The sequence below is a fragment of the Hominimerdicola alba genome, assembly GCF_900109655.1.
Classification (GTDB): Bacteria; Bacillota; Clostridia; order Oscillospirales; family Ruminococcaceae; genus Hominimerdicola; species Hominimerdicola alba_B.
Genome location: NZ_FOAT01000004.1, coordinates 1 through 115,343 on the forward strand (window position 1 = coordinate 1; position 115,343 = coordinate 115,343).

Here is a 115,343-nt window from a genome sequence, read left to right on the forward strand (position 1 = left end):
TTCTCTTATCCCTAAGTTTCCTGCGCTCTTTCGCTTCTCTTAAGCTCTCTCGTTGACAGCTTAATTATTATAGCACCATTTTTCGCGTTTGTCAACACTTTTCGATGTAAAACGATTCTACAAGTTCCGACAATATTATATGCATTTTGACAATTAGAAAATCTAAACTTACTTTTCCATCCTTATCATCTCATCATACAGTATATACATTTTACCATCAAAGTTTCTGTTTATATGCCAATGCCCTGCAAACCATTTCTTAAAATCCAGTTGTCTGTATAGCCACTCAAAATACCCCGTCAATTCGGCATCATGTACATCTGTATTCTTCCCTATCCGGTATATCATCGAATCAGGCATCGTATGCGTCAGCACATAATCCACCTTGTATCCGACCTTTTCCAGATTCTCCCCTGCTTCCTTGTATTCCTCATTAGATGGCAGTTCACGCGCCCACCAGCTTCTTCCCTCTTTGCGCATAAATTTATCTATGGAATACGCACCGCCGAAAGTAAAGTACCTCTTCCCTTCTATATCGAATATCTGTCCCCGCATCAGATGATATATATTCTCCGCCACCTTGTGCGCCCTGCCACCGCAGTATTCCACCACAGGATAAGTCTCCAGCACATCAAAATTCTCGTGATTCCCGTCCACAAACAGTATCGTAAACTCCTCTTTCGCCAGCTGTTTCAGATAATACTGATGTTTCCCGCCGATGCGTCCCACAAAGCCAAAATCCCCGCACACTATAACAGTATCACCTTTCCCGACTCCGTTTTCCGCGAAACGACTTACCGTATCATTATATTCACCGTGAGTATCCCCTGTGATAAATATCATCCAAACTCCTCCTTTATATAGTACAAAAAGAGGACCGTTTTCCACAGTCCTCTCAAAACATTTAGCTGAATTTAGGTTCGCAGGTGAGATTGATACCAAGACGCTTGAATATCCTTTCGTCTACCGCGCTGAGTATTACCGTAGAATGTACCTCACAGCCACGGAGCTTTTCAAGCTGATCCATAGCACGTTTAGCATTTTCATCGGTAGCAGCACAGATAGACAGCGCTATCAGTGTCTCATCTGTATGTATCCTTGGGTTGTTGTTGCCGAGATGATTTGTCTTCAGATTCTGTATCGGCTCAATTACATGGGGCGACATCAGAAGCGTATCATCATCTATATTGCCGAAATACTTCAGAGCATTGAGTATAAGTGCAGAGCAGGCACCCAGCAGATTTGAAGTCTTACCTGTGATAATAGTACCATCGGGAAGCTCCATTGCCGCCGCAGGAGAACCTGTCTCCTCTTCTTTTTTCAGCGCAGCAGCCACTACCTTTCTGTCAGCAGTGCTTACTTTCGCCTGATTCATCAGCATTTCCAGCTTGTAAGTATCTTCTTCGGAACAAGTACCCTTCTTTCTGTCACAAAGGGCAACATAGTAACGGCGGATTATCTCCTGCTTAGCAGCCTCACGTACTGCCTCATCATCAACGATGCAGTTACCCGCCATATTTACGCCCATGTCAGTAGGCGACTTGTAGGGCGAAGTACCAAGGATATTCTCGAACATCGCATTCAGTACGGGGAATATCTCCACATCACGGTTGTAGTTTACTGTGGTCTCTCCATATGCTTCAAGATGGAACGGGTCTATCATATTAACGTCGTTCAGGTCTGAGGTAGCAGCCTCGTAAGCCAGATTTACAGGGTGTTTAAGTGGTATGTTCCATATCGGGAAAGTCTCGAACTTAGCATAGCCAGCATTTACGCCCCTTTTGTGCTCGTGATAAAGCTGAGAAAGACAAGTAGCCATCTTTCCGCTTCCAGGACCGGGAGCTGTGATCACAACCAGCTTGCGTGTGGTCTCGATATAATCGTTCTTGCCATAACCCTCATCGCTCATAATAAGCTGAAGATTAGCAGGATAACCCTCAATAGCATAGTGATGATATACCTTTACGCCCAGAGCCTCCAGTCTCTTCTGGAAAGCCACAGCGGAACGCTGACCGTCATATCTTGTCAGTACTACCGAGCTTACATAAAGCCCGATCTTGGTGAACACATTATAAAGACGAATAACATCGATATCATATGTGATGCCCAGATCGCCTCTTATCTTGTTCTTCTCGATGTCATTTGCATTGATGACAATAACTATCTCAGCCTCGTCCTTCAGCTGTAAAAGCATCTGCAGCTTACTGTCGGGCTTGAAGCCGGGGAGAACTCTCGAAGCGTGGAAATCGTCGTAAAGCTTTCCGCCGAATTCCAGATACAGCTTGCTTCCGAAATCCGCTATCCTCTCGCGGATACGCTCGGACTGCATCTTAAGGTATTTGTCATTATCGAATCCTATCTTATTACTGCTCATAAAACAACCCTTTTCCTTCTTCAGCCGTAACTGCCCTGTGCAGCCCCGTCGCTGTAAGATTTTAACTAACCTTGATTTTCATACTTTTCAATTATACCACGCAAAACCCGTGTTGTCAATAAAGAAAACCATAAAAAATCATACCTTTCGAGCCCGAGACCTCCGTCAGCCCATCATTGTGAGTTATAAACGACCTCACACGTCAGATATCATGCAAACATACGTTTTATATTTTAACTCAGACATATTTCTGCAAGAGTTGTACAAAAACGTACAACTTTTCAGTAAAAATCGCTGTATATAAGAAAGCATGAATATATTTCCCACTTATGCGCACGCAGACAGGCAGCTGCCCACTATGACTACGGCATACGAGGTGGCGTGTTATGCTGTATAAGGGGAAGTATCTTGACGACTCTCGCGAGCTCATATCAAAGAAGCACAGCAATGACCAGACCCTGTCAACAAAATAACGGAGAACAGCCAATGCCATTCTCCGTAAAGATACTATCTTCTGTCCTGATCGATAAACTCAAGCGAAACGATAGAGAGGAATGCAAAACCAACTATGAAGATACCAAGATTTCCCCAGCATTTCAATACATTCTTAGTTGAGGATTCGTACTTCTTCTCCTGATTGTTGCTTCCGCATTTCAGCATCAGCTCGTCCTTACGGTTTGATGCTGTGATGTAGTCAAGCATATCATCCACCGGCTTTTCTCCCTCCACTTCAAGACTTCTCATCTTGCTCATGGAAGTCCATAGCGAAGTCATGGGCAGGTCATTATAATGCCCCTGTGCACAAAGCGAGGTCAAACCCCATTTTGAAACCGTCAGATAAGACATCTTGTAAGCCTTGCCCTCCAGTGAGAAAAATCCTCCCGAGAATATCAGCTGGAATATCAGCAAAAATGGCACGAATGTCATGGCAGTAGTGGTGTTCTTCACCACCGATGATATGAAAAGGGATATCATATCTGCCGCGTATGTAATAAGGAACATAGTCACAAACAAGTCGAATCCAGCCTCAAATACCAAACCGTTTTCAGGCATACGAACCTTTGCAACTATCATCACAAATATCATGATGATGACCTGACTTCCGCATAAAAACGCCTGATATATCATGTGCGCGAATACATAAGCCGTCATGTGCAGTCCCGAGCGGTGTTCACGCTTTATGATCGGTCTTTCACGACATATCACCTGTATCGAATTGAAAAAACCGTTCCAGATACATATGCAGGAAAACGCGAACGCTCCCCTCAGCGTGCCCTCCATGGAAACATTCATCTTTTTGCCCACAACAAAGGATACCAGTCCCGATATGACAGCCGCCATGGGCATAACTTTCCAATCGTTTCGGAATATGAACATACGGAACAGTTTGCCAAGGTATACAAAAGTCTGCCTTGCCCTGCCCGTATGCCTTACACCTACAGCAGTTTCCATTAAAGCTCACCTCCTGCCACAGCGGTCGCATACTTTCTTACAAATTCATCAGCCTTGCCCTCGCCGCCCTCTTCACGGCGGTTAACGGACATCAGTATTTCTTCCATGGACTTCTTCCCGAAAAAACCGTAGGACTTTTCAGCCGCACCGTAGTATGCAAGTCTGCCTGTGCGGTGTGCGTCCTTTGCTACGACTATCACATCATCAAAAAGGTCAGCCACACGGTCGGGAGTATGGGTTATCACTATTACTATCTTTCCGCTGTCCGCAATACCGCGAAGCTTCTCGAAAAGCGCCCTCGCCATTACTCCATCAAGTCCCGAATCGGGCTCGTCCAGAATAAATAGCGTCGGGTCTGAGATATACTCTATCGCGATGGAAAGCCTTTTCCGCTGACCGCCCGAAAGCTTGTCCACAAGACTGCTCTTTACAGGCATAAGTCCGAAAGTATCAAGAACTTCGTTTATCCTGTTCCGCCTTACATCGCCTTTCATCTCCGTGGGAAGTCTCAGCGAAGCCGCATCGGATAGCGTCCGGTAGACCGTATCACTTCCGCGCACAAGGTCCTGCTGGGGTACAAATCCGATATCGTACTTCATGCTTTTGTAATCCTTGTAAACATTGCTGCCTGCCAGCGTTATTACAGCCTTTGCCTTTTCATAACCCGTTACCGCATTCAGGAAAGTAGTCTTGCCCGAACCCGAGCCCCCAAGCAGAAGCACCATGTGTCCCTTGGGTATGCTAAGGTGTATATCTCTGAGGAGCACCTTGCGCTGAAGAAAATTCATCGCCGTTCTTTTGGTAATATTTATCGAAAGTCCCTCACCGAGCGATTCAGCTTCAAGTCCGCTGACCTCGGGAGCGACATCTTCATCGTCAAATGGATAACCATCGGCTGTATGAAAGCCTTTTCCCAAGCCCCAGAGCAGTGCACAAAAACACCTGAGTACCAGCCAGGGTATAACCCAGAGCCTGTTTCGCCCGAAAGCGTCAGCAAGCCCGAAATAAACACGTATGCTGTATATCACGCATGGTATCATCAGCAGTATCAGCAAAAACAGGGATATCATACTTTGCAGGCTGTTAGGCTTGTAAAGATAAGCCGTCGTTATCATCACAACGATGCCCAGACTTATGAGCATCAGCGAGCGACCTTCCTGCTCTCTGCCCGCGCATTTGCCCATGCGGTCATGCCTGAGGAAAGGTATGAAAGCCAGCCAGGGTCGTCTGCCGCATTTTTTGAATATCCCGTATGCACCGATCATTTCGATAATTTCGGATATCACCAGTGCGGCGATTATGGTATTTTTATACTCCATCATTTTTCATTCACCCCCGGGGCGATCTGATCTCTGAGCCATTGTTTGACCTCATCGTTCGCAAAAACAGCATCTGCCGCATTTAACAGTACTTCACGCTTCTGCTCCGCAGTCATACCAAAACGGCTCTCCATATATCTGAACTCCGCCGCGATATCGGTACGCTCTATCGCAGGATCGTCAGTGTTGATCGTAACTTTTATCCCTCGGCTGAGATAATCCATAAAGGGATAATCATTCATATCCTCCACCGCATGTGTGAGCCTGTTGCTGTTTGGGCACATTTCAAGAGGTATTCCCCGTTCAGCAATAATAGATACCAGCTCGGGGTCTTCATTTATCCTTACTCCGTGACCTATGCGAGAAGCCCCGAATTCCAGCGCTTTTCTAACGCTCTCCGCGCCATCGGCTTCACCTGCGTGTATTGTAAAGGGTACTCCGCTTTCACGTATCTTTGCAAAAAGCTCCGCAAAATTCTCCGTTGAAAAAAGCCCCTCGGCACCTGCAAGGTCAAGAGCGTTAACTCCTTTGTCCAGATACTCTTTTGCCAGTTCAGCCGTTTCAAGATTTTTTTCTTCGTTGTCCGAACCACGCATACAGCAGAGTATCAGCCCTGTTTTTAATCCACTGCGTGAAAGTCCTCTGATGACAGCATCAACAGCGTCACGCTGAGTAAGCCCTTTCTCACAATGCAGCTGCGGTGCGAACCTTATCTCGGCATAGATGACCCCTTGCTCACGCATTTTTTCTGCCACAAGAAATGCACACTCGTCCAGTGCTTCGACTGTCTGCAAAAGCTTCAGCGGAAGTTCAAAACATTCAAGAAACTCATTGAGATCTTTGCAGTCCTCACCCACCGAAAGAAGCTTTTCAAGGGCGTCGCTCTCAGCTGGCAGTACTATCCCCTGCATATCAGCAAGGCGCTTTGCAATATCTGAAGTAACAGCCCCGTCAAGATGAAGATGGAGATCTATATATTTATCCGGAAATATCCTGTCTGTTCTTCCCATTTAAATGACTCCCTTTCATTAGTTAAAACAAATGTCATTTTTTATATTGTACTACCAATCCCAAGGTTTGTCAACTCAGTTTTTGCTCATTGTCACCAAATTCTACGATTGACTTGCCGTTATTCTTGTGATATAATCAATATAACAGCAACACAAAGAAAGGAGAAATGTTTTATGAAGCTATGCGTTCTTTTCCCCGGCATAGGCTACCACTGCGAAAAGCCCCTGCTTTATTACTCGGCAAAACTAGCCAGAAGCAAGGGCTATGATGTGATACCTCTTAAATTTTCGGGGTTCGATAACACGACAAAGGGCAACGAAGAAAAAATGTCCCGAGCGGCAGACCACGCTCTTGCCCTCGCATCGGAACAGCTTTCTGTAATTGATTTTTCGCAATACGAAAAAGTGGTATTCATCGGCAAAAGCATAGGCACAATTGCCTGCCTTGCTTACCGCGAAACATCGGGCATCAACGCCTCATGCATACTGCTTACACCCCTTGAAGCCACATTTGAAAGCCTATCTCACCGCTGTACAGCTTTCCACGGCACATCCGACCCGTGGGCTGACACCGAAGCTATCCGCAAGCTTTGCAGAAAGCATCTTGTCCCCCTGAATGAGTATAATGGCGCTAACCATTCTCTTGAAACGGGAGATACTTTTACCGATATCCAAACTGTGCTTGACGTTACCGAAAAGATAGATGCACTGCTTTGATATCAGTCATTGGCAAGATGTTCCATGAAATTCTCCTTGTTTTCAAGGGCTGTTTTCGTGGGTCTGCCAAGGTCTGCACGTGCGCCCAGTGCGCATTTCACCTCGATGAATGTGAGTCCGCTACCATCTTGTGCGGCAGTCAGGGCTTCGTCCAGGCTCTCAAAACTATCCGCCGAAAACACCCTGCTGTAACCGCAGGCACGTGCTATACCAGTTATATCTGTCTGCCCCGCAGCAGTCGGAAGTCCGCCAACAGTCTCGTGAGCAGAATTGTTTATCACGATATGCACCAGATTCTCGGGCTTTACCGAACCTATTACCGCAAGGCTGCCCATGTGCATCAGCATTGCGCCGTCGCCATCTATGCACCATACTTTCCTATCCTTTTTATTAAGGGCAATGCCCAGTGCGATGGATGAACTATGTCCCATTGAGCCTACAGTCAAGAAATCTCTGCCGTGGTGCTGACCGTTCTGTTCTCTTATCTCAAATAGTTCGCGGCTGGCTTTTCCCGTGGTGGATACCACAGGGTCATCGGCGGTAAATGAAACTATATGCCTGATGACTTCCTCACGGGACATGGCATAGCTGTTTTTATAGGACATTTTCTTTTCATAGGTCAGTGTGCCCTTGCGTATCACAAAGGCAGCCTGTCTGCCCTCGGCAAAGGCTTTTTCAAACTCTGCAAGTGCGCGGCGTACTTCGTCTTCGGTGGTATCCTTACTTATTACGAAACTTTCTATCTCCATATCTTCCAGAAGTTTCAGGGTAACTTCCCCCTGATATATATGCTGTGGTTCATCATGAACTCCCGGTTCTCCTCGCCAACCTATTATGAAAAGCATGGGTATGGCGTATACCTTTCTGTTCAATAGGCTTGCGGCAGGATTGATGATATTGCCCTCACCCGAATTCTGCATATAAACCACAGGTATCCTGCCTGTGGCAAGATGATAGCCTGCTGCTACTGCTGTACAGTTGCCCTCGTTTGCAGCGATTATATGATGTGCGGGGTCGGTGCCGTATCTGTCCATCAGCATATCACAGAGGGGTCTGAGAAGGCTGTCGGGAACACCTGTATAGAAGTCTGCGCCTATTATATCGGTAAGTTTTTTAACGTCCATAGTTATCTCCCTTTATGTCGTCGGGTATCAGCCTGATTATTTCCTTGAATGGCATACATATATCATCGCATTCCTGAGCACGGTGGTTCCTGAGTATCATTTCCGCCGCATTTTTCATTGCAGGGAAACTGCTTCGTGTCAGCTGATTTGCGTATATGACTATGTTCACGCCCCGCGCTTTGAACTCTTCCTCGGTGACGGAATCAAAAGCCGTAGGCACCACGACTATCGGAGTATCATCGTCCTGCGCCCTGAATCTTTCCACAAACTCAAAAACTTCCGAGGGGTCTTTCTTTCGGCTGTGTATCATTATGGCATCTGCACCTGCTTCGGTATAGGCAAAAGCCCTTTCCAAAGCGTCCTCATTTCCTTTTTCAAGGATAAGGCTCTCGATGCGGGCGCATATCATGAAATCGGCTGTATTCTGCGCACGCTTGCCCGCGCTTATCTTCCCGCAGAAATCCTTGATATCCGCCTGAGTCTGTACGACCTCATTGCCGAAAAGGCTGTTCTTTTTAAGACCCGTCTTGTCCTCGATAATGACCATTGAAACACCCATGCGTTCAAGGGTGCGGACGGTATACACGAAATGCTCCGTAAGACCACCTGTGTCACCGTCGAATATTATGGGCTTGGTAGTTACTTCCATTATCTCATCGACCGTCCGATAACGGCTGGTCATATCCACAAGCTCGATATCGGGCTTGCCCCTTGCGGTAGAATCGCAGAGAGAGCTTATCCACATGGCATCGAACTGTCTTGCGCCGCCGTTTTCGCAAACCACTGTCTTTTCGGCTATTAGCCCTGTTAGTCCGCTATGTGCCTCTATTGCGGTCACAAGACCTTTGATGGAAAGCATCTTTTTCAGACGGCTTCGCCTTATGCTTGGTGTAGAAAGTTCAGCCAGAGAACGGCGCTCGATCTCGATATATTTTTCATCATAGGCGTAGGGGTACTCTACCAGTCTGCCGCCGTATTCTTTCAGCAGGACGAGAGTTTCCTCGCGGACTGTACGCTGTACGCCTTTTCGCCAGTCGTCGCCGTGTACAACTATATCGGGGCGCAGACGCATGATATTCTCCCTGTATGAAAGGTCCCGCTGACCTACCACACGGGATACTCCGCTGATGTTCTCAAACATTGTCTTGCGCTCTTCGTATGGCAGAAGCGGGAAACGCTTATAGCCCGCAACAGCTTCATCCGAAAGCACACCTATGGTCAGCCTGCCAAGATTTGAAGCTTTTTTTATGATAGCGATATGACCGCTGTGTATAACATCGGTGGAGAAGCACATATAAACGCTTCTGCGATTTATACTATCCAGTTTTCGGGACACTTCTTCAAGATCATCGGCGTTGTCTATCTCACTGCAAAGAAGTTCGCCAACATCAAGAGGACGTATATCACATTTATCCGTGACTTCATTCAGAGCTTTCTCAGCGTAACAGGTGCGCTTTTCAGCAATACCGCTTTCGCAGTAGGCGATGATATTTTCAAGCCATGTGCAGAAGTCTTTCTTCGTCAGCTTATAGAGTGGCTGTGCAGCCGCGGCATTATCAAAAAACTCAATGCCGACCTTGCTTATCTTTCCGTTTTCAATGACGGCTTTGAAGTCCTTTTCGGGCAGTGGTGAAGAACGTGACACCGTCATGCAGCTGCCCTCATGGGCGATGACATCATCGAGAACAAGGCTGTCAAAGACCAGGTCGCCGTGCATCAGGATAATATCGTCATCGAGAAGTTCCCGTGCAAGGTAGATCGACCATATATAATTAGTGGTATCATAGTCGCGGTTTTCTGCAAAGGTGATATCAATGGGCATATCGAGAGTGCGGACGTGATCTTCAAGCACTTCGCTGAGATATCCTGTGGTTATCACCACTCTTTTCAGCCCTGCGGAATAAGCAAGTTTCAGCTGTCGGCTGAGGATAGTTTCGTTCGCTGATATCTCGGTCATGCATTTGGGGTGACTGTCGGTGATGTCACCCATTCGCGAACCTCTGCCCGAATCAAGTATAAGAAGTGTCATATTTTCTCTCCGTCTTATTTTGCAAACTCTGCTATATCTTCATCGGATATTTCTGCACCTATATCCCAGCCCCGTTTGTAGGCGGTCATATCTGGTACTTTCACTTTTCTGCCGTCATCGAGGACGAGTGTTACCATGGGTTCTTCGCCCTCTGCAAATCCTTCACAGCCGTTATCGGGTTCGATGAGGTCGGTTATTTTATGCATCATTTGTTATCTCTCCCTTATTTTAAAGTTGGTATTCTGCTTCGGTTGAGTTATGGTGTCTTGTGCCGAATTGAGGTTGTTCATATCTTCTACATTATCATAGCATAATTTGTTTTAAAAATCAAGGGCGGACGTGGACGGAGATATTCCGAGAGTGAGTTAAAAATCATGCTAAGCTAGTTGGGATAGTCGGATGTTTGCTATTGGCGGTAGTTTGCGAGTTTTTCGCCCCTCGTTCCTCGGGTCGAGAAATCAACTAACAGCGACTGCGTCGGCTGTGGCTATCGCCGTTGATTTCGGGCGCGGCAATATATTTACGCAGAAAGAAAGAGCGTGGACGTTTGTATTGTCCACGCTCTGAAATTTTTTTGCCGCGCCCTATTTGGTCGTCAGTACGCTTTTCTATTTATTGCCTTGTTGCCGCGTCGCTTTTGTGCCTTGACCGAAGGGCTCTGCCCTTAACAGTCAGCTTTGCTGACTGTGGCTCCCGCAAGCCTTTCGCAAAAGGCTTGAGCCAAAGCTCTCTTCCTTGGCAGTTTCCACAAGTTTACTATTCTTCCGAAAAATCCGTATCAAGCGCTATCTGGAGTTTATGGTCAGGGAAAGCTTCTTTCACATCTGCAATTATCTGCTTATAAACTTCCCTGCGGTCGGGTGCATCAAAACTTACCACCACATCAAAGCGGATAGTATTTATCTCTTTAGTAAGGTAGAAACCGTGCATTTGCAGTACGTGTTCGCGGGCAAAAACTATCTCGCGGACTTTCTCTTCCACCGCTTTTGATTCTTCGTCCTTTGTATTTATTGAATACACGCCAACTGCAGTAAGTACGACCCTATGAGCGGTATATACAGCAAGCTGTATCTCCCTGATAAGTCTGTCTATCCTATCAGCCGAGAAAGTATCGGGAACTTCGATATGGATAGATCCGTTCCATGCGTCCGGTCCGTAGTTATTCAGCACAAGGTCATAAGCGCCCTGAACGCCCTCGATATCGGTGACGGTCTGTTTGATGCTCTTGGCGAGTTCGGGATCACTGCGCTCGCCAAGTATCTGAGAGATAGTATCTTTCAGCATTTCAAATCCCGATTTTATGATAACGAGTGATATCACAGCACCAAGCCATGCTTCCAGAGAAAGACCTGTGGTCATGAAGATTATGGCTGCCACCAGAGTTGATGCGGATATGACAGAATCGAGGGTAGCGTCTTCGCCCGAGTTTACCAGAGAATCGGAGTTGACTTTTTCACCCACACTTTTTGCATATCTGCCGAGGACTATCTTCACGATGACGGCAACGCCAACTATTATCAGAGAGACAACCGAATAATCTGGGGTGGCGGGCTTGAATATCTTCTTGACGGATTCCACAAATGAGGTGATACCTGCGTAGAGGACTATCACCGAGATCACCATAGCGCTGAGATATTCTATCCTGCCGTAGCCGAATGGGTGTTTTTTATCGGGCTGACGGCCTGCAAGCTTAGTGCCGATAATGGTTATCAGCGAACTGCCAGCATCGGAGATATTGTTTACGGCATCGAGAACGATAGCGATCGAGTGGGTCAGAACACCTATCACGGCTTTAAAAGCGGCAAGGAAGACGTTTGCGACTATTCCTGTGATGCTTGTACGGATTATTATCTTACTTCGATTTTCAGTATCTTGCTGCATTATGCTTACGACCTTTCTCAGGAGTTAACTCCTTTTATTTTTGCACCAGAAATGCCACTTGGGTGCAGGGGGCATAGGTTCATGCCTGATAAGTGCTTTGATCACGCGGCGGTGAGTAAAACAGCAGCATCCGAGAGCTGCAAGAACAACTAACAGAATAACAATACCTTTCATGGTCATTTTCTCCTTATGATTTTACATATCAAGCGTTTATGAGCTGTTCTACCAGCTCACGTTTTTCATAGAGAATACATCCGCCCTCGTGGTCTTCCAGCAGATAGCCTTCGTCCCTGAGTTTCATGAAAAGCGGAGAGTTCATGGCTTCCCGCAGAGAAGAATCCCTGACATTGATATCGGAATATGGTGAGAACGGACAAGGTTCTGCGCCGCCGTGGGAATTGATATGGAAGAAACCTCTGCCTGCGGCTACACAGCCGCCCGAGCTTTTTTCGTCCCCGGGGAATGATATATATACCATCTCGGGGTGAGTTTCTCTGAGACGCTTTATCTCAGCCTGCATGAATTCGCGCTCTGCATCACCGGGAGCGAGTTCTTTGCTTTCAGCGGTGACGGGAACGTACTCCACAAAGATAACTGCTTTACATCCGCGCTCCGAGAGACTGCCAAGAAATTCCTGCGAGGTCACTTCTTTATAATTCTTTGTGGTGACTGTAACGGAAGCACCGAATATAAGTCCGCGCTTTTTTATCTCGTCCATATTGGAAATGAGCTTATCGTAGATGCCTTTGCCGCGCCGTTCATCGGTACGCTGACGGTCGCCCTCGATACTCATTATCGGAATGAGATTTCGGCAGTTGAAAAAAAGTTCGAGATACCTTTCATCAAGGTAGGTGCCATTGGTAAATATAGGGAAAAGGATATTCTGCTTTTTTCCTGCGGCTTCGATAACTCCGCGCCTTAGCATGGGCTCGCCGCCCGCTAATAGAATGAAGCTGATACCCAGATCTTCGGCTTCATCGAAAACGTTCTGCCATTCCTCATCAGAGAGCTGTTTTATAGGCTCTGAATCCACAGTGGCGTGGTTACAACGTGAGTAGCATCCTTCGCAGTGAAGATTGCAGCTGCTGGTGATGCTGGCGATGATGAAAGGCGGGATATGCTCGCCGTTATCCTCAGCTTTGCGGCGCTTTTTGGAAGCTGCTCGGCTGGCGGCAGCAAATTTCAGCATGAACGCGCTTTCCTTAGGGTTTTTGAGTGTGGCTTTTACCGCTTCGGTAACGATACGTTCAACGCCTGCGGTAAGATAATTCTGTAGATCAAATTCTTCGTGCATAGTGATCACCTCTTTGATGATGGTAACGTTATAGTAAACGACATCAGAAATTGAACTTTGAGAACGAGTAAAAGTTCGATTTATGCTTTTGCGAAGTTCGCAAAATAGCAATTTCAATGTCGTTTACTATAGACGGTTTGTATTATTGAGGAGTTCGTATAACAGTTCCCGAAGCTGAATTGCTTTTTCAGGTGAAAGATCAACGCAATTACCCACCTGTGACGGGATATCCTTTGCCTGTTGCTGAAGTTTTCTGCCCTTATCGGTGAGAGTGACGATGAATGAGCGTTCATCCATGGTGCTTTGATGTTTTTCGATATAGCCCTGCTGACGGAGTTTTTTCAGTATCGGAGAGAGTGTGCCACTATCAAGCATCAGGCGGTTACATATCTCACCGACGGTAAGACCGTCTTTTTCCCACATTACCAGGAAGAAGATATACTGGGTATATGTCAGCCCAAGGGGTTTAAGGTACGGAGTATAGAGTGAGGTTATGACCCTTGAAGCGGCATATAACGGGAAACATAGCTGGTTATCCAGCTTCATCATTTCGCGGTAATCGGTATCCATGATATCACTCCCCTCCGACATTGTTTGTGTACAAATATATTTTATCACACATATTTCATTTTGTCAAGAGGAAAATGAAAGTTCATAGAAAAATAATTTTTTAGTTATGAGTATTGGGAAAGCTGGATCTGTTGGGATAGTCGGATATTTGCTGTTAGTCGTTAGTTTGCGAGATTTCGCCCCTCGTTCCTCGGGTCGAGCTGTCAAATAACAGCGACTGCGTCGGCTGTGGCTTCGCTGTTTGACAGCGGGCGCGGCAATATATTTACGCAGAAAGAGCGTGGACGTTTGTATTGTCCACGCTCTGAAAAATTTTTGCCGCGCCTTTTTGAAAAGGTCGGTAGTTCTTTGTTCTCTTATAGTTTGCTTTGCATTTTGGCTTTGCACCTTGGTGATTGAGGGCTCTGCCCTCAAACTCACGCAAGCCTTTCGCGAAAGGCTTGCGCCAAAGCTCTATTCGCGGCTTCGTCTGTTTTGGTCGATAATTTGTTGCCGCGTTCGGTATCCTCTTTGTTGCCGCCGCACTTGACAAAACTATCTCGATATGGTATATTTATTGTGTCAAAAAAATATTTTCGGGAATGATGATCTCCCAAGGTTTTTACCTGAACCGCTTATTCCAAGCTGATGACGTCTGCCTTACGCAGATGCTGTCGGCTTTTTTATTTTGTTCGGAGGTGTATTTATGCTTTTCTCATTTGCTGTGATATTTCTTGTCGGGCTCGGAGCAGGAGCGCTTTTTCAGGCGATGAAGCTCCCACGGGTCATCGGTATGCTGGCAGCTGGGATAATTGTGGGTCCATTTGCTTTGGGTTTACTGGATGACAAGGTGATGTCAATATCGGCTGAACTTCGGCAAACGGCTCTCATCATAATACTTATAAAAGCTGGTCTGGCGCTGGAGCTTTCAGACTTGAAAAAAGTCGGGCGGGCGGCGGTGCTGATGAGTTTTATGCCTGCTTGTTTTGAGATGGCGGGGTACATGGTATTTGCGCCGTTATTGTTGGGGACTTCGTTGATAGAATCGGCTTTGATGGGTGCTGTGCTGAGTGCTGTCTCCCCTGCGGTTGTTGTGCCGCGAATGGTGGCGCTGATCGAAAAGAAACGGGGTACGGAAAATGGTGTTCCGCAGATGATACTGGCGGGAGCTTCCTGTGATGATGTATTCGTACTGGTTCTGTTTTCGACTTTTCTGACCATGGCGCAGGGTGGAAAAGCTGAGCTTTCGGGACTTATGAACATTCCAATTTCCATAGTTCTGGGGCTGATACTCGGCGGGATATCGGGGTATCTGGTATTCGGGTTATTTGATTTTTCAATCAGGCGTGGGAAGAAAATCCGCAGCAGTGTGAAGCTGATAATAATGCTTTCGGCGGCATTCCTACTGATGACTTTGGAGAGTTCGGTGAAACCTTACGTTGCAATTTCGGGATTACTGGCTATAATCGCTATGGCTTGCGTGATAAAAAAGAAGAGTGAGGTTTCGGACGCAAAGGGACTTTCTGATAAATTCGGTAAAGCCTGGATAGCCGCAGAAGTGATACTGTTCGTGATGGTTGGCGCGGCTGTGGACATTCGTTACACCATTTCAGCAGGATTATCTGCGGCAGTAATGATATTTATTGCGCTGGCATTCCGCGCGGTGGGAGTTTTTATCTGCACGCTGGGTACAAAGCTGGATTTCAAGGAACGGTTATTCTGCGTGGTAGCTTATCTGCCAAAGGCGACTGTACAGGCGGCGATAGGTTCTGTACCACTGGCAGCGGGGCTTGCCTGTGGTAAGACTGTGCTTTCGGTTGCTGTACTGGGGATAATCCTGACTGCACCACTGGGTGCGATCGGTATTGATATGAGTTGTGAGAAACTGCTTTCGGACGACCGAAAAACTTGAAATATGTAAAACTGACTAAAAAGTCGGTGATGTTTGATGCTTTCGGGGCGGTGTCAGGCATGAAAAAGCCTTTGCCGACGGGCGCTGTCATAACAGATCGGACTTGCTAAAATCTGTTTGAATGTGATGAAAATTCGTGAAATAAAGTCAAAAAGACACGTTTCTGACTCAAATGTAAAATATCTGTTTTAAATTTTGTTCATAATCACGAAAACTTTTTTCGATAATGCTATTGCTATTTTGACTAAAATAATATATAATTATGTTATGCGATTGAGGTTTTTGTGTATATTCACCATCACGAAAATTTCCGCTGAAAATATAAAGACGAAAGTCACAGATAGGAGCGAATCACATTGAAAAAGTTTGACAGTACCAAGATCAAGAATATTGCCGTTGCAGGTCACGCAGGGTCAGGAAAGACCTCACTGACAGAGGCTTTGTTATATAAGAGCGGAACAGTTGACAGACTTGGCAAAGTGCTTGAAGGCACAACGGTTTCGGACTACACTGCCGACGAGATAAAGAGAAAGTGTTCTGTATACACTTCCCTTTCAGTTATGGAAACAAGCGATCTGAAAGTTAACCTTCTGGATACTCCCGGTCTGTTCGATTATGAGAGCGGCATGGTCGAGGGCATATATGCAAGCGGCTGTGTGCTGATAACCGTTTCTGCGAAGTCGGGCGTTAAAGTCGGCACTCACAAGGCCTATGAGTGCGCTAAGAAATTCGGCAAGCCCACAATGTTCGTAGTAACCAAGATAGACGATGAAAATGCTAACTTCAACAACGTGCTGACACAGCTCAAGAGCGAATTCGGTCCTACGGTGTGCCCTGTTGTTGTACCTGTTATTGCTGACAGAAAGATAGTTTCTTATATAAATCTCATCGAAATGAAAGCATATAAATACGAAGACGGCAAGGCTGTTGAAACAGATATGCCCACAGCTGAAGTATCGGAGAAAATGGAATACCGTATCGACGGTCTGATCGAGGCTGTATCCGAAGCTGTGGCTGAGACAGATGAGGAGCTGATGGATAAGTTCTTCTCGGGCGAATCATTCACACAGAAAGAGCTGATAGACGGTATACACAGAGGTATGAATGCGGGTGTTATCACTCCTGTTACCTGCGTATCTTCAACTGATCTTTCCGGCGTTGATATGCTTCTGAAAGAGATCGACCTGCTGCTGCCTCCTCCCTCCGAGAAGGATGCTATGGTGGGTGAGACTGCTAACGGCGACACCATCGAAGTTGAGTGCAAGGAGAGCGATCCTCTGGCAGCATTTGTATTCAAGACAGTTGCCGATCCTTTCGTAGGCAAGATGTCATTCATCAAGGTGTTTGCAGGTGTTCTGAAGCCAAATATGGAAGTTGTAAATGCTACCACTGGCAATACAGAAAAGGTCGGCAAGCTTATGACCCTTGTGGGCAAGAAGCAGATAGACATTACAGAAGCAGGCGCAGGCGACATTGTTGTTGCAAGCAAGATGAATGTCAACACCAACGACACCATCTGCGACAGCAGCAGGGTTGTAAAGTTTGAAGCGATCGAGTTCCCGAAGCCTTGCTACAAGATGGCTGTAAAGGCTAAGAAACAGGGTGATGAGAGCAAGATATCCGCGGCTATCGCTAGACTTCTTGAAGAAGACCTGACCCTCAATTACGAGATGGATACTGCTACTAACGAGATGATACTCTCCACACTGGGCGGACTGCATCTGGATTCAGTACAGGGCAGATTGAAGAGCGATTTCGGTGTTGATATGGAAGTTGCGGCTCCCAGAATAAGCTACCGCGAGACTATCCGCAAGAAAGTCAAGGTACAGGGCAGACACAAGAAGCAGTCCGGCGGACACGGTCAGTACGGTGACGTTTGGATAGAGTTCGAGCCTTGTGTATCAGACGAACTGATATTCGAGGAGAAGGTATTCGGCGGTGCTGTGCCCAAGAACTTCTTCCCCGCGGTTGAAAAGGGCTTACAGGAGAGCGTAAAGAAGGGCGTTCTGGCAGGCTTCCCTGTTGTGGGTCTGAAAGCTATACTGGTGGACGGTTCGTACCACCCCGTTGACTCTTCTGAAATGGCGTTCAAGATGGCGGCATCAATCGCATACAAGGAAGGTCTGAGACAGGCTGAGCCTATACTGCTCGAACCTATCGGTGCACTGAATGTTATCGTACCCGATGACAACACAGGCGACATGATGGGCGAGTTGAACAAGCGCCGCGGCAGAGTTCTCGGCATGAACCCCACAGATAAGCATGGTCTTACCGAGATAGTTGCAGAAGTTCCCATGGCAGAGATGCAGGACTTCACACTGACCCTGAGACAGATGACCCAGGGCAGAGGTTCATTCACATTTGAAAAGGTGAGATACGAGCCCCTTCCCGCTAATCTTGTGGCTGATGTTATTGCTAAGAATGCAGTTAATGATTAATGGTTGATATAAAGAGCCGAAGATTTTTGGTCAAGCTTTTCGAAAGGCTTTCGGGATATTTGCACAGTCCTCAATCTCCAAGGCACACAACCAAAATGCACAGCGAATAATAAGAGCATCAAAACTACCCGCTCATTCAAAAAGGCGCGGCAAAAAATTACAGAGCGTGGACAATACAAACGTCCACGCTCTTTCTATGTCCGTAAATCATTGCCGCGTAAAATCGACGGCGGTACGCCACTGCCGACGCAGTCGCTGTTAGTTGATTCCTCGATTCGAGAAACGAAGGGAGAAAACAAGCAAAGAAACACTGTTTGCCACCGACAACAAATCATAGCACGAAAAAACTGCCCCGAAGCACCATAAATGCTTCGAGGCAGTTTTTATTAAATCCAACCATATCAGAGATATTTACAGCGAATTCAGCTTCTTCTGCAGTTCTATCATGTGATTTCTGCAAGCGGTGATCTCTCCAGTGTACTTGTTGAACCACTCAACGTCGTTTTCATCAGGCTCTTCCTGCAAAAGCACCGCCTGTACAAGCGCTGACTGCGATCTTGAACGCTTGCGCTCTATCTCCTCGATAGTCTGACGGCATATCTTTATCTCGCGTTTGAGCTTTCTCTTTTCATTCATATTTGACCACTCCTAATAACCTAATTTGTCCACAGAATCGACCACAGCCTGAGCTTCCTCATAGCCTTTGTCAAGGTCTGCGCCGATGTCATCAAAAGCCTGTTTCAGATCTTCAAGCTTAGTACCCATCTGCTCGGGATATTTTATCAGGCAGGTGTTTACCTCGTTGATGACTTTCTGCTCCTCGGCAAAACCTTCGTCGATCAGGAAAGCGTAGGAATTCGCACAGGTCACATAGCTCATTATACGCTTGTAACGGAGCTCCGTATCGCCCTCATTCAGAAGATAGGATTCTATCTCCTTGCTTGCATGGCTCAGCTCTACCTTGTACTGTTTCCTGTACGTTTCCTGAACGCGCTTGGTCTCGTCGATGTATAGTCCGATAAATACCAGAAGACCGATCAGTGTGATTATCCAGAGAATCAGAAATGTCAACACTCTACGTTTCAGTATCTTCTCTTGGTTCATCAGCTGTCACCTCTTCCTCGGGCTGATAGTTTTCTTCTGCCAGCCTTTGTTTTTCTTTCTCGATAGCTTCTATGATAAGCTCCTGACGGCGATCCTCATAGGATACCTTTTCTGCCTCACTGACTTTCTTGCCCAGCTTTGCAAGGCTTTTCAGTTCATAGATGAATACTGCAAATACAGGTATGATAACAAGTATCATAAGCAGCTTTTTCGGACTCGCAAATGAGTTAACCCATATAAAGAACCTTGCCTTGCCTGTGTATTTTCCGACTATCCTGCCGGGTTTTACAGCTACGCTGTCCTCAATGGTATTTGCATCGCCCTTTGTTATAAAGGTACCGTCTTCCTGTATATCAACTATCCTGTGGGTCACAAGCATACCGTAGATGTCTGTCTGCTCGGAATAGAAAGATATGATATCGCCTTTGTGAAGCGACCTTGTATCTGTCTTTTCAACCACGATGTATTCACCAACGTTTATCGAAGGCTCCATACTTCCCGTGACGACTTTCAGTACGCTCTTTCCGAATACATCCACAGCCTTGTGCCTTGCCGCACATATCATCACATAAGCCGTGAAGATAATAGCCGCAATAAGTATGATGCTCGTGATGATGTTTGCCGCCCTGCGTATGCCGCTTTCGTCCTGTTCATTTTCATGACCGCCGTTCTGTATGCGGTCTATAAGATCAGCGGACTTGTTCCTGCGCTTGTTTTCATTGATGTTTCGGCTTATCTCATTGATCTGCCTGCGCATCTTCTCGAAAATGCTTACATGGTACTCCTTATACAGACGCTTCATCTCGGTTTCGATAGCCTTCTGCTCTTCGGGAGTACGGTTAGGCGGGTTGTATACCGGCTTTGGCTTGCCTTTCATTTCAAGACGCTTGCGCTTCTTGAACTTTCGGTCTGCCAGCATTCTCATGAAGCGGTACTTGAAGGTGCGGGCATACTTTTTGTAGTATACCTCCATCTGGTTGCGCTTTTCCAGTTCTTCCTGTTTCTGGCGCTTCTTCGCTTCTTTCTCGTTGCGCCTGCGCTCGTAATCGGGATTATCTGTATATTTCGGGATTATGCTGAACCATATGACCAGAAGGTAGGTGATGAATCTCGGTATAACGTATATCGGATTCTTTGAGTACTCTTTGTATATTGTCCAAAACGGCTTGTTCTCGAAGTATTCTCGCTCCGCTTTGAGCCTTGCGGCACGTTCAGCTTCACGCCGTTCTTTTTCCTTTTGCTGCTGTTCCAGCTTGATCCTTGCAGCCACTGCACGGGGGTCTTCAAATTCAGCCGAATTCTCTTCGTCTTCCTGCTCTTCCATAGCAGCTCTGACTTCTTCGACCTCTTCTTCCGTGACTTCCGCGTATGCCTGTTTCTGCAGTTCTTCCTCGCTGGGACCGCTGTTTATCTCTTCGCTGTCAAGACCCTCAGCCTCGCCCAGCTCGTTCCTCATCTTCGACTTGTTCAGGCTGATTCGCTCACGCTCGGCAGCCGCACGTTCTTCTTCCTCGCGGCGCTTGCGCTCTTCTTCTTCGCGCCTGCGCATATCTTCAAGACGTGCCTGTCTTTCGGCTTCCTCGGCCTGTCTGCGGCGTTCTTCCTCTTCCTGCTCACGCCGCTTCTGAGCCAGCATCTCTTCCAGTCTGCGGTCTTCTTCTTCGCGGCGCTTGCGTATCTTTTCCAGAGCTTCCGCCCTTGCCGCTTCGATGCGCCGCTGTTCTTCGATTCTTGCTTCTTCTTCAAGACGCTGCTGCTCGGCTTTCTGCCTTTCAGCCTCGCACTGTGCTATAAAGGCACGTTCGATATCGATAACATTATTTACCTCATCGAATACCAGTCTGATATCCGCAGGAAGTTCTTTTTTTACTTTGAATTCGCCCTCGGATGCCACGAAACCCGCAACACCCTCGGCGTAAACATTGTAATCTCCCGAAAGTGAATTGCTGAACCGTTTAACGACCTTAGGCGCCGCTTTTTTCAGCTTCTGGGTCTTCAGCTCAGGGAGCTCTCTGCCCTTTTCGTCCGTATATGATCTGAAAAGCAGAAGATTGAGTATAACCAGCTTGTAGAAATCCTCAATGTAATTATCCTGAGGCTTCACTGCTGTATCCTCAACGTTTATCTCATAACCGACCTTTTCATACCCTACTATATACTGCCAAAGGGTAAGGCAGGCTTTGAGATCCACGTTTTTCATTATGGCATTTGTACGCATGATAGGCGGTCGCACAAAGGTATTTCCCAGCGCCTGACAAAGCTCCGAGCCTTTGTAGCCCTCGATTATCTTTTTAAGCTTTTCAACTCTCTGCCAGACCGTGTATCCGCTTTTATTGTAGCTGTCTAGGCTGGAAGTCGTTTCCAGCTTGACCTGTATCTTCATTTTTCCGCCCGCACCGTCGTCTATGGAGGTATCATATCCCAATGTAAATACTTCCTCATCACGGGCGACCTGTGCGAGTTTTTCGTATCTTGTGGTAATGAATATGTAAAGCCTGTCAACAAGCGTGTTCACGAACTTGTTTTCGTAGGTCATAAGGCTTTCTTCCTTATGTACATTCAGTACCTTTGAAGGCGTGACCTTGCCTGTCTTTTTGTCGAAGCTCTGTATAAGGTCGGTGTGCTGTGCCAGATGTTTCACCGATTCAACGGTTATCTTCCTTGAAAGGGCTATGGGCACTATCTCCTCAACGTCTTCTATTGTACGCCTTGGGTTCCTCAGCACATTGTCCAGATGTACAAGCCCGTTCTCGATAGCCTCTACCCAGCTGACATCTATCGCCTTAGCCATGAGCTTTTTGTTCATCGCAAAGGTGTTCCTGCTCGAATGTAACAGGTTGTCCAGCGATCCGAAAAGCTCATCATCATCAAAAAGCCCCGTGGACTCTTTAAAATCCTCATACCACTTGCCGTACAAGCTATCCAATCGCCTCACCTGCCTTTGCATGAATGATAATTAGTGACTGTGCAAAAAGTACGGGAATAAGCTGTCAGAACAGCTTCTGCAGTCTTTCCAGATATTCGATGGATTCTTTCATCTTGTTCTTTCCGAAGGACTTGTTCATGTAGTTTACGAGCTCTCTCAGCTCATCTCTCAGCATCGCAAGGTTCAGCGATTCAAACTTTCTGAATATCTTGGTAGCCAGAACGTAGTCTACACCCTCCAGTTCCTCGCCGCCGCAAGCAACGTAAACAGGTACGAACAGACCCATCTGCTTAAGTATACGGTTACCGAAAGCCACACGCAGCTTTTCTATTACCCACAGGTCAAGCTGCTGTATCTTCTTGAGTGTATCCTGAGATATGGGGTATTTGTCGAATGCTTCCTTGAAAAGCTGATCCAGATGATCGAAGCCCAGGTCGATAGGACCTGTATCGGGGGCATCGAAAGGAACGCCCTTAGCGTCAAGGTTTATAGGCTGAGCACGGTCGTAAACCTTATCGGATATAGCGTATGTGGAGTCATCGTTGTTCGCTGTGCCGATGTACCATACGTTCTGGGGTATCTTCAGTTTGCCTCGGTTGAGGTTCACAGGGTCTGTGCTCCATACGTTAGGAACCAGGTCAAGTTCCCATTCATCGGCGTTCGGCATTTCAAGGATAGACAGCATCTCCGCGAAGTAGTACTCAACACGGGCGATGTTCATCTCATCGAGAAGCACCAGGTTGATATCGTTGTTGTAGCTTGAAGAGTATATCCTTTTAAGAACTTCCGTCTCGTTGAAGTTCTTTGTGAATTCGTTGAAGTATCCGAAAAGTTCCGTTCTGTCACGCCATGAAGGCTGAACCGAAGCAATGGTAGTATCATGCTGTAAAAACTTACCAAAAGAATAAGGAAGTGAAGTTTTACCTGTACCAGAGATACCCTGCAGGATGATAAGCTTTGTAGAAGCCATACCTGCAATGAAAAGACGTATGGTCTTAGGCTCATAGAACAGGTGCATACGCGAGCAGGCAAAGTTCCTGTAGGTATCGCAAAGCTCTTCCAGCGTGATGCTGTTGTTGTACTCGGGGGGAGTGTAGGAACGGTAGAAGCTGTCCACTTCCATAAGTCTCGAGAATCTTCTGTCCGCCGTTTGTACAACACCGTCGTCCCCGGTCTCTCCGACCACTGCTACAGCACCTTCCGTGCCGCCTTCTGTTCCAAGTGCAGGTACCATACCCTCTGCACCCGCAAGAGACAGCGCGCCCGAAGTAGGTATGCCCATCTGTGCCACCTTCATCGCCATGATCTCGTCCTTTTCCTTCGTCATCTTAAGAACCTGTCTCTGCAGATCGGCGATCTCTTCCAGCAGATCCTCGTTGCTGACGATGGAATGCCTGAACCTGACGTACTTTCTGATCGCCAGCACTATCATCAGACCCAGCAGCACAAACACGCCTGCCACCAGGATTATCGCAAGTATAGACAATATCCAGCCCACCGCACCGAAATCGGTGGAATAGGTCTTGAATATCTGAATGTAATTCTTTATGTTGAAGATATGCTTTATGCCGTTCCAGAGCCCTTTGAAGATCATGGAAAAGCCTTTAAGCATCTCTGTCATAAATACAAAAAACCATTTGAGAAATCCTGTCATAGCCTTTCTCCTTATCGATTAGTAAGCTCAGCTTTCCCCGCTGTACTCGGTTTATTTCTCAGCTGCGGCGGACTTATCCTCGCCGCTTACGGACTGCTCAGCTTTTTTCTTGTTTTCTTCTTCCTGCTTTTGTGCCGCAAGGTATTCCTCGATAGCGCGCTTCTTGATCTCTTCCTCGTCTTCATCGGTAAGCTCAGGCTTTTTCAGCTCAACGAGTGTAACGATGAACTTGTAAAGCTCTACCAGGAAGAACACTGCCATAGGTATAACGATGCAGATAAAGAAACCTGTTTTCGTTCTCAGAAAGTTCATTACCTTGCCAAAGCCGCCAAGCTTGACATCTGTCCACTTGCCGATAACATCGTTGGCAGAAGCAGGTACTGTATCGTCCTGAGCATTGTTGTCGCCTCGTGTAACGAAGCTTCTGGTATTGTCCAGTTCGTTTATCTCCACGATACGGTGGGTATTCTTTACTCTCTGACCGTCGATAATCGTCCAGAAAGTGATAACGTCACCTTTCTGAAGCGAGTATACGTCATCGACCTCTTTACAGATTATCAGGTCATCTTTCTGAAATGTGGGCTTCATGGAGTCCGATTCAACAGTCATGGGGATATATCCCAGCAGATTTGCCACACCGTTGTTTCTTCCCGATGAGAATACCATTATAGTTACCAGCAGTGCAAGGATAAGTATTATCCACACAAGAACGTTTGCAGTTATCTTAAGAACTTTTTTCATATATCTTTTCTCCTAACATTAAGTAGTTTCAACTATCTTGAAGTCCATGCCAAGCTTGAGTGTGCCGCCGATAAGTTCATCTGTACAGTCAGGGTCGTTGCCCTCCAGCCAGATGACCACAGTATACTTATCTTTAGCCTTAGGCTCAAACTTTTCGCGCTTGTTCCTCATAACCACGGTGGCTGACGTAAATTCGCTGTCGCAGTCGCTCTCCTTCCCTGTTCCGTCAGATTTCGTCTTACCGTAGACAGTTTTTTCGCCATTGACGTAAACCGCAACTCTTATGGCTTCATCAATATTGTTCGTCACATTTTCTATGGACATCTCGCCCTCATAGCTTATTGTGTCATCCCCGCCGTTGATAAGGTAGAATGTGTAAGCTATGTAGCTTTCGCCGTTGTGACTGCCGTTTATCATGTCCAGATTATCCGGCAGGTCATCGCCGCTGATGTTGGTCATGTCGTAGACTATATTCGCATTCAGCACCGAGTTCGTCTTGTCGAATTCGGGAGTCTCGGAAAGTGTCAGACCTTGACGCATCATATCGTATTTATTGATCTTTACTGTAAAGCTTCCGTACTTGTCATAGAAATACGATATCGCATAAGCGATGGCGATGATAGCTATCAGAAGTATTACCAGAAGCCCCAATACCCTCATTACCACGACGTGCCGTTTTGCTTCCTTGGCAGTACGCCGAAGTGTCAGCACATCTATAACTTTGGTATTATTGTTATTATTGTCTGCCAAATCAGATACCCCATTCCTTTATAAAAACTGTAATATACTATATTAAAATATCAGTCCTCTTTGCCCCTGCGCCTGATGTACCTTTCAGCCATGTACTTTCCTGCAAGCTCGCCGGCGCAGTAGTGACATTCAAACTCGTAAAGTATTTCAGCTTGATGCACATTTGAGATACCGTCCGCCACAGGCTCGGCGCCCAGACCCGTCACAAAGTCGATAAGGGATTTTACCGCACTGTCCGACCTTTCGTCCTTGCCGATATACTGCGTAAGCTCGGGGCTGAGCATCACATAGTCCACCTCGTATTCCGAAAGCTTCATTATCGGACTGCTTATGCTGCCGAAATCCATCAGCATAAAGTGGAATCCTCTGTTGCGCATCTTTTTGATATTGTCCGCCACAACAGATTCCGTCTCCTCAAAGAGCTTTTCCGAAAGCGCGAAACACAGCTGTGAGGAATGTACCCCCATCTTTTCGCTTTCTTCCAGTATCCTGTGCTCCGCTTCTATGTCACGCAGGAACTTCGCAGGCATATATACCGATATCCAGTTGAACAGCAGTTCGCGCTCATTAAAGGTAGTCACCGCCTGCATCGCCTGAAACATCTCCAGCTCAAACAGGTTAAGGCACTGCTGGGTTATCTCGGATACGTCCCTGAAATTCTCGGGCATCAGCACCCCGAGCCCCGGCGTGTTCAGCCTTGTCTGGGACTGATAAAAGGCGGTGTTTCCTGCGGAAATATTCCGTATCGGCCTGTAATAAAGCTCGACAGCACGCATACCGCCCACAGTAGTCTGAACATCTGATCTCATTACGCCGCCCTCCTTACGTATTTTTATTCTATTTTATTATACAACATATTGTGAATAATGTCAATCGAAATTGGGTATTTTTTATAGATTTAATTAATTATTATTTAACAGCCGAGTTAATGCTTTATTTAATGAATGCTGACGCAAAATGCAGATCATTGAATTGTTAAAAATAATTAAACGGCGTTATATGGCGCTTAACAATTTCTTATCAATCAGAACGCAATGCTTACAAGGTTAAATTCCGGGTTAAAACACTACACTTTGTAGTTAGATAACATTAATATTAACCTTTAACTAGCAAAATTACACAAAGAAGACTTCTGCCTTTGTGCATGTAACTGATTTTGAAAGTTAAAAATATGAATAAAATCCAAAAGTCTTGACAGCGCAAACAAAATCATGTATAATAAGTTCAAGTTAAGAAACAAAAACAATCTGTTTCGTGGAAGTTTCGAGTCATCGGCGAACGTGGCGCCGAAATCTGATATGAAAGGAAAATGCATATGAAAACTAATACAAAGAAAAAGGGCAATCCTGCCAAGAAGTTAATACCCGCCGCCGGCTCGCTGATGGTTTCGGCAGTAATGCTTGCAACATCGACCTACGCTTGGTTTACCATGAATAAGACGGTTACACTTACCGGTATGGAAGTTAAGACCCATGTTGGAAGCAACTTGCTGATTCAGAAGTCAACTATGGCTCAGACCGCAAAGGAAGCTGAGGCCACATTTATTACTGACGAAACACAGACCCTTAGCGCAGTGATAGAACCTGTGTCTACAGTTGACGGCGTAAACTTTTTCTATACTCTTGATGCTAAGGCTGATGGTTCCAAATTAACTGACGTTGCTACAAAGCCTTATATTGAATATGATTCTACTACTGCAGCAACTAATACAACGGATTATGGCAATAAGTTCTCTGAGGATTATGGTGCTACAAAGACATTTGTTAATTCTTTTGCAGCAGCTCCTTATGCGGATAGTGCAGTAGGCTACGTGGATTATGTATTCCAGCTCAAAGCAACTAATACAGACACTGGTGCTGAAGCTGCAAAGGCAATTAATCTTACTAAGTTGGAACTGACCTATAATGGAACAGATGCTAATACTTCAGACGGAAATAAAGCATTTAGAGCAGCAGTTTTCGTTGAAGATTTTGATAGTTCATCTGCATTTACGGCAGGTGTTGGAACACTTGATGGCATCTACAAAGCAACTGGTGGTACGAACTGGGACGGTAAGGCTGTTAGTGATGTGGATGAGTTAACAGCAATCACTTATACCACAGATGGTGTTCTTGCAACAGTTCCTGCAGATTCAATCAAGTACTACAAGGTTGTTGTAAGGCTTTATCTTGAGGGTGAAGATCAGAGTTGTAATACAAGCACATTCAAGACCCTTACTGATGATTGGAGCTTGGATCTTGAAATTAAGCTTGGCGAAGGTACACCTGTTACTACAATGTCTGTAGTAGACTAATACATTACCGAATAACAATAACAACTAACTAAACAACCACATTCCTCTAACCCGTAATAATAGAAAAAACTAACCCCTATCTTAAATAAACCCTCTCTAAACTCCTTATCCCCCACCCCACCCAGGTGGGGGATTCTTTTTGTCTGCCCACTTGCCCCCGCGGCAATACGGTGCGCACTGTATCTGCATTTTCCCCGGCATCGCCCCCACAAAAAGCACTTACAAAAACGCAGGAGCGATCCGCATTTTATACACATTAATATATTAACTGACGGTGTAATACTGTGGCTTCATCTGCTTTCTCTCACTCATCAAAATATGCTCTCAGGCGCACAGGATCGCCCTCAGATACCGTTCTGATATTATTTTCGTCAAACTACCCTCTGAAAACACAAAGCGGCTCAGAATCGCTCTGAGCCGCTGTTTTCTTTCTGATCTTCGTTTCCTCGCCGAACTTATCGTAGACCGTGATGACATTATACAAATCTAATGTAACCACCATTCTGTATACCTATTTGGGCAGGATTAGAGGATGTACCGGTATTGTTAACCGATACTCGGCTCACATTAAGATTTGCAAATTTGCTGGCTTTATTCACGAGAAGCGGTGCATAGTCCGACACCTTCAATGCATAATCGCTCGCCGAATTAACATTATATACTCTAATACCATTCAATTTTATACTTCCCTTATTACCAAACATTCCTATGGAAGCCTCATCAACCTCACGGTTTTCATACTTTTTATGAACTATCAGTGTTATTGAGAAGAGTACGGTCAAAAGCCAAATGACAATCCAGTGTTTTTTTAGAAAGAAGCAAGCCAATACATTGATAATTGCATCTAATTTTAAAAATAAATAACACCCCGGTGGGTAAAGTAGAAAAGTATTACTCTTCTCTTCCCCTGGGGTGTTATTAAAATTGATTTGTTTTATTGCTACCTGCTACGGATCAATCACTTCCGGTATCACTCTCGCATTCGTATAGATAATATGATCATACGCATAGGATGCCTTTGAGTAATTGTTTCCGGCGCTGTTAATTGTAGGATACATAGCTGCCGTAAGCGAAACTTTGTAATTTGAGTACATCAAACCATCATTTTTGAAGAGTGTATTTCCGGTCTTAACCTTATAGTCAATCGGTATGTAGTAAACTCCTTCCGTCTGCGTCTTAAGTAGCGACTTATCAACTCGTACCTTATAAATGGTTGAACCGTCCGTAGTAACTGTGGTCGCTGTGTTTGTCGGATCTGCGCCCTGTTCAAAAATTACACTATCACCCGCGCCATAAATCTTAAGTTCTGACAGATAATCTTCTATTGGTAGCGCCGTTCCGGAAACGACAGGATTTCCTACCGTAGCCTGTACATAAGCTGACTTATTTGAGAGTGTCAACGTCAGTTCTATATAATCTCCTGTGCTCTTTAATGCACGAGTATCATATACAGCATAAGTGTTGATGTAACACTCGTCATCTCCTGTTTCAACAGAATTAATTCCAAGATAATGATACTGACCTGCTACGTCTCTCGAAGTAACAACATTATATTCAAGTGTGGCTGATGATTCATCACTGATATAGTATCGTGTGGAATCTGTTTCTTTATCAAACGCCGCACTGTTCGCCGCTCCTTCAACTGTTGATGCTATCTTTGAATATCCTATAACGCTCGAACCACTGCTGATTAAGGAACCATCTTCTCTCTTCGGGAACTGATAACCTAAAGCATTCGGTGCATATACCATTTCAAAGTCAACCTGAATTGTTACAGCATAGTTGTTGACTGATTTGTATAGCTCTTTAATCAGATTCTGACCGTTTCGAAGTTCAACATACTGTTCAGAGATAATATGTTGTTCATGATCCACAGTCCTTAAGCCACAGCCCAGATAATAATACCGATGGAACATTCCGATTGTAATCATACCCTTTGGCATGAAGCATCGTCAGTTTTCTTGGTGTTCCTTTCATTTGAACCTCCTTACCACAGTCATCAGCTGTAAGGTAGACAAGAAGCCGAAGAAAAGGAGTCACTAATGAATAAGGTACCCTCTCCGTAATCCATACAGAAAGGGCAAATTCTATTATAAGGGCTGTGGCGGTCAGCAGTCAATGGGGGAATTTCAGAAATTTCTCCCCTTGTACTCCACCCATTTACACGTAAGCATCAAACCCTCCGCACCTAGTTCACCAATGTCTAATAAGGTATAATAAACTCCAAGGAACACCATGAAGTAAATTGAATAATCTAAATTGATCCATGAAATTAATTGGAGTCGATTAGACAAGGAGGTAACAGGTATGGACAAAACAACATCCATCACAACAATCAAAAAAGAAATGCAGCTTCAGGAATGGTCTGCGCAGATCAAAGCACAGCAGGCAAGCGGTCTGACGATCCGGGAATGGTGCAAAGAAAATGGGATCAAGCCAAACACGTATTACAACCGCCTAAGAAAAGTGCGTGAAAAGTATATCGAAAATTCTCCGACCATCGTTCCTGTATCAGTTCCTTGCTCAAACGAAAATATCCGCATTGAGAAAAACGGACTTCAAATATCTCTTCCGGCAGATATATCTGCGGACACTCTGACCGCTTTGGTGCATGAGCTATGCTGAATGATCTGGCAGCGGACGCACAGGTCTATCTTGTTACGGGATACACCGACCTTCGACGCGGGATAGACGGACTTTCGACTATCGTTCAGGCTCAGCTTCGACTTAACCCGTTCTCGAAAGCATTGTTTTTGTTCTGCGGCAGACGTTGTGACCGCATCAAAGGTCTGCTGTGAGAGGGCTTATCCGCAGGTTTTTGTTATCCGAACATTTATTAGAGATAAGGCGTGTTCCTGCTGTTTAAGATAAATTCCGAAAAAAAATGTTCGGATAACAATATTTGGGTGTATCATTATCTCAGGAGGTGATACACAATGAACGAATATCGCAAAAATGTTACTATTGTTTTAAACTTTCTGAAAGAAAGGGGGTATGCGCAATCCACAGTTAAAAATCATGAACGGTTTTACACTCTGCTGGCTGACGATCTTGCGGCTAAGGATATAACCTATTCACCAGAATACGGAAAAGCTCTGTTATCCACATTACCGGTGCCTGCATGGCTCCCTAAAAGCCGTATAGAAAATGCGGCTTGCATTTCAAAACTTGATGATGCATATATCCACGGATGCATCATCAATGCCCAGGCATCACCCAGGAAGAGTTACTCCAAGCTATCGCTTAACAGCAACTTTGAAAACCACATCACAAGATTCCTGCGTTCTCGCGAAAATGTTTTTACGGAATCGCAAATAGCAAATGTCAAACGAAGGTGCTCATTGTTCTTGAAGTGTATGCAATCCAAGGGAAGGATGGATCCATCTGAGATAACCTACGGTGACATAGATTCATACCATGAGGAGCTTGCACACTTGAAAAGGATTTCCCGAGTTATTGAAGAGTCAACTTTGCACAAGTTCCTGCAATTCCTGGCCGAATCGGGAAAGGTTCCTTACGGTCTATATCTGCGAATATATGCATTGGAGACGGAATGTTCCGTCAACCTGGACGATTTTCCACCTGATGAACAATCCGGACTTATAAAGAATAGCTCTGAGGGACAAGTCCGGTTGTCGCCTGAAAGGTTTTTGTCTGAGGGCCTGGAACTTATCAGACTCCATCAAGAGGCAGGCTATGTCCAGAAATATACAGAAGCATCTAAAAGGGCAATTCTTCAGCTATACCTGTTCCTTGATTACCACAATCTGTGGTATGACCCAGACATGGCAGACATTTGGCTTCATTCGGACTGCGTAAAAAAACGTCTGTTCAAAGGCTGTTCGTGGAATACAGCGCGGCGCATAATGTTCATGTTTTCCGATTATGTTACATCCGGGTCAGTCCATTTCGGGAAGAAGTTGCCGAGGGGAATCAACGGCATAAATAACATTCCAGAATGGTGCTTGACACCACTGCTTGACTTTGCCGAGAGCCGCCGCAAGATGAAACTGGATGAGAACACCGTTAAAAACGATATTTACTCCATACTCAGATTTTGCCGGTTTATAATCGGTGAGGGCCTGTCATCGTATGGCGATGTTAACGGAAGTCATCTTGCTGATTTCAACCTTGCAGACCACCATGGAACCCCAGAGGGCAAAAATGCATGCAACAACCGGGTGAAGCGGTTCCTTAAGTACCTGTATCGTAAAGGTCTCAACGCAAACCCATCGCTGTATATGGCTCTTGGCTGCTCGGCGGCACCAGTGGAGACCGTTGTGGTAGTACTCACTTCCAGTGAGATAGAGGAGATCAAAACTTTTGTTGGCAATGCTTCTACGGATCTTGAGATCCGCGACAGTGCAGTCATAATGCTCGGACTTGAAATGGGAATGCGCAGCAGCGATATTGCAAGCCTGAAGCTGGAGAACATTGATTGGAAAAACCGTTCCATTCTGTACAGGCAGAACAAGACAGATGCTGATGTATGGGTACCGATGCCAGTGGCGGTAGGCAATGCCATCTTCAGATACCTGAAGCAGTCACGTCCAAGAATGGCGGTATGCAGAAATGTATTCGTTGATTTCAAGGCGCCGTTTTGCGGCATGAGCCGAAACATATGCTACGGTGCGTTAAAGCGAGCTTTGCCTGACCGAGATGTAAGGGGATCAGGTTTTCACGTCACCCGAAAAACATTTTCGACAAACAGGCTTAGAAACGGAGTTCGTCCTGAAAGCATAGCAGATGTAATCGGGCACAGGGACACGGAAAGCCTGAAGCATTACCTTTCCCTTGACGATGAACGCATGGCGGCATGTCCGCTCTCCCTTGCGGATCTTCGCCTTGAAATGGAAGGGAGCGATGCGTTATGATGAATATCGCTTTCAAGAGCGTCCTGGCCCCATACATACAAGGGTTACTGGATCAAAAAAGGGCACTTGGCTTCAAGTATGACAACGAGGCATATATACTCGCACGCTTTGACAAGTATTGGCTGGAGACCAATGGGGATTCGGATGACGTGACAATGGAATCTCTTGAAGGATGGACGCGACTGCTTCCGACAGAGGGAAAGTCATCCCAGGCTGGGCGGATATCTGTGATACGGCAGCTGACTCTGTACATGAATGGCCTCGGCAAGATTTCATATGTTCCTATAGATGTTATACGTTACAGCCGCCCTGTTGTCCACGTTCTGTCACCAGAAGAGGTTGCCGATCTCTTCCGTGTGATTGACGGGTATGTTCCCAAAAAGCAATCCACGGAAGTGACAAGGATGGCGTATGGTTACAGGGTGATTTTTCGACTGATTCTTGCAACGGGTCTGCGCAGAAGCGAGGCGGTGTGCCTCCGGCTTGATGACATCAACTGGAAGAACGGTTCCATTACCATTTATAATGCAAAGGGTCATAAGGACAGGGTGGTTTTCATGTCTGGGGATCTTACGAAAGTCATGAGAAAATACACCAGTGACAATCTACGCCTAATGGACACTGAGTGGGTTTTCCCGTCCTTTGATCCCGCCAGGCATTTTTCCGGTGGTGCACTTTCCATACGCTTCAGGCAATTTTGGAAAGAAACCGTATATGCGCCGAGTTGCGCAAAGCCCCCGACAATCCACTCACTGCGGCACACTTATGTTGTTATGCGCATGAATGCATGGATATCCGAGGGAATCGACCTGAATGTCATGCTGCCTTACCTCAGCAGAGCATTGGGACACAAATCGTCCAATGAGACCTTCTATTATTACCACCAGGTCAAAGAGACGTTCCGTATTATACGGGAAAAAGACAGCCTCGCGTATGAGATTTTTCCGGAGGTGAGGGTCAGATGAATAATACGGTTAAAAAGAAGCTCTTCTTTTCCATGACGTTGGACTTCCTTGAAACCTACATACCCCAGGACAGTCCAAGCCTGAAGACGGTAAAAACATATAGGGACGGACTTAGCATTTTCAGGAGGTATGTCTCGGACGAAAAAGGGATATCCATGAAACGATTCCTTTTTGAGGATTGCACTTTTGACTTTCTCCTTGACTACCGGAACTGGTTGCTCGACTACAAGAAACACACCAGAAGCACAGTCAACAACAGGCTTGCGGCAATAAAGTCATATGTCCGGTACGCTTCATCACGCGATGTTTCTCTCCAGCAGGTATATTTGAGCATTACCGATGTTCCATTTTTGCGCGTGGAAAAGAAGATGCGACCCATAATCGAGGAACGTTCAACGCTCAAAGCTTTTTTAGATGCTCCGCCCAATACAAGGACGGGATGCAGGGACACGATGATGCTTTCCGTTCTGTTTGACACGATGATACGCGCGGACGAACTCATAAATATCCGGTTGAAAGATGTTAATCTGAAGGTTGCTGCACCCTATATTCTAATTAAGGGTAAGGGCAACAAGGAACGAACAGTCCCTATTTCTGAAAATGTAGTGTCTCTCATTGAAGCGTACATGGCAGAATACCATGATGGGGAGTCAGCTGGGTCTTCCGTCCCATTTATCTACACAGTGTCCCATGGTGAGATACATTCTATGTCGGAAAGGAATGTGGAGCGCATAGTGAAAAAATATGCGGACATTGTCCGAAAGGATCATCCAGACCTGCCCAATCCAGTTTATCCACATATGCTTCGAAGAACACGGGGAACATACCTTTATCGTGATGGAGTGGCAATAGAGACAATTGCTGTGGCAATGGGGCATTCGAGCATCCAGACCACGAAGGACCATTACGCATTTCCATCTTTGGAACAAAAACGCAAGGCCATGGAAATAGGGAACCCTGTAATATCTTCTGGCAATGAGGTACCAGAATGGCCCGATGACGAGGATGAATTTGCACGGCTTTGCGGCTTGAGGTAAATTTTTATCCGCATATTTTTTGGAAGGAACAAGGCTTGATCATCAGCATCAAGCCTTGTTCCACAAAAATGTTCGGATAACAAAAACCTGCGGATAAGCCTTCTTATCCGAATATTCGGATAAGAGGGCGATGGTTTTCTGCTGCTGTACAAGCGCCTTGACAACGGAAGATTTCAGTGGCCGCGCAGTGAAACAGAAGCTGTAATGCTCACATCTCAGCAAATTCGCTGGCTTTTAGAAGGTTTGAAGATCGAACAGCCGAAAGCTATCCGTGAAGGAAAACCGGGCGCGCTGTATTAAGGCAATACTTACCGAATATTCAGAATATGTGCTTGAAAAGCCCCTCTTTTCGTGGTATTATGGATGTATCATCACGAACGGAGGGGTGCTTTATGTCCGAACAAAATATGACATCGGAAATAGTATCACTCCGTAATGAAAATGCTGTCCTCAAAGAAGAACTAGCACTTGCCAACCATGGTTCAGAAAGCAGATATTCGGAAGAAAAACGGAGCAGACAGCTGTTGTCATGGAAAAAGAATTCGGTGTTCAGCTATCGATGTTCGGGAAAGAAGAAAAGTCTGTATATAAAGAGCATGGAACAATAACTGTTCCCGAACACAAGCGCAAGAAAAAGCGAACTTATGATGACTGGATGAGCAGTCTTCCTGTTAAAGAGGAACATCATGAGATCAAAGATCCCGTCTGTGAGATATGCGGCGCGAAAATGGTGGAGATCGGTGATGAAAAGGCTTATGATGAGCTTGTATATTCACCCGCCAAATTCTATATCCGCAGACATATCGTACATAAATACAAGTATCCCGAGTGCGGAGAAAAGCCCGAAGAAAGAGACGAACCTTGTCATATCATCCGTGCGCCGTACCCTCACGCTATGATCCCGGGAAGCTATTGCTCGCCCGAGCTTCTGGCGCATATCGTCTATGAGAAATACGGCAAAGCTGTTCCGCTGCACCGTCAAGAAAAAGACTTTAATTCAAAGAGGATACCTTTGCTAAAAGCGACTATGTCTAATTGGGTAGGTGCTGCCGCTGAAAAATGGTGTCTGCCGGTCGTCGAGAAAATGCATGAAATGCTTATCGCAGGACAGATCATCCACGCGGATGAGACAACAGTGCAAGTTCTTCACGAGGAAGGCAGAAAAGCCACATCGGTATCGAGGATGTGGGTGTACTGCAACGGCAAGATGAACGACCGCAACATCATCATTTTCGATTATCAGCCCACAAGGAAAGGCGAGCATCCCTCGAATTTCCTTAAAGGCTTTATCGGATATCTGGTCTGTGACGGATATGATGCCTACAACGCTGTCGAGAGTGCGAAGCGGTGCGGCTGTATGACTCATACCAGGCGTGGTTTTATTCAGGCTCTTCCGAACGACCAAAAACTGCACAACACTTCTGTTGCGGCAAAGGCAGTAGAATATTTCAACAAGATATATCACGAAGAAAATCTGCTTGCCGACAGCTCCACAGAATACAGATATGAACAGCGCCTTGCAAAGATAAAGCCTTTGCTTGACGAGTTTTTTGCGTAGCTTGAAAACGGAGATGTTCCTATTGACAACAACAGGGCTGAGAATGCGATAAGACCGTTTGCTGTCGGCAGACGCAACTGGCTATTCAGCAACACAGCCAACGGAGCGAAAGCGAGCGCGGCGCTGTATTCGATCATATCAATAGCTCAGGCTAACGGGATCGATGCTGAGAAATACCTGACCGAGCTGTTTTCACAGCCTGCGGGAACGATATTATTACCATGGAGGGAAGAAAATGAAACTTAGTAATGAAGATGCAAAGCTGTTTTATGAACTGTTTTTTCCACTGCTTGACTATGTGAACAGAGAATATCATATACTTCCTGAGGAAGATTATTTCGGGCAAGGAATGATCGACCCACAGGATGCTGCGGAGGTTGCCCACTTTTTATGGGAACGGACATGGATCATTGATGATTATCTTGAGCGATCGGATCTGCCCGAAGAACACATGGAGATACTTGAAAGCTGGAAAGGGTGCATCACCGGCAGATTTATCATTGAGCGACATTTGAAAAAGGGATCGGTATTTATATCGATCGATGACAATTCTGTTTTTCTTGTAAACGGCATTGTCAGCAGTTGGGAGGAAATGCTGAGAAATGCACCGATGCCAACTTTGCTTGATGCAGCGCTTCTGCCATTTAAAAATGCGATCATTTCCGATGGCCTGGTATCTGTTATGCCGATCATATTCGGTCCGAACAGCAAAGCTGATTTCAAAGAAATATACATGGACGCAAAGAGAAATGGAGAAATCAAAGCCAGAATATGATGTTACAGCCGGGTGTTATCTGCCCGGCTGTTTGCTTTTATGATGCGGGGGTATACGCTTACGAAAGAAGCAAGCCAATACATTGATAATTGCATCTAATTTTAAAAATAAATAACACCCCGGTGGGTAAAGTAGAAAAGTATTACTCTTATCTTACCCTGGGGTGTTATTAAGAAATATTAATTTGATTTAATACTCGGTGATATTCATTACTTGTTTTCTACCACTTTACCTTTACCCTTTTCTACATAAACCTACGGCTTCTTTCTTAATCCTCTCCACTTCATTGGATTTGCCGGGTTAAAACACATGGGGCAGATAGCGGGATTGGGGGACAGGCGCGGGTCATCCTCGCTGACACAAGCTATTAGATTTTTAACAGGAATTATACCTATCTCATCACACGCCCTATATCCCCTGTATGCCCTGTGTGGATGGATCGTTTCGGGTTGCCAGGGGCTAGGGAGTGTGGTGGTTAATCTTCAATCACATCACTTATCAGTCTTGCATTGGTGTATACTACCCAGTCCGTAGCATCTGAATTCGTGAGATATGAGCCAGTAGAGGTTTCAAGCATACCAACTGTAACCGTTACACGATAATTTGAATACTGCATATCTTTCCCAGCCTTACTCTCAAATCCTGAGTTTACACCTGTGTACACATCAAAGCTTATTGGAATGACATATGAATCATTTTCCCCGTCAAGCTCTTCAATAGGAATTATATAAGTGTAGAGATAATCCTCACTAGCCTCAGCAGGTTTCGTTACGGTTATATCTCTTTCTGCATCTGTTGAAGAGATATCATCATCATCCTTATCATACAACTCAAAATTATTCAAGTATGTCGGAATATACAGGGCTTGAGAATAATCCGCCTTCTTTGATAGCTGAACTACTACTTTCAGATAGTGTCCTCTGCTCTTCAAGCTGTAGCCTGATGCATCGTAATATGCCGCCGTATCAATGTGCATTGTGGTATCATTTCCTTCAAGCTGATTTGCATCAATACCAAGCTGACCATAGTTGCCATTCTTTCCAGCTGCAGGATAATACTTACCATTCGGAGCCAAATAATCATCATTTTCAATGGCTTTGTACGAAAAATCAACAGAAGTAATTTCGCTCATGAAGTACAAGTACCGATACAATGGTTCGGATTTTTCCGTCTGAATGGTCTCAGTATTAACGCTTGCACGGCTCGCTGTGGCATTCGTTGAAAGCGATGATATATTAGAGTATCCTATCATATAGGTACCTACACCATCACCTCTGGATGCCTTTGGAAATTGAACTGACATCATAGTCGGATCATATGTCAAAGAAATACTTGATTCAATCTGTACAGTGTAGTCTCTTTCCTCTCCATTAATAATCGGATGTCTTGCAGCATTGATAAGATCATTTTTCAGGTTTTTATCATTGAGTATTTCAACATAACTACCTGATACCCTGCATCCAAGAAGATGGCTGTCATTATTATCAAGAACCCCTTCTATGCCACTTGCATTTCTTCCTGTCAATTTATATCCAGATGCAACGCAAGCTGGATCTATCTGTATACCTCTTTTATTCGTAATTGTATTACCGTCCTTTTCAACCATATTGAGGGATACAAGGAATGTCTGGAATATCTGTACATTCGGATTTCCAAGAAAGCCTGTGATTCCTGCATCAATAGCACTTGGAGTAAACCCTACTTTTGCGACCAGATCAGCTCCTATAGCTGTATTAGTCTTTGACATCTCATCATTTTCGTTCGTTTCCGAAAGAGTCAATGTATTGCTATAGATATTACCCAGGAAGAGATGTGGAGCTTCATTGTTGGTTCTTGCAGAAGGATACGCCTGCTCACCAAAGTCTGACACACCATTTATCTGATAGTGATAAATATTTGTTATGGTTGAGGATTTGGTAAAGATGCAAAGATAATATGTTTCTTCGATATTACTCTTTCCATCCTGCAGGCTTGTAACCTTTATTGCCACCTTGGATCCTTCGCTATCACCCGCTTCAGCTACCCTAAGTTTATCGCCATTGTTTCCTGAACCATCGTTAATAACTGCCACAACTTTATTGTCAGGGGCGCTATTATCAATCACAAGATTCTTTTCAGTTGCTTCTGAGTCCAGGGAAATGGTCATCATATCATTCAATTTACAAACCGCAAATCCGTCAAAACTACTGAGTTTAAGTTTATAAATACCATCTCCTGCCGGCTCCATCAATCCATTAGTGTAGCTATATACAGGATCTTGCCCTTCCCCTGCAGTATTTGTTGCCGCCGCAAACTTGCCATAATAGGATTTATCCTTGTCTCCGTTTCGGTCAAGTAAAACTATCTCTGCACCCTCGGGAAACAAAGTTGCGGATGGTGTAAACATTAGATATTTTCTTGATCCATCATAGTTTCTGTATACACTTTCACCTTCATTAATTGCTGCTGTCCATTCATCCTTGTCGCGAATATAAACAAAACTTGCTTTGATTGTAACAGGGTTGCCAAGGTTCTCAGCAATATTATATACAGATGAAGGATACGTATCCGGGTCATAGGTAGTACCTGAACTCATTCTAATATTTACATTGTAATGAAGCATTTTCTTTACAACGACAGGAACATAAAGATGATAAGCTATCTTGCTGGTATCACTTGGATCAAGATACTGAACATCTATCAACGAGAATTGATAATCAGTATTATCGAATTCACTGGATGTAATATAGAAGCCCTTTGTGGCAGGATTACGCTTAAGTGCCGGTTCAACGCCCTCTCCTGTACGCTGTGTAAATACACCGCCTTCGTACTTCCAACTGCTTATATCAACATTAAATACATTACCGGTATCATCAGTACCATAGTTAAAATTGGTGTTTGATAACAGTCTCAGATAGTTTGTCAATACCGCATTGCAGTTAATGTTGCTGACAACAAGAATCGGAAAATCTGTGCCGTCGTAGCCGGTTTTTGTATGTCTCGTAAAGGACGACATGCCTCCTGTAAGGAAATCACGCAGATTAACATAATCTGAACCTTCGGTTGCCGAATATACAAAACCAGTGTTCTGATATCGCTTATTTTTAGCGGAGTTCATATCATCAAGTATGGTCTTTGCAGTCGAACCCACGTAGCTTGAATCATGAGCGCCATCACTGGTGAGATACTGTGTATTCGAAATATCGGTTTTAGGGCTGGAGGTGACGTACGGCCAGTTGTCACTAACATTTGAACCGTCCACTGTTCTATCACTATAAGCTACATTAGATTTAGATCCACTAGCCAATACATTTGAGAACAAAGTCTGTCTGTTGGCATATACAGGATTATCCTCTGCATCAGTTCCGGTTTGTTTGTTGCCGGCGTTGTTGTAGTCGGCGAAGACGACGTAGCCGTTTTTACTGTCTGCATCTGTTCCGAAAAGATTATCATTATTTGCATAGCTTACAGCACTTGCCGAAGTCCACGTTGCAGTATATGCTTTACCTACTACATTTTCAGTTATCTTGGCGTTTGAACCCTGGCGAGTAAAGCCTGCAATCTTTATACAGTTAGCAGGTGCATGCCCATTTCTCCCGCAAACAGCGCCCTTGTTCGTGCCAATAACATTCACGTCTTCTGTATAGATATTATAACCATACAAATAATAATTTGCGGCAGTAGCATAACCTTTATTATTTGAATCTTGAGCTGGAGCAGTTCCGATTTTATCATGTCCATGCCCATCATTAAGGTTGCCGAGTAATCCACCAGCCGAACCTGTTGTGCTTTTTGATTCAACCATGCAATTAGAAATAGCATCATTCTTTAGTATCAGAATATGATCATTAAATCCACACCCGCCATATGTCGAATTGTCTCCCCAACTACCAACAAATCCACCAGCATATCCATAACCTTCTATTGTATATTTTGAAATATTACTGTTCTGGATGGTAACATCGAACATATCCTCTTTTCCGGAGCCAATAAATCCTCCTGCAGTGCAAAACTTCTTTTCTGCTGATTTGGTATATGTTCCTGTACTTTTTATTGTTGCATCAGGAATGGTGCAAACAACAGACACATTTGATATTATTGAGGTTTTCCCCGCATTACTAGCTCTTGATACACCAGTATTTCCAGATGTTGCCCAATGTCCAGCAATTCCACCAGCAGCAAAGTTTGAATCAATTGAAAGATTATATACCGTACAGTTCTGCATATCAAGATATGCTCTGTTCAGGATTCCAAACATTCCTCCAGTATATATATTTGCTTTTTCACAAGAAATAATTGACAAAGCACTCTGATCAGTGCTTCCAATATTAGCATTATATAAAGTTATTTTATTATTTGCTGCGCGGCAAGTCCCTATCAATCCACCAAGTCCGTAATTGTAAAAATTAGCATCATTAAGAGTAAGTCCACCATTGTTAATGTTTTCAAATCGACTGATTACTTCAACAAGATCAACTTTTTTATTATTGAAATTAAAAGTAGATGCTCCTGCATAGTTCCTTCCAATTAGGCCGCCTGTTACAGCACCGCCATGAACTCTTATTTCATCCGAATCATAGCCTTCGTCATTTGATAACGTTATTTTTCCTGCAGGAAGATTCCCAATCATTCCTCCAGTATACTTTGGTCCCTCAACCTTGATATTATTTATGGAAACTGATTTTATAGTCTGATCAACCGAAGCCGATCCAATCAAACTCCCCGCTGACAGTACCCATTCTGAGGTTTCAACTTTATAATTTGCTGTAGTATATGGGTACGGATTTCCATCGGTTTGGATTATGTCTGTTATAACATTTCCAGTCAAATGAAGTTTTTCAATTGTCGCACTTTGTGGTTGATAATTAAACAAGCCCACACCCGTTCTGTTGACTTTATCTGCTGCATTTAATGAAGCATTACTATTGTTGCTTTTAACAGCTCCCGCGTCTTTAAGTGTTTGAAAATCTGAGAATGCACCATAATAATCAGAAAGATCCTTGCTCTTATGGTAATAGTATACACTTGTATTCTGAGATATAGTTGCCCCATATCCGGTAAACTTTGATGCATAAAGGAACAAATCTTGATACAGCGAATAGTATGTAAGGGTTTTCGGTGTACCAGAGGGATGGTCAACATAGTCATATCTTATTGCGGTATAATTATTCCCAATACCTTTGTAACCATCAGGAAGATAATATACAACATTTGATGCTTTGCCAGAATTAATGGTTATTTCAGTTGTATTATTAGAATAAGCTATGCACTTCGCATAATACTTACTATTTTCACTATTTTCTACTGTATATTTCTTTACAATATACGGTGTGCTCGTTACCCCTGACTTATCCCATGTATTAACTGTTGTATAGGAAGGATCAGATGTATTAGGCGCTGTTCCAATATTCAAATAATCAGAATGATGTGTCATACAATAATCTGTATAGTAACCCATACGAGGCTTTGTGGTAGTAATATCATAAGCAGATTTGCTACCATTTGCATTGGTATGTGCTGTACTACTTCCAACATCATGCAGACTGCTTCCATTCAAATTCCAATCAAGCATACCAATGCCGCTGTTGACAATTACAGACATAAGGAAAAACGCCTGAGCACTATCTGCGGTGATTTTTCTTCCGCTGGTTACATTCAACTTTGATTCACTCGTGCTGATATCCGTAATAGAATAATTCTTTGTACCATTGCGCATGGTAACACCAACAGTTGTTCCCGAGTAGTTATCAATATCATCAACTTCGGTAAAGCTCGAACCGTCAAATATAACTCCGGATCCATCACCGTATTTTCTCTTGCCGTCCTCGAACGGCTTATAAGATGTACTCTCCGTTACAGCATAACCATTCAAAACCCTACCAACGATAGGATTCACATAGAGCCATTTTGTATTTGTAGAAGCGGTAACATTGCCTGTTCCGCCACTGAAGTTTGTCAGGTTTGAAGCACCGATACCAGCCTGATTGTTCGCTGCTGTTCCGGTCATGCCTCTGAAAATGAGACCTCCGTTTACCACAACACCAACATAGCCGCCAATCGGCACAAGTTGCGCTTTTGACTTTCCATTTGCATCAATAATCTGTCCGGTAAACTTTACGGAAACACTATCAATAATGTTATCTCCGCCAAGTATCTGTCCGATGACAGCTCCGTAATATTCGCAACGATCATCGTTAAAGTTGCCCTTTGAAATAAAAGGCTTGCTATTCGTTTCTGTCAGCTTTCGCGCTGTAGTAGGTTGAACATCAATAGTAAGGTTATAAACAACGCTTCCGTTGCTTGAAGATATTAGTGGATAAGCGGACTGTGTCTTTATGGTACTACCGCTTCCGTCAATAACGCCACGGAAAACATAGGGTTCTTCAACGTCATTAGACAATCCTGTAAACCCACTTGGAATAGTGATATCTGAACTTGCATTAATTTTATAATACGCGCCGGCAAGATACTGCGCGAGAGTATCATCGGTTATTGTTCTGGTTCCACCCGCGTTGGACCATGTATTAAGAGTTCTTTCAGTGGTGCTATTGACAGTTTTCGTGGTATATACGATGTGTCCTGAATTATCAGTTTTGTCAGAGCACCATGTTGCTGTGTGGTTATCATTAGTTATTTCAGTAGGAACTTTTATGGTAGTTCCTGTGGATGAACCATCTATTATAGCCTCGATAGTAGCAAAATCACTTGCGTCTGTAATGATATATGGATCATTATATGTTCCACAGCCACTAAATGTTGATGCTTTGATATTTACACGAAGTTCATGGGTATTTTCAGATGCTTTATACCCTGTTGTTTCTCCACTATAAGACTTAACGTAATTCATGAATTCAGTTGAAAAATCAGTATACTGTAATCCAACACTAGTCTTATTATCCGGACGCACATATCTCGGTGTAGTAGATGTTGCCCATGAATCCTTGTACCAATGCTGAGCATTCGAATTTTCTACCGAACCTTCTATCTCATAACCATAGGTAACGCAACGAGGATCTGTACCGCTATCGTTCCAATCAACTTCATAGGTGAAGTTATAAGTTCCCTGAGAACCGGAATTATCACCATAGCAAAGCTCTTCCAACAGGATTGCCTCTTTAAAGAGACAACCTTTGGAATTATAAGTAGTTGTTAATCCCGAAAGATTTGTAACACCAGTAGAATTTCTTCCGTCAAGCTTAATATCTTCAAATGAAAGTCTAAGTTTTTGAACTGATGTTGATCCCATCTTACCGAGCAGAGAACTTGCAATATAAGTAGGAGTTGTTGCACCGGCACCCATCGATGAATAAGCGGAGGTATTTTCTATCGAAGGAGTACCTGCTGTATCATTTTTGAATGTAATCGTGGCATTACTACCTGCCTTGTTAATTAGCAGAGGAGCATAAGTATAAGTACCTGACCCGCTATGTTTTGTAGCACCAAGGTTATCTACCTCGATACCTGCAAGTTTGAGACTCTTTATCGTAACAGTCGCAGGGCTACCCGAAGCATCACTCCATACTGTTCCCATAACGAGAGCGCCGGCTCCAGTGTCAGTATAATCAACGTTTACTTTACCATATAGTTCAGTATCCTGAACGGTGAGTGAGCCATTAACATTACGGAACAGAGCATTATGCATGGTATAATGCTGGGTTGTGTTATCAAGTGAACTGCGTTTATCACCAGAACCGTTCTCTGTGGTGTTGAACTCCGTATTATAAAGAGAATACTTGCCCTTGATAGTAATTGATTTTCCAGAGTTTATATCAACCGGATAATAGCTGTATCCACGCATATTGAATACATCTGTCGAGGCTGAACCAATAGTGTCAGTATATGAACTGCTAAAATAATCCTTTATCGATGGATGAGCATATTCCTTTACGCTCCACATAAGGAAATTCTGTTCATTACCGGAAGGAGAAGTTCTATATGAATCCAAATTATAATAATACCTTGAATGCGGATTATACTGCTTTGATGCATTAGTTCCGGCAAAGGCGGTCTTATGCTGGTAGGTTACACCAGTATTAGAATCATCCATTTTAAGCAAAGCGTGGCTAGCCGTAGCAACAGAAATCACACCCTGACCGTTTGCAAGAACATTATTGTCAGGACCTGTATATGCAACCAATTCATCGAAAACTGCTACAGTTGCGGGAGTAAGAGTGAGCGTATCTCCTTCCACTGTGAAAGCGTTCGGAGCAAGTTCAAGATAAATTGCAGAAGATAAAGTAGATGAAGGATCTCCCCACGTCTCATCTTTTTGTTTATAATAGCCCTGATTAATTATCAGACCAAAAGAAGTCGCACTGTTGGCCGTCACAGTTATGCCATCGATATCGATACCACCCGTATTGACTTTCCAATAACCCGTTGCAATGAGACAAAGACCAGCTGCCGATGTTCCGGTATTAGTTATTGTTGGCGCAGTGGTTGAACCAACTTTAAGACCATTACTCGTTACAAATTCTACATCTGTCTTATACCAGCCATAACCAAGCAGACCTCCGCAGTCACCGTTTGCACTGACCGAAAGCCCATCTGTTTTCAAGTTTGTTATATTGACTTTACGTCCACTGCTTGCGTTTGCATTGGTTTTTATTACACCAATAGCTCCGCCGATATGATGCTCAGTTCTTGTATGAGTTGAGGCAACGGTACCTTTTAAATCAGTATCAGTAAGATTAATTGTAAATGTATTACTATCTACGAGACCGATAAGTCCGCCTATATTAGCACCGCTACCATTATCCTTATTTGAAGAATCTCCGGTAATGGTTCCTGAATACTCACATCCACTGATAGTAACAGTGCCTGCACTGGTCACATCACCTATAAGACCACCAATGTTATAACTGTTGGTAGTTCCGGCATGGTTTATCGTTGCCCCGGAACTGATAGTAACATTAGAAAGTGTCAGTCCACCACTTGCCTTTGCAATTATATTACCAACATTCATTCCACCTGCAAGCTCTCGTGTATTGATAACACTTGATCCAGAAATTATGAGATCCTCTACGGTTGTGGTTGTACCACTCGTTTTGGCAAAAAGACCGTTGTACTTATGACGGTAGATATAATTATTATAGTTGCCGTTTCCGACTGCCAGCTTGATTGTGCCACCATTACCATCAAATTTTCCAGAAAAAGTTAAAAATGCTGTGTCAGCGTCAGCACCATTATCTCTGGTAAAGCCGGTTATTCCCGTACCATCGAGTTCAATATTTGTTGTATTCTTTTCAAGTTGAAGTGAATCTGATGCAAGCAATGTGGCACTAGTGCTATCAGAAGAACATTGGAGCACGCCAGTGGACTGCCCCTTATTCAACTGAATATTCAGGGCAGTTTTTGCAAAATCATCTTTATCTTTGATAGTGGTAACCGCATCTGCAAGGGTTACATAATGATCTGTTCCTATAGTGCTATTATTAGTAAATAGTTTACTTAATGTTAATTTATCTCCGCAATTCAGCACTTCTCCCCAGGAACCGACATCATCTAAAAGACGTGCTGAAGAAGGTCTCGTAAGAGTCCAGTCGCTTTCGGCATAAACAAGACCGCAGTCTCTGTATCCAACTATCTGACCGGATTTGGCTGTATAAGTAGATGAATCTGCCGCACCGGAAAGATTGGTTGTTCCATCAAGTCTTAAAACACCCTCTGATAAATCACCAACAACTCCTCCGAAATTCCTAGCTCCAGATATTCCCGAATATGATATAACATTAGTACTAGCTAGATCAACAAAACTATACGGCGATCCACCAACAAGGCCACCAAAATAGCCATTTTCTGTAACGCCACCTATACCGCCGGCACTTACTGTAATGCCGTTGAACTTTACATACGCGGAATGAGTATTGGTGGTGTCAGCACTGTCAAGGTAACCGATTGCACCACCATAGTAATCAGCAGACCCGGCTGACCTTGTCATAGTTATTATTGCAGAAGAGTCTACAGTAAGGGTGTTAGAAAGAGCACTAGCCGTATATTTGCCCACAAGACCACCGAGATTTGCAGCCACACCGCCATTGTGATCAGAAGTAACAGCCGTCGCTGCACTAAGTGTCATGGTTCCACCATTCACCAGTTCACCAAACAATCCGCCACAATTTCCCGTTCCGTTAACCTTGCATCCGCTTGCAACACTGACTTTGCCTGTCGAAATAGTACCGCCAGACGAAGCTTTGAAATAGCCAGCGATGCCACCAACTCCATCGGTACCTGTGAGTTTTTGTGTTACTGTATAAGCCGCTGAATTATTATATGTGATTATTCCATCATTGCAAAATCCGACAATGCCGCCTGCATAACCATCTGTTACAGAAATATCCATACCTGAGTTCTGGTGGTTAACAAGTGCTGTTCCAAGTGTCAAAGTCGAGCCCACACCCATACTACCAACAAGCCCGCCTGCATTTCCACTCGAAGTTGATTTGACAGTATAACTACCTGAACTTCTGTTATTCTCTGCATTATATGTGGTACCGTTAATGGTGACTTCTATCTCGCCAATCTCGAGCTCAGAGCCGGCTTTTACTGTACAACAAACAAGACCTGCATCACCCGTTGCAGAAACATTGGCTATTCCATTAGTCCCAAGATTATCATGAGTAATCTTGCCAATCTTAACCTTTGCTCCGCCATTTAAATCGTCACCCAATACACCGATATATCCTGCAAAATCAAATACATATGAGTTAGTGTCATCTGCAGTTTCTTTAAAACCGGTATATTTGAAGTTCCATTCCACAGTTTCTCCGCTTGTTCTGCTTTTTTGAACATGCTTTGCAAACAGAGGTTCATCAACAGTTCTGGCAGTCCTCGCAAGGCAGACTGTTGTCTCGTTTCCGGTATTATCAACTATCTCAACATCATCAGTTATTGTATCAAACATTGCACAAGGCAAAGTAAATATCGGTGTTTCCTGAATTATTATTTTGCCGTCAAATGGTCTGGTGCTTCCTATCGATTTATAGGTCTGAGAACCATTTTTGAACTCGCCATATGTTGAATCACTACCAAAAGTAATCACCAATGTATCATTTGGATTATGCTGGCCACTTTCGTACTCGTTAGCATATTTTACAAATTCCGCCACAGTTCCGATGCTTACAGTTTCGGATGTGGAGGAGTCATAAGCATAAGCGGTTCTTGAAGTAATGTTTAAATCTCCACCCAGATCAGTCAAAGGCAACACTTCTAAGCACATCACAACAGCCATTGTAAAACTGATGATGCGCTTCCATCTCTTGCGTGTTCTTTTGTTCAAATTAATTTTTTTCATATATCCATCCACTCCTGTGTAATAACAAGGCAGTCAAAATAATGCATAGACAGATTACGGTAATTCCGTAGCAGATTGTACAAGTTCTATACAATTCGAAGACATCCATTTAAAGTTATCTTCAGCCGATGTTTTATTTGAATTTGAAGCTGAAGACGGATCAAATCCGTTCACCTTATAAAACTGTAAGTCGTATCTAAAAATCTTATCTGTGTCGGGATTAGCATGAATCTTCAATGAATACCAGCCAGTCCTTCCACCAGTAGTTCCCTTATATGACGTGATTATTTCCACCTTAGAAGTTCCTTCTGCATGCTGAAGGAAAGGATTAACATCAAGTTTAGTAGGATCGTAACAAACATAAAGCCACTTTTCGCCTGTTCCCAGAACGCTATAGTTATATGCATCGTATTGAGAAATAGGAATAGCAACGTTAGATTCCGTCTTTGTGGCATCCATGAATTTTCCTTCCCATCCCTGCGGATGGACATCCGGACTTGTTGCTATGCCAATTGTTGCAGAAATAGGTTCAAGATCAGCATTCGTTGGCGTCGCAGTTATCTTTACAAAATAATCATCGTCATCAAGTTCAATATTATTAAAAGTCACATTCCATGTGTCACTGGTGTTATCTGCATTAAGAGTAAATTTCGTTTGCTCCGTACTACCGAAAATTTTACCAACCACGTAAGCACCAGCATCTGTATCATAAGAACCAAGTGTTACATAATTAGTTCCGTCCGAAACAGCTATTGAAGGTTTTGCTCCCTGAATACTTGCAAAGGCTGTTGCCACCTCTGCTGATGTATAAGGAGTTCCGTTTGAATGTGCGAGCTGAATATTAATCGAATATTTTATAGACCCGTTATACAGAGTATTCGGATCTGAGGGATTATAGTTCCTTATGTAAACAGGGAATTCATATTCCTTATCCGGATCTACGGTGTCAAAATACGCCAATCTATTATTGGATGAACCAAGCCCTAGATAATTCGAAGTAAAAAGGTTACCTAAACTTGCCGAGGGTGCCAGAACTCGCTTTATCTTATTATTTACTTCTCCATACTCTGCAAAAGCAATCATTGTGACTAGCATCAAGGAGGCAACAATAAGCCAAACGAGTATCCATTGTCTCTTCAGAAATTTTTTAATTTTTCTACCCATGTTCCGCCTCCTCCTTTCTGAATTCAGTACGCAATTAATCAATCTTCTGCTTTCACAGTGATATAAATGATGTCAGTTTCCTTGGCAGCATTGTCAAGTTCACCTTCATCCCATTTTACCCTGAGAATAAAATGTCTGCTGAATGGTGACTTATCAGGATTCTCGTCTCCCGGAAATGCTTCGACTCCGTTTGCCTGCCAATACACCGGATCAGCATTTCCTTGAACATTATTGTATCCGGGATAAGTTGTCGCTTTGTAGGTACCATCAGCTATTTCATTCCCGCTAGTATCGGTTGTTTTATTAAGGTATCTACCCGTATACTTTCCGCTGGTAGCCTGTGTATCTAAACACGCTGTGTCAATCCTGTAATAGAGCGAATTAGGAGGTGTTACGTTTAGATGATATTGACTTCCAGTTATAGCAGGCAATTCAGGATTTAGTTCACTTTGAGAAAACTGATATTCAACTAATACAGCTTCATTTTCTGCAACCTTTAAGCTCTGCGAAGTCACTTCAGCTGCAGTGTATTCATTAGCCGCATAAAGTTCATAAGAAAACGGGTTGTTTGTAGTGTATGCCAACTGGATAGTAAATGTATCCACAGCCTCTCCTGTCACATTGAAAACATAATCCTTGTGAGTGATATTCTTTTCTTTACCATTTACCATGTCAACGTTTCCTGAATCGTCATATAACACAGCATTACCATAATCATCAACAATCTTTTCTTCTGCGTTGATACCTTTCACTTCAAAATTGATTGCATCCTCTCTGTGAGCGGAATTCAAATAAAGAACATTAGGTGAATCTATTTTCATCAGTTTTGCAATTCTTCGCTGATAGCTGAACCACGCAAATGTTGTAGCTGTTGCAAAAAAGGCAACAGTAACAGTAAGTGCCGCTATAAGCTGCACCTTCTGCTTCGTTGACAATTTCTTTATGGCTTTGTTTATCTTTTTCAATAAAGTCATAGCATCAGCCTCATTCAAAAGCGGTAAATCGCTTACTCTAATTTATGTTCGCTGTAAGAGTAAGCAGGATAAAATCAAGATTACTACCTATCTCACGGTCTGCAGAATTATATCCCGCACTAAGTTTCTTATACTCATTATCATAGTTTTGTCCGTTTGTCTTTTTTGTATAAAGATCGGACAAAAGTGTACTGTAGCTCTCGCTACCCTTAAAGAAAACATTCACATTTGAACCACTCATATATGTGGTAATGGCACTTCTGTCACTGGTTTCTCCTGTTGTATCAAGTACAGCATTCGCACCAGTCTTCTGACTAGCAATAGGCAAGGCAATCTGACCAAATGTGTTAGGCCAAATCCAGTATATAACTGCGTTATAAACTCCATCGTGATCTTCATCAGTCGGAGTAAGAGTGAAGTTACTGGTATCGCTGATAAATCCATGATACCCTGTGGGGTCAACATCAGGATCATCAGGATCAAGTGTTGCAGACTCAAAGAACATTAGATGTGTAAGCAATCGGTTTCTAGCGCTCTTTTCAAGAGCTGTCCCAGATGTTGATGTAACCTCACTAAGACTATCCACTCGCTCATAGGTGGTTTCATTTTGTGTCACTTTTGTTGTTTCAGCAGTAAAAGTTGAAATATCAATCCTATAGACCAATGTGCTCGGATCCAAATTCGAGTAGGGAATAATTTCAAATTCGAGTTTTCCACAGGTTCCCGGTTTTATCTTATCGTCACTACCAGCAATTCTCCAACGGATAGTATCTTCGCCTGTTCCTGGACCTGTAGTCAAATCAGCGTTTGCACTATAGCTTGGATCAATTACATTAAACGAATATAAATCACTATACCCAATATTTCCGTTGGAGACTCTAAGTTCAAATCCGTTATACCCGGCCTGAACCCCCATCCCAGAAGTCCCTACTTCCCTATTCATCGTAAACCACGCAATTGTAGTGAATATCAGTATCAGAACAGTGAGCGTAATCATCGCTCCGAGTTTTATCAGGCGCTTTTTTCGTTTCTGGTAATCTTCATTAAGCTGTTCTATCCTTGAATCTGCAAAGGCTTCTGCTGCTTTGTTCTTTTCTTTAGCCCAATCAGCTTTAGCCAGCTCGCCGGTTGCGATCAAGCTGTTTATTTCTTTTCCACTCACTGTTCTCACCTCACTTATTCAAGCATTTTCGTCGTTTGGGCGTACTATCCCTATTATTATTTTATACTCTATATCATTGTAACATATTTTTTAATTATTTTCAAGCAATAATAACAAGAAAAAGCAAGCGAAAAATAGTGCAATATGCATAATAATTCAGTTAATTTCTGCTACAGGTTTAATGTTTTTTGTATATATATTAACTAATTCAATGATGCTGGGGAGATTCAATGTTTTAACTTTTTGAATTGCTAGCACTCATAGTACATATTTCCAGATTGATTATATACATTTTTATATGGCAGTAGTCCGCTTTTCATAGGATAATTCATCTCGACCTTGTAATAATCAGTTGCACACTAACCGATTTTTTCGGGCATAAATACTGCCGCCCAGCACCTTTTGGATAGCCTTTGCCGCCGCACATCTTGTGATGCCTGTCATTTCGATCTCGACAACGAACCGTCTGATTTTGATGCCATCAAAGTTTCCGACTATTGTTTCACCTCCCCTCGGATAAAAATGATGCTGTTGATTAACAACCTTTATACCGAAATCAAGTCCTATCTTCCGCCTGCCGACCCAAACAATGCCGCCGAGATGTTGCCGGTGTTGAACAAAAAATGATGAGTCGGATTACTGCCAGACAGCATAAGCAAAAATTCAGAAGCCAAGATACACACAATTTTCGCGTACACTTTCTGAATATATGCGAGCTCCTTTTTTAGTGGCTATATTGTCCGTGGAGATGGCTCTCAAACTGTGGCAGAGTAGCTTTGAAATTACGTGCTGGTCACTCCGGAAAGTCGGTTGGAACATGTTTGTTAGAAATAATCGATGCATGGAGCAATGGAACAGACAAAAGAAAGTGAATTCAAAGCAGAAAATCAATTGTATTTAATTGAGACTTCCTCTTGACAATTATGAATAAATATGATATAATGTTTTAAAATAACGGGATTGAGTGAATTTTTAATTAACGCAAGAAAGGACTGACAGGTATGCTGAACCGTGTTACAATTCCACAGTCAGGGTTTGTCATGTTTTCTTTATATTATATGTATCGATACAAGCGTGTCTCAATAGGATAATTCCTTTTGAGGTACGCTTTTTTGCTGTAAAACCCAATTAAAAACTCAGAATAAATTTTCACCAAGGAGGAACGAACTTATGAAAAACGCAGTAAAAAAAGTTATGGCTGGCATGATGACTTTAGCTCTTGTAACGGGCACTGTACCCGCAAACGTTGGAGTTTTTTTGACAGAAGACACGGCAATTATAGCGAGTGCGGCAACGGTTTTTAAATCAGGCGACTGCGGTACAGCAGGTCATGAATCCGAAGTTAGATGGACGTTAGACAACGACGGCGTTCTTACGATCAGTGGCACAGGTCCTATGGCGGATTATACCGAGATTGATATGCCATGGAAAAGATATAGAACTGAAAGAAATCCCAAAATCAAAAAAATAGTTGTAGGATCCGGTGTTACCAGAATAGGGAATTATGCATTCTATGGTACGTCAAATGCAACATCTGTTGAAATTCCAAATACTGTCACAACAATTGGTGTAGGTTCACTTCAAGGTTCAAGTATTAATTCTGTTACCATTCCGGATACTGTCACAACAATTGGTGATTATGCATTTAAAAATTCAAGTTTGACATCTATTAATATCCCAAGCACTGTAACAACTATTGGAGAAGGTACATTTCAAGGTACAAATATAAACTCTGTTACAATTCCGGATACTGTCACAACAATTGGTGATTATGCATTTAAAAATACAAGTTTGACATCTATTAATATCCCGGGTTCTGTTACAAGCATTGGTAAAGAAGCGTTTCGAGAATGCAACGATCTATTGGCAGTAAATTTTGAGAACAGAACAACGGAGCTTTCTGTTGGCGCTTATGCATTTTCTACCGATTTGAGAACGATTACACCAGAAGGTCTAAAGTATACTACTAATACAATGACTGAACAAGCAGATCTTAAAACACACATACTGTCTGGTAGTAACCCAATAACCATACTACCCTTGATAACGTACACAGAAGTTCCTGCAAAAGAAGCTACCTGCACAACAGCAGGAAATATAAAATATTACGTTGGATCTGATAATAATCTCTACACTGATGATCAGGGAACACAGCTGACCGACCTGAATGATGACGGTGTTATAAATATCAATGATACCGTTGTTGAGGCAAAGGGACACAGTTATACATCGCCAATATGGTCATGGGTGAAGAATAACGGCGAATATACTGTTTCAGTAACATTCAAGTGTTCCAAATGCGGTGATATCGTAACTCCCGATACACCGCCCGAACTGACATATTCAGACGATTCCAACGGCGTGAGGACTTATACCGCTTCTATAATTTATAACAATATAGAGTACACAAGCACCAGAAACGATTCAGCAAGCTACGATATTACCGTCAACGACACCACTACTCCATATAAGTATGGCTCTCAGGTAAAGGCGCATGCTCCCGCCAAGAAGGGCGGTCAGTATTTCATCGGCTGGTATGATGTAGATTCCAATACTAAGGTCAGCGGTACGCAGACTTATTATTTCTATGCTACACGTGATATGAGAATCGAGGCGAGATATGCTGACTCAGCAGTAGAGGAAGAACCTGTTTGTTCAATGAACATCAGCAGAGCAGCTATTCCCGAAAGCGAAAAGCAGAAGATATCTTTCACAGTCGATTGGGAGCTTCCTAAAGATTATGAATTTGTCGAGGCAGGAGTAGTAAGGAGTTACACAAATGACAATCCCAAACTTGGCGGTGAAGGTGTAAGTAAAAAGGCATCGACACTCCAAACTGCAAGAGGTACATTTAAATACAACCTTAACCTCAGTGCAGCAAATTCAAACAAGACCATTTATTCCAAAGCGTATGTGACCTATACAAATAAGACTACCAATGAGCAGACAACAACCTATACAGAACTTTTTACTACTAATCCGGTATAAATATGTGACAGAATGATCTTGTATGTGAAAGAAACTTCTGGTTATAACAAAACATCTTATGGTATTACACAAATAATTGAGCGTGGACATTTGATTGTCCACGCTCGATCTTTTTTGTTAGCGGTAACTGCATCAACCGCGTCCTGCGCCAATTATGAACTATAAAACTGTAGTTCTATCGACAGCATTATGGTCACGTCAACTTTGAACATTGAATAGATGGCTCTGCCTCTAATAGTCAGCTTTGCTGACTGTGGCTCCCGCAAGTATGATAGCACGAGGCTTGAACACGTACTTTATTTTCTGCAAGATCGCTGCTTTTATACTTTTACTTATTGCTGATCGGTACAGTATTACTATGCATACGATTTTTTTCATCGTACATGGCTTTATCGGCGCGGGATAGTATACGCTCGAAATCCTCATCACCCTCAATGAATGACGCATAGCCTACTGCGATACTTAGAAAGAACTCCTTTTCATAGGCGAACTCTCCGTACTCACTGCGGTCGATGTTCATTTTATCCATCATATCGTGCAGGGTTGCGTGAAGCTCTTTAAGTTCTTCTTCGGATTTATCACTCAGCAGTGCAATAAACTCATCGCCGCCGACTCTGTATACTTTATCGAATACCGAGAGCATACACTTGGCAGCCGAAACCAGCAGCATATCTCCGCCAAAGTGACCGAAGCTGTCGTTAGTAGTCTTCAGCAAGTTCAAGTCCATTGACATGACACTGATATTCTCCAGCGGGATAGATTCGGCATCTCTTTCAAGGGCATACCTGTTGCCAAGACCTGTGAGCTGGTCAGTATAGGCAAGGGTATGGAGAAGCTGAGTTTCACGCTCGCGGTTGACCTCGTTCATGATCTTACGCAGACCGTTAACTATTTCAAAGGCAAGGTAGATAATGAAGCCTATCCTTATGATAAAGGACTGATCGCCTACTGTGGATACAAAAAGGTAGAACACCACATTCGCAAAGGCAAAGCCCAACAGGCACAACAGACCTATCCTGTATTCTGGCTCTATCAGCCTGAATCGCTGGATTATCAGGAAAGTGGTGATTATTGCGAATGCTCCCAGTGCGGCTGTAAATATCACGACTGTTCTGGTATAAGAAGCTATCTCGGTAAAATGGACTGCGGACAGACCAAGTTCAAGAACTAAAAAGCCGTAGAACAGCCATTTCAGATTCAGGGTGGGAACTATATCCTCAAAATACTGGATAGCCGCCAGTGGCAGCATATACAGTGAGAAATATATCATGTAGTACTGTGCCACGGGGTTACAGCATATGAACTGGTTGAAAAACAGCGGGCAGTTTGAGTATACTGCAAACAGCAGTGACAGCGCACCAAGTGAGAAAGCCTCGGGGGCGTTTATCTTTTTGAATGAACCCACAAGGTGTATGACCATCAGCAGTATGCCGAAGACCACCATGATGATATTCATCAGTGACAGATTAAATTCCTTTTTAAGGTAATAATACACCAGCTCGTTCTCTTCGGCTGAAAGCACCTGATAGCTCTCCATATACTTATGTGGGTACACGGTATCCACAACGATATTCAGGTATTTTCCGCCCTCATCGGGAATGTGTATAAAGTGGGTATATGTTCCCGGAGAATCACCGAATATCGGTTTTTCACCGAAATGATAGACAAGATCACCTGAATGGACATTCGGCTTATCGCTGAGATATGCGTTTACATATGAATCATAAGTCTTGAATGACAGCGTCTTTCCTTTGATATCATCACTCAGGAGACGGGTCATTGTCAGCTGCAGGATGCTCCTGCCATTTTCGTTCTCATATTTTGCTCGCTCATAAGACCAGTCAGTGCTTACTTTTTTTACATTATAATCTTTACCCACAGGAACATCTTTATCGATAGAAAAAGCAAGTATCAACACTATTATCATTATGCTGAAAAGATATAGTCCTATATACCTCTTTTCCAGAAATTTCATAGGGTACTCTCCTTTGCGGACAGAATTTAAAATTAGTTTTATCCACACATGTATTATAACATATCCTCAAAAATTGTTAAAGATTTTTTTGGAAATTTTATTGTAATTGATTAGATTAATTACTAATTCATTGTCTGCCGATAATTCACATTAATTGCAAAAACAGCGATTATACGTGCTTTCAACAATTTATATTTTTTGTCCGAATGTCGTTGTGATTAAAAAAAATATTGCCCAAAAAATTATAAAATTTCGTTCCGGTGATTGACTAATTCGTGTTTTTATGGTATAATATATACAACATATAGTTTGATTATTTCTTCATTTTTATACCATATAAATAAGCTAAAAGATTATACTATTGATGGAGGAGAATGAATATGCGATTTAATACCTATGGCAACAGAAGTAATCCTATAATAGTCATGCTCACAAGTTCTTTCTGTTCTGCAGATTCCTTGTCGTATCTTTATGAAGAGCTGACAAACGAATACTACATCATTGTACCCGAATACAACGGACACTACGAGGGCAGCAGTGACTTCACCACAAGCCAGCAGGAAGCTAAAGAGATCGTTGGTTTCCTCAAAGAAAACGGCATCGGACACCTCTGCCTTATCTACGGACAGGCTATGGGTGCTGAGATAGGCATGGTGCTTATCGCACAGTGTCTGAAACAGCATATAACTATCGAATCTGCTTTCTTTGACGGCGGCACTTTCCTGAAACAGCCCAAGCTTTACAAGGCTATAATGAACTTCAAGCACAAGTCGATGATGAACAAGATGAAGAATCAGAGCGTTGATGAAGTAGTCAACTGGAAATCAGTTGACCAGTTCACCAAGGACGACACAGCCACAATGCGCCCTGTTATCGAATCCATGGTCAAGACTGCGCCTGTTATTACTGACGGCAGTATCAAGAACGAGACCGAGGCAAGGTACACTTTCAACTTCCCTTACCTGCCTGATGAAATGCAGGAAAACATCTTCTTTGTTTATGCTTCGGATGAGAAGAACTTCAAATCCTGCTTCAAGCACCTGATAGAGGCTTATCCTTCTGCGAACTTCAAAACGCTGAGGGGCGAGGGGCATCTTACATATTCGGTAAGAAAGACCGACGATTATCTCCGCGTTATCAGGGCTATCTGCAACAGGAACAATGAAGATGATTAAGGATCATCTTTGAATCACATGAATCATGCGCCGCGGTCATGTACTGCGGCGTTTTCATATCATAACTAAGGAGGCGGTCACCGCGTTTAACACGGATATTATTGAACTTCCCTGCACGCTGATAGATATTGGTGAAAAGGACGAAAGGTTCACGCTTATTTTTGACAGATTCGATGAGGGGCTTACCGAACATTCGGTAAAAAGCCACGGCTTATCGGGCATATTCAAAGCCGTATACAAATGCAGAGGTATGGACTGCTGTTTTGATATCGACCTGACTATCGGTAATCTGTACTATTTCAGCTATGATCTTGACACCGCATGGGATATCTATTTTGGAAGAAACTCCAAAGCAGTTCTGAGAAGTTACGGCGAGCCACCTTTCGGGAGCGAGCTTATTTTCGCCTTTAATGAAATTGGCAAATGCACTGTCAGCGGACATTTCATGAACAGCGAGTACGGATTCAGGAACGGTATCAGCTTTGAGATGGCGGCTGACAATTCCGTTATTTCTTCGCAGATCGTTGCCATGAAAAATTTCTTTGATAAGCTTGATGAGATTCAGGGAAACAAGAATTTTTATTAATTAAATATCCCGAAAACAGCCTCTGCTTTCGGGATAATTTATTTGCTCAAAGTATCAGACTACGTCTTTTTCCTGTCGTCTGATTATCTCGGGTTCAGCGCCGTCTCTCACGCATTCAGCGGTAATTTTGATACCTGTGATGCTGGAATCGGAGGGAGCATCGAACATGAGCTTTGTGAGTATGCTCTCAACAACTGCTCGCAGACCTCTTGCGCCTGTTTTCTGCTCGATAGTCACCTTTGCGATCTCAGTGAGCGCTTCGGGAGTTACCTCGAAGTCGATATTATCGAACTCAAAGAGCTTGGTGTACTGCTTTATGAGAGAATTCTTAGGCTCGGTGAGGATCCTGCAAAGTGCGGGCTCATCAAGTTCGTCAAGCACTGTGATAACAGGCAGACGTCCAACAAGCTCGGGAACTATACCGAATTTCACGAGGTCGTGAGGAACCACCTTTTTGAGTATATTATAATCGGAGCTCTTATCCTTTACCTTGCCGCCGAAGCCCATGGACGAAGAGTCAGTACGCTTCTTGATAACAGCTTCAAGACCGTCAAATGCGCCGCCGCAGATGAACAGGATATTCTTTGTATCGATCTGGATAAACTCCTGATGAGGATGCTTTCTTCCGCCCTGAGGAGGAACGTTGGATACTGTACCCTCAACTATCTTCAGCAGAGCCTGCTGAACGCCTTCGCCGCTTACATCTCTTGTGATAGAGGTGTTCTCGGACTTTCTGGCGATCTTATCGATCTCATCGATATAGATGATACCGTGGGAAGCTTCCTCAACATTGTAGTTAGCCGCCTGTATAAGACGTGTGAGCACGTTCTCAACATCGTCACCCACGTAACCTGCTTCGGTAAGTGTGGTAGCATCGGCGATAGCGAAAGGAACGTTCAGAAGTCTTGCAAGGGTCTGGGCAAGCAGAGTCTTACCTGTACCTGTAGGACCCAGGAGCAGAACGTTGCTCTTCTGTATCTCAACGTCGTCAGTATCGTCTTCAAGGGTCAGTATACGCTTGTAGTGATTGTACACAGCCACGGACAGCGCGATCTTAGCGTCGTCCTGACCGATAACATATTCATCGAGGACAGCCTTTATCTCGGCAGGCTTTTTAAGAGTGATACCGCCGTTATCAGCTGCCTTGTTCTTTTTCTTTTCGGTGACCTTAGCCCTGGGAGCTACGCCGCCCTGCTCTTCAAGGATATCATAGCAGAAAAGCACACATTCATCGCAGATATGGTTATTACCCGCAGAGAACATATTCCTGACTTTGTTTTCGGGCTTACCGCAGAAAAGACATTTTTTCAGTGTATCATTAGCCATTAAGATCTAACCTACCTTTTAGTGATAACTTTGTCGATCAGTCCGTACTCCAGTGCTGCCTGAGCGGAAAGATAATTATCGCGCTCAGTATCCACTGCTATCTGTTCAATGCTCTTGCCTGTATTCTCGGCAAGTATCCTGTTGAGCTTTTCTCTTGTAGCAACAAGGTGATCGGAGTGTATCTTTACATCGGTACACTGTCCCGAAATTCCATTGCCGCCGATAAGAGGCTGGTGTATCATGATCTCACTGTTGGGCAGCGAGAATCTCTTGCCCTTTGTACCGCTTGAAAGCAGGAATGCGCCCATGGATGCTGCCATACCGATGCAGATGGTATTAACATCGCATCTGATATACTGTATGGTATCATAGATAGCCATACCTGCGGTCACGGAGCCTCCGGGGCTGTTAATATACAAGTCGATATCTTTCTCGGGATCCTGGCTTTCAAGATAAAGAAGCTGTGAGATCACGAGGCTGGCAACATGATCGTCTATGGCCTCGCAGAGCATGATTATCCTGTCGTTCAGCAAACGGGAGAATATATCGAAACTTCTCTCTCCCCTGCTGGTCTGTTCTACTACATAAGGTACAAGTGCCATTGTAATGCCTCCTAAACAAATATAAGTATTCGCCCGCAAAGGTCGGGAAAACCCCGACTAGTGCAGGCGACGTATTTTTTTCTTACTTGATAACAGCAGAATCCTTAACGATCTCAACTGCCTTGCCGACAGCCAGATCCTTCTTCAGATCTTCTGCACGTATGTAGCTCTTGACCTGCTCAACTTCCATCTTGTAAGTTTCAGCCAGGTTCTTGAACTCGTTCTCGAGGTCTTCATCGGTAACTTCTACCTTCTCTACCTCAGCGATCTTCTCAAGAGCAAGTCTCAGCTTGACCTGCTTCTCAGCCTGCTCAGCATAGCCTCTCTTGATTGTTTCGATGGTCTGACCTGTGAACTGCAGATACATATCCAGGGAGATGCCCTGAGGAGCCATTCTCTGCTCCAGCTCAGCTACCATCTCGTTTACTCTGTTATCATACATAACATCGGGTATCTCAGCTGTCATGTTCTCGATCACCTTATCGAAAAGGTCGCCCTCGACCTTAGCGTCAGCAGCCTTCTCAGCAGCTTCTTCCAGCTTGGTCTTAACGTCAGCCTTGTACTCGTCAACGGTATCGAAATCGGTAGAATCCTTTACCATATCATCGTCCAGCTCAGGCAGCTCCTTCTTGGAAATGCCCTTGAGGTTGATCTTGAATACAGCTGCAGCGCCTGCAAGATCCTTTACCTGATACTCCTCAGGGAAAGTAACGTTGATCTCGAACTCTTCACCGGTGCTGTGACCTACGATCTGATCCTCAAAGCCGGGGATGAACTGACCGCTGCCCAGCTCAAGATCGAAGTCCTCAGCCTTGCCGCCGTCGAATGCAACGCCGTCCTTGAAGCCCTCAAAGTCGATCTTAACGGTATCGCCGTTCTCTGCTGCTCTGTCGTCAACAGTAACGATCCTTGCGTTCTTCTCTCTCAGCTCGTCAACCTTCTTCTGGATATCCTCATCAGTTACAGCATTGACAACTTTTTCAACCTCTATACCCTTGTAGTCCTTAACTTCAACTTCAGGTCTGGTTGTGCACTTAGCAGTCAGCTTAACGCCGTTCTCCTTGTTGATCTCGGTAACTTCGATAGAAGGCTGACAAACGAGGTCAAGACCAGACTCATCGATAGCGCCGTTAACAACGGGAGCGTACAGCAGATTGATAGCGTCCTCAAAGAATACCTCTTCACCGTAGGTCTTCTCGATCAGCTTTCTGGGAGCCTTACCCTTACGGAAACCGGGCAGAGCAATGTTCTTCTTTGCTCTGAGGTATGCCTGCTGCAGTGCATCTTCAAAATCCTTTGCGGGTATCTCGATCTCCAGCTCGTAGCTGTTAGTGCCAACATTATTTGTAGCTTTTAAACTCATTTTCTAATTCCTCCAAAATAAAATATATCTTTAATATTATAGCACACTTTTACCTGTATTTCCAGTACTTTTTCAATAATTGTCACTTTGCACAATTTCAGTAATGTCTAATGGGTCAAAATGCAAAAAATCACTTGATATCAGCCGATACTCTATACCGTCATACATACCGTTGACTGCATAGCCGTGGGCTTTGCCGTGAAGATGTCCGTAAAAGACCTTATTCACGCCGTATTTATACAGAACGTCAAGTATCTCGAAATTTCTGCTTTCACCGAATACAGGCGGATAGTGCAGGAACACCACGGGTGTCAGTCCTGCTGAAACTGCGGATTTCACCGACATATCAAGCCTTATGGCTTCGCGGGCTATGACCTTTGCACTTGCGGGTTCGGAGTTATCATTGACCCAGCCGCGGGTGCCGCATATGCCGATACTGCCGAACTGATAGTGGTTCAGATGAAGTATATTCAGGCTTTTGAAGCCTTTTTCATCGAAGAACCGCTGCATTTTCGAGACGGTGTTCCACCAGTAATCGTGGTTTCCTTTGGATATTATCTTGGTGCCGTTCAGCCTGTCAAGGAACTCAAGGTCCTTTTCGGTCTGTTCAAAGTTCATCCCCCAGGAGAGATCCCCGGGAAGAACTACTATATCATCGGGATTTATCTTATCCTGCCAGTTTTTTTCAAGCCTCTGCACATGGTCGTCCCATCCGCCGAATATATTCATCGGCTTATGGACACCGAAGGAAAGGTGCAGGTCAGCTATTGTATAAAGCTTCATATCTTGCTCCTGTCTGTTTGGTATAGATTTCCTGTAATATCAGCCATCGTTCTGCGGACACTATTCTCACAAGACGAAAAGGAGTGATACAAAATGGAGAAGGATAAGATCAGAGGTATCTGCTGCGATGTCGAAAACTGTATCCACAACCACAATGGCTGTGAATGCACCGCAGGCAGCATACAGGTGTGTAGCACCTGCTCCGACCCGAACTGCTGTGACGAGACCATCTGCAAGACTTTCAAGCCCTGCGATGGCTGCCACTAAACTACGCCGCCCTCGGGCGGTACATATTATTTTACATTCAGTGCCTTGAATACGAAGTCCTTCATCTCGTCCTTTGCGATAACTTCAGAGAAGCGGATCTCCTTGTTCTTAAGAGATGCCAGAGAAGCAGGTACGGGCATACCGGATGCTTCGCCCAGTTCTTCAACGAGAGTGAACTCGTCGCTGCCTGTATCCTTGCCCAGAGCGCTGAGTACGGAACCTGAGAACTTATAGGGGCTTGCGGTGGAAGCGATGACTGTCTTGGTCTTATCGCCTGTTGCCTTTACATACTCCTCATATACGGAAACTGCAACTGCGGTATGAGTATCGCAGGTGTAGGAATACTTATCGTAATACTCCTTGATGGTAGCCTTTGTCTTAGCATCGTCGCAGCAGCCTGCATAGAACTCGTCAGCGAGAACAGCCTTGACTGCGTCTGTAACCTCATATCTGCCTTCGCTTGCCAGCTTGCCGAACCACTCTCTGATCTGAGCATCATTCTCGCCGCAGAGGTGATAGAGAAGTCTTTCAAGGTTGGAAGAGATCAGGATATCCATAGAAGGTGAGATAGTTGCGTAGAACTGTCTGTTTCTGTCATAAACGCCTGTCTTGATGAAATCTGTCAGTACATTGTTGGAGTTTGAAGCGCAGATCAGCTTGTTTACGGGGATACCCATCTTCTTTGCATAGTAGCCTGCAAGGATATTGCCGAAGTTGCCTGTGGGAACAACGATGTTGATCTTGTCGCCCTCATTGATCTCGCCGTCCTTCAGCAGCTGTGCGTAAGAAGAAACGTAGTAGATGATCTGAGGTGCAAGTCTGCCCCAGTTGATGGAGTTTGCGGAAGAGAACATCATTCCGTTCTCAGCCAGCTTTTCGCCGATCTCCTTGTTTGTGAAGATAGCCTTAACGCCGTTCTGTGCATCGTCGAAGTTGCCCTTGATAGCGCATACGCCAACGTTCTGACCCTCCTGAGTGGTCATCTGCTTCTTCTGCATAGCAGATACACCGTTATCAGGATAGAATACCAGTATCTCAGTACCGGGAACGTCCTTGAAGCCTTCAAGTGCAGCCTTACCTGTATCGCCCGATGTAGCAACGAGGATAACTACCTTCTTATCAAGGTTTATCTTCTTGGTTGCTGTTGTCAGAAGATAAGGCAGTATCTGGAGAGCCATATCCTTGAATGCGCAGGTAGGACCGTGCCACAGTTCCAGCATATAAGTGCCGTCGAACAGATGCGCAAGCTCTGCGATATTCTCGGTATCAAAGTTCTTGGTATTGTATGCGCCTTCAACACAGTAGCGTATCTCAGCCTCTGTGTAATCGGTGAGGAACTTTGAGAAAACGAAGAATGCTCTCTCTGCATAGGTCATATCTCCCAGCTTCTTGATATCATCCATGGAAATGGAAGGTATCTCGGAGGGAACGAACAGACCGCCGTCCTCGGAAATGCCCTGTGCTATCGCCTGTGCCGATGTAACATTAACATCGCTGTTTCTTGTACTTCTGTAAAACATAAAACAACAACCCTTCTATTTTATTCCCCATACGGGTATTTTTTACTTTACTTACTGCTTGCATCAAATGCGGACTTATAGTACTTGAAAAACACTACATTACCGCCGTCGTGATGCACGACTGCAACATCGAATCGGCAGAAGGCTTTGATATTCTTCTTTGAAAGATAGACCCTTGCGGTCTTTATAAGCCTTTGCTTTTTCGTATATGTGATGGCTGATTCGCCTGTGGTCAGCGCCCCGACTTTTCGGGTCTTGACCTCGACGAAAGCTATCTTATTGCCTTGTGAAGCTATTATATCTATCTCGCCGCCCCTTATGGTGAAGTTGCGTTCGAGTATCTCATAGCCGTTCTCTTTCAGATATCCGCAGACATATTCCTCGCCGATATCACCGATATCACGGCTGTTCTGATTTTTTTGCATAATACTTTTTCAAAAAGCTCGGTCTGTGTATCGGACTTTCGCCGTACTTATCTATCATCTGATAATGGAGCTTAGTACCGTAGCCCTTATGCTTTTCAAACTGCCATTCGGGATACTTTTCAGCCATATCCAGCATATATCTGTCCCTTGCGACCTTCGCAAGTATTGAAGCCGCCGCTATCGCCTGTGACTGTGCATCGCCCTTGACTACTGCTATGGCATCACATTCCAGGTCAGGAGTCTTATTGCCGTCTATCAGACAGACATCGGGCTTGGTCTTCATGGCTTCAACGGAACGCTTCATAGCAAGCATCGCGCAGTTGAGGATATTAATATCCTCTATCTCAGCCACCGTTGCGCACTGTATCGAAAAATCCAGCGCCTTATCGACTATTTCATCAAAAAGTTCCTCGCGCTTTTTGGCGGTGAGCTTTTTGCTGTCGTTTATGCCCTCGATGACCGTATCCTTATCAAATATCACCGCCGCCGCAAAAACGTCCCCTGCAAGAGGTCCTCTGCCTGCTTCGTCACAGCCGCAGACAATGCTGTACTTTTCGCGGTAGGTATCGTCAAACTCTTTAAGTGTCATATCATCGACCTCTCGGCTTTTCAAGTGAAAGTCTGCCAAGCTTGCCGCCCCTGAATTCGTCAAGCACGGTGTTGGCCGCCCTTTCGGTATTGATATCGCCGCCCGAAACGAGGAAGCCTCGCTTTTTGCCAACTCTTTCAAGGAGCTCATAGCCCTTTACACAGCCCTGCATATCGTCCATAGGCTCGGGCAGGTCTTCAAGGGATATGCCGTATCTTTCGGTGAGAAGCTCGGGATAGTCCTCAGAGAGATATTCCAGAAGTCTGCACGCCAGGTACTCAACATCAAGGATAACGTCCTTGACTGCACCTGTGAATGCAAGTCTTTCGCCCACCAGCTTATCATCAAATTTAGGCCAGAGAACACCGGGCATATCCAGAAGCTCAAAGCCCTCGTCAAGAGCCACCCACTGTTTGCCGCGGGTAACGCCGGGTCTGTCTTCAACCTTTGCCAGCTTTGCGCCTGCCAGCCTGTTTATGAATGAGGATTTACCAACATTTGGTATGCCCACTATCATCATTCTTATTGGTCTGCCCGTCATTCCGCGGGTATCCCATTTTTCTATCTGCTCGGAGAGCAGTTCTTTGAGCATTGGATAGAATTTATTGACGTTCCTGCCGCTGCGGCAGTCGGTAGCGAGGGCGGCTACGCCCTGCTGCTTGTAGTACTCTATCCACATTGAAGTCACATTCGGGTCGGCGGAATCCGCCTTATTCAACAGAACAAGCCTGGGCTTGCTGCCGCATATCTTTTTTATCTCGGGATTGCGGCTTGAAAACGGTATCCTTGCATCGGTTATCTCCACCACTGCATCAACAAGCTTCAGGTTTGAAGCCATTATGCGGCGGGTCTTCGCCATATGTCCGGGAAACCACTGCACCTTGGCAGCTTCGCTCATATCAGCCGCCTCCTTTCGTTATTTGTAAGTATCGGTCTCAGCTTACAAAGCCTGTTTTAGCTTCATCTGAATGGAATCTGTAAACTGCTTTTCCGATTATATCATTCTCCGAGACCGCACCAAATACTCGGCTGTCCGAAGAATGATTGCGGTTATCGCCCAAGAGGAAGACTTCTCCCTCAGGCACATCGTATTCAAAGACTTCCCTTTCGGGGTCATAATAAGTCATATCATAACCGCCCATATCATCGAGGGCGTGATATTTAAGATATGGTTCGTCGATCACTTCGCCGTCAACACTGACAGTTGCCGACTTATAATCCACCGTGACTTTCTGTCCGCCCACCGCTATCACGCGCTTGACGATCAGCTTGCCCAGCGCTTTGCTGTCGCAGATGACTATATCGCCGTTCTCGGGCTGATACATAAACCATGATATCACCAGTTTGTCGCCGTCGAACAGTGTGTTCTCCATAGATTCACCATCAACGCTGACACGGCTGAAGAACAGTGTGGTCGCGATAAGGACTGCAACGATTGAATTCACGACGACCAGCGTCCATTCAAGAACATTATCGGTAAATCGGGGAATATCCTCGCGCTTTTCAGCCATTATCAATCAACACGGCCAATACTGTTGAATGGGTAAACTCTGAATATTGCCTTGCCCATTATCTCGCTCTTGTCAACAAAACGAACATCGGCGCTTCGGCTGTCCTTGGAATCATTTCTGTTATCGCCCATTACGAAAACACAATTATCAGGTACTTCGTACTCATACACACCCTCGGACACACAGAATGAAGGATCATAATAGAAGCTGTCTTCCATGATATCTCTGATATGTTCATTTGAGATCTGCTCACCATTTACGTAAACATGATTCTCATTGTAGTCAACTTTGACTTTATCACCGGCTATGCCGATAACACGCTTGATGAGCACCTTATTGGCACCTGAACTGTCAAGGACTACGATATCATCTCTTTCGGGTTCGTATGCAACATGGGTCATTATTAGCCTGTCGCCGTTTTGCAGAGTATTGGTCATGGATTCGCCGTCTACCATAACTATCCTCAGCAGGAATGTAAGTACCAGCTGTACTACGAGCAGTGCGAACACCAGAGATTCAAACCACTCCAGTATCTCCCTGCCTATATTGAAAGGCTCTTTTTCCTTGATATCCTCAGGCTCGGCTTCCTTTGCCTTTTCGATATCCTCTTCGCTTACCTCAGCAACTTCCGCGGTTTTCTCGATATCCTCTTTGATGTCATCAGAAGCTTCTTCTGCTTTTTTGACAACTTCTTCGCTGTCTTCGGTAATACCGGCAGCTTTTTTGATGTCTTCTACGCTTACTTCTGCAGTTTCAGCCTCATCAACAAGTGCTTCAACATCAACTACATCTGCACCCATACCATCAGGGTACATCTCATTCAGCATATCTTCGAGTTCTTTGCCCTCCTCGGTAAGTTCTTCACCGCTAACACCAAAGAACCATGCATCTTCGCTTTTTTCTGCAGCACCGAATGCAGCGTCGGGAGCATTTTCATTCAGAAGTCTTTCAAGATCTTCGTCAGCCCCTGTTAAATTTCCATTTGTTGTCTTTTCGTTTGGTTCACTCATAGATAATACCTCTTTTCGTGATAGATGCTGTAATCGCCGTGATACTATATTTCTGCGACTACTCATATACAATATATTATAGCAAAGATATTCCGAAATTACAAGGGTTTTTTCAAAAAAAATTATTTTTATACTTATAATGTTTACTATATATAAATAAAAAGAGCCGACCTGCGCCGACTCTTTTATCAGAAGAATTATCTGATTGCTTCCTTGACCTTAGCTGCCTTACCAACTCTGTCGCGGAGATAGTACAGCTTAGCTCTGCGAACCTTACCGCTTCTAACTACCTCTACCTTAGATACAGCAGGCGAATGTACGGGGAATACTCTCTCGATACCGCAGCCGTGTGCTACTCTTCTTACAGTGAAGGTCTCGCTGATGCCGCCGTGCTTCTTAGCGATGACTGTGCCCTCGAATACCTGGATTCTGGACTTGTCACCCTCGGTGATCAGAACGTGTACCTTTACGGTATCACCTACGTTAACTACGGGTGCGTTTTCCTTCATGCTTGACTGTGCGATCTGTTTTAAAGCGTCCACTTTAAATTCCTCCTTTAATTTTCCGGACGTTCATACACTGCCGCTCTGGCAGCCAGTGGACCGTCTCTTTAATGTCGTGCCTTTTGGCTGGCATTAACTCTCGTCGGGGATACCGACGGTATTCATGCTTGAATATTATAACATATCACGCATAAGATTTCAAGTGTTTGTCAGCAAAAAACTTCACCGTTTTCAATAAGTATCTTTGTGCGTTCTATACAAATCTCATCGGCGGTCATGCCGTACATATCTAGAAAAGTCTCTGCGGCGACATTGGCATTAAGGTTGAACCCACCGCCTGCGGGGAGCTTCATCTTGAGATTCAGGTGATTTTCGTCTGTATCCATGGATATAAGTTCCAGAGACGGACGTATGTCCACGGGTTTATATGTACCTTTTTTTGTACGCTTCTGTATCTCAATGACTTCCCTGCTCATGAAATCCTTGAACATTTCAGCCATTTCGTCGGGAGTTCTATCTGCTGAGATACAGATATCATACTCGGCATGAGTTATCTCGGTATGGCTGTGTACAGGGGCAGAACAGCTCACGATTCTCATACCCTCGGGCATCTGGGCATCGAGAGCTTTCAGCACTTCTTCATCGGACAAGTTTTGAAGCAATGCAAAATCCATGACCTCCACCTTGCTTTCAAAGCCCAGCGACAGGGTCAGGGGGAACATTATATATATATGCGGGTTGAAGCCCTGGGTATACCATATCGGGAGTTTCGCCCGCTTTATTGCCCTTTGCATGGCACGCATAAGGTCGAGGTGTGAGATATACTTTGCTCTGCCGCATTTTTCATAGACAACGCGCTTATCGTAGCGGTCGGGGCGCAGGTCTACATTTTTAGGTTGAAGTCTTTTTTCCGCCACAATAAACACCTCCACATTCGGGCTTTATGCCGCAGCCCGAGCAGCCTTCCTTACAGTTTCTGGTAGTCTGGGCAAGATGGGCTTTTTTGTTTTCTCTGACAAGAAATTCGTGAGACACCAGATAATCCAGATGCGACCATGGCGCCACCTCATCGTAGCTTCTTGTCCTGTTGGCATAGAATGCCGTATCTATGCCTGTTTCGGCAAATGCTTCCAGCCATTTGTCGTACTGAAAATGCTCGTCCCAGCTATCCATATAACAGCCTTTTTTCCAAGCCGCATATACCGCCTTGCAAACCCGCCTGTCGCCCCTTGCCAGGACAGCTTCAAGCACGGAAGTATTGGAATAATGCAGGCTGAGCTTGATCTTCTTGCTGGTGACAGCGGATTTGAGTATCTCCTGCTTGTGCTTTATCTGCTCTTCCGTCGCCTGAGGTTCAAACTCGAAAGGTGTAAATGGCTTGGGCACGAAAGTCGCAGTGGATACCGCTATCTGCACGGAGCGTCCGCGCTTTTCCTTCGGAGTTTCAAAGTAAAGCTGGAGTATCTTATCTGAAAGCTCTGCTATTCCGCGGATATCGTCATCTGTTTCCGTAGGCTGACCCATCATAAAGTAAAGCTTCACCTGAGTATAGCCCCACTCGAACGCCATTTTGCAGGTGTTGATAATCTCATCCTCAGTGATGTTTTTGTTTATTACATCGCGCAAACGCTGAGTTCCTGCTTCGGGGGCGAATGTCAGTCCGCTTTTTCGTACAGCTTGTATCCTTTCAAGAAGTTCCTCGTTGAAGCTGTCAAGTCTCAGCGACGGCAGTGCGAGGTTTACATTCTCACCGTCCGTATACTCCGAAAGGCTCAGAAGAAGCTCGTTTATCTTGGTATGGTCACTGGTGGAAAGTGACGATAGGGATACTTCCTCATAGCCTGTCTGCTCACAGAGAGACTTCGTTTCATTTTTAATAGTATCTATATTCTTCTCGCGGAAAGGTCTGTAAATAAATCCCGCCTGACAGAAACGGCAGCCGCGTATACAGCCGCGCAGTACTTCAACAACAGAGCGGTCATGGACTATCTCGCTGAATGGCACAACAAAGCTATCGGGATAGTAGACCTTATCAAAATCCGCGATAATACGCTTTTTTATACGCGGCGGTGCTTCGGGGACATTTGGAGTGATGTTCTTCACGGTGCCGTCTTCGTTATAGTCAACGTCGTAGAAGCTTGGCACATATATGCCCTCTATCTTCACGGCTTCGCGGAGGAATTCCTCTTTAGTGGGATTTGAGGGCTTCATTTTTTCGTAGAGCCTCAGCAGTTCAAGGTTGACTTCCTCGCCCTCGCCCAGAATAAAAAGGTCAAAAAAGTCCGACATCGGCTCAGGGTTACAGACGCAGGGACCTCCGCCTACCACAAGCGGTGTCAGCGAGGTACGGTCTTTTGCCAACACAGGCAGTCCTGCAAGGTCGAGCATTTGCAGAACGTTATTGTACGATAATTCGTACTGCAAAGTAAAACCGATGAAATCGAAATCCTTTATGGGGTCAAGGCTTTCAAGACCGTAGAGCGGGATATCATTTTCACGCATGAGATTCTCAAAATCCTTTTCGGGCATGAATACACGCTCACACCACCAGTTGGGCACCTGATTTTTCAGACCGTAGAGAATTTTCATACCCAGGTGGGACATACCCACATCGTAGGTATCGGGAAAGCAGAAAGCGAAACGCACATCGACTTTATCCCTGTCCTTTATTACACTTCCTATCTCACCGCCGATATAACGTGCGGGCTTGGTGGCTTTAAGCAATATTTTATCGAGTTTGTTTTTTATCTCTTCCATAGATGACCTCCCGTAGCAGTTATTATTTTTCTGCGAAGTTTTTCCGCAGATATGGCGGTTCACGGTTTTCGATTCGTTGAAAGCCTGATATTTGAGTATTATTATAGCACAACGGGCGGTCAAAATCAACTGCGAGATGTAAATAAACGTGGTTGGATAAAATGTTTACCCCGATACGCTTTATTGGGTTTATGCGATAAATCGGGATTAGTTCGTATAGACGGATATTCGCTGTGGTCATTTGCGCTCGTATCCGCCCTGATACCAAACAAGCGTTCCAAACGGAACATTTACGCTCTTCAACATCCGTACTGCGATGAACATTTCGCCCCTCGTTCCTCGGGTCGAGAAATCGGATTTGCTATAGCTGTCCGATTTCGGGCGCGGCAATATTTTCCGCAGATAGAAAGAGCGTGGACAGTCATTTTGTCCACGCTCGTGATTGTGTTATTGCCGCGCCTTTTTGACATGGCGGATAGTTTGCTGTGCTACTTGTTGTTTTGTTGCCGCGACGCTTTTGCGCCTTGACCGAGAGGCTTGACCGCGCGCTTTTATTCGCGGCATAGTTTGTTTTGTGCGCGAGTTTGTTGCCGCGCAAAGCTTGAGCCAAAGCGCTCTTCTTTGGCAGTTTTACGCCGTGTTATGTCATCGCATTTACTGCTTTTTCGCAGTGATGATATACCCTCCGCAGTTATCAATCGAGATATCACAGGTACAGTTCTCAGGCAGAAGAAGTGTATCACCCTTCTGACGGGTTATGATATAATCCTCATACGCATAGAAACTGCCGTACTCCAGACCATCGATATATTCTTCAAAAGTCAGACCATTAGCTGTGATTATCTTCGAATGGGGCTGACCCACATACCTGAAATGCCACGGCTCGTAATCTATGCCTGTAACGATCCTGCCATAGGATGGGTATCTCACGATAAAACCGTATTCGGGAGCGTGTTCGGTAAGGTATTTGCCTGCGGGGCATTTGTTGATGCTGCTGCCTGCAAATCCGCTGAAATACAGATCCTGTGCAAGACCTGTCTCATGCTCGGAGCAGTGTGCAGGCATAGCTTCGTTACTGCCCTGATTTTCATAGAGTTCCTGCTGTTCTTCGGGTGTGCGGTAGGATGACATCACATACAGCGGTTCACCGCAATTATCCATAATAGCTTTCGACAGTGCCGCATAGCTGTCAACCGAAGCAGTTGACATCATCACGCCTGAATCCTTATATTCGCATATGGAAGGCTTATAATACTGATCCAGAGGGTGGTCTTTATTTACCAGAACAAGTGTATTACCTATTTTAAGATCTTTCACAGATGCGCTCTTAAGCGTAAGCTCATCGGCAGGCATCTCATCAAGATGATACTCTACCCTGCCGCGGAAAAGCGCAGTGACCTTTCCTGCAACATTGAATTTTTCGGGCTTGATGATGACTACCATCGCCGCTAATAAAATGAGTACAATTACCAAGACCGTAACAAAAGGTGTTACAGCCGATCTTCTTTTTTTCATAATGTCGTCTCCGTTTCTTTGTTCTTTTTCTATGATATTATATTGTCTCTTTTTCTTCTTCGGATTCTTCTTTGTTTATAAGGGGCATGGACATGATAGCTTTGAACATATCGCCGTCCAGCTGTATCTCAAATCTTCCGCCGCAGGCTTCGGTGAAGCTTTTGGCTATTGAAAGTCCAAGACCGCTTCCGCCGTCCGTCCTCGACTTGTCACCGCGGACAAATCTTTCTGTTATCTCGTCCGCGGTAAAGTCGATAGGGTAAGAAGAAATGTTCTTGGCGGTAAAAACTATGTTTTCGCCGTCACGTGTAAGCTCCAGGAAAATGCGCGAACCGTCCATTGAGTATTTCAGCGCATTGTCGATAATGTTTTGCAGCACGCGGTAAAGCTTGTTTCCGTCGCCCATAACAGGTGCTGTTTCCTCGGTGACGTTTATCTTGAACGTCTTTCTGCTTTCTTTGATCTTGTCCTCCGCGTCTGCAAGGCTCTGGTTGAAAAGCCTTACAAAGTCCAGCTCCTCCATGTTGACATCAATGCCGCTGGTCGCCTTGGCAAGGCTGAAGACATCGGCTACTATGCCTTTGAGCTTCTGGGATTTCTTATCCAGTATCTGAACATAGCCCATTGCTTCATCATCAAGCTCCGTCTTTTTAAGAAGGTCGATATAGCTTATTATAGAAGTCAGAGGTGTTTTCAGATCGTGGGATACATTAGCCACAAGTTCTATCTTCATGCGCTCGGACTTTATCTGTTCCTCCACCGCATCACTTACGGTATCGGATATATTTTTCAGCATATCCGAAGGTCTGCTGAGTTCCGAAAGAGGAGATATCTCTTCCTCAAACGGAGTGTTGCGGTTGAGTGCTGTGATGCGTCTGTCCAGCTTTGTAAGATCACGCGAGAGAAGCATAGCCCTTATCTGCGAATAAATAAAATACAGCGAAGATATGCCGCATATCAAAGAAGCCACTATCAAGTATGCTTCATCCTGTTCATTTATCACAATAGGAAGTACCGCCGCCGACACCATAAATGCCGCAAGGCTGATTATCGAGCGACGCATAAGACCGCTTCCCGCAGGTCTGTTCCTGCGTGTTTCATACATTGACGTTTCGAGGTATTTCTCGCTCAGCTTGTTCATCAGCTTCGGCAGCATAAAACTGCTTCTGAGTTTTCTTTGAGATACCAGCTTGATGCCGTGGGTGATGCTGTGTACAGCCACACCTGTCATCACAGCATATGCAGCCCCAAGTACCATATATCCGAAACCCGTGTCATCATTCAGCACATCGGAAGCTTCATTCATCTTCCAGTACATAAATTTCATCTCAGATGATCCTGCAAGTATTAAGAACCATGCCGCGATGTAGAATTCACATGGGATCATATCCGCAAAAGAACTTATATGTTCTCCTGCCAGCCCCCTGACAACAGCCGCTGCAATAAGATAAGCTATCAGCACCAGTGCCAGCACTCCGCATTTGATCGTAAGCGCTCTTGTTTCGTAATACACATCCCACAGATCATTGTACTTGCCGGTCAGGGATCTGAAATAACTTTCACGGGGCGATATGAACACCGTCAGCCCCTCGGTATCTCCGGCAACAGCAACATAATCCGGCATATCACATATAGGCAGGGTCGAATAATATACACCCGAACCTTCTGCTGTGTTTGATTCTAAATCTACCCATTCACGCCTTGCCGTGAATCCCACCTCTGTGTTTTCGGGATATTCATAAAATTTTATTGGTGACTCATTGCAGAAATTAAAAACATACCTTCCGTATGAATCACTGTACCATCCGCCCAGCGGGAGATAGTTTTCAGGATAAGATTCATTCACATCCCTTAGTTTTCCGTTCTCTTCAGCGACCTGATAGCTGTAATAATCCATCGTCCCGGATGATTGCATCTGCGATGATATAAAATCACCCGTGCGCAGGATATAGGTATATTTTTTCGATTTCAGCGCATCCAGCCTCTGTTTCTCGGTCTTGTTTTCACCAAATATTTCAGACGAGATATTAGTGACGTAATGTACATTTTCCTCACCCGACACTGTTTCCGCCGATGTTGTCTCCTCATCGGTCACGGTTTCGTCCGCCTGTATTTCGGGCACAGTGTAGGACACATAGTAATCGAATGTATCCGAATACGGCACTATGCCATCATCTGTCTTTTTGTAGCTGTATCCATTGTAGTCGAAATAGTACAAAAGATCGGACTTTACATATTTATTGCCTACATAGTTCCCGCTGCTGTCAGTATTTGCAAGCTCGCACACACCCAGTATGCAGAGCTGTTCATACATATTTTTCAGCTCTGTACAGTATTCATCCGAGCTGTCAATACTTCCGTCCATATTCCAGCCCAGATCCGACAGCCTGCCATTTATACGGCTAATATACATTTCACCGAACAGCGCTACACCCGCTGCCACACAAGCCGTAATGAACGCCGTCACCCTGGCTGCCTTAGGAAAAAACTTAGACATTTTTTTCGATCTTGTACCCAATGCCCCACACCACTTTCAAATAACGCGGCTCCTTCGGGTCGATCTCTATCTTTTCCCGAATGTGCCTTATATGTACCATTACTGTGTTCTCCACCGCGTAGGCGTCTTCATTCCACACCTTGCGGTATATCTCTTCTGCCGAAAATACGTGACCTGCGTTCTCCATCAGCAGTTCAAGTATCTTCAGTTCCGTTGCGGTGAGCTTTACGGGTGCGCCGTCCACCGCGATGGATTTTTCACCCTTATCAAGCACCAGACCGCCTATTTTAATAACGTCCGTTTTGTTTATGCCGCCTATGTCCCCCAGCTGCATATACCGCCTCAGACTGCTCTTTACGCGGGCTGTCAGCTCCATAGGGTTATAAGGTTTGGTGATATAGTCGTCAGCGCCCATTGAAAGTCCGAGTATCTTATCTGTATCTTCGGATTTTGCTGACAGAACTATTATCGGGATATTTCGCCTGTCTCTTATCTTCATTATCGCTGACAGTCCGTCAAGTCTGGGCATCATAACGTCTATCAGTATCAGCTGTATGTCGTTCTCCGAAAGCTTCTCCAGTGCCTCGATGCCGTCATACGCCCTGACAGTTTTGTAGCCTTCAAGCTCCAGCAGCTTCGCGATAGCTGCCACGATATCTCTGTCATCATCCACGACAAGTATTGTTGCTGAAATATCTTCCATATCTTTTCCTCTCCTTGTGTGATTATATAATAATACATCATTCTTAATTTCAGGTGAATGTAAATCTTAAGATTAGCTTAAGTTTCCGATTCAAACAAAAACTTCACCTGCACTCATACTATATTAAATGATAACACATTTTAGCTAAAAATGCAATGCCGCTAAAGCTTGATACAGGCAAAAAAATAAAGCCCGACACCAAGCCGAGCCGCCTAACAAAAACGGATATTTGCTTTGTGCGTTAGCTTGCGAGCTTTCGCCCCTCGTTCCTCGGGTCGAGAAATCAACGAGCGTACCGCCGTTGATTTCGGGCGCGGCAATAATTTTCCGCACATAGAAAGAGCGTGGACGGTTTGATTATCCACGCCTATGATTTTGTTATTGCCGCGCATTTTTGACATAACGGATAGTTTGCTATACTCCTATATCTTGCTTTGCATTTTTGTTTCTTGCCTTGGTGATTGAGGGCTCTGCCTCTAACAGTCAGCTTTGCTGACTGTGCAAACATCCCGCAAGCCTGCTAGCGCGAGGCATATGCCGACGCAGTCGCATAAACCGTGCGCTTTGCCTCTTTGGCAGTTTACACGACCGATGCGTTTTTTCATTCCGGTTTTATCAGTATTTCAAATTGCTGTCACATTAAATCACAAAAATATTACAACCATACTTTAATATAGTATCATGGTTCAGCCGATGGATGTCAGATTTAAAAATTCACCCGCGATCATTTGTATCACCATTATGCAAAACGTCGAAAAATCCTGCAATTCATTGACATATCCCACTAAGGCTGATATAATAAGAACCGTTGTGAATACGGAATATCGTTGGCAGAATACCTGCTGAAAAGAACAAAAGGAGATATCATCATGAATAAGAGAATTCTTGCTGCTGCTCTCGCACTGACAATGAGCGCCTGTATCTGCGGATGCAGCGAATCCGAAAAGACAACTGCTGCTACCCCTGTTTCTCCCAAGGAAACTGTTGCAGGTGAGAAAGGAAACAACATCGACGATGTTGTGACAGACGATGAAACTACCGAAAATGAAACTACTGCCGAGGAATCTGCCACCACTGAAGAAGAGACCTCTGCTGACCCTCAGGCTGAGCAGGAAGAAGGCTTGCACACACTGAAATGTAGCCAGAGATTTGCTGCCCTTGATGACAAGAACGGCTTCTGCTTTGAAGTCGAGGTATCTCCAGATGAGGCTGCTTCGGGCATAACCATCGGTCTTTACAATGAGAAGGGCGAAAAGGTCGCTGACATGGTAGACGACGGAAGCAAGAAGCCCGATAAGGAAGCAGGCGACAATATTTTCAGCTGCTACTTCAAGCCCGAAAGCAAAAAGGCTGCTACATACAACTTGACCGCCAAGATAGGCGCTATCGAGACCGAGCCTGTAAGAGTCCGCCTGTACGACGAACTTGATGACGCTGATTTCGACAGACTGAGAGAAGTTACTGCTGATTTCATGAAGATCGACGCAAAATACAGAGATACCACAGGTTCTATCCCTGATGACAAGAAGGACGCTGCTATCGAAGAGGCTGCGGCTCTTGCGCAGAAGATGTACGATGACGGCGAAGTTATTGAATTCTCCGTTGACAAGCAGTTCGGCAATGTATTCATCTGGCTGGACAGCTATCTGCCATACATCTACAATATCGATTCACTTGAATAATATATACCCATAGACAAATTCAGCCCCGAAGCGTTTCAAAGCACTTCGGGGCATTGTTTTTATGACTGCAAAGATAAATTCAGTATTCCTTTTTTATCTCCGCTATTTTGTATATTTCCTTGAACTTTTCCAAGTCCGTATCATCTCTGATCAGCATAACCTCAGTAAAATGACCGTCCTCTTTATTCTTAAAACCTGCTATCTGCTCTCCTGTACAGATACTGCACCTGACCACAGCTGTCTGTTTGTCGGGGTCAAAAGGTATATCTTCGCTGAGATAGCTCTCATAGTATGGGGTCTTACCAAAATCCTGATGCATTTCTATGCTGAACACAATGATGAATCCCAGAAGTATTATCCCGCCGATAATACATAGTCCCCAACAGAAAACACCTGTGATGATACGGATAACAGCAGGCAGCAACAGCCCGATGACCAGAGATACTGCTATCCATTTAGCCCCGAAATCCAGGGAATTTATCTTAGGTATCCTGAACTTGTTCATACTCTATTCCGCCGCAAACTGCGAATTATACAGCTCGCTGTAAAATCCGCCTTTTGCCATAAGGCTTTCATGAGTTCCCTGCTCGATGATATGACCCGAGCGCATAACTATGATGTTCTCGGCTTCCTTGATGGTGGAAAGTCGGTGGGCTATGATGAAGCTCGTTCTGCCTTTCATCATCTTTGCGAAAGCACGCTGTATGATTATCTCGGTTCGGGTATCTATGGAAGATGTAGCTTCATCGAGAATAAGCATTGGCGGCAGGGAGAGCATAACTCTGGCGATGCAGAGGAGCTGTTTCTGACCCTGTGACAACGTGCTGAAAGCATCGGATATAACGGTATCATAGCCGTTTGGCAGACGTTTTATAAAGCCGTGGCAATGTGCCGATTTAGCGGCGGCTACCACTTCTTCGTCGGTAGCATCGGGCTTGCCGTAGCGGATATTATCGCGGATAGTGGCGGTCTTCAGCCATGTTTCCTGAAGCACCATGCCGTACATTGAGCGCATGGAATCGCGGGTACAGTCCTTGATGGGCTTGCCGCTTATTTTAATGCTGCCGCTGTCGGCATCGTAAAAGCGCATGAGCAGATTTATCATGGTGGTCTTTCCGCAGCCCGTGGGCCCGACTATCGCTGTGCGCTCGCCTGCCTTGACGTGGAGATTGAAGTCCTCGATAAGCTTGACTTCGGGGTCATAGCTGAAAAATACGTGCTCGGCATCAACACTGCCGTCAACTGCGGTAAGGACTTCGGCATCAGCGGCATCGGGTATCTCCTCGGTCTCATCGATAAGTTCAAAAACACGTCCCGCTGATGCGAGAGCACTCTGAAGTTCGGTTATAACGCCTGATATCTCGTTGAAAGGCTTGGTATACTGGTTGGCATAGGAAAGAAAGCTGGAAAGATTTCCCACCGTAAAGCCGTTGCCGCTGAAAACTGCCAGCGCACCCAGTATGCCTACGGAGGTATAGACAAGTCCGTTGACGAACCTTGTGCAGGGGTTTGTAAGGGATGAGAAGAATATGGCTTTTACGCTGACTTCCTGCAATTTCTTGTTATATACTTCAAATCTGGATTCACCCTCATTCTCGTAGCCGAAAGCCTGAACGGTTTTGAGGTCGCCTGTTATTTCTTCAACCAGGGCGGTCATTTCTCCGCGGGCTACGGATTGCTTGTGAAAGAGGTCGAAGGTGTTCTTTGCGATGAATCTCGCAACAAACAGAGAAAGTGGTGTCAGCAGGATAACCACCAGTGATATCTTTACATTTATCGTCAGCATGAACACAATTGTACCGATTATTGTACAGATACCCGTGAATAACTGTGCAAATCCCATAAGCAGGCCGTCGGATATCTGGTCGATATCGGTGATGATACGGCTTATTATGTCGCCGTGTGGGTGGGCATCGATGTAGGAAAGAGGAAGTCTGCCCAGCTTTGCGAATGCCTTGCGGCGGATATCCCTGACAACATTGAAAGTTATTTTGTTGGTACACAGGGACATCAGCCACTGTGAAACAGCTGTCAGGGAAACGGTTACGCAGAGCTTTATGATTATGGGCGTGAGTGCCTTGAAATCGACGTTTTTCGGACCTATGATGAGGTCAACGCCCTGACCGATTAGGATAGGCGCATAGAGGGTGGTGGCGACCGTTATTACTGCCAGCAGCATCGATATCACAAACAGCCAGATATAAGGTCTTGCATAGGATAGCAGAGGTTTGAGTACAGGTTTTTGTACTTTTTTAGTATCAGCCAATCTCCCTCACCTCCTTTTCGGAAAGCTGTGACAGACATATCTCGCGGTAGATGTCACAGGACTGATAAAGTTCCCTGTGAGTGCCTGTCCCCGCTATTTTTCCGTCATCGAGGACGATTATCTTATCAACGTTCCTGATTGAGGATATCCTCTGTGAAACGATGAACACGGTCATATCCCCTGTCTGTTCGGCGATGGCTTTTCTCAGCCTTGCATCGGTGGCAAGGTCAAGGGCAGAAGCCGAATCATCGAGGATAACTATTTCGGGGTGACCTACAAAAGCCCTTGCAATGGTCAGGCGCTGTCTTTGTCCGCCTGAAAGGTTCTTGCCTGCCTGATGTATCATTTCGTCCAGCTTATCAGGCTTTTCCATGACAAAATCATAAGCCTGGGCGAGTTTCAGCGCGTTGATTATCTCCTCATCGTCAGCAGAACTGTCGCGCCATTTCATATTATCGCGAACAGTGCCCTTGAAAAGCACAGCCCTCTGGGGCACGATACCTATCTTATGGCGAAGCTGTCTGAAAGGGTAATTCTTGACGTCGATACCATCAACAAGTATCTCACCTTTTGAAGCATCATAGAATCGGGGGATAAGGTTTATAACGGAAGTTTTTCCCGAACCTGTACCGCCAATGATGCCTATGGTCTCTCCCCTGTTGGCAGTAAAGCTAATGTCTTCAAGGGCATATTCTTCGCTGTCGTGGTAGGAGAAGCTTACTCCGCGGAACTCAACTGCGGGGGCTGAGGTATCTGCTGTGACCTCGGTATTGCCGTCATCGGTGACAGTGGGTTCGATATCGAAAACATCGTTGATACGCATGGCAGAAGCCTGCATTTTCGTGATATTGGTGACGAGTATCGCCATGGCGAGAAGTGCAAGCAGAATCTGGTTCATGTAGTTTATCAGGGCTAATACATCGCCCTGAGTGATGCTGCCAATATTGACCTGATGTGCGCTCGCTTTGAGTATAACTGCTATGGCGAGGTTCACGATAACATAGGTCATAGGGTTCATGAGGGCATTGATCTTGCCCGCCTTAATCTGGAGATCGGTGAGTTCATCGGTCAGCTTGTCGAAGTCTTTCTCTTCGTCCTGCTGTCTTGAAAAAGCGCGTATAACCCTTGCGCCGGAGAGGGCTTCACCTGTAAGCAGATTGGTACGGTCGAGGGTCTTCTGGATATGCTTGTATCTTGGTATAGTGATGCTCATTATCTTATAGATAACAAAGGCAAGGCAGGTTGCTGCCACCAGGAATATCAGTGTTATCTTCACCGAAATGGTGAGTGACATTATAACCGCGCCGACCACGATAAACGGCGAGCGCAGAAGCAATCTCAGCAGTATATTCACACCTGACTGTGCTGTGTTAATATCCGCTGTCATTCTGGTGACGAGGGTACTGCTGCCTATTTTATCAATCTCGGAATAGGAAAAGCGGTCGATGTGACGAAGCAGGTCGGTGCGGAGTGCCGTGCCGAAGCCAACCGAGGCTTTAGCCGCGAAAAACTGCGCCGTCAGCGAACAGGCAAGCCCCAGAAATCCCAGAAGTACCATTATACCGCCCATACGCAGTATATAAGGCATATCCTCGTTTGCTATACCAATGTCGATTATGCGTTTCATGACAACAGGCACCGCAAGCTCGAAACAGGCTTCAATAAGCTTGAACAGCGGCCCTATGACACTTTCCTTTTTGTAGTTTTTAAGGTAACGAAAAAGTCTGAACATATTTTTCTCCATACATAGACAGACGGACAGTTCAGCACCATCCGTCCGATAATTAACTGTCTCCCGTCCACGCCCTATATTGCCGATAATGCAGTTCTATCGCACTGACTGCGTATCTCATTGAGGAAGACCCTTTTGAAAAAGGGTCCTCCTCAAACTCCTCCCCGAAAACTTTTAACTCTTTTTGGCAGGGGGCAGATATCTTTATAAAATTCACCTAGTACGGTCACTAACTGCACTTTATAGAAATAGCTGCCCCCTGCCAAAAAGAAATAGAAGTCTTTGGAAAGGAGTCCAGCATGACTTCGTGATGCTTGGGAATAACCTTTCTTCAGAAAGGTTTTCCCCAGTAAGATACGCACTCGGTATGATAGAACAGCGTTAGCAGCAATACACGGCGTGAACGGGAGCTATTTGATTTTCTTAACCTTTACTTTTACGACGGAACAATCCGATGAACCTTGACCAGAGACTTTTTTTTTTTCGGGTGCAGGCTCGGGCTTTTCGGGGATATCGGGCTGTACAGCGGGGGTATCCTCGGGTTTGGGCTCGGGTGCGGTCACAGCAGTCACGGTGGGTGCGGCTGTCATTTGTTCGGGTTGCGGTTCGGGTTTAGGTTCCGGTTTCGGCTTGGGTTTGGGAACATTCGCATAGGCTTCTGCGAAGAACCTGCTCTGGGCATCTACTGCCGCGCCCGATGCGGGTTTGCGGACGTAGGTACCGTCGGGGAGCATATCCCTTGCCTTGACGTTGTCGTTCATCTGAGTTTCAAAAATATCGAGTATCCGCTTTTTGATCTCGGCATCGAGAACAGGTGCGGCGACCTCGACACGGCGGGTGGTATTGCGGGTCATGTAGTCTGCGGAGGATATATACACGCTCTTTCTCACACCACTGCCGAATATATAGATACGGGAATGTTCAAGATAGCGACCCACGATGGATCGTATGCGGACGTTTTCGGTAACACCCTCAACACCTGCAACAAGGCAGGATATTCCGCGTATCACCAGTTCGACTTTAACGCCTGCCTGTGAACACTCGATGATCTTATCAATTATCACCTTATCGGTGAGAGAATTCAGCTTAGCGCCAACATAGCCGTCTCCGCCTGCTTTGGCGATAGCTATCTCGTTATCCATCATTTCGAGGACACGGTTTTGCAGACAGCGGGGTGCCACCAGCAAAAGGTCGCTTTTCTCAACAAGTTCGCCTATACTGAGGGCACGGAAGACTTCCTCGGCGTCCTTGGCGATATCCCTGTTGGCTGTCATAAGGCAGAGGTCGGTGTAAAGACCCGCTGTCTTTTCGTTATAGTTGCCTGTGCCTATCTGGGTGGTATACTTAACGCCCTCTGGGGTCTTGCGGGTGATAAGACAGAGCTTCGAGTGGACTTTCAGCCCCTTGGGACCGTACATTACCCGACAGCCTGCTTCTTCAAGCTGTTTTGACCAGCCGATATTGTTTTCCTCGTCAAATCTGGCGCGGAGTTCCACCAGCACGCAGACTTCCTTGCCGTTTTCAGCGGCGGCGCACAGGGCTTTTATCACCTTGGAATTCTTTGCCACACGGTAGAGGGTCATCTTTACAGAGACAACACTTTCGTCCTTTGCGGCTTCATTCAGCAGTCTTATGAAAGGCTGTATGGATTCATAGGGGTAGGACAGGAAAAGGTCGCCGTCATCTATCTGATCTATCATGGGACGGCTCTCGTCTATCATGCGGGAAAGCTGAGAGGTGCGGGGTTCAAAGAACAGCTCTTTCTTGTCAGCCGCTTTATCGAACACCGTGAATACATAGGAAAGATCCAGAGGTGTCTTTTCAACGAAGACCTGTTTTTTGGACAGTTCCAGCCTTGTGCAGAGCTCTTTCTGGAGAGGCTCGGAGATCTGCTTGGAAAGCTGTAATCTCACAGGACACAGGCGCTTTCTCTTGTTTATCAGCACGGACATATTCTGCCTGAAATCCAGTTCGCGGTCGAAGCTTTCGTCAACATCGATATCGGCATTTCGGGTTATGCGCATGAGGGTCTTTTCCTCGACCTTATAGCCTGAGAATATCTTGTCGGTGAAGTGGTATATCAGCTCTTCCACCAGCACATAGGCTATGGAATCGTCCTGACGGGGCAGGAATATCACACGCTCAAATTTTTCACTGCACCCGATAATGCCCAGAGTTATACCGCTTTTTGAAGACAGCTTTGCCGCAACGTATATGCTCTTGTTGGGCAGAAACGGGAATGGGTGGCGCTTATCGATTATGAGCGCATTAAGAAAAGGCTTGATCTCGTAGGCATAGTAGGCTTCCAGAAATTCAGCTTCCTGCATCGTCAGGCTTTTCATGCTCTTATGCTCTATCTTTTTAGGTTCAAGGGCTTTGTGTATGGTCTTGAAGCTTTCGTCCTCGGTGGAGATAAGCTCACGCACCCTTGAAAAAATAGCGCTGAGCTGTTCCGAGGGCTTCATCTTGGATTTGTTGTCCTTATGGGAATCATCCACCAGAGAAGCATCATAAAGCGAACCTACCCTGACCATAAAGAACTCATCCAGATTGCTTGAATAGATGGACTGGAACAGCAGTCTTTCAAGCAGAGGATTGCTCTCGTCACGGGCTTCTTCAAGCACGCGTTCATTGAATTTGAGCCATGATAGCTCACGGTTATCGTATACCCTGTTTTTCACGGTATTGTCTCCTATCGTATATAATAAGCTATTATATATTATAGTACATTGTGACAGAATTGTCAACAGTTCAAGGACAGGTTATTTCCATCTTGGTAAATTCAGGATGCGGAATGTTTATAAGCAGAACAGCGCCCGAATTCACGGACGCTGCCTATATCAATTCAGTAGTTTTTTTCCCTTTATATGCGCCGCAAGCCTTGTACGATCGGTGATATTAACCTTGCCGTCACCATTTAAGTCGGCAAGTTTCGGATCGGGAAGGAGTTTTTTGCCTTTGATGTGGGCGGCAAGACGAGTGAGATCTGTTACATTGACCAAGCCGTCATTGTTCAGGTCGCCGCGTATCCTGCCATCTGCTTTGATGTCAAAATAAAAAGTTCCGCCCATGGTTATATCATCGCCGTTATAGGGCAGATTTATTCCGTTTACCGAAGCTTGAAATTTCTTGGAAAAGTTACTGCCGTAGGCTGGGGTAAGTTTAAATTGCAGTATATAGGTCTTGCCCTCTTCAAACACATCGCCCTCTGTACCCAGTGCCATCGACTCGCTTTCTATCCACATGAGATCGGTAACATTGACACCGCTTGGTATATTTCTAAACCATTCTTTGGGGTCTGTTGTGCATTTTACGCCGTCCCATGGAGTTTTCAGCGTAAGATCAGCCTTTTTAATTCTGGGTTCACCCAAGATCCTGAGATAGCCGTTGTATATGCCCTTGGTGAAAACGTAGGTCATCTGGAGTTTTCCTGCTTCGGTGCATTTTGAATCGATAAAGGTATCTGCCACTACACCGTCATCGGTATAGGACATACCTATGGGGTAAAAATCACCTGCTTCTGCGTCTTCGGGGATCTGAAAATCTATGGTGAAAAGGCTGGCGTTGCTGAGTTCAATATCGGTTTTTGAATAGGCGTAGAAAGCTATCTGACCTTCTTCAACCAGTTTGGAGCCTGTATCCTGGAAGTCTGCTACCGCTTTACCGGGGCTGACGGGATCGCCGTTTGAATTATTTACCACTTTCAATCTGGTGTCATAGAAGACATGGAACTTCATCATGCTGACAGGATCGGTCGCACCATGCACGCTGACGTAGACTCTCTGGATCTTGCCGTTTGCCTTTCCCGGTTCAAGACCTATTTTATCAAAGAATACCATTATGCCGCCCTCATAGTTCCTCGGATTGATGGTGGGACAGTTCCATGAGGGGGGCTGAACCCACTTTGAACCGTCATAGCGAACTTCCTTATCGTCCTGATAGTTGAAGGGGTTTGCAATGGACTCAGCACCTGCTTTAACGGCGCTGCACGGAAAGAACGCGGCGAGAGTCAGCAGCATCACAAGTGCCGCGGCTAAGCTGAATAAACGTATTCGGGTCGTTTTCATATTTTTCCATCCTTTTCAATGATCTCAAAACGGCAGAATTACCGTGCACATATTATATAACATATTTTTCCAGATGTCAATGCTATTTTATGACCTTGTATTTCCTGAGTAATTCAAGGTTATGATCTTTTCTCCTTTCAAGTTCTTCCATTGTCTGCTTGTGTATTTCTTCATCTTCAAGAAATGTCTGCACTCTTTTGCGGGCTTCATTATATCGATATTCAAATTCTAAAAGATTTTGTGATATTTTCTCCTGCGAACGTGAAGCTCGTATGCTTGCTTCATTTCGACGTTTCAATTCAGCTGAGTATCGCTGTTCAAGATCTGCCAGCGGATCATCTAAAATATACCTGATAACCGTATCACTGAATGGCGCAGCAAGAGATTCATTTATTGGCAATGAAATAACAGCAATATGTTCTTTAAATGTTTGTGCATCATAATCTACTACATCTTTGAGCGTTTTAACATTATCCAGAACAGGAAGAATCCAAGTCATAGTTGCATTAAATGAATTCTGAACTGCGTCTGATAAAGGCATAAAATCAGCATAGTATTTAAATCCGCCATTATCAAATGGCTTGTCTGTTATATGCCACTCATGATAGAAATCCCATAGATCTTTATACCATATTTCGTTTTGCCGGAATGTGCGGTCAATACAAAGATCTTTGCGGTAAACAGTGGCGATTGCGCCAAAGGGTACCAGCTGATTTTTCATATCATGGATACCAACAATATGTATGATCTCATCGTTGATAACACGAACGTACAGTGGCATACGAACTTTTGGCTTTTTGAAGCCTAATGGTTCAAGTGCCTCACCATAGATCTGCGTAAACAAAGTGTTTAACGTCGGCTTCTTTTCTTCGGCTTTTTTGAAATTAAGTTTTATTATACTTCCTTCATTTCTTGTACCGAGTTCATCACTGTCAGCAAGCATATCCACACCCAAAAGTGATGATATTTTGCTAAGTCTTTCATCAACCAAGCCATCACTTTCACCGATCAGCTCAATGAGTTTTTGGGTATCTGCTTTGTTATTCAGCAGTGGTTTCCAGCATTCGGGCTTTATTTCATTATTTTCCATGCCGTAGATCTCACCATCGCCCACAACGATCCTATCTGCACACTCTCCTGTTTTGTCAAAGAGTTCAAGTACTGCGATATCGCTGTCTGTTACTTCCTCTGTAATACATGGAAGTTTCATACTTTTTGAAATAGCTTTAGCTTCACTGAAAAGCGCTCTCGTATCATCACTGCTTTCCGAGTCAGCAAGTGTTGCCCAACCCTGATCATCTGAAAACGCAATAATGTATGTTTTCACAGCTTCGTCATCATCACATGGCACGAAGCCTTTCTTTTTCATATGTGCTTTGAAACCCTTGATAAGTTTCTCTTTGTCGCTGATCTTAAAATGAACTGAGTGAAAAAAGCTCCCCATAAATGTTTCTCCTCCTATAAATTACGGTATTATCTCATTTATTTCATAATGCTTCTCCCCACAGCATTTTTCCATCCGCTTATTAGTTCGGTGCGTCTATTTTCAGCCATGGCGGGGATAAATTCGCGGAATTTCTGGGATACGCGGTTGAGTTCCTCGCGGCTTTCCCAGAAACCGCAGTGAAGTCCTGCAAGGAACGCCGCGCCTGTGGCGGTGGATTCAACGTTGCGGGGACGGATTATGCTTCTGCCAAGGATATCTGCCTGAAACTGCATGAGAAAATCGTTCTGCGAAGCGCCGCCGTCAACCTTGATAAGACCCAGCGCGGAGGTGTCTTCTTCCATGGCTTTTATGACATCTGCGGTCTGGTAAGCGATGGCTTCAAGCGCCGCACGGACGATGTGAGCACGTCCCGAACCTCTGGTAAGACCGCATATCACGCCGCGGGCATCGCTGTCCCAGTAGGGTGTGCCCAGTCCCACAAAGGCGGGAACGAAGTATACTCCGCCGTTATCGGGAACACTTTCGGCAATGGCGGCGGTCTCCTCGGCTGTGCTGATTATGCAGAGTTCGTCACGAAGCCATTTTATAACAGCACCCGATACAAATACAGACCCTTCCAGCGCGTAGGTAACTTTTCCGCCCATGCCCCATGCGATGGTGGTCAGCAGTCCGTTGGCGCTCTCGACACATTCGTCCCCGGTATTCATCAGCAGGAATCCGCCTGTGCCGTAGGTGTTCTTGACATCGCCTTTAAGGAAACAGCACTGTCCGAAAAGCGCCGCCTGCTGATCGCCCGCACAGCCGCAGATGGGTATTTCAGCGCCTATCAGCGACTTATCGGTAGTGCCGAAATCTCCCGAGGAATCCCTTACATCGGGGAGGATATTTTCGGGTATGCCGAGAAGACCAAGTATCTCCTTGTCCCATTCGAGGGTGTGGATATTGAACAGCATTGTGCGTGAGGCATTGGTGTAGTCGGTAGCATGGACTTTTCTGCCTGTGAGGTTCCATATCAGCCATGTATCCACCGTGCCGAAGAGAAGTTCGCCACGCTGTGCTCTTTCGCGGACACCCTCAACGTTATCGAATATCCACTTTATCTTTGTGGCGGAGAAATAGGGGTCGATGAGCAGACCTGTTTTACTGCGGAAGAATTTTTCCAGCCCCTGTTCGGCAAAATGGGTGCAGGTGGAAGCTGTGCGGCGGCACTGCCATACTATGGCATTATAAACGGGCTCTCCGGTGTTTTTATCCCATATCATGGTGGTCTCGCGCTGGTTTGTCACACCGATGGCGGCTATCTCGGAGATATCCTCACCGTTTGATGTGAGGTAAGCTGTGCAGTCATTAACGGCGCGAAGCTGAGAATCAAGGATATCCTTGGGGTCGTGCTCCACCCAGCCCGCTTTGGGGAATATCTGGGGAAATTCGTACTGTGCCGAAAATACCTTTTCGCCTTTTCTGTCAAAAAGTACGGCGCGTGAAGAAGTTGTACCCTGATCGAGGGAAAGTATATATTTTTTCATGATAATCATCCTTTCGTTTTACGTTTTAAAACCTTTTGTATATGATACTACCAAAAACCGAAGTTGTCAACCGCGGTCTTTGTTTGATGTTTATAATTAAAATCTGTTTGCAGCTGCCGAAAAGTATTATGCGTCCTTAATTTATGAGCCCGCGGAGATGCTTGCAGTAAACAGCGATATACGAATCACGCGGGTATTGTCAAGATGCTTGGTTGCTCCCCCTCTTATGCAGTATAACACGCCGCCTCATATCCTCGTAGTCATAGTCAGCGGCTGCCTGCCATCGTGCGCATAGGTCTGGTGAATAAGTTTTTCACTATCAGTGATTTTAGCCGAAAAGTTGTACGTTTTTGTACAACTCTTGCAGAAATATGTCTGAGTTAAATCAAAAAACAGTTGTTTGCACAGCGTAACAGGTTTGGATATGGGCAGTTCTCACATATATTTAATGGTAGATTTTAGGAGACCGGAGGCTGTGTTTATTTGCAAAAGAGATCTATTTCAGGGTAAAAAAACGGACTTATGATTTTTGGGGCTTTACATTTGCATTTTCAGGTGTTATAATGGTTGCAGTAACGATCTGAGGAGGTCAAAAAAAATGATTAGACATATTTGTATGTTCAAGCTGAAAAACGAGAACAAGGACGCACTGATAAAGGAATTTCTGGAGAGAGCTGAGAGCCTGAAAACTATCCCTCAGCTGAAAAGATATGAGGTAGTTTACAACGACAAGAGAACTCCCGACAGCAACTATGATGTTTCGCTGATATTCGATTTTGACAGTGTTGAAGACCTGAACGCTTATCAGAGTTCGGAAACACATATAAACTTCGGCAAATTTGTGGCGACCGTAAAGGAAGAAAGAGCCTGCATCGACTACGAATTCTGAGGTGAGTTATGGCTAAGGCGAAAAGCGCGTATGTATGCTCGAACTGCGGGTTTGAAGCGAGCAAGTGGAACGGCAAATGTCCCGAATGCGGCGAATGGAACACCTTTGAAGAGGTGGAGATACAGGTATCTGCAAGAACTTCGGGCAAAAGCAGAGGTTCGGCTGTAAAGGATATCTCCGACAGCATACTGAACATCGGGGCGGTGGACGCAAGTGCGCGGGAAATACGTTACGACACTGGCATGAATGAACTCAACAGAGTTCTCGGCGGCGGGCTTGTAAAGGGTTCGCTGGTGCTTCTGGGCGGTGAGCCGGGCATAGGTAAATCCACCATGCTTTTGCAGATTTGCCAGACCATGGGGGACGACCACACTATTTTATATGTATCGGGTGAGGAATCCGCAAGGCAGATAAAACTGAGGGCTGACAGGCTCGGAGTGGACAACGAGAACCTCTACCTGCTTGCCGAGACCGATGCTGAGAGCATATGCGCGGCGATAGTCAAGGAAAAGCCCGAGATAGTCATAATCGACTCCATACAAACCATGAGCATCAGCGGGATATCATCGGCACAGGGCTCAGTCACACAGGTGCGCGAGTGTACTAATATGTTCATGAGGACGGCGAAATCCGAGGAGATACCCATATTCATCGTCGGGCACGTCAACAAGGACGGCGCCATAGCGGGACCTAAGGTAATGGAGCATATCGTTGACTGCGTGCTGTACTTTGAGGGTCAGCGCAACATGACTTACAGGATACTCCGCGCAGTGAAGAACCGTTTCGGTTCCACCAATGAGATAGGCGTTTTCGAGATGGCTGACGGCGGGCTTGTGGAAGTGGACAACCCCTCCATGCTGATGCTTGAGGGCAGACCGCTGAACGTTTCGGGAAGCTGTGTCGCCTGCGTTATGGAGGGTTCGCGCCCCATAATGGCGGAAGTTCAGGCGCTGGTATCAAAAAGCAGCACCTCACAGCCGAGGAGGACGGCTACGGGTTTCGACTATTACAGAATGTCAATAATACTGGCGGTGCTTGAAAAGCGGCTTGGATATTTCTTCGGCGGGCTGGACGTATTTATTAATATAGTAGGCGGTCTGAAACTGGACGACACTGCCGCCGATCTCACAGTTGCTATGGCGCTTTATTCAAGCGTTACCGACAAAGTGGTAGACGATAAGACAATCGCGCTGGGCGAGATAGGTTTGGGCGGTGAGCTGAGAAACATCACCCATGCCGAACAGAGAATACAGGAAGCCGAGCGAATGGGTTTCGAGAAGTGCATAATCCCATACTATGCGGCGAAGAAGATAAACACCGCGAAATACGGCATAAAGGTCATCGGCGCAAGGTCGATAAAGGACGCTTTCAAAGAGCTTGGATAGAAAATGTAAATTTTCTGTTAAGTTCAGTAGATACCTTGACATTTACAGGGAAGTATGGTATGATAATAAAGCCGCATATTCACGGTTTCTTTAAGTGTGTCATGATGAAGTCGTGCTCCACCGTGCGTAGCGAGTTCATGTAAAGGCAGGTGCATATAGATGTACGCAGTAATTGAAACAGGCGGAAAGCAGTATCAGGTAAAGGCAGGCGACGAGCTCTACATCGAGAAGCTCAGCGTTAATGCAGACGAGAGCGTTACTTTTGACAAGGTAATGGCAGTTGGTTCTGATGCAGGTATCAAGGTTGGTGCTCCTTATGTTGAGGGTGCTACTGTATCCGCAAAGGTAGTCAAGAACGGCAAGGCTAAGAAGATCACAGTCTTCACCTACAAGCCCAAGAAGGGTGAGAAGAGGAAGATGGGTCACAGACAGCCCTACACCAAGGTAGTTATCGAAGCTATCAACGCATAATTTGTGATGGTCGAATGATCGCCGCAGATTTTTTCAGAAATGAGAGCGATATGCTCACAGGTTTTCGCGTTACGGGTCATGCAGGTTTAGCCGATTTCGGTTATGACGTTTGCTGTGCAAGCGTATCTTCCGCCGTTATGATGACGGCTAACACCATCACTGAGGCTTTCAAGCTGGAAGCAGATGTTGAGGTGGGGGAGAACGAGATCAGGCTTGACATGAAAACACCCGATGAGAACGCGGACAAAGTAATAATGGGACTTCTGATCCATCTGTATAATCTGAGGGACGAATTTCCCGGGCATATCAAGCTGAAGGTCGGCTGAGGCTGACTGTATCACGTTACATGGAGGTGTGATCTCAAATGATAAAGATATCAATGCAGTATTTCGCTCATAAAAAGGGTATGGGTTCTACCAAGAACGGCCGTGAGTCCGAGTCCAAGAGACTTGGTGTGAAGAGAGCTGACGGACAGTTCGTACTGGCAGGCAACATTCTTGTTCGCCAGAGAGGTACTCACATTCACCCCGGTGAGAATGTTAAGCGTGGTTCTGATGACACTCTGTTCGCTACCAGCGACGGTGTTGTAAGATTTGAAAGAATGGGTAAGGACCGTAAGAAGGTTTCTGTTTATCCTCAGGCTTAATTGCGAAAAGACAGACCCTGAGCTTACTTTGCTCGGGGTCTTTTTATAAGAGATAAAAAGACAAAAGACTAGGACAAAACATCGGTATTACCGATAAAATATTAAAAACTCAACAACAGATAACATTTGAGGACAACAAAAATGAATAATGATGTTCAAAATATCAACAGGGATATGGGCAGATCTTTCAGCAAGTTCGGACTGATCCTTATCTGCATCGCGCTTGCTGTTTTCGGATACAAATACTTTTTCGGATTCAGAGATGTCAGGCTGTACGAAACCTACGACAACTGCACTGTAAAAACATGGACAGAGCAGCACAGGGATTCCGAGGGTGATTTAAGCACGTATTATTACGTCAAAGTCGTCCGCGAAGACCCGGATCATGTTCCTGGTATAGCCGATGATGATCACAAGAAAGAAAAAGCTCAGCCGAAAGACAGCCGAATGAAAGTCAAGATCGACTACAAGGACAATGAAGACGTAAAAAAGGATCACGACAGCAATACAGTGCTGTTTTCTGATTCTGTGCCACGTAGTTACTACATGCTTTTCACAAACTACCAAAACCCAAGGGTGACGATGTATACCACCGACTGGGGCAGACATTATCCCGTTTCGACGGTTGGATGCAGTAAAAAGAATGCTGAGCTCGAATACAGAAAGCTCGATCCTCCCACAAGCTGGTATTTTCTGCTGGGAGCTCTTGCTTTTATCGGTTTTCTGAATCTTTCACTTGGCGCACAAAACAGGCGAGTTGCCAATAATTACAGCTCTGACAGAGTTTATGAGCCCGGGTTCACTTTTTCAGACAAAGAAGACGCACTTGTGATGATGGCACACGCCAGGATACAGCGTGAAAAGGAAGAAGAACGGCGGCGCAGGAACCGCAGAAACGGTGGATTCTGATTCAAATGATATTTCTGCTGCAATAGTGACTTTTACGGATAAAGTACGAAAAAGCAGAGCATATCGTTTTTACGGTCAGATATCCGTTATGATAAGTTAAGGATATAATGAATAAACAGTCAAAAAAATCATACAGCTATTTGCTTCATGCTCTGATTGCAGCTGTATTTTGTCTTGGGATATTATACTATCACACATCTCATCCGATAGTTGCCAAGGTAAAAACTTATGAAGATTTCAAGGTAAACAGCTGGACTAAAAGAGAGAACACAGGGAAAAACGGTTGGCACACCTATTACTATATCAGTATAGACAGTAAGTCCTATGATGACTTTGAACCTGTTTTTACTCCGGGCGACGAAGATATATATACATCATACGAGAAGCAGAAAGCGGAAGCAACGAAGACCAAAATGCTTTTCAAAGGCAGCGTCAATGAGATGATTTACGGGAAATTCGCAAATTACTCCAAAAGCAAACTGACGCTTTATAAGACGAACGATGAAGAAGTCTTTCCTGTTTATTTACCCGATTGCGATGCTAAGGAAGCGCAAAGAGAGTACAGGCAGATGCACCCTACATACTTATGGCTTATAGCGATAATATATTTGGGCGCAGACTTCTTGTTAAACGTAATATTTGGTCTTTCGGCGCTGTGTAAAGAAATTAAAATGAGAAATATATAAAGGGAGGTCGGAGAATGTTCGTCGATCAGGCAAAAATCTATATCAAAGCAGGCGACGGCGGCGATGGTGCGGTATCGTTCCACCGTGAGAAATATGTCGCAGCAGGCGGTCCCGACGGAGGCGACGGCGGAAAAGGCGGCGATATCATCTTTAAGGTCGATGACAACATCTCGAACCTTATTGATTTCAGATACAAGAAAAAGTACGTGGCTGAAAAAGGTCAGAATGGCGGCGCAAAGAATTCCTACGGAAGAAGCGCTCCTGACCTAGTGATAAAAGTTCCGAGAGGTACAGTCATCAAGGACGCTGATACAGGCAGGATACTTGCTGATATGTCCGCTGACGAGCCTGTTACCGTGGCACACGGCGGCAAGGGCGGCAGAGGTAATGCTCATTTTGCAACCTCTACAAGACAGATACCCAGATTTGCCAAGCCCGGTTTCAGGGGCGAAGAATTCAACATCAGACTGGAGCTGAAACTTCTGGCTGACGTTGGTCTTGTGGGATTCCCGAATGTGGGAAAATCCACGCTGATATCTGTTGTTTCGGCGGCAAAACCGAAGATAGCGAACTATCACTTCACTACACTTGTACCCGTGCTGGGCGTTGTAAAAGTCGGAGATGAAAGGTCATTCGTTATGGCTGATATCCCCGGACTTATCGAGGGCGCAAGCGAGGGCATCGGACTGGGACATGAGTTCCTCAGACACGTTGAAAGATGCAGGCTGATAGTTCACGTGGTTGACGTATCGGGTATCGAGGGTCGTGACCCCATCGAGGACTTTGAAGCCATAAACAAAGAGCTTGCTAATTTTTCGGAGGAACTGGCAGCGGCTCCGCAGATAGTTGCGGCAAACAAGACCGATATGGCTACCCCCGAGCAGATAGCAAGATTCAAGGAATACATCGAAAAGCAGGAGCTCCCCTATTACGAGATATCTGCTGCCACCACAAAGGGAACCCAGGAGCTCATATACGGCATAAACGAAAAGCTTGCAGAGCTCCCGCCTGTTAAAAGATTTGAAGCACAGCCCCTCACCCGTGAGGAAGTTGAGCGGAAGAATACCAACAACCGCGAATTCTCCATCACTGTGGAAGACGGTGTATACTTCGTCGAGGCGGACTGGCTGTACGATATCCTCAGAGTTGCGGATATGGACGATTACTCATCCCTGCAGTACTTCCAGAACGTTCTGGTATCCAGCGGCATAATCAGAAAACTGGAAGCTATGGGCATTCAGGAGGGCGACACTGTTGCTGTGTTCGACTTTGAGTTTGAGTATATCCCGTAAAGGTGACACTGATGCATATAGATATGACAGAGCGCGAGGCTAATCAGTACTCCCCTCTTGCCCTGGCTTTTCTGGGCGATTCAGTCTATGAACAGCTGGTAAGGGAGCGGATACTTCTTGCGGCAAATATGCCCGCCCACAAGCTTCACAAGCTGGCGGTGAGCAGAGTCTGCGCTGAGTATCAGTCGGAATGTGCGATGCTTTTACAGGAGCAGGGCGTACTTACCGAGAATGAAGCAGAGGTCTTCAAGCGCGGGCGCAATACCAAAGTTAATGCGCCGAAACATTCCACGATAGCTGAATACCGCAATGCTACGGGTCTGGAATGTTTATTCGGTTATTTATATTTGACAGCACAGCATGAACGAATCGATGTGCTGTTCAGTCTTTGCTGGGAACACGGTGAGGACGAATTCAACGAAAAGATCAAGGAGTGAATTTTATGTCAGGACATTCAAAGTGGGAAAATATCAAGAGGAAAAAGGGTGCTACCGACGCTGCGAGAGCTAAGATATTCACCAAGATAGGCAGAGAGATAGCAGTTGTAGTTAAGATGGGCGGTCCCGACCCCGCAGGTAATGCGAAGCTGAGAGACCTCATCGCTAAGGCTAAGGCTAACAACGTTCCCAACGACAACATAGACAGGATCATCAAGAAGGCTGCAGGCGACGGCGATAAGAACAACTACGAGTCAATGGTATACGAGGGCTACGGTCCTAACGGCGTTGCAGTTATCGTTGAGTGTCTGACAGACAACAAGAACAGAACTGCTGCCGATGTAAGAAGCTATTTCAGCAAGTTCGGCGGAAACATGGGCAACTCAGGCTGCGTATCCTATCTGTTCTCCGATGTTGGTACTGTTGTTATCGAGAACAACGGCGCTGACGAAGACAAGATCATGGACGACGTTTTCGAGGCTGGCGCTGATGACTTCAACGTTGATGACGATGTTGTTGAGATAGCTTGTGCACCCAACAGCGTTACTGCTGTAAGAGAAGCACTGGAAGGTCTGGGCTACAAGGTACTTTCCGCTGAGGCTGACAAGGTGCCTTCCACCTACGTTACCCTGACAGACGAGGATTCCATCAAGAAGATGGGTCTGCTTCTGGAGTATCTGGAGGACAACGACGACGTTCAGAACGTTTACCACAACTGGGAGAATATGCCTGTTGAGGAAGAAGACTGATATACTTCATAAATTCAGCCGACAGTTTTGTACTGTCGGCTTTTTCTTTAATCTTCATAAACCAAAAAATGACCGACAACGCATTACGCTGTCGGTCATGAATTTTTTTAGCCTATGCTCTCAAACATATTGCTCCATACCTGTTCGCCCTTGCTGTTGATAAGTCCATACTTATCATCGTCAACTTTTACAACAGCATAGCCATCGGAGTAGAAAGGAGATGCGGCCTTGTATTGATTGGGGATAACGACCTCGCCCTTATAATCGAGATAGCCGTACTTATCATTCAACTCAAATACCAGACGCTTTTTATCTTCGCCGAAGCTTATCCAGTCATACTGGGGTTCGCAGAGAACCTTGCCCTTTTTGTTGATGATGCCGTATCTATTATTATCCTTTTTTTTGGAATAAGTAGATACGATAGCCACGCCGTTATGAAAAACGCTGGCGGAATCGTACTGAGGATTTACGGTATAGTTTCCCTTCTTGTCGATATAACCATACTTGCGGGAACCGTCTATCCTTACTGAGACAGGTGCGAGACCTTCCACAAAGTGTTCAGCGGAATCAAATTGGGGATTGATAACGTACTCGCCCTTCTTGTTGATGTAGCCGTACTTCATATCATAATCGCCGTCTTTAACGCCTACTACAGCCATGCCGTCACAGAAAAGACTTGCATAATCGTACTGGGCTGAGATAACTTCCTTGCCCCTGCTGTTGATATAGCAATACTTGCCTGTTTCTGTTTTCAGGGGAATAGTCTTCCAGTCCTGCTTAACATCGGTATTGCCCCAGGTATCGTTAAACAGCGGGCAAATGATATACTCATTATCGGGCTCATCGAATCTTGTTTCGCTTATCTTCTTACCCTTCTTATTGCAGAGCGACCAGTAATCTCCGCTTGAATCCTGGATAAGGAACATATCATATCCGATATAGAAGATCTCATCTTCCTTATACTGGGGATTGATGATGTATTCGCCCTTCTTATTGATGAAGCCTGCGTAATCGCCTACAACTACTTCTGCTATGCCATCCTTAAACTTTGAAGCTTCTTGATACTGAAAATTTATAACTGTTTCGCCCTTTTCGTTTATGTAACCCCAACGGTAGCCTTCACTGACCATTGTGGTAACACAGGCAAGGCCCTCGGAGAAATCCTCGGCAGAATCATACATGGGAGTTATAGCGATCTCTCCTTTTTCATTGAGGTAGCCGTAGTCACCATCTGAACGGAATGGCACCAGACCATCATGGAAGAGGGAATTATCGGAAGAACCGCCCGAAGAAATAAGGGATACAACACCAACGATAGCCGCTATCGCTACAACTGCTGCACCTGCAACTATACCTATCTTCTTGATCTGCTTTTTATCAAGTGGCTTTTTAACAGCTGCCGCTGCTGCGGGCTGAATAACGGGCTGCTGAGGGATAGGTGCCTGCTGCTGTATGGGAGCTTGCTGCTGTATAGGTGCCTGAGGTACAGACTCCTGAGGGATCACAGGCTGAACATTAGGCTGGGCTGCAACCTTAGTGCCGCAGTTAGGGCAAAAGCTGAGACCATCAGCGACCTGATTACCACAATTCGTACAAAACATAGTAAAGATCCTCCTGTCAGATGAACTTATAGTTTACCAAAAAAATTTTATTGTGACAGATAAAAACCTAAGATTATTAACATCTATCACAATAATTCTACATTATTATATCATATCCCACTTTATATGTCAAGAATTTTAAGTTAAGGAAGATAATTAAGTAATAATTACAGCGAAATCAGCAAAAATCATATGAAATAAATGATACGAATTATTGGAATTATATGTATACTCTCGCTTTATACTGTGATTATTCTCGTATTTGCTTAATAATCTCTTTACTTTTGTGAAAAAGTATGCTATTATATAAAGGATACAAAGTAAAGACTGAAAGGATGATCGTTTCTTTTATGGACATTGCTTTGATAGCCTTGCTGCTGATACTTTCGGCAGTGTGTTCGGCTACCGAGACCGCCTTTTCCTCATGCAACAGGATAAGGCTGAAAAAAATGGCTGATTGTGGAAGCAAGAGTGCCGCTAAGGCGCTGTACATCTGTGAGAACTTCGATAACGCGCTGACTGCCATACTCATCGGCAACAATGTGGTGAATATTGCGTCTTCGGCGCTGGCTACGGTGTTTTTCACCGAGAAGTTCGGCTCGGGCAGCGTTGGTATCGCGACTGCGGTTATGACGGTGCTGGTGCTTATCTTCGGTGAGATACTGCCTAAAAGTCTGGCTAAGGAGAATGCGGAAAGCTTCTCGGTGCTGATGGCGGCTCCCCTGGTAGCTTTCATGTTCATCACTACCCCGCTGATATGGCTGTTCACGGGTATAAAAAAGGGTGTCGTAAAGCTGGTGGGCTCAAACAACGAAGCGCCCTCCGTTACCGAGGAAGAGCTTAAATACATCATAGAAGAGATAGAGGACGAGGGCGTGCTGGAAGAGCAGGAATCCGACCTTGTGCGCTCGGCGCTGGATTTCGATGAGATAACCATAAGCAGTATCTTCGTGCCGCGAGTGAGCATCGAGGCTGTGGAACTTGAAGATGACATCGAGGAGATAAAGGAGCTTTTCTTTAAAACCAGGTATTCCAGACTTCCTGTTTACGAAAAAGACATCGACCACATAATCGGTGTGATACATCAGGCGGATTTCTTTGAGATGTATGTATCAAAGGGCAAAAATGATATCGCCAAGATACTGGGCGAACCTATATACATAACCGAGAGCAAAAAGATATCGGAGACCCTGAAGCTGATGCAGAAAGAAAAGGTACATATGGCAGTGGTTGTCGATCAGTACGGCGGAACTGCGGGCATATGCACCCTTGAAGATATCATCGAGGAGCTTGTTGGTGAGATATATGACGAGAGCGATGAGGAAGATACTTCCTTTGTAAAGCTTTCGGATAATTCCTGCGAGGTATCGGCTGAACTTTCCATCTCGGATTTTCTGGAAAGATGGGAGCTTGACGAGAATGCCATAGAAACGGAAAGACATTCTGTGGGCGGCTGGATAATGGAGCTGCTGGACAGGATACCCGAAGAGGGGGAAAGGATATTCTCGCCGCCCTTTGAGATGGAGATACATATGCAGGACGAACAGAAGATCGGTCGTGTAAAAATAACATTTACGGAGGAAAAATAAATGCCAATCAAGATAAAACGCCCCGAGCTTAAACCCCGGGAAAAGAGCTTTTGTGTAAGTACGCTGTTGTGCACGGTCATATCGGTGCTGTTCACGGTGGAGCTTTTCACAATGATGCGCAGGATATTAGAAACGGAAAGCAAGGTGATGACCTGCGCAGTGTTTGCGGGATACTTGCTGTTTTTCACCATGTGCATAGTTTGTCTGTGCAAGGGAGCTTCGGCTTACAAGTACGAGGACAGCATGGGAGCCTTAGGAAAAAGCCTGATATATTCGGTGCTTATAGTGATATGTCTGATAAATCTGAGGTTCGCCCTTGCAATGGTATTCTATGTTTTCGGTAAGGGCAATATCGCAGACAAGATCATGGACAAAGATCACCAGACTTTCATCACAGAACAGTTCGTCCCATGGATGGCTATGTTTATAGGACTTCTGCTTGCTGATGTTATGGGCATATACAGCGCATGGAAGCTGATCAAATATCAGAAAAAATAAGATATTCAGCCCCGCGGACGATTAAAAGTCTGCGGGGCTTTTGATATAGGCAGATATGATTTGTAATGAATGTCAAATATTGTTCACAAAATAACATGGTTGTTGTTCAAAGAAATTAAAAATATTTTCAACAATAGCTATTCTCTTGACATTTGGCGGTATAAATGTTAAACTGCTATAGTAAATGCAGATGATTCTGCGGTAAAACAAGGAGGTAAGAAAAAATGAAAAAGTTTGTAGCAATGATCATGGTTGCAGTAATGTGCTGCTTTATGCTTACAAGCTGCGGCGACAGCAAGTATGTTGGCACATGGAAGTCTGAATCTGAAGAGGTTGGCATGACTATCACACTTGAAAAGGATCACACTGCAAAGATGGCATTCGGTGGCATCGAGTCAGGTGAGGAAGACAAGATCGAGTGGGAAGTTAAGGACAAGAAGATCATCCTCAAGGATGGCACAGGCAAGGACGACTCTACAATGGAATTCGACATCGTTGACAGCAAGACTATCGCGATGACTGAAAGCGGTCTGACCGTTAACTTCAAAAAACAGTGATCAGAGTTTTCTGAATATGAAAAGCCTTTCGTGTTTGACGAAAGGCTTTTTTGTTATCACTTTGTTTTTATTGCCGCAAGACGGTTCCTTATATTGCTGTAGCCCGTGAAGGGTGCCATCAGCTTTTTGTTCATTATATAATGGGAATTGTATGAATACGGAGCTGTCTCCTCGTAGGTGGCGCATACGAAATACCAGTCGCCGTCGGTGCCGTAGTTATAGGAATCCATGACATAATCAGTGCCGTTTATGGTAACTTCGCACCAGAAATGCTGCCACTTGTTATCAAGGGATGTACCGCGCCAGCCCTGGATAACTCTTGCATCGTAACCCAGATATCTCATAACCGCGCATATGGTCGAGTTATACTGTATGCACTGTCCTACCTTGTAATTGAAGCAGTTGTCAACATGGCTCCTGTTCCATATCTCGCTGTATGCGGGTCCGTGGTAGCCGTCAGCGTATGAGATATTCTTGTTCAGCCACTGAACGGTATAGTCAAGGAACTCACCAACAGACATATCCGATTTATAGTGTGCATCTACAAAGCGCTTGATGGTCGCCATATCTTCATCGCTGATGGTGATGAGGGTCTTGGTCTCTTTGGAATCCTGACGGTTGCACTCGTAGTAGGTATTTTTCGCTGATGTGCGCTTTGCACTGTCCAGCCTTTCTATGAGGTACTTACTGCTTTTTCTGTAGGGGAAATCGGATTCTGTACTGATATCAGCGGTGGAGTAACTGCTGTAGACAAGAGTGCCGTCGGCTGATTTTACAAAGGCTCTCACCCTGACGGTGTAAGATGTTTCCGCTTTCAGACCTGTGATATCGTAGGAAGTGGTGTTGGCAGAGTTTATCTTCTTGGAAGAACTCCAGGAACCACCGCTTTTCTTGTAGCTTACCTCATAGCCGCTGCACTTGATCTTAATCCAGCTGAAGGTGAGACTGCTCGTATCGGCAAAAGTATTCGTGATCTTTGGTGCTGAGGGCTTGGTGCAGGCTGATATCTCACTGCTCCTGCCGCTCATGATACGCTTGCCGCTATAAGACTTATACGCCACAATATAGTACTTATAGGATGTACCTGCTGTGACCTTTTTATCGGTATAATTAGTAGCTACCGAATTAGCAATGCCCACTTTGATCCATGCCGGTGCAAATGAGGACCATCTGTAAATATAGTATCCATTTGCTCCGCTGACCTTATCCCAGCTGATGGTTATAGATTTATCGGTAGAGGAATAGGTGGTCTTCGCTGTTGGGGCTTTTGAAGAAGACGTACTGTATGAAGCGGACTGTCCTGCTGCGGACACAGGGAACGCTGACAGACTGCTGCCGACGGTAACTGCCGCCATAACAAGAGCTGCTGCTCTGATCTTAAAACTCATTATTTATCACTCCGTTTATATTTGATCGATTTAGCACATAAATATAGTCTATAATATACAACTTTTTTACTAATTTGTCAAGTAGCGAAAAAACATCGGGATCGGAGATAAAAATGGCGGGAAAAGATCTTGTGAATATTTGTAAAATCGAACTGCAAAAAAATCCAAGCCGATAGGCTGTTAAGCGGATTCTTCGTGAGGTGATATCGCATTTTTGCAGGAAAAAATCAGAAATATTTCAAGAAATGTCATTTTACCCCTTGAAAAATCAGAGAAAGTGTATTATAATAGTAACAGATCAATTTTTAAGAAAGAAGGATCACTATGGAAATCAAAATCGAACTGACCAAAACTCCTAAGGCTAAGCCTACTGATGAGACTAAGCTTGGCTTCGGTCACGTATTCACAGACCATATGTTTGTTATGAACTATGACACAGGCAAGGGCTGGCACGATGCACGCATCGTTCCTTTTGACAATGTTACACTGTCCCCTGCTGCGATGTGCCTGCACTATGGTCAGGAGATCTTTGAAGGTCTTAAGGCTTACAGAACTGCTGACGGCAGCGTTCAGCTGTTCAGACCCGACGAGAACTACAAGAGAATGAACGTTTCTGCTGAGAGAATGGTAATCCCTCAGATCGACGAGGAATTCATGGTAGAAGCTACCAAGAAGCTGGTCGAGATTGAGAAGGACTGGGTACCTCACACCGACGGTGCTGCTCTGTACATCAGACCTTTCATTTTTGCTGTAGATCCTTATGTAGGCGTTAGACCTGCAGATCACTATCTGTTCATGATTATCCTCTCACCCTCAGGCGCTTACTACTCCACAGGTCTGAACCCTGTTAAGATCTATGTTGAGCAGAAGTATGTAAGAGCGGTACGCGGCGGCACAGGTTTCGCAAAGACTGCTGCTAACTACGCTATCTCCCTGAAGGGTCAGGACGAGGCTCACAATCAGGATTACGAGCAGGTTCTGTGGCTTGACGGTGTTGAGCAGAAGTACATCGAGGAAGTTGGTTCGATGAACATATTCTTCGTTATCGACGGCGAAGTTGTTACACCTCAGCTGACAGGTTCCGTACTCCCCGGCATCACCAGAAAGTCTGCACTTGAGGTATGCAAGAGCAAGGGTATCCCATGTTCTGAAAGACGCATCACCATCGAGGAAGTTGCCAAGGCTTATGACGAGGGCAAGCTGGACGAGGTATTCGGCACAGGTACTGCTGCTGTTATCTCCCCTGTTGGCCACCTGAAGTGGGGCGACAAGGTAATGACTATCAACGATAACAAGATAGGCAAGATCTCCCAGATGCTGTATGATACAATGACAGGTATCCAGTGGGGCAAGATCCCCGATACTTTCGGCTGGACCGTTAAGATCGACTGATAAATATCTGAGCGCTGCACGAGTGTGGAGCGCTCTTTTTATAATATGTATATTATCCGCAAAATATGCTCATGACGGGGTGATGCACAGATGAACACGATATGTTTTAAAGACTATGCTGACGAAGACTGTCTCCATATTCAAAACGGAAGCACTTCGATGTTAATAAATATACTTTGCCTAAGCGGCGGACGGCTTGCCGAAACGGAAAGCCAGAAGCGCTTGATGGTTTTTCTGGCGGAGAAAAATCAAAGCGTTGTCGGGATAGGAACTGTGGGTTTTAATATAGTTGATATTCCCTGGGACAGGCGCAGTTTCCATGAGGACAAAGCATTTATGCTGAGGGTCATCGAGGGAGCGAAAAACAAGCTGGGCTGGGAGACTCTTGGGTATTCACCCAACGAGGAATATGCAGAAAAATTCCTTGGAACATTCAGGAAACTGATAGAGCGCATGACCACCGATGATATCATCGATGCTTCGCTGGATGAATGGCTTTCGGAAGCCGATGAGAATGATCCCGTGAAGTGCGGTTTTCCGAAATGCGCGGTGCATGATACATATCTGAGCGTCCACGGTTGTCAGGTATGTACTGACTGAATATAACAAAAAGCCGCGGCTTATCAACAGGTAAGCTGCGGCTTGGTTATTTATTTGATATCGAATACTATAGTCGCCAGAATGAAGAACATAAGAGTTGAACAGGTATCGACTATTGTTGTGATGAGGGGAGCTGCCATTATGGCTGGGTCGAGTTTCAGCTTCTTGGCTGCCATGGGAAGCATGGCGGCTATCAGCTTTGAAAGTATGACCGTCAGCAGAATGGCGGCGCTTACGGTGAATGCCAGTTTGTAACAGTTCACCGAGGTATCGTTATGGTATACAAGTATTATCCTGCCTGCGTTTACTACGGAAAGCAGTATGCCGCAGACTATGGCTATGCGGAATTCCTTGAATATGACTTTAAAGAAATCACGCATATTTATCTCACCCAGCGCCATACCTCTGATAACGAGGGTGGAAGTCTGGGAACCGCAGTTACCGCCTGTACCGCTGAGCATGGAAAGGAATGACACCAGCACGGGCACTGCCGCGAAAGCTTCCTGATAGTGGTTTACCACCGCGCCTGTAAGCGTAGCGGAAAGCATCAGCACCAGAAGCCACATTATCCTGTTTTTGGCGTGAGCGAAAACAGAGGTCTTGAAATAGGATTCCTCACTGGGGGCTACGGCTGCCATTTTCGAGAAGTCCTCGGTGGTCTCCTCTTCGATAACGTCCATGGCATCATCGTAGGTGATGATACCCACAAGGCGCATATCCTTATCCACAACGGGCATAGCCGCGAAGTCATACTTAGCCATTTTTGTAGCAACAAGTTCTCGGTCTTCAAGGGTGCTCACGGTGATGATGTTCGTCTCCATGATATCCTCTATCTTATCCTGCTCATCGGCTGTGATAAGGTCAAGGAGAGAAAGTACTCCTATCAGCACACGGCTCTCGGTAACATAAAGGGTATATACCGTTTCCTTGACAACGCCCACATGGCGTATCCATTCAAGGGCTTCCTTTACGGTATAATCCTTTTTCAGGTAGACATACTCGGTGGTCATTACCGAACCTGCACTGTCCTTTGGGTATTTGAGTATCTGGTTTATCTGTTTTCTGGTCTCGGCATCTGCCGACTTGATTATCCTCGCCACAACGTTGGCGGGCATTTCTTCGATGATGTCAACGGTATCATCGACATACAGGTCATCGACGACTTCCTGAAGCTCCTTATCCGAGAAAGCATTTATGAGCATCATCTGCATATCGCTGTCCATATAGGCAAATACGTCGGCGGCGATATCTTTGTTTAAAAGCCTGAAAAGCAGAGTAAGGTCGCGCTTATCGGCTTCATGGTCATCATGGAACCGCTGGAGCAGAGAAGCCACATCGGCTTCGTTCATCTCAATGAATATCCCGCGGATACTCTTGAAATCACGCTCTGTCAGCAGCTGTAAAACTTTTTCATACATATCTATCCCTCCAAAATGTCAAGGGCTACCATGCACGAATCATGCTTTTTATAGTAATGACAGTTTTTCATTTACTATTGCTGCCGCGGGTCAAAAAATATGCACAGGCAGAAAACGCCTGCTCACGGCAGCAAAGCACGTTCGGCAATTATCGGCATCGTCCACTTGTACACACTCCTTCATATAATATAGTATCTGCTCCCATTCGGGAGGACTTTTGTGCTTATCGCACATACATATTTATTATACGCCGAAATTGTATTTTTGTCAACGAAATACAGTAAATTGTACCGAAATTTTAACCTTTTGAAACATACTTTATCCGACAGACAGGGTACAGAGGAGGATCATACGGCGTATCAAGGGGCTTATCTGTCTTTGTAACAAGTGTGTAAAATTATTGGCAGATTAGTTACAATTTGTATAAAAATTTTGGGCGTGAAGTCTTGTACTTTTTTATGGATTATGCTATAATATTAAAGAATGTAGAGTTCATTTACTTTTTTGCAAAGGGTGTGGAATATGCTTCAGACAATACAAGAGACCTTGAATTCAATATGGGGCGTGTTTCTCAATATACGTATTAACGATATTGTTGACATAATCATACTTTATTTTCTTATATACAACGGCATCAAGCTTATCCGTGAGACAAGGGCACAGCAGCTGACAAAAGGTATCGCGGTGCTGCTTGGCTGCTATGCGATAGCTTATCTGTTCAATCTGAACACTATGCGCTTTCTGCTGAAACTGTGTTTTCAGTGGGGCTTTCTTGCTCTTATCATACTTTTCCAGCCTGAACTTCGGCGTATGCTGGAAAAAGTCGGACGTACCAAGATAGCTGAACTCAGTTTTCTGAATCCGCAGGACGCTACCTCGGACGAGATGAAGTGGAGCAGTGCAATAGATGCTATCTGCGATGCGGCACAGAATCTTTCATCAAGCAAGACGGGTGCGCTGATAATCTGCGAGCGCAAGACAAAGCTTGGCGAACAGATAGCTACGGGTACTGTGCTGAACTGTACGCCATCCGTTGCTGTATTCGGAAATATTTTTTACCCCAATACCCCGCTGCATGACGGCGCGGTGATAGTCAGGGACGGTATAATACTTGCGGCGGGCTGTTTTCTGCCAAGGCCGCAGAAAGACGAGCTGATAAACAAGCAGCTGGGTTCAAGACACAGAGCTGCTATCGGCATGAGCGAGAACTCGGACGCACTGGTAATAGTCGTATCCGAGGAAACAGGTGCTATATCGGTGGCTGAGAACGGCGAGCTTACAAGAGGATATTCAAAGGAATCCCTCAAAAAGCTGCTGACTTCCTCGCTGATAACCGATAAGGAAGGCAGCTCGGGCAAAGAAAAATCTTTAGCAGGAAGGGTGTTCTCAAGATGGAAGAAGTAAAAGAAAACACCAAGAACACTCCGATATCCAAGAAGATAAAGAACATCAAGGACAAGGGCACAGACTTTTCCCTTAGGATACTGGCTTTTATCATCGCGGTGATAAGCTGGTTCATAATGTCCATAACTCAGTTCCCGACCATAAATAAGACCATCTCGGGAGTTCATGTGGATTTCAATATGGACGGCACGGCGGCTGAGGAAAAAGGTCTGGAGGCACTGAATTACAAGGATATCACTGTTGATGTTGAGATCAAGGGCATGAACTATGAGATAGGAACGTATACGGAAAACGATCTTAGCGCCACGGTGAATCTTAAAGATGTTACCAAAGAAGGCACTTACCTGCTGGATATCGATGTGAGGAGCAATCATACCACGGACAGATGCACGATAGTTTCGGTAACGCCTGACACCATTAAAGTGGATTTTGACAGGATAACTCAGAAGACTATCGAGGTAACCGCGGAAGCTCCGCTGGTTTCGGCGGAAGAAGGCTATACTCTTAACAAGACCTCGGTGACACCTGAGGAAATAACTATCAGCGGTCCCAAAAACGAGCTTGACAAGATAGACAGAGTATCGGCAAGGATATCGAAATCCAAAAAGCTTTCGGAGGATTCTTCGATGCAGGCTGAGGAACTGGTATTCTACGATGCTGACAGCAACAAACTGGACAGCTCGAAATTCACTGCAAACAGTGCTTCGGACTACAGTGTAAAGTTCGAGATATACAAAAAGAAAGTGCTGAAACTGTCGGTAAATATCACAGGTGCGCCTGATGGATTTGATGTATCTTCGCTGCCTATGAAGCTCTCTGAGGACAAGATCTCGGTGATAACGCCCCATCTGGACGATCCCGATGAGGAAGATCTTGAACTTGGTGATATCCCTCTGAGCAGCATTGACCTCAAAAGGGCATTCTCATTCAAGATACCTCAGAAGAACAAGGGCGAGGTCAATATGAGCGGCACTGATTCCGTAATCGTCAGCTTCGACAAAGAGGGTTACAGCTCAGCAACATTCACCCTTGATTCAGAGAATATAGAGCTTGTGGGAACTCCTACTGTATTCATCAGCGAGATCGACAACGAAAAGCTGCCGAATGTGGTGCTTTACGGGCCCACAGAGGTGATCGAGAGCATGACGGACGAAGATATCCACGCAAAGGTATCACTCAGTGATATAAAGGAGATAGGTTCCTACACCAAGGAAGCAACTATTTATGCAAAGGGTAAAAAGAACGTCTGGTGCTTCGGCACAAACGAGGTTCAGATCACGGTATCCAAACCAAAGACAGACGACAGCAGTTCTTCTGACTCTGAGCTCTCATAAAAAAATTATAAACAGCGGTTCGGCGCGGAAGATGTCGGACCGCTTTTTTGGAGGTACAGCAATGCCTGTTATTGTAAATCAGATAAGTTCCGCACTGGGGACAGATGAGAAAAGCGTCATAGAAACGGCAAGGAAAAAGCTTGGGATAGCACCCTCTGCCATACGCGGAGCGCATATATACAAGACCTCTCTCGATGCGAGAAAGAGGGGGAATATCCACTATGTACATTCGGTGATATTCACACTTGGCAGCAGTGATGAGGAAAAGCGACTGGCAGAAAAGGACATATCTTTCACCTATGCCGCGCCTGCGGGGTTCTCGCCTGTGATATCAAAAAACAAAGTCAAGGGACGTGTGGTCATCGCCGGATTCGGTCCTGCGGGAATGTTCTGCGGACTGGCGCTGTCGGAACAGGGATATCGCCCTATTATACTGGAACGCGGCGAATGCATCGAAGACCGTGTTGCTTCGGTGGAAAATTTCATGAGCACGGGTATACTAAATGAGGAATCGAACATACAGTTCGGCGAGGGCGGCGCAGGAACCTTCTCGGACGGAAAACTCACAACACGAATAAAAGACCCGCTTTGCAGATACGTGCTGGAGAGAATGGTGGGATTCGGTGCGCCGGAAGAGATACTCACAAAGGCAAAGCCCCACATCGGCACGGACAGGCTGAGAGGAGTTGTTAAGGCGATAAGAGAGCGTATTATCGAACTTGGAGGCGAGATAAGATTCGGAACGATGCTGGAAGATATCGAACTGAACGGCAGACAGGTTGAGGCTGTGCGCTTCAACGGCGGAAGAGAAGAAGTCTCTGCGGTGGTACTGGCGATAGGACATTCAGCACGAAACACCTTTGAGATGCTGCACAGGAAAGGCATTTTCCTTGAAGCAAAGCCTTTCTCAGTAGGTGCGAGAATTGAGCACAGACAGACTGAAGTAGACAAAAGTCTTTACGGCGAGTATGCAGGAAGTCCCATGCTGCCAAAGGGTGAATATCAGCTTTCACACCGCGACGGCAGCGGTCGGGCGGCTTACACTTTCTGTATGTGCCCTGGGGGTACGGTCGTTCCAGCGGCTTCGGAGAACGGCGGAACTGTCACCAACGGAATGAGCGTATTCGCCCGTGATGGCAAAAATGCGAATTCTGCACTGGTGGTATCTGTCACTCCCGATGATTTCGGCAGCAAGCCGCTTGACGGTATGTACTTTGCTAGGGAGATAGAGCAGAAAGCTTACAATTGCACAGGCAGCTATAAGGCTTGCGCTTCAAGCGTAAAAGGATTCCTTGATGGCAAAGCTGACCTTGACACGGATATCGAGCCCAGCTATTCACTTGGGGTGACTGCGGTGGATTATGAGAAGATCTTCCCCAAGCAGGTGACGGATATGATGCGCACGGGACTGAAAGTTTTTTCTCGTAAAATGAAGTGCTTCGGGGACGGAAAGGCACTGCTCTGCGCACCCGAAACGAGAACAAGTTCACCTGTGCGGATAACAAGAGACGGCGAAAGCATGACTTCCCTTTCCTGCGATAATCTCTATCCCTGCGGCGAGGGTGCGGGTTATGCAGGTGGAATAATGAGCGCGGCGGTCGATGGTCTTAACACGGCGCTGAAGATAATGGCTGAGATAGCACCTGATTAACGGAGGCAGTATGACACCAAAAGATTATCTTAAAATACTGCACACCGCAGAAAAATTGAAAGACACCACAAGGCACTGCACAACTTCAGGCAGACGTATCGAAAGTGTTGCAGAACACAGCTGGCGACTCGCGCTGATGTCGCTGATGCTTCATGGAGAATTTCCCGAAGCTGACATAAACAAGCTGACCGCCATGTGTTTAATTCACGATCTTGGCGAATGTTTTACGGGTGACATACCCACATTCATTAAGACTGATAAAGACAGAGAAAATGAGGACAGATTGCTTTCAGAATGGGTTGATTCTCTTCCTGCTGATATTTCTTGTGAATTCAAAGCATTATATCAAGAAATGGAAGAACAGAAAACAGTTGAAGCAAAACTGTTCAAGGCACTTGACAAGCTTGAAGCCCTTATACAGCACAACGAATCGCCCCTTGACACATGGTCTGAAAATGAACGTGAATTAAATCTGACTTACGGTGCTGATGCGGCGGCTTTCTCGGAATGGTTAACTGAACTCAGAAAAGAGATACTTGACGAAACTCTTGATAAACTCAGAAAATAAAAACGGCGGGGCATTACTGCTCCGCCGCGGGTTTTATTGGTCATTAGTCCACAAGACCTTTATCTTTTATAAACTTCTTGATTGCCGCATAGGTCTCATCGCTGAGGATATGTTCAACGCGGCAGGCATCCTTGGAAGCAGTAGCTTCGCTTACGCCCAGTGAAACGAACAGCTTGGAAAACAGCTTATGGCGCTCATACATTTTCTCAGCTATCTCCATACCTTTTTCTGTAAGTGTGATGTAGCCGTCCTTATCAACTGTAATATATCCGTTCTCGCGAAGATTTTTCATGGCAATGCTGACGCTGGGCTTGGAAAATTCAAGCTCGTTGACTATATCGATGCTTCTTACATCGCCCTTGCGTTCACTGATCATGAGTATGCTTTCAAGATAATTCTCGGCAGATTCCTGTATTTTCAAAGCTGCACCTCCGTTGTAATTAATTATATCATATATCATAACACATTTTTTCAATTTTTGCAAGTGGTACAAAAGAAATATTTGGAAGCAGGTGTCTGCGGGGATATTTCTGACTTAAAATATGCTATAAAACCAATGTCCCAAAGTGTTAACTGCACTTTGGGACATTGGTTTTTATTCGTATTCTTTCGCAGATCACGGCTTATCCTCGGATACAATATGCATATCCGGGTCATCGAGATCATGTGAAACATCATATACCGCTTTTTCCCATAGGTCAAGGCGGGCGTTATTTTCCATATCGGTAAGTATCTGACCTATCTCATCGATGTAACCGATGGCAAGGTAGTCTTTCAGGAATTGTATACCGATTTGATACGGGTCGTCTGGTTCTGATATCTTTTCAATAGCTTTATCCCAGTAATCAGCATAAGCGAGATCGGCTGGACTGCCCAGACTCATTCCGCCAAGCATCCCACCCAGCCAGTCGTGTTCTTCTGCGTTCCAGATGTTTTCAAGATAGCGAAAGAAAATTCGGTAGCCGAGAGTATTTTTCATTGAGATCTGTTCTCCTTTATGATACGATTTGGGTAAATGCCAGATACAGATATGGGCAGAAAGTCATTACTATATTATAGATAAACAGCTTGTTCCCGATTTGGATATGATGTTTTGTTCTCTCGTTTTTGAAGAAGAAAACATTGCAGATCATGCTCAGAATGATGTGAACAATACCTACAACAATCAGCGCACGATGCAACTTCAGGTCTTGAAATTTTCCGAAAACATTTGTAATATCATACATTATAATAATGAACCAGCCAAGCAGGTCATTAAGCAAAAATGCGATGATATCTATCGCGGTGATGGCTTTGCTGTTCTTCATTTTTTGTACCGCTCCTCTTTACGATTTTTGTTAGAATTTATTATATCACAACGGTGCAGAACTGTCAACAAAAAAGCCATAGTACTTCTGACAAACAGTCGAAATATGGCTTGAATTTTTTATTTTCAGTTTCTTTTCAGTGTGCCTGTGAACATTTTAGCCGAACGTATCAACATGGTCACGCCCATAACCGAGCAAACCGAGCCGATGGCTATGGAATGTTTCAGGATAACATAGATGCCTGCTGCTATCACAAAGATGCTTACTGCTATGCAGAGCATAAAAAATCCTGCACGGAGGATAACTCTTATCGGGCGCGGAACATATCTGCTGTTAAGAAAACCGATAACAAATTCTTCTGCTATATCTATGATGAAATCCATAATGTTGTTCTCCTTTATCTGTCATGTCAGATAAGGCTGCTGTAATATGCGCTGAGCTTTGCAGCGGCTTTTTTTATAAGTTGTTCAGCCTTATCGTGAGCGTTGATATCTGCAAAGATCCCTTGGGCTGAAAGCTCCTGTGCCTGCTTGGCAAGTTCTACTGCCCGCTGGAATGCGTTTATATCGTCATTCTCCGTAAGCTGTTCTGCCAGATGCAGGCAGGCTCTTGCTTTAAGTGCGGTGAACTCATCAATGTAGCCGTGGGGCGGTTCAGCCTTTACTATCTCCTCATAAACGCCTGCGGCGTAGAGGTTCCTGAGTTCGATATACCCCATCATACCGGCATCTGCCGCAGGGGTGGTATCGTAGGCTTCAAGCTGTATATCAAGCACTTTGCAGAGATATTCAAGGGTCTTCACTGAGGGCATTGCACTGCCGCTCTCTATCTGGCTGAGCATATTTCTGGTTATGAAATCGCCCACCACTTCATTCTGTGTCATTTTCTTGGCGAGGCGGGCTTCCTTTATAATACGTCCTATATTTTTAGCGTCCATTTGTTAGCCTCCTTTACGTGTCAATTTCATTTACATATAATATATCACACTTTTTGCAAAATTGCAATAGCTTTACAGAAATTTAACATATACATTTACCTCATAGGGTTATGTGATTTACGCAAAAGGTAAATGCAGAATGTTTTTCTATATAATAAAGGTATTATATATTATAATAAATCGATTCTGTAAAAATTTTTTTGAAAAACCCCTTGACAAAGTAAATGGTTTGGTGTATAATTAGGTAAATTAAATTTACAGCACATATTTACCTACGTAAAAGGAGGCGGGAAATATGATGGAAAGATTTGATATCTGGTGGAACGGGCTCAGCGGACTGCTGAAAGTGCTTTACTGCATCGCCTTTCCCTCAACAATGCTGCTGATACTGCAGACCCTGCTGGCGATGTTCGGTATGCACCACGGCGGACACGATGTAAGCGACACTTCCGGACTGGATATGCACACAGATGTGGGCGGACACAGCTTCGATATAGGACACGGCGCCGTTCACGATATAGGCGGACACCACGGTTTCGATATCCACGGCGGTCATCATGATATCGACGTACATCACGATATCGATGCACACCACGACGGCGACTTCCACGATCATTCTTATAATGACAGCGTGACAGACAGCTCGATGCACTTCTTCACTTTACAGACGATAGTTGCTTTCCTGACGGTATTCAGCTGGTCGTCCATAGTGCTGGTAGGTTCAAAGGTACCCAGCGTTGCGGCACTGCCTGTTGGAATACTGCTTGGTCTGGGAACGATGGTACTGGTAGCCAAGATGGTTCAGCTTTCAATGAAGCTTGCCGAAAACGGCACAGTTGACCTGAGAAACGCCATAGGCGAAAGCGCAACGGTCTATATCCCCTGTCCGCCGAAGAATCAGGGCATGGGCAAGATAACCATGACGCTTCAGGGACAGATGATGGAGCTGGGAGCTTTCAACGAGGGCGAAGAGATGCTGAAAACAGGCACCAAGGTAGTTGTGGTAGACGTTCGCGGCGACGATGTAATAGTAGAAAAAGACGCTTAGCAGGAAGTATACAAAAGAACTAAAGACAAAAGAAGAGACATAAAGACAAAACAAAGAGAGACAAAATTAATTGTGTAGAACAAAAGAAAGAAGACAGCAAGACGCTAAAAATAAACAAAAGAAAGAGACATAAAAGAGAGACAAAACAAACTGTGTAGAACAAAAGAAGGAAGACAGCAAGACGTAAAAAAGACAAAAGAAAGAGACATAAAAGAGAGACAATATCTTATGTGTAGAACAAAAGAAGGAAGACAGCAAGACGGCTTTTGATCAAGGTAAAAAAGAGAGAAGAGGTAATTTGAATGAAAACAAAAGCAAAAGCCGCACTGATATCCGCTGCAGCAATAGTTGGGGTAGCAGGAGGAATATGGCTGACATGGTGCAGAGGCATCGACTATGAGAAGAGATACAAGGAGCTCTTTGACAAGACTTTCAAGGGTGATTACAAGATAACCGTGACGAAAAGCGGATTAACTTATAATCCAAAAGCTCCGTTCAAAATACCTTTCAGATACAAGATTTATGATATCGAATATAAGGATAAAAACGGTAACGTTAGACATTTTGATCTCAACACCATGGCAGGTTATGAGAGTAGTGAATACGTAGATGAAAGCATTACCGATTACATAAAAAACAGATATAAAAAATCCGACTATTATGTAATGATATCTATTGTAAATGATATAAATGATATTGCAAGGAAAGATGCTAACTATAATGTAATCCCGGAATATTTTGATGTAAAATATGACCCGGATGTTTCATCATTAAGCGCTAAGGGCGACGGCTATGAAATAGTTGTATTTCCTTTTGAAATCAGTTCGCTTTATGTCGATGGATATGGTCAAAATGACGATAAAATAGCTGAGTACATATCTCCAGAAAACTGCCCTGTACTATCTGATATCGATCTGAGTTCAGCTGCAAAAAGCAAGACCTATATGCTGAGTGTCACTATCAACATAAACGATGAAACTAAATATGATATGATCGATGAATTAACGGAAAAGGCAGATGCTTTTTGCAAAGAATATACGGCAGCTTCAGACGTTGGGGGAAATTACAAATACATCGTCAGAACAATTAAAGGTGAAAAAGATGAAACTGAAATCATTGATAGTAACAACGTATTTGTAATAAACGGTGAAAAAGTTGACTTAGACCCAAATGGGACTAAAGCATATAATAAGTACAAAGATATGATTGTTGAAAAATGCGGATATAACACATCCGATGAATAAAGGAGAAGAACATGAAAAACATACTTCAGAAGTCCGTATACCGATATGAATCGGACGGCAAGCAGTTCACAGGAACATACCGATGTTAACCCCTGTTCCTGACAGAAAGATAAAGGAACATAGAACATAGAAAAAGACAACATCTCACATAAACCAAATTCGTTTACTGACAAAGGAGATCTACTATGGGAACCGAGACAATGATTATTATATGTGTTATAGTTGCGGTACTTTTCGCAGCGCTTATGGCTATACTTTCAAGATACAGAAAATGCCCTTCCGATAAGGTGCTGGTAATCTACGGTAAGGTAGGTACAGACAAGAACGGTCAGGCAAGAAGTGCCAGATGTATCCACGGCGGTGCGGCATTCATCATGCCTGTTATCCAGTCCTATGAGTACATGGATCTGACACCTATCTCCATCAACGTTGACCTGAAAAATGCACTGTCGAAGCAGAATATCCGTATCGATGTTCCTTCGAGATTCACAGTTGGTATCTCTACCGAACCCGGCATCATGCAGAATGCAGCTGAGAGACTTCTCGGACTGAAGCTGATGGAGATACAGGAACTGGCTAAGGATATCATCTTCGGTCAGCTGAGACTTATCATCGCTACAATGGATATCGAAGAGATCAACTCCGACAGAGACAAGTTCCTGCTGGCAGTATCCAACAACGTTGAGATCGAGCTGAAAAAGATCGGTCTGAAACTGATAAACGTTAACGTTACCGATATCACAGACGAGTCCGGATATCTGGAAGCTCTCGGTAAAGAAGCTGCCGCTAAGGCTATCAACGACGCTAAGAAGAGCGTTGCTGAGAAGCACAGAGACGGTGAGATCGGTCAGTCCCACGCTCAGAAAGAGCAGAGGATCGAAGTTGCAGCTGCAAATGCTGACGCTATCAAGGGTGAGAACGATGCTAAGGTAGCTGTTGCACAGTCCGAGGCAGAGAGAAGAGAAAGAGAAGCAGAATCTCTGCGTAAGGCTACCGCTGCCGAGGCAGTTCAGGCTGCAAAGGCTAAGCAGGAAGCATACATCGCTCAGCAGGAAGCAGAGCTTACAAGAGCAGAACTTGAAAAGGCAACCCAGAAGGCTGACGTTATCGTTAAGGCTGAGATCAGCAAGCAGCAGGCTGAGATCCAGGCTGAGGCACAGGCTGAAGTTACAAGACGTAA

96 protein-coding genes, 2 pseudogenes and 1 riboswitch (1 of these 99 running past the window's edge) are annotated in these 115,343 nt (G+C 44.9%); of the genes and pseudogenes, 40 read left to right on the plus strand and 58 right to left on the minus strand.

Going from position 1 to position 115,343, the window contains the following annotated elements; genetic code table 11:
* Nucleotides 1-168: 168 nt before the first annotated feature.
* The 5 genes from BMY75_RS05930 to add all read right to left on the minus strand — a co-directional run bounded on the left by BMY75_RS05930 (nt 169) and on the right by add (nt 6,155).
* The gene (locus BMY75_RS05930) at nt 169-843 is read right to left on the minus strand and encodes a metallophosphoesterase (protein ID WP_074831120.1); all 675 of its coding nucleotides are present in this window, start codon (nt 841-843) and stop codon (nt 169-171) included.
* 61 nt (nt 844-904) lie between these two features.
* Complete coding sequence (locus BMY75_RS05935; RefSeq protein ID WP_074831123.1) at nt 905-2,374, minus strand: DUF1846 domain-containing protein; 1,470 nt, start codon at nt 2,372-2,374, stop codon at nt 905-907.
* A gap of 507 nt (nt 2,375-2,881) precedes the next feature.
* Entirely contained in the window at nt 2,882-3,826 is a 945-nt protein-coding gene (locus tag BMY75_RS05940; RefSeq protein WP_074831126.1) for an ABC transporter permease, read from the minus strand.
* Nucleotides 3,826-5,148: an ATP-binding cassette domain-containing protein gene (locus BMY75_RS05945; RefSeq protein WP_074831129.1), complete on the minus strand. Its 1,323-nt coding sequence runs from the start codon at nt 5,146-5,148 to the stop codon at nt 3,826-3,828. Before BMY75_RS05945 ends, BMY75_RS05940 begins: the two co-directional genes overlap by 1 nt.
* Nucleotides 5,145-6,155, minus strand: a complete 1,011-nt coding sequence (gene add, locus BMY75_RS05950; protein WP_074831131.1) for an adenosine deaminase — start codon at nt 6,153-6,155, stop codon at nt 5,145-5,147. The genes BMY75_RS05945 and add overlap by 4 nt, the downstream gene beginning before the upstream one ends.
* A 174-nt stretch (nt 6,156-6,329) precedes the next feature.
* Between add and BMY75_RS05955 the strand changes: the two genes are divergently transcribed.
* Complete coding sequence (locus BMY75_RS05955) at nt 6,330-6,872, plus strand: alpha/beta hydrolase (protein WP_074831134.1); 543 nt, start codon at nt 6,330-6,332, stop codon at nt 6,870-6,872.
* Between the two features lie 2 nt (nt 6,873-6,874).
* Here the strand turns inward: BMY75_RS05955 and aepY are convergent, their stop codons facing one another.
* From aepY to BMY75_RS05985, 7 genes are all read right to left on the minus strand, one after another.
* A complete protein-coding gene (gene aepY / locus BMY75_RS05960; RefSeq protein WP_074831136.1) occupies nt 6,875-7,996 on the minus strand; it encodes a phosphonopyruvate decarboxylase in 1,122 nt (373 codons plus the stop codon).
* A complete protein-coding gene (gene aepX, locus BMY75_RS05965) occupies nt 7,986-10,025 on the minus strand; it encodes a phosphoenolpyruvate mutase (protein WP_074831139.1) in 2,040 nt (679 codons plus the stop codon). The genes aepY and aepX overlap by 11 nt, the downstream gene beginning before the upstream one ends.
* A gap of 14 nt (nt 10,026-10,039) precedes the next feature.
* Nucleotides 10,040-10,234, minus strand: a complete 195-nt coding sequence (locus tag BMY75_RS05970; protein WP_074831141.1) for a hypothetical protein — start codon at nt 10,232-10,234, stop codon at nt 10,040-10,042.
* Nucleotides 10,235-10,781: 547 nt separating this feature from the next.
* On the minus strand, nt 10,782-11,906 hold the full coding sequence (locus tag BMY75_RS05975; protein WP_074831144.1) for a cation diffusion facilitator family transporter: 1,125 nt from the start codon (nt 11,904-11,906) through the stop codon (nt 10,782-10,784).
* Nucleotides 11,907-11,930: 24 nt separating this feature from the next.
* A complete protein-coding gene (locus BMY75_RS17945; RefSeq protein WP_170844264.1) occupies nt 11,931-12,080 on the minus strand; it encodes a hypothetical protein in 150 nt (49 codons plus the stop codon).
* 28 nt (nt 12,081-12,108) lie between these two features.
* Nucleotides 12,109-13,200, minus strand: a complete 1,092-nt coding sequence (locus BMY75_RS05980) for a radical SAM/SPASM domain-containing protein (protein WP_074831147.1) — start codon at nt 13,198-13,200, stop codon at nt 12,109-12,111.
* A 126-nt stretch (nt 13,201-13,326) separates the two neighbouring features.
* Complete coding sequence (locus tag BMY75_RS05985; protein ID WP_074831150.1) at nt 13,327-13,770, minus strand: MarR family winged helix-turn-helix transcriptional regulator; 444 nt, start codon at nt 13,768-13,770, stop codon at nt 13,327-13,329.
* A gap of 568 nt (nt 13,771-14,338) precedes the next feature.
* Nucleotides 14,339-14,414: riboswitch (Fluoride riboswitch) on the plus strand.
* 41 nt (nt 14,415-14,455) lie between these two features.
* On the opposite strand from BMY75_RS05985, the gene BMY75_RS05995 reads away from it, so the two are divergent.
* Complete coding sequence (locus BMY75_RS05995; RefSeq protein ID WP_074831156.1) at nt 14,456-15,661, plus strand: cation:proton antiporter; 1,206 nt, start codon at nt 14,456-14,458, stop codon at nt 15,659-15,661.
* A gap of 356 nt (nt 15,662-16,017) precedes the next feature.
* A complete protein-coding gene (locus BMY75_RS06000) occupies nt 16,018-18,099 on the plus strand; it encodes an elongation factor G (protein WP_074831159.1) in 2,082 nt (693 codons plus the stop codon).
* 411 nt (nt 18,100-18,510) lie between these two features.
* Here BMY75_RS06000 and BMY75_RS06005 read toward each other — a convergent pair whose 3' ends face one another.
* The 7 genes from BMY75_RS06005 to BMY75_RS06035 all read right to left on the minus strand — a co-directional run bounded on the left by BMY75_RS06005 (nt 18,511) and on the right by BMY75_RS06035 (nt 26,083).
* On the minus strand, nt 18,511-18,735 hold the full coding sequence (locus tag BMY75_RS06005; RefSeq protein WP_002851980.1) for a hypothetical protein: 225 nt from the start codon (nt 18,733-18,735) through the stop codon (nt 18,511-18,513).
* 12 nt (nt 18,736-18,747) lie between these two features.
* Nucleotides 18,748-19,203 (minus strand): hypothetical protein, encoded by a 456-nt coding sequence (locus BMY75_RS06010; protein WP_074831162.1) that lies wholly within the window; start codon nt 19,201-19,203, stop codon nt 18,748-18,750.
* Nucleotides 19,175-22,129: a signal peptidase I gene (locus tag BMY75_RS06015; RefSeq protein WP_242940180.1), complete on the minus strand. Its 2,955-nt coding sequence runs from the start codon at nt 22,127-22,129 to the stop codon at nt 19,175-19,177. Before BMY75_RS06015 ends, BMY75_RS06010 begins: the two co-directional genes overlap by 29 nt.
* A gap of 64 nt (nt 22,130-22,193) precedes the next feature.
* On the minus strand, nt 22,194-23,783 hold the full coding sequence (locus BMY75_RS06020; RefSeq protein ID WP_074831168.1) for a hypothetical protein: 1,590 nt from the start codon (nt 23,781-23,783) through the stop codon (nt 22,194-22,196).
* Between the two features lie 51 nt (nt 23,784-23,834).
* Nucleotides 23,835-24,524 (minus strand): signal peptidase I, encoded by a 690-nt coding sequence (locus BMY75_RS06025; protein ID WP_074831171.1) that lies wholly within the window; start codon nt 24,522-24,524, stop codon nt 23,835-23,837.
* 18 nt (nt 24,525-24,542) lie between these two features.
* On the minus strand, nt 24,543-25,274 hold the full coding sequence (locus BMY75_RS06030; RefSeq protein ID WP_074831174.1) for a hypothetical protein: 732 nt from the start codon (nt 25,272-25,274) through the stop codon (nt 24,543-24,545).
* A gap of 50 nt (nt 25,275-25,324) precedes the next feature.
* Complete coding sequence (locus tag BMY75_RS06035) at nt 25,325-26,083, minus strand: EAL domain-containing protein (protein WP_074831177.1); 759 nt, start codon at nt 26,081-26,083, stop codon at nt 25,325-25,327.
* A 506-nt stretch (nt 26,084-26,589) separates the two neighbouring features.
* Here BMY75_RS06035 and BMY75_RS06040 point away from each other — a divergent pair.
* Nucleotides 26,590-27,567 carry a hypothetical protein gene (locus tag BMY75_RS06040; RefSeq protein ID WP_074831180.1) on the plus strand — a complete coding sequence of 326 codons (978 nt, stop codon included), beginning with the start codon at nt 26,590-26,592 and terminating at the stop codon, nt 27,565-27,567.
* Nucleotides 27,568-27,943: 376 nt separating this feature from the next.
* Here BMY75_RS06040 and BMY75_RS18635 read toward each other — a convergent pair whose 3' ends face one another.
* Both BMY75_RS18635 and BMY75_RS06050 read right to left on the minus strand, forming a co-directional pair.
* A complete protein-coding gene (locus BMY75_RS18635) occupies nt 27,944-28,069 on the minus strand; it encodes a hypothetical protein (protein ID WP_278289161.1) in 126 nt (41 codons plus the stop codon).
* A 445-nt stretch (nt 28,070-28,514) separates the two neighbouring features.
* Nucleotides 28,515-29,510, minus strand: coding sequence for a hypothetical protein (locus BMY75_RS06050; RefSeq protein WP_074831186.1), 996 nt, complete (start codon nt 29,508-29,510; stop codon nt 28,515-28,517).
* Nucleotides 29,511-29,874: 364 nt separating this feature from the next.
* On the opposite strand from BMY75_RS06050, the gene tnpA reads away from it, so the two are divergent.
* The 9 genes and pseudogenes from tnpA to BMY75_RS06090 all read left to right on the plus strand — a co-directional run bounded on the left by tnpA (nt 29,875) and on the right by BMY75_RS06090 (nt 36,776).
* A complete protein-coding gene (gene tnpA, locus BMY75_RS06055; protein WP_013483392.1) occupies nt 29,875-30,192 on the plus strand; it encodes an IS66 family insertion sequence element accessory protein TnpA in 318 nt (105 codons plus the stop codon).
* Nucleotides 30,186-30,365: an IS66 family insertion sequence element accessory protein TnpB gene (tnpB, locus tag BMY75_RS06060; RefSeq protein ID WP_074831189.1), complete on the plus strand. Its 180-nt coding sequence runs from the start codon at nt 30,186-30,188 to the stop codon at nt 30,363-30,365. The genes tnpA and tnpB (BMY75_RS06060) overlap by 7 nt, the downstream gene beginning before the upstream one ends.
* 138 nt (nt 30,366-30,503) lie before the next feature.
* Nucleotides 30,504-32,441 carry a tyrosine-type recombinase/integrase gene (locus BMY75_RS06065; RefSeq protein ID WP_074831191.1) on the plus strand — a complete coding sequence of 646 codons (1,938 nt, stop codon included), beginning with the start codon at nt 30,504-30,506 and terminating at the stop codon, nt 32,439-32,441.
* Nucleotides 32,438-33,406 carry a tyrosine-type recombinase/integrase gene (locus BMY75_RS06070; RefSeq protein WP_074831194.1) on the plus strand — a complete coding sequence of 323 codons (969 nt, stop codon included), beginning with the start codon at nt 32,438-32,440 and terminating at the stop codon, nt 33,404-33,406. The genes BMY75_RS06065 and BMY75_RS06070 overlap by 4 nt, the downstream gene beginning before the upstream one ends.
* Nucleotides 33,403-34,443, plus strand: coding sequence for a tyrosine-type recombinase/integrase (locus BMY75_RS06075; protein WP_024855854.1), 1,041 nt, complete (start codon nt 33,403-33,405; stop codon nt 34,441-34,443). Before BMY75_RS06070 ends, BMY75_RS06075 begins: the two co-directional genes overlap by 4 nt.
* 135 nt (nt 34,444-34,578) lie before the next feature.
* Nucleotides 34,579-34,743 (plus strand): annotated as a pseudogene (gene tnpB / locus BMY75_RS18790) (IS66 family insertion sequence element accessory protein TnpB); the annotation flags it as partial.
* Between the two features lie 92 nt (nt 34,744-34,835).
* Complete coding sequence (locus tag BMY75_RS18405) at nt 34,836-35,051, plus strand: hypothetical protein (RefSeq protein WP_242940181.1); 216 nt, start codon at nt 34,836-34,838, stop codon at nt 35,049-35,051.
* A 47-nt stretch (nt 35,052-35,098) separates the two neighbouring features.
* Nucleotides 35,099-36,247 (plus strand): annotated as a pseudogene (gene tnpC, locus BMY75_RS06085) (IS66 family transposase).
* Nucleotides 36,237-36,776, plus strand: coding sequence for a hypothetical protein (locus BMY75_RS06090; RefSeq protein WP_074831200.1), 540 nt, complete (start codon nt 36,237-36,239; stop codon nt 36,774-36,776). The pseudogene tnpC and the gene BMY75_RS06090 overlap by 11 nt, the downstream one beginning before the upstream one ends.
* A gap of 475 nt (nt 36,777-37,251) precedes the next feature.
* On the opposite strand, the gene BMY75_RS06095 is transcribed toward BMY75_RS06090, so the two are convergent.
* The 5 genes from BMY75_RS06095 to BMY75_RS18795 form a co-directional block, all read right to left on the minus strand.
* Nucleotides 37,252-48,048, minus strand: coding sequence for a beta strand repeat-containing protein (locus BMY75_RS06095; protein ID WP_074831203.1), 10,797 nt, complete (start codon nt 48,046-48,048; stop codon nt 37,252-37,254).
* Nucleotides 48,049-48,102: 54 nt separating this feature from the next.
* Nucleotides 48,103-49,212 (minus strand): hypothetical protein, encoded by a 1,110-nt coding sequence (locus tag BMY75_RS06100; protein WP_074831206.1) that lies wholly within the window; start codon nt 49,210-49,212, stop codon nt 48,103-48,105.
* Between the two features lie 38 nt (nt 49,213-49,250).
* Nucleotides 49,251-50,186, minus strand: coding sequence for a hypothetical protein (locus tag BMY75_RS06105; protein WP_074831209.1), 936 nt, complete (start codon nt 50,184-50,186; stop codon nt 49,251-49,253).
* A 37-nt stretch (nt 50,187-50,223) separates the two neighbouring features.
* On the minus strand, nt 50,224-51,348 hold the full coding sequence (locus BMY75_RS06110; RefSeq protein ID WP_074831212.1) for a hypothetical protein: 1,125 nt from the start codon (nt 51,346-51,348) through the stop codon (nt 50,224-50,226).
* A gap of 348 nt (nt 51,349-51,696) precedes the next feature.
* Nucleotides 51,697-51,939 (minus strand): amidoligase family protein, encoded by a 243-nt coding sequence (locus BMY75_RS18795; protein WP_431602517.1) that lies wholly within the window; start codon nt 51,937-51,939, stop codon nt 51,697-51,699.
* Nucleotides 51,940-52,518: 579 nt separating this feature from the next.
* Between BMY75_RS18795 and BMY75_RS06115 the strand changes: the two genes are divergently transcribed.
* Nucleotides 52,519-54,336, plus strand: coding sequence for a leucine-rich repeat domain-containing protein (locus tag BMY75_RS06115; RefSeq protein ID WP_074831214.1), 1,818 nt, complete (start codon nt 52,519-52,521; stop codon nt 54,334-54,336).
* A 328-nt stretch (nt 54,337-54,664) separates the two neighbouring features.
* Here BMY75_RS06115 and BMY75_RS06120 read toward each other — a convergent pair whose 3' ends face one another.
* Nucleotides 54,665-56,311, minus strand: coding sequence for a GGDEF domain-containing protein (locus BMY75_RS06120; protein ID WP_074831217.1), 1,647 nt, complete (start codon nt 56,309-56,311; stop codon nt 54,665-54,667).
* 380 nt (nt 56,312-56,691) lie between these two features.
* Here BMY75_RS06120 and BMY75_RS06125 point away from each other — a divergent pair, with 380 nt between their 5' ends.
* Together BMY75_RS06125 and BMY75_RS06130 are read left to right on the plus strand one after the other, a co-directional pair.
* Nucleotides 56,692-57,486: an alpha/beta fold hydrolase gene (locus BMY75_RS06125; RefSeq protein ID WP_074831220.1), complete on the plus strand. Its 795-nt coding sequence runs from the start codon at nt 56,692-56,694 to the stop codon at nt 57,484-57,486.
* A 25-nt stretch (nt 57,487-57,511) separates the two neighbouring features.
* Nucleotides 57,512-58,072, plus strand: coding sequence for a hypothetical protein (locus tag BMY75_RS06130; RefSeq protein WP_081350460.1), 561 nt, complete (start codon nt 57,512-57,514; stop codon nt 58,070-58,072).
* 54 nt (nt 58,073-58,126) lie between these two features.
* On the opposite strand, the gene clpX is transcribed toward BMY75_RS06130, so the two are convergent.
* The 4 genes from clpX to BMY75_RS06150 all read right to left on the minus strand — a co-directional run bounded on the left by clpX (nt 58,127) and on the right by BMY75_RS06150 (nt 62,146).
* Entirely contained in the window at nt 58,127-59,398 is a 1,272-nt protein-coding gene (gene clpX / locus BMY75_RS06135) for an ATP-dependent Clp protease ATP-binding subunit ClpX (RefSeq protein ID WP_074831223.1), read from the minus strand.
* Between the two features lie 11 nt (nt 59,399-59,409).
* Nucleotides 59,410-60,000, minus strand: coding sequence for an ATP-dependent Clp endopeptidase proteolytic subunit ClpP (clpP, locus tag BMY75_RS06140; protein ID WP_074831226.1), 591 nt, complete (start codon nt 59,998-60,000; stop codon nt 59,410-59,412).
* Between the two features lie 82 nt (nt 60,001-60,082).
* Nucleotides 60,083-61,363 (minus strand): trigger factor, encoded by a 1,281-nt coding sequence (tig, locus tag BMY75_RS06145; protein ID WP_074831229.1) that lies wholly within the window; start codon nt 61,361-61,363, stop codon nt 60,083-60,085.
* Between the two features lie 72 nt (nt 61,364-61,435).
* Nucleotides 61,436-62,146, minus strand: a complete 711-nt coding sequence (locus tag BMY75_RS06150) for a metallophosphoesterase (protein ID WP_074831232.1) — start codon at nt 62,144-62,146, stop codon at nt 61,436-61,438.
* A 93-nt stretch (nt 62,147-62,239) separates the two neighbouring features.
* Between BMY75_RS06150 and BMY75_RS06155 the strand changes: the two genes are divergently transcribed.
* Nucleotides 62,240-62,413 (plus strand): DUF1540 domain-containing protein, encoded by a 174-nt coding sequence (locus BMY75_RS06155; RefSeq protein WP_074831235.1) that lies wholly within the window; start codon nt 62,240-62,242, stop codon nt 62,411-62,413.
* 26 nt (nt 62,414-62,439) lie between these two features.
* On the opposite strand, the gene thrC is transcribed toward BMY75_RS06155, so the two are convergent.
* From thrC to BMY75_RS06215, 12 genes are all read right to left on the minus strand, one after another.
* On the minus strand, nt 62,440-63,933 hold the full coding sequence (thrC, locus tag BMY75_RS06160) for a threonine synthase (RefSeq protein ID WP_074831238.1): 1,494 nt from the start codon (nt 63,931-63,933) through the stop codon (nt 62,440-62,442).
* 47 nt (nt 63,934-63,980) lie between these two features.
* Nucleotides 63,981-64,358 carry a YraN family protein gene (locus BMY75_RS06165; protein WP_074831241.1) on the minus strand — a complete coding sequence of 126 codons (378 nt, stop codon included), beginning with the start codon at nt 64,356-64,358 and terminating at the stop codon, nt 63,981-63,983.
* Complete coding sequence (locus BMY75_RS06170) at nt 64,333-64,947, minus strand: ribonuclease HII (protein WP_074831243.1); 615 nt, start codon at nt 64,945-64,947, stop codon at nt 64,333-64,335. The genes BMY75_RS06165 and BMY75_RS06170 overlap by 26 nt, the downstream gene beginning before the upstream one ends.
* Before the next feature lies 1 nt (nt 64,948).
* Nucleotides 64,949-65,845, minus strand: a complete 897-nt coding sequence (ylqF, locus tag BMY75_RS06175; RefSeq protein WP_074831246.1) for a ribosome biogenesis GTPase YlqF — start codon at nt 65,843-65,845, stop codon at nt 64,949-64,951.
* Between the two features lie 37 nt (nt 65,846-65,882).
* A complete protein-coding gene (lepB, locus tag BMY75_RS06180) occupies nt 65,883-66,458 on the minus strand; it encodes a signal peptidase I (protein ID WP_074831249.1) in 576 nt (191 codons plus the stop codon).
* Nucleotides 66,459-66,460: 2 nt separating this feature from the next.
* Nucleotides 66,461-67,468 carry a signal peptidase I gene (gene lepB / locus BMY75_RS06185; protein WP_242940182.1) on the minus strand — a complete coding sequence of 336 codons (1,008 nt, stop codon included), beginning with the start codon at nt 67,466-67,468 and terminating at the stop codon, nt 66,461-66,463.
* Nucleotides 67,469-67,665: 197 nt separating this feature from the next.
* Nucleotides 67,666-68,010: a 50S ribosomal protein L19 gene (gene rplS / locus BMY75_RS06190; RefSeq protein WP_074831251.1), complete on the minus strand. Its 345-nt coding sequence runs from the start codon at nt 68,008-68,010 to the stop codon at nt 67,666-67,668.
* 170 nt (nt 68,011-68,180) lie between these two features.
* A complete protein-coding gene (locus tag BMY75_RS06195) occupies nt 68,181-68,888 on the minus strand; it encodes a TIGR03936 family radical SAM-associated protein (protein WP_074831254.1) in 708 nt (235 codons plus the stop codon).
* On the minus strand, nt 68,863-70,728 hold the full coding sequence (locus BMY75_RS06200) for a TIGR03960 family B12-binding radical SAM protein (RefSeq protein ID WP_074831257.1): 1,866 nt from the start codon (nt 70,726-70,728) through the stop codon (nt 68,863-68,865). Before BMY75_RS06200 ends, BMY75_RS06195 begins: the two co-directional genes overlap by 26 nt.
* 654 nt (nt 70,729-71,382) lie before the next feature.
* A complete protein-coding gene (locus BMY75_RS06205; RefSeq protein WP_074831260.1) occupies nt 71,383-72,243 on the minus strand; it encodes a M15 family metallopeptidase in 861 nt (286 codons plus the stop codon).
* 37 nt (nt 72,244-72,280) lie between these two features.
* The gene (locus BMY75_RS06210; RefSeq protein WP_074831263.1) at nt 72,281-74,740 is read right to left on the minus strand and encodes a sensor histidine kinase; all 2,460 of its coding nucleotides are present in this window, start codon (nt 74,738-74,740) and stop codon (nt 72,281-72,283) included.
* Nucleotides 74,733-75,443 carry a response regulator transcription factor gene (locus BMY75_RS06215; RefSeq protein WP_081350461.1) on the minus strand — a complete coding sequence of 237 codons (711 nt, stop codon included), beginning with the start codon at nt 75,441-75,443 and terminating at the stop codon, nt 74,733-74,735. Before BMY75_RS06215 ends, BMY75_RS06210 begins: the two co-directional genes overlap by 8 nt.
* A gap of 869 nt (nt 75,444-76,312) precedes the next feature.
* On the opposite strand from BMY75_RS06215, the gene BMY75_RS06220 reads away from it, so the two are divergent.
* Nucleotides 76,313-77,125, plus strand: a complete 813-nt coding sequence (locus tag BMY75_RS06220) for a hypothetical protein (protein ID WP_074831266.1) — start codon at nt 76,313-76,315, stop codon at nt 77,123-77,125.
* A gap of 79 nt (nt 77,126-77,204) precedes the next feature.
* Here BMY75_RS06220 and BMY75_RS18410 read toward each other — a convergent pair whose 3' ends face one another.
* From BMY75_RS18410 to glpK, 7 genes are all read right to left on the minus strand, one after another.
* Complete coding sequence (locus BMY75_RS18410) at nt 77,205-77,630, minus strand: hypothetical protein (protein ID WP_242940183.1); 426 nt, start codon at nt 77,628-77,630, stop codon at nt 77,205-77,207.
* 3 nt (nt 77,631-77,633) lie between these two features.
* Nucleotides 77,634-79,391: an ABC transporter ATP-binding protein gene (locus BMY75_RS06230; RefSeq protein WP_074831272.1), complete on the minus strand. Its 1,758-nt coding sequence runs from the start codon at nt 79,389-79,391 to the stop codon at nt 77,634-77,636.
* Nucleotides 79,384-81,123, minus strand: coding sequence for an ABC transporter ATP-binding protein (locus tag BMY75_RS06235; RefSeq protein WP_074831275.1), 1,740 nt, complete (start codon nt 81,121-81,123; stop codon nt 79,384-79,386). The genes BMY75_RS06230 and BMY75_RS06235 overlap by 8 nt, the downstream gene beginning before the upstream one ends.
* A 410-nt stretch (nt 81,124-81,533) precedes the next feature.
* Nucleotides 81,534-83,804: a polyphosphate kinase 1 gene (gene ppk1, locus BMY75_RS06240; protein ID WP_074831277.1), complete on the minus strand. Its 2,271-nt coding sequence runs from the start codon at nt 83,802-83,804 to the stop codon at nt 81,534-81,536.
* 159 nt (nt 83,805-83,963) lie between these two features.
* The gene (locus BMY75_RS18415; RefSeq protein ID WP_074831280.1) at nt 83,964-85,190 is read right to left on the minus strand and encodes a dockerin type I domain-containing protein; all 1,227 of its coding nucleotides are present in this window, start codon (nt 85,188-85,190) and stop codon (nt 83,964-83,966) included.
* Between the two features lie 82 nt (nt 85,191-85,272).
* The gene (locus BMY75_RS06250) at nt 85,273-86,559 is read right to left on the minus strand and encodes a hypothetical protein (RefSeq protein ID WP_242940184.1); all 1,287 of its coding nucleotides are present in this window, start codon (nt 86,557-86,559) and stop codon (nt 85,273-85,275) included.
* A 113-nt stretch (nt 86,560-86,672) separates the two neighbouring features.
* On the minus strand, nt 86,673-88,163 hold the full coding sequence (gene glpK / locus BMY75_RS06255) for a glycerol kinase GlpK (RefSeq protein WP_074831286.1): 1,491 nt from the start codon (nt 88,161-88,163) through the stop codon (nt 86,673-86,675).
* 598 nt (nt 88,164-88,761) lie between these two features.
* On the opposite strand from glpK, the gene BMY75_RS06260 reads away from it, so the two are divergent.
* From BMY75_RS06260 to BMY75_RS06305, 10 genes are all read left to right on the plus strand, one after another.
* Nucleotides 88,762-89,052, plus strand: coding sequence for a Dabb family protein (locus BMY75_RS06260; protein WP_074831289.1), 291 nt, complete (start codon nt 88,762-88,764; stop codon nt 89,050-89,052).
* 8 nt (nt 89,053-89,060) lie between these two features.
* Nucleotides 89,061-90,437, plus strand: a complete 1,377-nt coding sequence (radA, locus tag BMY75_RS06265; RefSeq protein ID WP_074831292.1) for a DNA repair protein RadA — start codon at nt 89,061-89,063, stop codon at nt 90,435-90,437.
* A gap of 159 nt (nt 90,438-90,596) precedes the next feature.
* Nucleotides 90,597-90,908 carry a 50S ribosomal protein L21 gene (rplU, locus tag BMY75_RS06270; protein ID WP_024857193.1) on the plus strand — a complete coding sequence of 104 codons (312 nt, stop codon included), beginning with the start codon at nt 90,597-90,599 and terminating at the stop codon, nt 90,906-90,908.
* Between the two features lie 14 nt (nt 90,909-90,922).
* Nucleotides 90,923-91,234, plus strand: a complete 312-nt coding sequence (locus BMY75_RS06275; protein WP_074831295.1) for a ribosomal-processing cysteine protease Prp — start codon at nt 90,923-90,925, stop codon at nt 91,232-91,234.
* A gap of 38 nt (nt 91,235-91,272) precedes the next feature.
* Complete coding sequence (rpmA, locus tag BMY75_RS06280; RefSeq protein ID WP_074831298.1) at nt 91,273-91,554, plus strand: 50S ribosomal protein L27; 282 nt, start codon at nt 91,273-91,275, stop codon at nt 91,552-91,554.
* A gap of 141 nt (nt 91,555-91,695) precedes the next feature.
* The gene (locus BMY75_RS06285; protein ID WP_074831301.1) at nt 91,696-92,463 is read left to right on the plus strand and encodes a hypothetical protein; all 768 of its coding nucleotides are present in this window, start codon (nt 91,696-91,698) and stop codon (nt 92,461-92,463) included.
* A gap of 107 nt (nt 92,464-92,570) precedes the next feature.
* Nucleotides 92,571-93,149 carry a hypothetical protein gene (locus tag BMY75_RS06290; protein ID WP_074831304.1) on the plus strand — a complete coding sequence of 193 codons (579 nt, stop codon included), beginning with the start codon at nt 92,571-92,573 and terminating at the stop codon, nt 93,147-93,149.
* Between the two features lie 14 nt (nt 93,150-93,163).
* On the plus strand, nt 93,164-94,441 hold the full coding sequence (obgE, locus tag BMY75_RS06295; protein WP_074831307.1) for a GTPase ObgE: 1,278 nt from the start codon (nt 93,164-93,166) through the stop codon (nt 94,439-94,441).
* An 11-nt stretch (nt 94,442-94,452) separates the two neighbouring features.
* The gene (locus BMY75_RS06300) at nt 94,453-94,878 is read left to right on the plus strand and encodes a Mini-ribonuclease 3 (protein ID WP_081350462.1); all 426 of its coding nucleotides are present in this window, start codon (nt 94,453-94,455) and stop codon (nt 94,876-94,878) included.
* 5 nt (nt 94,879-94,883) lie between these two features.
* Nucleotides 94,884-95,627, plus strand: coding sequence for a YebC/PmpR family DNA-binding transcriptional regulator (locus BMY75_RS06305; protein WP_074831310.1), 744 nt, complete (start codon nt 94,884-94,886; stop codon nt 95,625-95,627).
* Between the two features lie 107 nt (nt 95,628-95,734).
* Here BMY75_RS06305 and BMY75_RS06310 read toward each other — a convergent pair whose 3' ends face one another.
* Complete coding sequence (locus BMY75_RS06310) at nt 95,735-97,228, minus strand: WG repeat-containing protein (protein ID WP_074831313.1); 1,494 nt, start codon at nt 97,226-97,228, stop codon at nt 95,735-95,737.
* A 350-nt stretch (nt 97,229-97,578) separates the two neighbouring features.
* On the opposite strand from BMY75_RS06310, the gene BMY75_RS06315 reads away from it, so the two are divergent.
* The 3 genes from BMY75_RS06315 to BMY75_RS06325 all read left to right on the plus strand — a co-directional run bounded on the left by BMY75_RS06315 (nt 97,579) and on the right by BMY75_RS06325 (nt 99,872).
* The gene (locus BMY75_RS06315; RefSeq protein ID WP_074831316.1) at nt 97,579-98,817 is read left to right on the plus strand and encodes a hemolysin family protein; all 1,239 of its coding nucleotides are present in this window, start codon (nt 97,579-97,581) and stop codon (nt 98,815-98,817) included.
* Nucleotides 98,818-99,315, plus strand: coding sequence for a hypothetical protein (locus tag BMY75_RS06320; RefSeq protein WP_074831319.1), 498 nt, complete (start codon nt 98,818-98,820; stop codon nt 99,313-99,315).
* A gap of 224 nt (nt 99,316-99,539) precedes the next feature.
* Nucleotides 99,540-99,872: a hypothetical protein gene (locus BMY75_RS06325; protein WP_074831322.1), complete on the plus strand. Its 333-nt coding sequence runs from the start codon at nt 99,540-99,542 to the stop codon at nt 99,870-99,872.
* A 56-nt stretch (nt 99,873-99,928) separates the two neighbouring features.
* Here BMY75_RS06325 and BMY75_RS06330 read toward each other — a convergent pair whose 3' ends face one another.
* Complete coding sequence (locus tag BMY75_RS06330; protein ID WP_074831325.1) at nt 99,929-101,260, minus strand: fibronectin type III domain-containing protein; 1,332 nt, start codon at nt 101,258-101,260, stop codon at nt 99,929-99,931.
* Between the two features lie 324 nt (nt 101,261-101,584).
* On the opposite strand from BMY75_RS06330, the gene BMY75_RS06335 reads away from it, so the two are divergent.
* Together BMY75_RS06335 and BMY75_RS06340 are read left to right on the plus strand one after the other, a co-directional pair.
* Nucleotides 101,585-102,652 (plus strand): branched-chain amino acid aminotransferase, encoded by a 1,068-nt coding sequence (locus BMY75_RS06335; RefSeq protein ID WP_074831328.1) that lies wholly within the window; start codon nt 101,585-101,587, stop codon nt 102,650-102,652.
* Between the two features lie 159 nt (nt 102,653-102,811).
* A complete protein-coding gene (locus tag BMY75_RS06340) occupies nt 102,812-103,252 on the plus strand; it encodes a hypothetical protein (RefSeq protein ID WP_081350463.1) in 441 nt (146 codons plus the stop codon).
* A 50-nt stretch (nt 103,253-103,302) separates the two neighbouring features.
* Here BMY75_RS06340 and mgtE read toward each other — a convergent pair whose 3' ends face one another.
* Nucleotides 103,303-104,670, minus strand: a complete 1,368-nt coding sequence (gene mgtE, locus BMY75_RS06345; RefSeq protein WP_074831333.1) for a magnesium transporter — start codon at nt 104,668-104,670, stop codon at nt 103,303-103,305.
* Nucleotides 104,671-105,192: 522 nt separating this feature from the next.
* Here mgtE and cdaA point away from each other — a divergent pair.
* The 4 genes from cdaA (at nt 105,193) to BMY75_RS06365 (ending at nt 109,627) form a co-directional block, all read left to right on the plus strand.
* Nucleotides 105,193-106,074, plus strand: coding sequence for a diadenylate cyclase CdaA (cdaA, locus tag BMY75_RS06350; protein WP_074831336.1), 882 nt, complete (start codon nt 105,193-105,195; stop codon nt 106,072-106,074).
* Nucleotides 106,062-107,408: a CdaR family protein gene (locus BMY75_RS06355; protein ID WP_074831338.1), complete on the plus strand. Its 1,347-nt coding sequence runs from the start codon at nt 106,062-106,064 to the stop codon at nt 107,406-107,408. The genes cdaA and BMY75_RS06355 overlap by 13 nt, the downstream gene beginning before the upstream one ends.
* Nucleotides 107,409-107,469: 61 nt before the next feature.
* Nucleotides 107,470-109,059 carry an NAD(P)/FAD-dependent oxidoreductase gene (locus BMY75_RS06360; RefSeq protein ID WP_074831341.1) on the plus strand — a complete coding sequence of 530 codons (1,590 nt, stop codon included), beginning with the start codon at nt 107,470-107,472 and terminating at the stop codon, nt 109,057-109,059.
* A 10-nt stretch (nt 109,060-109,069) separates the two neighbouring features.
* Entirely contained in the window at nt 109,070-109,627 is a 558-nt protein-coding gene (locus BMY75_RS06365) for an HD domain-containing protein (protein WP_074831344.1), read from the plus strand.
* 43 nt (nt 109,628-109,670) lie between these two features.
* On the opposite strand, the gene BMY75_RS06370 is transcribed toward BMY75_RS06365, so the two are convergent.
* The 5 genes from BMY75_RS06370 to BMY75_RS06390 all read right to left on the minus strand — a co-directional run bounded on the left by BMY75_RS06370 (nt 109,671) and on the right by BMY75_RS06390 (nt 111,871).
* On the minus strand, nt 109,671-110,048 hold the full coding sequence (locus BMY75_RS06370; protein WP_074831347.1) for a metal-dependent transcriptional regulator: 378 nt from the start codon (nt 110,046-110,048) through the stop codon (nt 109,671-109,673).
* A 195-nt stretch (nt 110,049-110,243) separates the two neighbouring features.
* Nucleotides 110,244-110,606 (minus strand): hypothetical protein, encoded by a 363-nt coding sequence (locus BMY75_RS06375; protein WP_074831350.1) that lies wholly within the window; start codon nt 110,604-110,606, stop codon nt 110,244-110,246.
* A 16-nt stretch (nt 110,607-110,622) separates the two neighbouring features.
* Nucleotides 110,623-110,934, minus strand: a complete 312-nt coding sequence (locus tag BMY75_RS06380; RefSeq protein ID WP_074831353.1) for a hypothetical protein — start codon at nt 110,932-110,934, stop codon at nt 110,623-110,625.
* A 125-nt stretch (nt 110,935-111,059) separates the two neighbouring features.
* Nucleotides 111,060-111,317 carry a hypothetical protein gene (locus BMY75_RS06385; protein ID WP_074831356.1) on the minus strand — a complete coding sequence of 86 codons (258 nt, stop codon included), beginning with the start codon at nt 111,315-111,317 and terminating at the stop codon, nt 111,060-111,062.
* A 26-nt stretch (nt 111,318-111,343) separates the two neighbouring features.
* The gene (locus BMY75_RS06390) at nt 111,344-111,871 is read right to left on the minus strand and encodes a helix-turn-helix domain-containing protein (RefSeq protein ID WP_074831359.1); all 528 of its coding nucleotides are present in this window, start codon (nt 111,869-111,871) and stop codon (nt 111,344-111,346) included.
* A 295-nt stretch (nt 111,872-112,166) separates the two neighbouring features.
* Here BMY75_RS06390 and BMY75_RS06395 point away from each other — a divergent pair, with 295 nt between their 5' ends.
* The 3 genes from BMY75_RS06395 to BMY75_RS06405 all read left to right on the plus strand — a co-directional run.
* Nucleotides 112,167-112,919 carry a hypothetical protein gene (locus BMY75_RS06395; protein WP_074831362.1) on the plus strand — a complete coding sequence of 251 codons (753 nt, stop codon included), beginning with the start codon at nt 112,167-112,169 and terminating at the stop codon, nt 112,917-112,919.
* 302 nt (nt 112,920-113,221) lie between these two features.
* Nucleotides 113,222-114,163, plus strand: coding sequence for a hypothetical protein (locus BMY75_RS06400; protein WP_074831365.1), 942 nt, complete (start codon nt 113,222-113,224; stop codon nt 114,161-114,163).
* 185 nt (nt 114,164-114,348) lie between these two features.
* Nucleotides 114,349-115,343: the 5' portion of a flotillin family protein gene (locus BMY75_RS06405; protein WP_074831368.1), read on the plus strand. 466 nt of this gene lie beyond the right edge of the window; the window shows 995 of its 1,461 coding nt (coding positions 1-995); its start codon is at nt 114,349-114,351; the stop codon falls past the right edge of the window.

Coding starts and splice junctions, on each gene's coding strand:
- BMY75_RS18405 (WP_242940181.1), top strand. CDS start 34,836: ATGTCCGAACAAAATATGACATCGGAAATAGTATCACTCCGTAATGAA.
- BMY75_RS06075 (WP_024855854.1), top strand. CDS start 33,403: ATGAATAATACGGTTAAAAAGAAGCTCTTCTTTTCCATGACGTTGGAC.
- clpX (WP_074831223.1), bottom strand. CDS start 59,398: ATGGCTAATGATACACTGAAAAAATGTCTTTTCTGCGGTAAGCCCGAA.
- BMY75_RS05970 (WP_074831141.1), bottom strand. CDS start 10,234: ATGATGCATAAAATAACCGACCTCATCGAACCCGATAACGGCTGTGAA.
- BMY75_RS06205 (WP_074831260.1), bottom strand. CDS start 72,243: ATGAAAAAAAGAAGATCGGCTGTAACACCTTTTGTTACGGTCTTGGTA.
- BMY75_RS05940 (WP_074831126.1), bottom strand. CDS start 3,826: ATGGAAACTGCTGTAGGTGTAAGGCATACGGGCAGGGCAAGGCAGACT.
- add (WP_074831131.1), bottom strand. CDS start 6,155: ATGGGAAGAACAGACAGGATATTTCCGGATAAATATATAGATCTCCAT.
- BMY75_RS06360 (WP_074831341.1), top strand. CDS start 107,470: ATGCCTGTTATTGTAAATCAGATAAGTTCCGCACTGGGGACAGATGAG.
- thrC (WP_074831238.1), bottom strand. CDS start 63,933: ATGTTTTACAGAAGTACAAGAAACAGCGATGTTAATGTTACATCGGCA.
- clpP (WP_074831226.1), bottom strand. CDS start 60,000: ATGGCACTTGTACCTTATGTAGTAGAACAGACCAGCAGGGGAGAGAGA.
- BMY75_RS06120 (WP_074831217.1), bottom strand. CDS start 56,311: ATGAAATTTCTGGAAAAGAGGTATATAGGACTATATCTTTTCAGCATA.
- BMY75_RS06070 (WP_074831194.1), top strand. CDS start 32,438: ATGATGAATATCGCTTTCAAGAGCGTCCTGGCCCCATACATACAAGGG.
- tig (WP_074831229.1), bottom strand. CDS start 61,363: ATGAGTTTAAAAGCTACAAATAATGTTGGCACTAACAGCTACGAGCTG.
- BMY75_RS06220 (WP_074831266.1), top strand. CDS start 76,313: ATGAATAAGAGAATTCTTGCTGCTGCTCTCGCACTGACAATGAGCGCC.
- BMY75_RS06365 (WP_074831344.1), top strand. CDS start 109,070: ATGACACCAAAAGATTATCTTAAAATACTGCACACCGCAGAAAAATTG.
- BMY75_RS05980 (WP_074831147.1), bottom strand. CDS start 13,200: ATGCACGAAGAATTTGATCTACAGAATTATCTTACCGCAGGCGTTGAA.
- BMY75_RS06105 (WP_074831209.1), bottom strand. CDS start 50,186: ATGACTTTATTGAAAAAGATAAACAAAGCCATAAAGAAATTGTCAACG.
- BMY75_RS06305 (WP_074831310.1), top strand. CDS start 94,884: ATGTCAGGACATTCAAAGTGGGAAAATATCAAGAGGAAAAAGGGTGCT.
- BMY75_RS05930 (WP_074831120.1), bottom strand. CDS start 843: ATGATATTTATCACAGGGGATACTCACGGTGAATATAATGATACGGTA.
- BMY75_RS06325 (WP_074831322.1), top strand. CDS start 99,540: ATGAAAAAGTTTGTAGCAATGATCATGGTTGCAGTAATGTGCTGCTTT.
- BMY75_RS06340 (WP_081350463.1), top strand. CDS start 102,812: ATGTTAATAAATATACTTTGCCTAAGCGGCGGACGGCTTGCCGAAACG.
- BMY75_RS06285 (WP_074831301.1), top strand. CDS start 91,696: ATGAATAATGATGTTCAAAATATCAACAGGGATATGGGCAGATCTTTC.
- mgtE (WP_074831333.1), bottom strand. CDS start 104,670: ATGTATGAAAAAGTTTTACAGCTGCTGACAGAGCGTGATTTCAAGAGT.
- lepB (WP_242940182.1), bottom strand. CDS start 67,468: ATGAGTGAACCAAACGAAAAGACAACAAATGGAAATTTAACAGGGGCT.
- BMY75_RS06095 (WP_074831203.1), bottom strand. CDS start 48,048: ATGAAAAAAATTAATTTGAACAAAAGAACACGCAAGAGATGGAAGCGC.
- BMY75_RS17945 (WP_170844264.1), bottom strand. CDS start 12,080: ATGAAAGGTATTGTTATTCTGTTAGTTGTTCTTGCAGCTCTCGGATGC.
- tnpA (WP_013483392.1), top strand. CDS start 29,875: ATGGACAAAACAACATCCATCACAACAATCAAAAAAGAAATGCAGCTT.
- aepX (WP_074831139.1), bottom strand. CDS start 10,025: ATGACACTTCTTATACTTGATTCGGGCAGAGGTTCGCGAATGGGTGAC.
- BMY75_RS06115 (WP_074831214.1), top strand. CDS start 52,519: ATGAAAAACGCAGTAAAAAAAGTTATGGCTGGCATGATGACTTTAGCT.
- BMY75_RS06320 (WP_074831319.1), top strand. CDS start 98,818: ATGCCAATCAAGATAAAACGCCCCGAGCTTAAACCCCGGGAAAAGAGC.
- BMY75_RS05955 (WP_074831134.1), top strand. CDS start 6,330: ATGAAGCTATGCGTTCTTTTCCCCGGCATAGGCTACCACTGCGAAAAG.
- BMY75_RS06335 (WP_074831328.1), top strand. CDS start 101,585: ATGGAAATCAAAATCGAACTGACCAAAACTCCTAAGGCTAAGCCTACT.
- BMY75_RS06150 (WP_074831232.1), bottom strand. CDS start 62,146: ATGAAGCTTTATACAATAGCTGACCTGCACCTTTCCTTCGGTGTCCAT.
- BMY75_RS06260 (WP_074831289.1), top strand. CDS start 88,762: ATGATTAGACATATTTGTATGTTCAAGCTGAAAAACGAGAACAAGGAC.
- BMY75_RS06310 (WP_074831313.1), bottom strand. CDS start 97,228: ATGTTTTGTACGAATTGTGGTAATCAGGTCGCTGATGGTCTCAGCTTT.
- BMY75_RS06100 (WP_074831206.1), bottom strand. CDS start 49,212: ATGGGTAGAAAAATTAAAAAATTTCTGAAGAGACAATGGATACTCGTT.
- BMY75_RS06215 (WP_081350461.1), bottom strand. CDS start 75,443: ATGGAAGATATTTCAGCAACAATACTTGTCGTGGATGATGACAGAGAT.
- BMY75_RS06155 (WP_074831235.1), top strand. CDS start 62,240: ATGGAGAAGGATAAGATCAGAGGTATCTGCTGCGATGTCGAAAACTGT.
- BMY75_RS06035 (WP_074831177.1), bottom strand. CDS start 26,083: ATGAGATCAGATGTTCAGACTACTGTGGGCGGTATGCGTGCTGTCGAG.
- BMY75_RS05995 (WP_074831156.1), top strand. CDS start 14,456: ATGCTTTTCTCATTTGCTGTGATATTTCTTGTCGGGCTCGGAGCAGGA.
- BMY75_RS06130 (WP_081350460.1), top strand. CDS start 57,512: ATGCGCCGCGGTCATGTACTGCGGCGTTTTCATATCATAACTAAGGAG.
- tnpB (WP_074831189.1), top strand. CDS start 30,186: ATGCTGAATGATCTGGCAGCGGACGCACAGGTCTATCTTGTTACGGGA.
- BMY75_RS06330 (WP_074831325.1), bottom strand. CDS start 101,260: ATGAGTTTTAAGATCAGAGCAGCAGCTCTTGTTATGGCGGCAGTTACC.
- BMY75_RS06005 (WP_002851980.1), bottom strand. CDS start 18,735: ATGAATGAAAAGAGAAAGCTCAAACGCGAGATAAAGATATGCCGTCAG.
- BMY75_RS05945 (WP_074831129.1), bottom strand. CDS start 5,148: ATGATGGAGTATAAAAATACCATAATCGCCGCACTGGTGATATCCGAA.
- BMY75_RS06395 (WP_074831362.1), top strand. CDS start 112,167: ATGATGGAAAGATTTGATATCTGGTGGAACGGGCTCAGCGGACTGCTG.
- BMY75_RS05935 (WP_074831123.1), bottom strand. CDS start 2,374: ATGAGCAGTAATAAGATAGGATTCGATAATGACAAATACCTTAAGATG.
- BMY75_RS06090 (WP_074831200.1), top strand. CDS start 36,237: ATGAAACTTAGTAATGAAGATGCAAAGCTGTTTTATGAACTGTTTTTT.
- BMY75_RS06170 (WP_074831243.1), bottom strand. CDS start 64,947: ATGACACTTAAAGAGTTTGACGATACCTACCGCGAAAAGTACAGCATT.
- BMY75_RS06040 (WP_074831180.1), top strand. CDS start 26,590: ATGAAAACTAATACAAAGAAAAAGGGCAATCCTGCCAAGAAGTTAATA.
- BMY75_RS06275 (WP_074831295.1), top strand. CDS start 90,923: ATGATCGCCGCAGATTTTTTCAGAAATGAGAGCGATATGCTCACAGGT.
- BMY75_RS06125 (WP_074831220.1), top strand. CDS start 56,692: ATGCGATTTAATACCTATGGCAACAGAAGTAATCCTATAATAGTCATG.
- BMY75_RS06390 (WP_074831359.1), bottom strand. CDS start 111,871: ATGGACGCTAAAAATATAGGACGTATTATAAAGGAAGCCCGCCTCGCC.
- BMY75_RS06050 (WP_074831186.1), bottom strand. CDS start 29,510: ATGCCAAAGGGTATGATTACAATCGGAATGTTCCATCGGTATTATTAT.
- cdaA (WP_074831336.1), top strand. CDS start 105,193: ATGCTTCAGACAATACAAGAGACCTTGAATTCAATATGGGGCGTGTTT.
- BMY75_RS06380 (WP_074831353.1), bottom strand. CDS start 110,934: ATGAAGAACAGCAAAGCCATCACCGCGATAGATATCATCGCATTTTTG.
- aepY (WP_074831136.1), bottom strand. CDS start 7,996: ATGGACGTTAAAAAACTTACCGATATAATAGGCGCAGACTTCTATACA.
- BMY75_RS06025 (WP_074831171.1), bottom strand. CDS start 24,524: ATGAAAAAAGTTCTTAAGATAACTGCAAACGTTCTTGTGTGGATAATA.
- BMY75_RS06065 (WP_074831191.1), top strand. CDS start 30,504: ATGAACGAATATCGCAAAAATGTTACTATTGTTTTAAACTTTCTGAAA.
- BMY75_RS06300 (WP_081350462.1), top strand. CDS start 94,453: ATGCATATAGATATGACAGAGCGCGAGGCTAATCAGTACTCCCCTCTT.
- BMY75_RS18410 (WP_242940183.1), bottom strand. CDS start 77,630: ATGAACAAGTTCAGGATACCTAAGATAAATTCCCTGGATTTCGGGGCT.
- BMY75_RS06235 (WP_074831275.1), bottom strand. CDS start 81,123: ATGTTCAGACTTTTTCGTTACCTTAAAAACTACAAAAAGGAAAGTGTC.
- BMY75_RS06165 (WP_074831241.1), bottom strand. CDS start 64,358: ATGCAAAAAAATCAGAACAGCCGTGATATCGGTGATATCGGCGAGGAA.
- rplU (WP_024857193.1), top strand. CDS start 90,597: ATGTACGCAGTAATTGAAACAGGCGGAAAGCAGTATCAGGTAAAGGCA.
- BMY75_RS06010 (WP_074831162.1), bottom strand. CDS start 19,203: ATGAACCAAGAGAAGATACTGAAACGTAGAGTGTTGACATTTCTGATT.
- BMY75_RS06375 (WP_074831350.1), bottom strand. CDS start 110,606: ATGAAAAATACTCTCGGCTACCGAATTTTCTTTCGCTATCTTGAAAAC.
- BMY75_RS18415 (WP_074831280.1), bottom strand. CDS start 85,190: ATGAAAACGACCCGAATACGTTTATTCAGCTTAGCCGCGGCACTTGTG.
- BMY75_RS06200 (WP_074831257.1), bottom strand. CDS start 70,728: ATGGAAGAGATAAAAAACAAACTCGATAAAATATTGCTTAAAGCCACC.
- radA (WP_074831292.1), top strand. CDS start 89,061: ATGGCTAAGGCGAAAAGCGCGTATGTATGCTCGAACTGCGGGTTTGAA.
- lepB (WP_074831249.1), bottom strand. CDS start 66,458: ATGGCTGAAAAGCGCGAGGATATTCCCCGATTTACCGATAATGTTCTT.
- BMY75_RS05985 (WP_074831150.1), bottom strand. CDS start 13,770: ATGGATACCGATTACCGCGAAATGATGAAGCTGGATAACCAGCTATGT.
- BMY75_RS06400 (WP_074831365.1), top strand. CDS start 113,222: ATGAAAACAAAAGCAAAAGCCGCACTGATATCCGCTGCAGCAATAGTT.
- glpK (WP_074831286.1), bottom strand. CDS start 88,163: ATGAAAAAATATATACTTTCCCTCGATCAGGGTACAACTTCTTCACGC.
- BMY75_RS06315 (WP_074831316.1), top strand. CDS start 97,579: ATGGACATTGCTTTGATAGCCTTGCTGCTGATACTTTCGGCAGTGTGT.
- obgE (WP_074831307.1), top strand. CDS start 93,164: ATGTTCGTCGATCAGGCAAAAATCTATATCAAAGCAGGCGACGGCGGC.
- BMY75_RS05975 (WP_074831144.1), bottom strand. CDS start 11,906: ATGCAGCAAGATACTGAAAATCGAAGTAAGATAATAATCCGTACAAGC.
- BMY75_RS06250 (WP_242940184.1), bottom strand. CDS start 86,559: ATGAAAAAGAAAGGCTTCGTGCCATGTGATGATGACGAAGCTGTGAAA.
- BMY75_RS06385 (WP_074831356.1), bottom strand. CDS start 111,317: ATGGATTTCATCATAGATATAGCAGAAGAATTTGTTATCGGTTTTCTT.
- BMY75_RS18635 (WP_278289161.1), bottom strand. CDS start 28,069: ATGGTGGTTACATTAGATTTGTATAATGTCATCACGGTCTACGATAAG.
- BMY75_RS06210 (WP_074831263.1), bottom strand. CDS start 74,740: ATGTCTAAGTTTTTTCCTAAGGCAGCCAGGGTGACGGCGTTCATTACG.
- BMY75_RS06020 (WP_074831168.1), bottom strand. CDS start 23,783: ATGACAGGATTTCTCAAATGGTTTTTTGTATTTATGACAGAGATGCTT.
- BMY75_RS06355 (WP_074831338.1), top strand. CDS start 106,062: ATGGAAGAAGTAAAAGAAAACACCAAGAACACTCCGATATCCAAGAAG.
- rpmA (WP_074831298.1), top strand. CDS start 91,273: ATGATAAAGATATCAATGCAGTATTTCGCTCATAAAAAGGGTATGGGT.
- ylqF (WP_074831246.1), bottom strand. CDS start 65,845: ATGAGCGAAGCTGCCAAGGTGCAGTGGTTTCCCGGACATATGGCGAAG.
- BMY75_RS06290 (WP_074831304.1), top strand. CDS start 92,571: ATGAATAAACAGTCAAAAAAATCATACAGCTATTTGCTTCATGCTCTG.